The organism is Flavobacterium sp. CR10, from assembly GCF_055814415.1.
In genome coordinates this window covers 2,881,350-2,996,692 of record NZ_CP185985.1, presented here as the reverse complement: position 1 = coordinate 2,996,692, position 115,343 = coordinate 2,881,350, and the positions used below count along the sequence as shown (strand labels likewise).

Here is a 115,343-nt window from a genome sequence, read left to right as displayed (position 1 = left end):
TTCATTGTTCTTTCGTCACAATTGTTAACATAAGCTACAGTTACAGTTCCTGGTCCTATGTCTGACCAAGAAACGGTTACAGACCCATCGTTTGTACCTCCGCCTGAGATAATAGTACCTCCGTTAATAGTCCATACATAATTAGACTTTCCATTTGCAATTGAATAAGTTACGCCTTTGAATACGCATGGAGTATCATCTGTAGAAGCAATTTGAACCGCTGCATCATTTTCAAATGCAATTGTAATTCCTAATCTTGGTCCATTATCGCAGCCATTAAATGTATTGGCTAATGATCCTGCATAGTAAGTCGTTGCGGTAAGCGGAGTATTATTTGCTAATGGTGCTCCGCCAGTTGCAGATGCATACCAAACTACATTTGCTTCGTTTACCAAAATATTAGCTAATGTTGGCAAAGCAGACAAACAGAATGTCTGTGTTGTTCTTGGTGTTGTAATCACACTTGGTGAATTTACATTTACCGTAACAGCTAATCTTGTTGGATTTTCACAACCTATAGCGCTTGAAACCGCTCCATAATAAGTACCTGTCGCAAGAGCTGTTGTTGGTGGAATTGCAGTTCCTCCCGCAGCTGTGCTATACCAAACCACATTTGCTTCGTTTACTTGAATATTTGCCACCGTAGGCGAATTTAAAGTACAGAAGTTTTGAGTTGTATTAGCTGTAGTTGGCGTAGGGCTCGGATCTACTACTGTCACTGTTACCTGAAGACGAGTTGAGCTTTCACAACCTGCTGGATCAACAATACTTCCAAAATATACTCCAGAAGTAAGCGCTGTTCCTGCAGGAATAGCAGTTCCTCCAGTTGAAACTGTAAACCATGTTACATTGCTTTCATTTACTTGAATATTTGCAATAGTTGGTGCATTAGCAGAACAGAAAGTCTGTGCTGCATTGTTTGTTGTTGGATTTATTGTATTACCAACCGTTACAGCGACTTGCAATCTCACGCTACTTTCGCATCCTGTTGCTGGATCTTTAATTGCTCCAAAGTAAGTAGCTGTTGTTAATGCAGCTGTCGAAGCTAAAGCAGTTCCACCAGTTTGCGTTGTGTACCAAACTACATTGCTTTCGTTCACTTGAATATTAGCAACAGTTGGGTTTGTCCCTGTACAGAAAGTCTGTGTCGCAGCATTTGTTGTTGGCGTTGCTGGATCCGTTACATTCACATCAACCGATAATCTTGTAGTGCTTTCACAACCTGTTGCTGGGTCTGAAATTGCTGCATAGTATGTGCCGCTTGTTAAAGCTGTAGCTGATGGAATCAACGTTCCGCCTGTTAAAGCTGTGTACCAAACTATGTTTGTTTGATTGAACTGTACGCTTGCAAAAGTTGGAGCATTTACCATACAGAAGTTTTGCTGTCCAGGTGTTACTAAAGTCGGTGTTCCTGGATCGCTTACAATCACGTCAACCGCCAATCTTACAGCGCTCTCGCAGCCTGTTGCCGGATCTGAGATTGCCGAATAGTATGTGCCGCTTGTTAAAGCTGTAGCTGATGGAATCGCCGTTCCGCCTGTCAGAGCCGTGTACCATACAATACTAGCTTGGTTAAACTGAACACTTGCAAATGTCGGCGCATTTGCCTGACAGAAGTTCTGTGTTCCCGCAGTCACCAATGTCGGTGTTCCAGGATCGCTCACAATCACGTCAACCGTCAGTCTTACAGCGCTCTCGCAGCCTGTTGCCGGATCTGAGATTGCCGCATAGTATGTGCCGCTTGTTAAAGCTGTTGTTGGAGCTATAACTGTTCCGCCTGTTAAAGCAGTATACCAGACAATATTAGCTTGATTAAACTGAACGCTTTCAAATGTCGGCGCATTTGCCTGACAGAAGTTCTGTGTTCCCGCAGTCACCAATGTCGGTGTTCCAGGATCGCTCACAATCACCTCAACCGCCAGTCTTACAGCGCTCTCGCAGCCTGTTGCCGGATCTGAGATTGCCGCATAATATGTGCCGCTTGTTAAAGCTGTTGTTGGAGCTATAACTGTTCCGCCTGTTAAAGCAGTATACCATACAATATTAGCTTGGTTAAACTGAACGCTTGCAAATGTCGGCGCATTTGCCAAACAGAAGTTCTGTGTTCCTGCAGTCACCAATGTAGGTGTTCCTGGATCGCTTACAATCACGTCAACCGCCAGTCTTACAGCGCTCTCGCAGCCTGTTGCCGGATCTGAGATTGCCGCATAGTATGTGCCGCTTGTTAAAGCTGTTGTTGGAGCTATAACTGTTCCGCCTGTTAAAGCAGTATACCATACAATATTAGCTTGGTTAAACTGAACGCTTGCAAATGTCGGCGCATTTGCCAAACAGAAGTTCTGTGTTCCTGCAGTCACCAATGTAGGTGTTCCTGGATCGCTTACAATCACGTCAACCGCCAGTCTTACAGCGCTCTCGCAGCCTGTTGCCGGATCTGAGATTGCCGCATAGTATGTGCCGCTTGTTAAAGCTGTTGTTGGAGCTATAACTGTTCCGCCTGTTATGGCTGTATACCAAACTATGTTGGTTTCATTTGTCTGAATGCTTGCAAATGTCGGTGCATTTGCCAAACAGAAGTTTTGTACTCCCGCAGTCGCCAATGTCGGTGTTCCAGGATCGCTCACAATCACGTCAACCGCCAGTCTTACAGCGCTCTCGCAGCCTGTTGCCGGATCTGAGATTGCCGCATAGTATGTGCCGCTTGTTAAAGCTGTAGCTGATGGAATCGCCGTTCCGCCTGTCAGAGTCGTGTACCATACAATATTAGCTTGGTTAAACTGAACGCTTGCAAATGTCGGTGCATTTGCCAAACAGAAGTTTTGTACTCCCGCAGTCACCAATGTCGGTGTTCCAGGATCGCTCACAATCACGTCAACCGCCAGTCTTACAGCGCTCTCGCAGCCTGTTGCCGGATCTGAGATTGCCGCATAGTATGTGCCGCTTGTTAAAGCTGTAGCTGATGGAATCGCCGTTCCGCCTGTTAAAGCTGTGTACCAAACTACGTTTGTTTGATTGAACTGAATGCTTGCAAATGTCGGTGCATTTGCCTGACAGAAGTTCTGTGTTCCAGCAGTCACCAATGTAGGTGTTCCCGGATCGCTTACAATCACGTCAACCGTTAATCTTGAAGCGCTCTCGCAGCCTGTCATAGGATCTGAGATTGCTGCAAAATACTGGCCTGTTGTCAGAGCTGTAGTAGATGGAATCAACGTTCCGCCTGTTATGGCTGTATACCAAACTATGTTGGTTTCATTTGTCTGAATGCTTGCAAATGTCGGTGCATTTGCCAAACAGAAGTTTTGTACTCCCGCAGTCACCAATGTCGGTGTTCCAGGATCGCTCACAATCACGTCAACCGCCAGTCTTACAGCGCTCTCGCAGCCTGTTGTCGGATCTGAGATTGCCGCATAGTATGTGCCGCTTGTTAAAGCTGTAGCTGATGGAATCGCCGTTCCGCCTGTCAGAGCCGTGTACCATACAATATTAGCTTGGTTAAACTGAACACTTGCAAATGTCGGCGCATTTGCCTGACAGAAGTTCTGTGTTCCTGCAGTCACCAATGTAGGTGTTCCAGGATCGCTTACAATCACTTCAACCGCCAGTCTTACAGCGCTCTCGCAGCCTGTTGCCGGATCTGAGATTGCCGCATAGTATGTGCCGCTTGTTAAAGCTGTAGATGATGGAATCGCTGTTCCGCCTGTTACAGCTGTATACCAAACTATGTTGGTTTCGTTTGTCTGAATGCTTGCAAATGTCGGAAGATCTTCTTTACAGAAATTTTGTGTTCCTGCGGTCACCAATGTTGGTGTTCCCGGATCGCTCACAATCACATCAACCGCCAGTCTTACAGCGCTTTCGCAGCCTGTTGCCGGATCTGAGATTGCCGCATAGTATGTGCCGCTTGTTAAAGCTGTAGCTGATGGAATAGCTGTTCCGCCTGTCAGAGCAGTATACCAAACTATGTTGGTTTCATTCGTCTGAATGCTTGCAAATGTCGGAAGATCTTCTTTACAGAAATTTTGTGTTCCTGCAGTCACCAATGTAGGTGTTCCCGGATCACTTACAATTACATCAACTGTTAATCTTGAAGCGCTCTCGCAGCCTGTTGCCGGATCTGAGATTGCCGCAAAATATTGTCCTGTTGTAAGAGCTGTAGTAGATGGAATCAGCGTTCCGCCCGTTATGGCTGTATACCAAACTATGTTGGTTTCATTTGTCTGAATGCTTGCAAATGTCGGCGCATTTGCCAAACAGAAGTTTTGCGTTCCCGCTGTTACCAAAGTTGGAGTTCCTGGATCATTTACATTTACTGTAACTGCCAATCTTACTGAACTTTCACAACCTGTAACAGCATCAGTAGCTGCTCCATAATAAATTCTTGTTATTAGCGGAGTGGTCGAAGCAATTACATTTCCTCCCGTAGCTGCATCATACCAAATAACATTGTTCTCGTTTACCTGAATATTAGCAACTGTTGGCGCAGCAGATAAACAGAAATTCTGAGTGCTATTTGTAGTTGTCGGCGTATTTGGATCACTAACAATGATTACTGCATCTTGCAATGTTCCTGCTAAATTTTCACAGGTATTAGTACTTGCAACAGCTACATAATATGTTATAGGGCTTACTGCTTTTGTTAACCCCGTAACGGTTAAAATACCCGCAGCATCTATAGCATAAGTGACTCCTGCTATTACAGCCCCATTTGTAATTGGCTGTGTTTTATTGGCATCTAAATACCAAGTGAATACTGGACTAGTTAATGTTGGTGCCGACGGAGTTAAAGATGCTGGAATACCATTACAAACTATCACATCGTCAACCAAAATATCATTTACTATTGAAGGAGGCAGAATTGTGAATGTAATTTGTTTTCTGTCTGCTGCTGCAGTTTCACACAATTCATCTGAACTTACTCCAACAAAATAAGTATAAGTTCCAGGAGCCAATCCGTTTACTATCAACTGTGCAGTTGTTTCACCTGTTATTAATTGACTTGTTGTTCCATCAAAACGATACCAATGATAAATAGGATTTGTTAAAACTGGTGTTCCGCTTAAACTTGTTGCTAAAGTAACAGTTCCAGAAGCAGAACAAATTGATGTTGCTGTTCCTCCGTTTAAAGTAATATCTGTCAAAGCATTTACTGGAGCAGAAGCTTTTACTTCAACAGTAACTTCTCCTCTCGCGTAATTCTCGCAACCATAACGAACTGGCTGTACATAATATCTATAAATTCCTGCAGTTAAATTATCTGGCACCGTAAAAGCAGGTCCAGTAGCCACTAAGTTTCCTCCTGTCTGTGCATCGTACCATCGATAAGTTGAACAGGCTACTTCAGGAATTTGGAGCGTAATATCCGTTCCCGGACAGACCGTAATTTTATTCTGTGGATCTGCGCCAATGACCGTCGTATTAGCTGTTCTTTCTACAGTATGAACTCTTAAGAAATCTAACACTCCTGCAACACCTCCCAAACGAATTCTAACTCTATCATAAATTTCTGTTGGAGAAGATACCAATACCATCGCTAATGTATTTCCTGGCAATAATTTTATACTTAATAAAGTGCTAGTATTTTGAATTGGAGCACCAACTGCTACATTTCCTAAATAACGCTGAACTGAAAACCCTGTAAGTAGATTCACGCTTAAAAGAGTACCTGGTTTAGAAACCACAATTCTTAAAGTATCACTAAGAACAGATGGTGTTTTAAATTGCACCGTTAAATCTGCAGCTGCCGCAACTCCAACTCCACTATACATTGTAGCAAAAGTTGTTACGTCATTATCAGCAACATTCCAAGCATCACTTACTCCTATTAAAGCAGTTGCTGCGCCCACAGGAAGGTTTATATCTGTTGCTCCATAAAATATATCCTGAATATCTCCTGGAGTACAAGTTACCGATGTAACTGGTTTATTATAATGAGCATCAAATACTTTAGTGTTTTGGGCAACACTTAAAAGAGAAGCTGATTGAATACGAATACCATCATAATCTTGTGGTCCAGATGCATCTGAAGGAACAAAAGTAAATTCATAAGTATTGTCTCCTGAAATTAAGTTTAACAATGACCCTGATACAGGCTGCATTGCTCCTATAGGAGTCCCTCCAATGGTTCCTACTACTGATAAGTTCTGGCCAACAGCCAATAAACTATATTCAGATCCTAATTTAACAGTCACTGGGGTACCTTTTGCGATAGTAGATGACCATGTTAGGTTCTGCCATGTTGTTCCAACTCCCAAAAGTCCTAAACCTGTTGTAATTGTTGAGAATGTCTGAGGATTTCCATCAACTGCATTAGCCCCATTTGAAACACCTCCAGTGATTATAGAACCTTGAGATTGCGCAGAGGCATAAACTCTTTCTGTTAAGTTTTGGCAACTTGTAAGATCTATTACATTGATTACCTTAGTTGCAGTTGCAGTACAAGTTCCATCACTTGCAACAGCTGTATAAGTATAAACTCCCGGAATATTTAATGGACCAGTTGTAAATGGAGGTCCAGCAATTGGATTTCCTTGCGGATCAAACCATGTAATTGTTCCAGTAGAAACTGCATTTAATGGAACATCTGTTCCAACGTTAACAGATTCTTGCGGAGTAGTTACTGCCAAACTTGGTAAAGCATTAATTGTTACCGTTACAGATTGTTTAGCTGAAGGACAAGTACTTGTTGCACTTTGTGCTTCTATAGAGTAAACCCCACTTACTGTTATATTTGCAGCCGCATCAGCAGTTATAACATTATTTGAAGGATCGTAAAAAGTATAAGTAGTGGCTCCTGTCGAATCAAAATTAGTGATTGCATTTACCAAGTTAGCACTCCCACAGGCTTGCAATGGCGTAGCGATAACAGTTAAAGGAGTTGTTGAAGGGAAATTAACAGTCACTTGTTTTAAATCTCCATTCACGTTTTCACATGTACCACCATTTAGTGCAGAAATATAATAATTATAAGGAGCTCCAACAGCCGTTAAGCCGCTTAATGAAAGAACACCTGTAATAGCATCTTTTGCGAATGTTACTCCGCCAATAACACTTCCGTCTACTATTTCTGTAGTTTTATTTTGATCTGTGTAATATTTGAATTGAACGCCTGCAATAGCAGAAGATGGTGTTAAAACCGCCTCTCCAGTACAAGTCGCTTCAACTGGACTTGTAATTACAATATCTGCTGCAGTCGGTATTGGCAGAACATTAACTGTCACAGCTTGACGTAGGCTGTTTATACAAGTTCCACGAGTTGCCTCTAAATAATAGGTAGTAGTAGTTGATAAAGCTGCTGTTGGAGATACTGTTACAATATTTCCTCCTGTTGGAGCATCATACCATACAAAAGTTTCTCCTCCCGCTGAAGTTGCAGATAAATTAGCTGTCTGACCAGCACAAATTGGTGCTGCAGCTCCAGTAATTGTAGCATTTGGATATCTATAAGCCGCTTGATAAATATATAAATTACTCAATAAAGTTGCAGTACCTCCTAAGCGCACTTCTATACGATCAAATGGCGCTGTTGCAGTGAAACTAGCTTTAAATTTATTTCCAGATAATAATTGAATATTCAATAAATTATTATTTATCGCAATTCTATCATTGTTATATGTTCCGCCATTATATGTTGCTAATGTAATATTAGATAAAACACTTATATCTAAAAGTCCTCCTGGAACTTCTAAATCAACATCTATAATATCTCCAGTCTGACCAGGATTCGGAAAAATCAGCTGCTGTTGAAGGTAAGCACCTACACCTATTGGAACACTTAATTGTGAATAAGTATTGATATCGCCATCAACAGATGCATTTGGATCAACAGGCGCACATAACACACATAATATTCCATCATTTGATGATACCTGAGAGTTAGCCTGTAAACAAGTACTAGCACTCGCTATCACTGTAACTGTAACCACTCCTCTTGTTGTATTAGGACAATCAGTTGTTAAATCAGAAGCCTCTACATAATAAGTTTGATTACTTGTTAATATTGGAGTCGTAAAGGAAGTAACATTACTAGCTACTAGATTTCCATTTGTTGCCGCATCAAACCAATTGTATCTTACTCCTGCAACTGGATTTGCAATAGTCAATGTAGCACTTTGACCAGACTGAATAATTACATTAGATGATGTAAAAGTTGGTGTTGCAGGTATTGGACTTACAGTCAAATTTACTGCTGTGCGGGTTGGCGTTGTACATGCACCAATAGCAGCTTCTACAAAATAAGATGTATTGACAGTTAATACAGGAGTTGTAAACGAATTACCTGTAAATAATAAAGTACCGCCTGTTGCAGCATCGTACCAATTGTAAGTAGTGCCAGCAACTGGAGCTTGAACCGTTAAAGTTGTAGTTTGCCCATTACAAATTGTTGTTGGCGATGCAGTAACTGTAGGCAATACTGGATTATCAATTAATACCTGTACTGGATTTCTTTCGCTATTCACACAACCATTTCTTGTAACTTCAAGATAATAAGTTGTTGGCGCCGTTAAAGCAGGAGTTGTAAATGCCGCTGTAGAAGCTAATGAAGCTCCGCCTGTGGCAGTACTATACCAATTTACAGTTTCTCCTACTGATAATGCTGCTGTCAAAGTCGTACTTGATCCGCTGCAAATAGTTGTATCTCCCGTTATAGTAGGGACTTTGTATTTATATGCCGCTTGATAAATATCCACGCTTGTCAAAACTGTTGCTAGACCTCCTAGTCGAATCTCTACTCGATCAAAATTGGCTCCCGCTATAACGCTTGCTCTAAATCTATTGCCACTTAATAATTGTAAAGTAATAAGAGGATTATTAATAGCAACTTGATCATTATTATAGGTAAGTCCATTATATGTTGCTAGACTTACTGCACTTAATAACTGTACGTCAGCTAAACCTCCTGGCAATTCTAATTCAACATCAACAATATCTCCAGCTTTTCCCGGATTATTAAATTGTAATGTCTGTTGAATATAGCCATTCACCAATCCAACTGGAACAGTTAATCGAGTTGCAGTTGCCGTATTTCCATCTACAGAAAAATTCGGATTTGCAGAACTACATAATAAACACAAACCGTTTTGAGTAATCTGCTGACTTCCAGCTTCAAGACAACCCATAAGTGACGCTGGCTGAACCGTTACAGTAACCGGTACTCTAGTTGCACTTACACAATTTCCATTTGGACTTTGCGCTTCAACATAATAGGTTTTCGTAGCTGTTAAAATTGGCGTTGTAAAAGTAGCTGTATTTGTCGCAACTGCTGTTCCGCCAGTAGCGGTTTCATACCAATTTAATTGTGCCCCAACTTCTGAAGTCGTTGCGTTTAAAGTTGCATTCTGACCAGATTGTATTGTTACACTTTGTGTCAAAACTGTTGGTGTAGCTGGAACAGCTGTAGAAACAACATTAACCTGAGTACGAGTTGGACTAATGCAGCTTCCTATGGAACCTTCCACAAAAAATGGAGTAGTTCCTAAAGGAACAGTAGGCGAATAAGTCGTACCTGTTGCTAATGCAGTCCCTCCACTTGAAGTAGAATACCAAGAATAAGTTGTTCCTGGAACAGCATTTACGACCGACAAAGTAGTCTGCTGTGTAGCTCCGGTAGAACAAACTATAAGCCCAGTATTACTAATAGCTGGCGCAACTGGGTTAGAAACATTTAAAACAACAGGTACACGAACATTTCCTTCGCATCCTGCCGCTCTAGTTATCCCTATATAATATGTTGTATTTGATGTTAAAGCTGGAGTAGTATAAGTGTTTCCCACTGCTAAAGCTGTTGTAGAAAATTCAGAGCTATACCATGCTAATGTAGTGCCTGCTGCAGGTGTTGCGGTAAGAGTTGTTGGAACTCCAGCGCAAACTGTCTGTGATAAACCACCTGTTACAGTTGGCTGTGCAAATTCTAATCTAACATCATAAATTCTTAAATTCACCAAGAGACTTACTAAACCTCCAACCTGTACTTGAATTTGGTTGGTATCGCCTGTTATCGGAAACTTTGCAACAGCAACAGTATTGCCATTTAGTAAGTTTAAATTCAAAAGCGGACTGTTTAAAGCCACACTTGAACCCACATTTGTTCCAGAATTTTTCGCTTGAATCGAAGCATTTGATAATAAACTTAAATCAAGCAAACCATTACCCGTACCAAAGTAAATAGCAATTTGGTCACCTGCTCGTGCCGTTTGGTTTAAAGTCATTGTTTCTTCAGCGAAACATCCCAGCAATCCAACACCATTTGTTAGAGTTGCATAAGTAGATAAGCCAGCACTATCATAAGCATTGGCTGGACTATTAACATCTACTCCTATACATAAAAGTCCTCCTCCCGTACTATTTGTCTGAGACACAGGTCTACAAATAGTCTGAGAGAATGCATGAGTACATATAAAGAATAAAGTTAAAAGTCCTAATAATCTCTTTTGAAAGAGATTACAAAAAGTAAATTTTTTTTTCATAATTTGGAAGATTAGAAAATGGACAATAAAACACCTCTTGCAGTAAGTGCACGCACCTACGCAATTAAACAATCAGTTAAAAATCAAACAGTTAAAACAAAATATAGTGACTTATAAAAAAGCTCAACAATTCTGTTTTAGTAAAAAAATATGATGAATTCGGTACACCAAAATATACCGGAGAACAAATTCTATCTCTCTGAGATAAAATAAGCCCTGCTTTTTGAGGAAAAATGATTTTCGTCAATTTTCCCAGAGGAGTGATTTGTTGTAGGTCTAATTTTCATAACGAAAATTTTTAGTTGGAATAGAATTGGGGATTCTTCTATATAATGAAATTCAATTTTTAAAGAAAGTTGATTAGTCCTTCTCTAAATTTAGCCATAAAAGCTAAAATTCTGAATTGTTTATATCCAATAAAATAATTACTCCTTATAAGCAACTCTCCTAGAGGGGTACTTAAAAGACAGTAAATTAAAATGCAAACCTTTTAAAAAAAAACTTAATATAGTGTAACGATTAATATTATCGTGGAGATGGAGTAAGCTTATTAGATTAACAAATAAAGCTAAAACAAAGTAAACAACTAAAGTAAATTTGATAAAGAAAGTAATTGTCAATTCCATACGCAGACTTATTAAGTTATTATTTAATTTTTCTAATTTCAATCTCAAAATAGAGAAATAATGCTATCCATTATACTTAGAAATACAAAAGAAAACTTTGTTTAACTTTTGTTATCTAAAATTAGAAAAAACAAAAACATAAAACAAGCATAAAATTCTTATAATTTATTCTTAAAACTTTAATCTTGAAATTAAGAGCCGCTTTAAACATCAGAAAATACGCTACTTTTAACATAATTTTACCGCAATTATTTAAGCTAAAAAATATTAAACAAAATATGTTAAATCAATAAAAACAAAGTATAATCTTACAATATAAAGCAATTTTTATCTAGAAACATCTTAATTCATAGCAAATTCAGCTTATTTTTTTACAAAAAAAATGAAATCCAAAAAAAATGAAAGATTATAAAAAAACAAGTAGAAATACGGGGTATAAATTCAAAAAAAGATTAAACAAAAGTTAAAAAACAAAAAAAGGCAAGCAATTGATTAATAACTGCTTGCCTTTTTTAATATCTAGAAAACTAAAATTATGATTCTATAATTGTATTAATCTGCTTAAATAATTGACCATCACTTAAAAAAGCTCCTTGTTTAATCAATTCAAAAATCGAAGAATTTCGTTCTTCTGTAAATACCTTCTTTCCTACTTTCATTTCGATATTGTCAGTAAACATATTATCGCTCAGCCACTGAAGTCCATCTTTAGTTAAAAAATCAACTTCTGGAGAAAACGATTTTAAAACAATAGATTGAATATAAGTATCAAAACAATGAAACAAGAAAATATGATTCTTAGAAAAATGTTCCAAATATTCTGCTCTCGTCAATACCCCTTCCCAGATCAAATCTGAAAAAACATCAAGCTCCTGTTCTGCAACTTCCGGTTTATTAACTTTAAGTTCTTCCCACTCTTTTCTATCTATTGCTTGTGTAGCCAAAAAACTTGCAAATTCAGCATGTAATTCGTCAAACTGTTCTTTTGTTAACCTTGCGTATTTCATTTCTTTTTAGGCTTTGTGCTTTACGCTGTACGCTCTAAGCCTCAGCCATAAGTCTAATTATTAATATCAATCCTTTATTAAACAAAAAAATCCCGATTTACATCGGGATTTTGGTATAGATTTTAAAACTATTACTTTTCAGCAACAATTTCGTATGGCAACTCAACAATTACATCTCTGTGTAAACGGATACTTGCACTGTATTTTCCAGTACGTTTTACGATACCACTAGTGATGAATTTTCTGTCGATAGCGTTTCCAGATTTCTCTAAAGCTTCAGCAATGTCGATGTTTGTGATAGAACCAAAAAGTTTCTCTCCACCGGCTTTTGCAGAAATTTTAATTTCAAGAGCTTTGATTGCTTCAGCCAATGCTTTTGCATCAGCAACAATTTTAGCTTCTTTGTGTGCTCTTTGTTTTAGGTTTTCAGCTAAAACTTTTTTAGCAGAAGGAGTTGCTAAAGTAGCAAAACCTTGAGGAATTAAAAAGTTACGACCGTAACCAGGTTTTACAGATACTACATCATCTTTAAATCCTAAGTTCTGTACGTCTTGTTTTAAAATAATTTCCATGTTGTTGTCCTTATTTTTAGAAGTTAGGTTCTGCTTCAACAGAAACCAGCGACTAGATTTTTATACTATTTTAATAAATCGGCCACGTATGGCATTAAAGCTAAGTGACGAGCTCTCTTTACAGCTACAGAAACTTTTCTTTGGTATTTTAATGAAGTTCCAGTTAAACGACGAGGAAGAATTTTTCCTTGCTCATTAACGAATTTCAATAAGAAATCAGCATCTTTATAATCGATATATTTGATTCCTGATTTTTTGAAACGGCAATACTTTTTAGTTTTGTTAGTTTCAATGTTTAAAGGCGTTAAATATCTGATATCTCCGTCTTTTTTTCCTTTTGCAGATTGTTCGATTGTAGACATAATAATTACGCTTTAGTAGATTTTAATTTTGCTCTTCTTCTCTCAGCCCATGAAATAGCATGTTTGTCTAAACTTACAGTTAAGAAACGCATAACTCTTTCATCACGTCTGAATTCAGTTTCAAAAGCTAAAAGAACTTCTCCAGCTACTTTGAATTCGAATAAGTGATAAAAACCACTTTTTTTGTTTTGGATTTCGTAAGCCATTTTTTTAAGACCCCAATCCTCTTTCGATACCATTTCAGCTCCTCTACTAGTAAGAAATTCTTCAAATTTCGTTACTGTTTCCTTCACCTGAACCTCAGATAAAACGGGATTTAAAATGAAAACAGTTTCATAATGATTCATAAATAAAAAATTTTATTTGTTAAAATTGGGTGCAAAAGTAAGCATTAAATTTATATATACAACATTTTTTTTCTTTTATTCGTCATAATGCAAAAAAGATGCCTCAACTTTAGTTTTTTTTACAAAAAAATAATACATTTACTACTGCTATCCTGAATTTATTCTAAATTTAAATGTTATGAAACTAAACTGTGTTGTTGTAGATGATAGTTCTATACAAAGGACAATTATTGCCAAATTGGTTAATAATCACCCAGGCTTGCATTTAATCGGGGATTTTTCTAATGCCATTGAAGCAAAAAGTTGTATCTCATTAAATAATATAGATTTAATATTTCTTGATATAGAAATGCCAGTTATTAACGGATTTGATTTCCTTGACGGATTAAAATCAAAACCGCAGATTATATTTATCACTTCTAAAGCCGAGTATGCCTTAAAAGCTTTCGACTATGACGCTACCGACTATCTTCAAAAACCAATTGCAGTAGATCGTTTTAATGCTTCTGTAAAAAGGGCAATCGACATGCATTTGCTCAAAAAAGACATCAAAGAAGAAGAAGGCGAGCATATATTCATCAAAAGTAATCTAAAAAAACTTAAAATCTTCACTTCAAAAATAAAATGGATTGAAGCCTTTGGAGATTACGTAAGAGTAGTAACCGAAGATGACAGCAACTTGGTTCTTTCTACCATGAAATCTTTTGAAAATGATTTATCAAAAGACAAATTCATCCGTGTTCACAAATCATACATTATCAATATAGATAAGGTTGAGCGCTTTAACAGCAAATTTGCTGAAATAGGCATCACCAAAATACCATTAAGCCGCAACAAAAAAGAAGATCTTGTAAAAGCGCTTTCAACTTCTTCTTAATTGCTATTTAATAGAAATCTACATTAATCACAACTTTTATAGCCCTGTATTGGGCCACAGCTTCAAAACTATTCAGCATTTTCTGAATAGTTTTTTTTGTGTTTCCTAAGTGAAGATTTTGCGGAATCTTAATCAAAATAGTTCTGATATATTCATTTCGAATTCTGCTTATAGCAGGCTCTTCTGGCCCTAAAACCGGCATGCCTAAATTCTGGCTTAAAACTTGGTAAAGCCACATTGCCCCTTCTTTTAGCTTATCAAAATCTTTGTGCTTTAGCGTAAGTTTTATAATCCTGAAATAAGGCGGATATCTATAAATTTGCCTGTCATACAATTGCTCTTTATACATACCTATATAATTATGGTTTGTAACCTGCTGAATTGTATTATGGTTTGGATTATAAGTCTGAATAACAACTTTACCTTGTTTTTCCGATCTTCCCGCTCTTCCAGCTACCTGAGTCATCATCTGGAAACTGCGTTCAAAAGCCCTAAAATCTGGATGATGAAGCATATTATCGGCATTCATAATTCCAACCAAACCTACATTATCAAAATCAAGTCCTTTGGCCAGCATTTGTGTACCGACTAAAATGTCAATTTCACGATTTTTAAATGTATCTATTATTTTTTCGAAACCAAACTTGCCTCGAGTAGTATCTTGATCCATTCTGGCTGTTTTGGCTTTTGGAAAAAGCGAAGACAACTCTTGCTCTATTTGCTCTGTTCCGAATCCTTTTGTAGTCAAATCAATACTTGAACAACTGTGGCAATTAGTAGGTTTTGCAATCGAATAACCGCAATAATGGCAACGAAGCTGATTTTTATGTTTGTGATAAGTCAAACTCACATCGCATTGCTGGCAATGCGGAACGTGTCCGCAAGTCAAACATTCAATTATAGGTGAATATCCTCTCCTATTTTGAAACAAAATAACTTGTTCGCCCAATGACAATGATTCAGCAATTTCTTCAATTAAAAGATCGCTAAAATGCCCTGTCATTCTTTTTCTGAAATGTTTGTCTTTGATATCAACTAAAATCACTTCAGGCAAGCGAACATTTTTATAACGTTCGGAAAGAGTTACCAATCCGTATTTATCATTTTGAGTGTTAAAATAAGTTTCGATGCTAGGCGTTGCTGAGCCTAATAAGACCTTAGCCTTATGAAAATTAGCCAAAACTATAGCCGCATCTCTTGCATGATATCTGGGCGCAGGATCAGTCTGTTTGAAAGTCTGCTCATGCTCTTCGTCAACAATTAATAGTCCCAAATCGTTAAAAGGCAAAAACAAAGCCGATCTCGCTCCTATTACAATTTGTGCTTTAGGCGAATTCTCAAGCGTTTGCCTCCAAACCTCAACTCTTTCATTATTGCTATATTTAGAATGAAAAACAGCTACTTTATCACCAAAATGAAGACGCAATCTCGAAACTAATTGAGTAGTAAGTGCAATTTCTGGTAACAAGTATAAAACCTGTTTTCCTGTCTCTAGATATTCTTCTATTAGCTTAATATAAATTTCAGTCTTCCCGCTCGAAGTAACTCCATGAAGCAAACACACTTCTTTTTCTAAAAAGCTATTCTTTATTGCAGAAAAAGCTTTTTGTTGAGCATCACTTAATTGCAGTTCTTTATCTGATTTTTCTCCATCAAACGTAACACGGTCATGTTGCAAATAATATTCTTCAAATATTTCTTTTTCAACTAAAGATTTTACCGCTGCAGATCCTGCATTTGAAACCTCTGTAAGCTTTTTGACCGTGATAGGCTTTTTTTCTGAAGCACTAATCTGAAAATAGGCCAAAACAATTTCTTTTTGTTTATTGGCATTTTTCAGCACCGTCAGCAATTCTTCAAGACCATTATCTGATTCGTATTTGGAATGTAGTTTTACATACCGAACCAATTTTGGTTTGTAAGTTTCTCTTATTTCTTCGTCCAAAAAAATAATATCTTTCGCAATCAGTTTTTGCAGAATTGGAAGTATATTTTTTTTATTCAAAATTGAAGCAATTTCCTGAACCTTCAATGAACTCTGATGATGCAAAGCTTCATAAATCAAAAACTCATCATCAGAAAGTTCGCTGTCATTTACCACAACATCGGGTTTATGCGAGATAATAGTTTCGCTCTCCAGTAATAATCCGCTTGGAAATGCTCCGCGATACACGTCTCCAATTCCGCACATATAGTAATTTGCAACCCAAAGCCAGTGTTTAATCTGGGTTTCGGTCGCAATTGGTTTTTCATCCAAAATCTGGTGAATTTCTTTAGCCTCATACAATGTTGGCGCATTTTCATGAACATCCAAAACGAGTGCCGTATATATTTTACTTTTACCAAAAGGTACCGCAACCCGCATTCCTTTTTTTATAAAATGAAATTCAGCCTCAGAAACACGATATGTAAAGGTTTTTGCTAAGGAAAGTGGTAAAATAACTTCGATAAAAAACATGTACTATAGATATGAATGCAAAGTTACTTTTTTTCGGTAGACTTTTGAGCCAAATACTCCTTAACCAATTTTAAAGTATGATCTATTGATTTATTGGCTGTTCCGCCATCATGTCCCGGAATAACATACTTTGGATTTTTAAACTTTAATTGAACTTTCTTGATTGATTTCTCCCATTCTTTGACATCAGCATCTCCTAAATATCCTAAATCTTTGGCTTCTTCACTTTTTATAAAACATCCGCCATAAAGAATTTTATCTTTTCCAAACCACGCTACGATATTATCTGGCGCATGTCCTTTTCCTGGATAATAGACTTCAAACTTATATTGTCCGACAGTAAAAATAGTATCATTTGGAATTACAAACTCAGCTCTTGGTTCATTTTTGCTTTTCAGAATATCGTCGGTTAATTTACCTGAGTAGGTTTTAATTCCTTTTTTTCTATAAAAATCAAATCCTCCTGCACGATCCTCATGAGAATGCGTACCAAAGAGCATAATAACGTCTTTATTATGTTTTGCTTTTATACTGTCGAGCAAAGGTTGAAACTGCGTTTTATCCCAAGGCGCATCAAAAAGCACAACTCCTTTATCTGTAACCACATACATGGCATTGGCAGAAATAAGAGTTCCGTTGTAATCATGAAACGTTTTATAAACATAAAAGTCACCCGTAAGATGACTTATTTGTAATGGCGAATTCTTAGATTGTCCAAAACTATTTGAAACCGCAACTAAGAATAAAATTATCGAAGTTAATTTTCGCATTAGATTTTAATTAGCTTTTTACTCTAGTCCAATATTGTGTTCTTCCCATTAAAGAAATCCCAACATAACCGCGAAGTTTTAACTTATCTGCAGATTCTAATGAAATGTAACATTTGTATTTTTTACCACTTGTAGGATCCAAAATTGTTCCTCCGTTATACTCAGAGCCATCTTTTTTTAATCCGTTTATAATAATCATACCCAAAATCGGTTTGTTTTTTTCGGCACCATCACATTTTACACAAACATCTTTTTTGTGGCTTTCTCTAAGTATGTCCACTACCTTACCATAGATTTTTCCAGATTTCTCGTAAATTTCTACAATTGATTTTGCTTCACCTGTTTCATCGTCAATAGTTTTCCATTTTCCAATTACACTTTGGCTTTGCATGGTCAGCGCAAAGAAGAACACTCCGATAGTTAGCATCAAATTTTTCATATTATTTTTCTTTTTTTTGTTTTAATTTTCTGATAGAAGCATTCAATTCGAACCCTAAAAGCAGAATCATACAGTTTATCCAAATATAAAACATTAGAATTAATAATGTCCCAATTGAACCATAAAGTTCATTGTATTTTGAAAATTTTATAACCCAAATCCCAAAAAAGAACGAAGATATAACAATTAAGACCGTTGTAAAAACAGAACCAATACTAATAAAAGGCACTTTATTATATTGTTTTGTTCCATAACGCAATAATATTGAAGATGTTATCAAAATCATTAAGATAACGAATAAATATCGCCCTAAAATAATCAGCGGAATTCTATCGCTCAGCACATCTTGAATAATTGTCTTTTGAATGAAGACCTCAAAAACTACGATAGTAGCCACTGTAACAAACAAAATTATGGTCATTATGAGCGAAATGGCTAGAGCTACTAAATATTGATGCAGAAAACCTCGTTTATCAAAAACGTGTTTTGAGGATTCAAAACCGCTCAAAATTCCGTTAATTCCGTTTGCCATTAAAAATATCGAAAGCAAAAATCCCGACGATAACAATCCAGAGTGACTATTATTTAAGATATCGCTGATAATTTTACTTATCGCATCGAAAGTATTTGGCGGAACGCTCTGCTGAACGAACTGTAAGAAATCTTCCTGAAAATTGTCTATAGGAATAAACGGAATTAAGTTTAAAATAAATAAAGCAAAAGGAAATAATGCCATGAAAAAGCTAAAAGAAACAGCACTCGCATGATATGAAAATGCACCATCAATAATTCCGATAGTGTACATTTCGAGCAAATCATACAAAGAAAATCCCTCTAACCAAGGGAATTTTATTCTTTTAAAAAGTCGGGCCAGATTGCGTATTATAGGCAGCTTCTCAATCCGATCTTCTATCTCTTTCGACATATTTTTTGATTTTAGATTTTAGAGTTCCGATTTTAGATTGCAAAAATCAACTCATAACTTATAACTCAAAATTCATAACTCCATTAAAAAGCTTTCAAGCTCAAATCCATATTGTAAACAGAATGCGTTAAAGCACCTGACGAAATATAATTCACACCGCATAAAGCATATTCGCGAACTGTTTTTTCACTGATATTTCCAGAAGATTCTGTCTGGCATTTTGAACCAATCAAATTGACTGCCGTTTTTGTATCTTCATAGTTAAAGTTATCTATCAGAATTCTGTGAACTCCATCGCTCAATAAAATTTCTCTGATTTCATCCAAATCACGAGCTTCAACAATAATTTTCAAGTCAAGATTATTCTCTTTCAAATATTCTTTAGTTTTTGCAATAGCGCGTGTAATTCCGCCAGCAAAATCAATATGATTGTCTTTCAGCATGATCATGTCATATAAGGCATATCGATGATTCTCTCCTCCGCCAATTTTTACAGCCCATTTTTCTGCCACTCTAAAATTTGGAGTTGTTTTACGCGTATCCAAAATCTTTGCATTTGTTCCTTCCAAAAGCTGCATTAAATGGTTTGTTTTTGTAGCGATCGCTGACATTCTTTGCATGGTATTCAAAACCACTCTTTCGGCTTTTAAAATAGATTGCGAGCTGCCAGAAACTTCAAAAACAATTTCACCATATTCTACATGCGTTCCGTCTTCAATAAAAGTTTTCACCTTTAATTTTGGATCAACATGCTCAAATATCATTTTAGCCAATTCAACTCCGGCAATAATTCCTTGATCTTTTACCAATAGCTTTGCTTGACCATGAGCTGTATCTGGAATACAGGCAAGCGAACTGTAATCGCCTGGCCCCACATCTTCTCTAATGGCATTTTTTATTAAAAGTTGTAATTCTGCTTGAAATTGAGCTTCGCTTATCATTTTTCTATTTTTAATAATAATGCTAAATTAGAACTTATTTTATGGATTTGAAAATTCCAATAACATGAAAAATTATACAAAACATTAAATCTCTCTTTTTTAACCATTAAGATATTCAGAAAAATAAAGTTACAATTCTTAACAATACTTCATCACATAATAAGCGTTCAATTAAATATCTTTGAAGTTCAATCAAGCAAAAACCATGGGATTAATTAAAGATATTTACTCCGTTTCTTTTTACGAAAATTTCACTCAGGCTGTTGCCGAAGTGTATCCAGCGTTCAATAAACAAAAATTTATTGAAGCGATTTACGAAGGCGATTTTGCTCAAAAAGAATGGAAAGAAAGAATGAAACATACAACCGTTGTATTTCATCAATTTATGCCTCAAAACTTTCCCGAAGCTATTTCTCTTATTGACAAAATCATAGAAAATCTAAGAAAAAATAACTTTGCAGACAGTAATCTGGCTTTTATTTTCTTTGCCGATTATATCGAAATGTATGGTTTAGACGATTTTGAAACTTCTAAGAAAGCTTTCGTTTCTGTAACCCAATTTATAAGCTGTGAATTTGCCGTTCGTCCTTTCATTTTAAAATATAAAGAGAAAATGATTGAAGAAATGGTAAAATGGTCTTTGCACGAAAATCATCATGTGCGTCGTTTAGCAAGCGAAGGATCACGTCCTAGATTACCTTGGGCAATGGCGATTCCATTTTTGAAGAAAGATCCCTCTTCTATTCTTCCAATTTTAGAAAACCTAAAAAACGATCCTTCAGAATATGTTCGCAGAAGCGTTGCTAATAATTTAAATGATATTGCTAAAGATAATCCACAAATTGTTCTGGAAATTGCTAATAAATGGAAAGGCCACAGCAAAGAAACCGACGGAATTATCAAACATGGATCAAGAACTTTACTAAAACAAGGCCATCCCGAAATCCTGAGCCATTATGGTTTAGAAAGCACTAACATTGAACTTTCTTCTTTCGAAATTAAAACTCCTGTGGTTAAAATTGGTGATTATCTTCAGTTTCAATTTCATTTAAACAATAAAAATGAAGAACCAAAAACAGTTCGTTTAGAATATGCCGTTCACTACAAAAAAGCAAAAGGGCATTTGGCGAAAAAAGTCTTTAAAATCAGTGAAAAGATTTATCATCCGAATCAATTAACGAAGATTGAAAGAAACCAGTCTTTTAAATTGATTACAACTCGTGTTTTTTATACTGGAGCGCATCAATTGTCGATTATTATTAATGGAACTGAAAGTGAGGTTTTGGCATTTGAGTTGATTGAATAAAATTTAGATTTAAAACAGAAAACGAAATCACTGCTGTCAGACTGAACGGAGTCGAAGTCCCGCAAAGTGATTCAGCAAATGTGACTTCGACTCCGCTCAGTCTGACAAAAAGAGCGTGAAATCAACTATTTGAAGAATCATCAATTTTCCCTACTTTTATAGCTAACACAAAAAAAAACAACTTTTCTTAATCTAAATTAAGTTACAGAGAAACACAACTACTGTAATTTTGTTTTCAAATCAAATAATACCATGTCAAATATCAGTTTAATAATCGAAGAACGTGCTGCCAATATTGGCAACTTTTTGGTAGGCCGTTTATTGCCTTTCCGTGAAAAAAGAGCCGTTGGGCCATTTGTATTTATCGATCATATGGGACCTGCACATTTAAGCGACCATGAAAATATGGATGTTCCTCCGCATCCGCATATCGGACTTTCAACGCTTACTTTTTTGTTTGAAGGAAGCATTATGCATCGCGACAGTCTAGGAACAGAACTAGAAATAAAACCAGGTGCCGTAAACTGGATGACGGCTGGAAAAGGAATCGTTCACTCCGAAAGAACTCCAGAATATTTAAGACATACAGATAAAATGCTTCACGGATTGCAGATTTGGGTGGCGCTTCCGAAAGAATTGGAGCAAATGGATCCGAATTTTACGCACGTTGAAGCTGACGATATTCCGGCTTGGGAAGAAGATGGCGTTTCATACAAATTAATTGCCGGCGAAGCTTTTGGCAAAAAATCTCCAGTTCCTGTTTATAGTCCGTTATATTTTATTGAAATTAAAAGTAAAGAAGCTAAAAAAATCAATATCGGACATCATTTATTTGGCGAAAGCGGTTTATATATTTTGGAAGGAAGCATCAAAAATGGCGAACATGTTTATGATCCAAAACAGATTTTAATTACAACCGAAGCTTCTCTTTGCGAGTTTGAAATTTCTGAAAATTCTACGGTTTATCTTTTTGGCGGACAGCCATTTCCTGAAGAACATTTTATCTTTTGGAACTTCGTTTCATCAGATAAAAACCTCATCGAAAAAGCTAAAAAAGACTGGACAGAACAGACTTTCCCGAAAGTTCCTGGAGAAACAGAATTTGTGCCATTACCAGAACCAAGAATTAAATAATTATGGATACGATTTCAGCAAAAATAGATACACGTTTGTATCGAACGGAAATTACATCTGCGAGCGGAAATGTCTTAATTTCTGACGAACCACAATCATTAGGCGGAAAAAATTTAGGTTTAAATCCTACTGAACTTTTGGCTTCATCACTAGCTTCTTGCACCTTAATTACTTTACGAATGTACATTAATCGCAAACAATGGAACGTCGAAGAAATCAATATCAAAATTGATTTTGAAAGAGATTCAGAGCGAAATTGTACCTCATTTACTCGAAAAATTGAAGTGATTGGCGATGTTGACCAAGAACAAAGACAAAGACTGGAAACGATTGCAAACAGTTGTCCAATCCATAAAACATTGACACATTCAATCGAAATTAAAACGACATTAATATAATTACAATGGAAATTCAGCAAATAAACGATACAAAAAGAGGCTATTTTGAAGCCGTAGAAGACGGAAAAGAAGCAGGAAAAATGACCTATACTTGGGCAGGAGACTCAAAATTTATAATCGACCATACTGAAGTTAGCCCAGATTTTAACGGAAAAGGTGTTGGTAAAAAACTAGTTATGGCTGCGGTAGATTATGCTAGAGCAAATAACTTAAAAATCATTCCGCTGTGTCCTTTTGCAAAAAGCGTTTTTGATAAGGTTGAAGAAATTCGTGATGTACTTTTTTCTTAAAGATACTAAGGTTCTGAGTTGCTAAGGTTCTAAGTTTTTTTTTACCGCAAAGTTCGCAAAGGATTACGCAAAGTTCGCAAAGTTTTTTAGACAAAGCTTTGCGAACTTTTTCGTTTATATTAAGTTCAGCTTGAAATAAAACCTTGCGTTCTTTGCGGTAAATCTTAGCGCTCTTTGCGTTAAAAATTCAACGCAACGAATTTCAATTTTCAAATTTCCGCAGAAATTCCTATATTTGCGCGTAATTTAATCTTAGAGTATGACAAGAATAATTACGCTTTTCTGTTTTTTTATAGCACAAATCGGCTTTTCTCAATCGGCTGAGAGTTATTTAGAAAAAATCAGAAATAATGAAGCGCTCTTAACCGCTTTCTTCCAACAAATGCCTAAAGGAGGCGATTTACACCACCATTTTTCAGGATCAGTTTATGCAGAACCTCTTTTAGAAAGAGCTATTGCAGAAAACTTTTATTTGAATCTGGAAACTATGGCCGTTTCTAAAACCAAACCTGCAAACGGAAACTGGGAGAACTTTTCATCTATCAAAAACAAAGGAAAATTAGAGTATTACGAACAGCAGATTATGCAGACTTGGTCAATTAAAGACTATAATGGCTCTGTACCTTCTGATGATCAGTTTTTTGATTCTTTCATGAAATTTGAACCAACCATTGCTGGTCATTTTGCAGAAGGAATGTTGGAATTAAAAAAACGCGCCATTGCTGAAAATGTAAGCTATATAGAAACACAATTATCAACAATTCCATGCGATATGAATGTTTCTGATTTAGATGATTTTAACGCCAAATTACGTCAGGCTTCAGCTCAAAAAGATGAAAAAGCGGTTTTAAAACTTTTGGATAAATTGTATAAATCGCTTCAGAAAAAAGACGCTAAAAAATACGCCGAAGATTTCAATACTAATTTCTTAGCAAAACTTCACAAAGACTTGAAAATAGATGAGGAAAAATTCACGATGCGTTATCAAAATTTTGTGCTTCGTTTTATGGAACCTGTCGATTTGTTCAAAAATCTGGTTATTGCTTTTATTTCGTCAAGCGAAAGCAAACTGACTGCGGGTGTAAATATCGTTTCTCCAGAACATGGCGAAAATTCTATGAAAGATTATTGGTTGCACATGGCGATGTTCAAATATTGCCACTCGAAATTCCCAAATGTAAAATATACGCTTCATGCTGGTGAATTAACTTTAGGTTTGGTTCAGCCAGAAGAATTAACGTGGCACATCAACGATGCGATTTATGTGGCAGGAGCCAACAGAATAGGCCACGGAGTTGATATTGCTTACGAAGCCAATTCGTATGATTTATTGAAATATATGGCTCAAAAAAACATTCCGATTGAAATCAATTTAGTAAGTAACGAATTCATTTTGAAAGTAAAAGAAAACAGACATCCATTTACGCTTTATAAAGAGTTTAATGTGCCAATTGTAATCAGTACAGACGATGCAGGAATTTTAAGAAGCAATATGACCGAACAATATGTTTTACTGGCAAAAAGATATCCTGATGTAAATTATGAAACAATCAAAAAATACGTTTACAACAGTATCAATTACAGTTTCATTCAAGACGAATCGGTTAAAAAACAATTGATTAAAGATTTAGACAATCGTTTTAAAACTTTTGAAGCGAAATTTTCTAAAAACTAAATTCTAAACCTAACAGGTTTTAAAAACCTGTTAGGTTTGTCAATATTAAAATATATGATTCTAGAAGCCGCATTTCTATATGTAAAACCAGAATTAGCCCCTCAATTTGAAGCTGATTTTGCAAAAGCCAGTCAATATATTTCGTCCATCGAAGGTTATTTAGGGCATCGTTTAGAAAAATGTCTCGAAGTTGAAAACAAATATCTTTTATTGGTCGATTGGAATACACTTGAAGATCATACGGTAGGTTTCAGAACTTCTGAAGCGTATTTGGAATGGAAAAAGATTTTGCATCATTATTACGAACCTTTCCCTATTGTAGAACATTTCGAGACCATTTTTGAAAATAAAAAATCGTAAACTGCTTTGCTGTAAAAAATTAAACACATAGAAACATAGATATAATTGTGTCGGTTTTAAGATTAGAGAAAAAGCAAGCTTTAACGCATAGCTATGTGCATTGCAATAAGTGAAACGCCTTTTGCAGACAAAGAAAACTATGTCTCTATGTGTTAAATTAAATTCGTACTAATTCGTGTAATTCGTGGCTAAAAAAAAAAATAACCAATGAACATCAAACTCATCGCTATAGGCAAAACAGATAATAAATCGCTTCAAACTCTGATTGACGATTATACCAAACGTTTGTCGTTTTACATCAAATTTGATCTAGAGATTATTCCTGATATCAAAAACGTAAAAAACTTGTCTGAAAGTCAGCAAAAAGAAAAAGAAGGCGAATTGATTCTTTCAAAACTTTCGCCAACCGATCAATTGATTTTGTTGGATGAAAACGGAAAAAACTTCTCAAGCGTTGGTTTCTCTGAAGAATTGCAAAAGAAAATGAATTCTGGCGTAAAAACGTTAGTTTATGTAATTGGTGGACCTTACGGTTTTTCTGAAACGGTTTATAAAAAAGCGCACGGAAAAGTGTCGCTTTCGCTAATGACGTTTTCGCATCAAATGGTTCGTTTATTTTTTATAGAGCAATTGTACCGCGGATTTACGATATTGCGGAATGAACCTTATCATCATCAATAAATTCCACCAACCTCAATCCACACCTCTGAAACATTTAAAAATCAACAACTTAATCCACAAAAAAACGGGTTAAATAAAAATAAAATCGTAAATTTATAGTGATTTATTAAATCTTAATAAAATTTAATAATTATAGTTTTTTAAACCTCTCTTTTAACATAAAAAGCATATAATTATGAAATCTTTATTTCGCCTTTCGGCAATCCTACTATTGCTTTTAATTGGAATTTCGTGCTCCAACGGGTACGATGACAACAACGACAATTACACACCAGTAATTGTGACATTTACTGCTAATCTGACCCCAGTTACAGGCGCAACTTCTTCAGCTTCTGGTAGTGCAACACTTAAATTAAATAAGACTGCTAAAACATTTGATCTTACAGTAAATTTTTCAGGACTAACACCAATACATGGTCATATACATGCGGCAGACGGCACAATTGTTATTCCGTTTCCTGATGCCAGTGTATCTACCTCTCCAATATCTGTATCTGGTTCTATTACAGATGCACAAATTACTGAGCTGATGGCTAATCATTATTACGTTAACTTACACACTACTGCTTATCCTAATGGCGAAATCAGCGGTACTCTGACAAAAACTGGCACTTCTGGCGGAGACGGCGGTGGCGGAGGCGGTGGTTATTAAACTTCTAAAACTAAAAAAGCCTTTCTTGAATCAGAAAGGCTTTCGTTTTTTATGTTAACTAATTAAAAAATAAATTCTACAGGAAGCTTATCAAGATTGTGAGTTACCTCTTTATGCAATAGGATTTTGTACTGAATGTATTCTCCATAACTCATATCCTTATCAAATAAAAAGACCAAATCTGGTACTCTATCAAATTTTATACTGTAAAAATGTTTTAATATTTCTGATATTTTTATTTCTTGATTTCCCATAAAAACACGTTTTTTCCCTTTACTAAAGTAAACCACAAAACTTCCAGCTGTAGGTTTCTCCATTTTATAAAACACTTTCGTGAAAGGCAAAAAGGCTAGATTTTTCCCGATAGAATCTGCATACGAATAATAGTTTTCAGATTCTTCATTCTGATGCATTTTCTCGTTTCGCTTTTTATCCTGCATTTTTATTACTTGAGGAATTACCAATTTCAAAGGAAGACGTTTATCAATATTGAAAATCCAATTTGTTGAAATTATAGCACTTTTTCGATTTAAATCGGCAATGGTGTCTTTTCCTTCAACTTTAAAAAAGATATAAATTGGCGAATGATCTTGGACGTCTTTTACAATTGAGACGTTTGATTTTGGCAATAAAACGTCTTGTTTTTTTCCGCAGGAAAATAGGAGGAAAACTATAAATAAGGAAATGTATTTCATCGCATTTTTTCTATTAATAATGAATAATATCTCTTTTCTAATTTCATATAATCTGTTTTCCAATCTTGAACTGTTTTTGGAACATTATATTTTAAATAATTAGTAATTGAAATTTCATCATCTAAATCATCAAAAAAATTCCACTCTTCTTCATATTCATGAATATCACCATTCCAAATATTCATCTTATTTTTATCAATAGAGATAAGAAATTTTTCACCAACATATCTATGAACTTTCCAATATAAACTAACTGTATCTAAATGATTCAAATTGAAATTTATTTCGAATACTTCGTAAAAATCCAAAAGATCAACCGTTTCTTTTATAATTTCATTTTTTGTCCAACTAGGAATATCTCCAAAATAAAGTAAAACAGTGCTGTTTTCACGTATTTCAATTTTTTGAAGTATACCAAACCTATTTAAAATGTTTGACTTTTCCATAGCTCAAATCAATTCAACTTATCAAACAAAGTAACACATTCCACTGCTTCTTTCACATCATGAACGCGAAGAATTTTAGCGCCTTTTGTCAAAGCAATCGTATTCAAAAAAGTGGTTCCGTTTAAAGCTTCTTGCGCTGTAATATCAAGTGTTTTATAAATCATCGATTTTCTTGAAATTCCAACCAAAACAGGTAATTCTAAAAGATTAAAAAGTTCCATTTTTTGCATTACTTCGTAATTATGATCGGTTGTTTTGGCAAAACCGAAACCAGGATCCAAAATCAAATCATTGATTCCTAAACTTCTGGCTTTTTTTACTTTTTCAGAAAAATAAAAAAGCATCTCTTTAAGAATATCATCATATTGCGCCAAACTCTGCATTGTCTGCGGATTCCCTCGCATGTGCATCATGATGTAAGGCACATTGTACTGGGCAATTATCTCAAACATTTTATCGTCCAATTCTCCTGCTGCAATATCGTTTATAATCGCTGCACCGCTTTCGATACTTGCTTTCGCTACCTCAGCCCTAAAAGTATCGATCGATAATAAAGTTTGGGGAAAATGTTTTAAAATCAATTCTATAGCTGGAACAATTCTGTCGATTTCTTCTTGTTCGGAAACAAATTCAGCGCTTGGCTTGCTCGAATAAGCGCCAATATCGATAAATGTTGCACCTTCAGAAAGCATTTTATCAACTCTAGAAATAATCTCGTCTTCGTTTTTATATTTTCCTCCGTCAAAGAAAGAGTTTGGCGTAACATTTAAGATTCCCATTACTTTAGGAATCGATAAATCTATAAGTTCGCCTTTGCAGTTTATTGTCATCGTTTTGTTTGTTTTTGTTTGTTTCAAGTTTCAGGTTTCAAGTTGATGGAGATTGCGCGATTGGAGAACTCGAAACATGGAACATGAAACTTTAAACTTTTTAAATTCCAGTTCCATTAACACTTTGTTTAGAAAAAACTTGAAACAAAGAAAACCTGAAACTTGAAACTCTTTAATTTAATCCTTATTTTTGAAGAAATTTTAGCAAATATACAGCATATAAATGAAGAATACTTCCCAAGAATTTGATAATGTTATCGAGGTTTGCCGAACCTTGTTTATCAATAAAATGAAAGATTATGGCAGCGCGTGGAGAATTTTAAGATTGCCATCGCTAACAGATCAAATTTTCATAAAAGCACAACGAATCAGAAGTTTGCAAGAAAACGATGTTCGCAAAGTGGATGAAGATGAGAAAGGAGAATTTATCGGAATCATCAATTATTCTATTATGGCTTTGATTCAGTTAGAATTAGGTGTTGTAGATCAGCCGGATCTAGACGTTGAAAAAGCAACTGAATTATACGATGCTAAAGTAAAGCTTACCAAAGATTTAATGGAAGCTAAAAACCATGATTATGGCGAAGCTTGGCGCGATATGCGTGTAAGTTCTTTAACCGATTTAATTCTGCAGAAATTGCTTCGTGTTAAACAGATTGAAGATAATAAAGGAAAAACAATTGTTTCTGAAGGAATCGATGCTAATTATCAGGATATGATTAATTATTCTGTTTTTGCTTTAATCTTAAACCCTATAAAATAAATCAAATTCCAAAAAATAAAATCCCAAATTCCAACTTTAATATTGGAGTTTGGGATTTAAAAATTTAGAATTTAAACCCTAAATATTTGCCATGAAAAACATCATTACCCAATTCTCCCGATTATTTGTCGGCGTACTATTTATTATTTCCGGATTAATAAAACTGAATGATCCTGTTGGTTTCTCTTATAAACTTGCTGAATATTTTAGTGAACCGGTTTTCAATATGCCATTCCTAGAGCCATTAGCTTTAGGATTAGCTATATTTTTAGTAATCTTAGAAGTAGTTTTAGGCGTGATGCTTTTGGCGGGTTATAAATCAAAATTAACGATTTGGGCATTATTGCTTTTAATCGTCTTCTTTACATTCCTTACTTTCTACTCTGCTTATTTTGATGTAGTAAAAGATTGTGGCTGTTTTGGAGATGCTTTACATTTAACGCCTTGGCAATCGTTTACAAAAGATGTTGTTTTACTTTTCTTTATCTTGATTTTATTCATCAATAAAAAACTAGTAAAACCTTTATTTTCTAAACTGGTTACCAATATTATTGTATTGATTAGTATTGTTCTTTGTGTATTCATGGCGGTTTGGGTTATCAATCACAATCCGATAAAAGATTTCCGTCCGTATAAAGTAGGAACAAACATCGAGAAAGGAATGGAAATTCCTGAAGGCGCACCAAAATCGGTTGTAGAAATGATTTTTATCTATAAAGTAAACGGTGTTGATAAAGAATTTACTGAAAAAGATTTAATGAATATTCCGGAAGGTGCTGTATTTGTTGATAGAAAAGATAAGGTAATTTCAGAAGGATACGTTCCACCAATTCATGATTTTACCATGACAAAAGACGATTCTGATTATAAAGAAGAATTATTAAAAGAGCCTAAATTGCTAATCTACGTAACTTATGATTTGAATTTGTCAAATCCGGAAGGAATGAAAAAATTAGCAAAAGTTACGGCAGATGCAAAAGCAAAAGGTTATAAAGTAATCGGAATGACGGCTTCTGGAGCTGATGAAATTGCTAAAGCTAAAAAAGATTATGCTCTAGACATCGATTTCTATTTCTGCGATGGAACAGCTTTAAAAACTGTCGAAAGAGCAAATCCAAGCATTGTTGTGGTACATGACGGAACTATCGCTCAAAAAGTACACTACAATGATACAGATGATTTGAAGTTATAGTCTTCGATAAATTCGATCATATATTAAAAAAGCTACATTTAATTGTGGCTTTTTTTTACGTAAATATTTTATTTTGCAGACTCAAATTAAAAAAATGAAACATCAAAAGTGGTTTCATTATAAAAAGAAAAGTATGAAACATGTGGCAAAAAAAATTTCAGCTGAAAACAAAAATACTTCTCTAAGTTCTAAGGTTAAGCTTAATAAAAAATTAGATGCTTTAAAAAACATAGAGTCAGCCAAGCAAGAAGAAGTAAACAAACTTACTTTCAATCTAAATTTATAATTTAACACTTATAGTAAAAGTCCATAAAAACGGGCTTTTTTTACGAAAACTCCCCTATGAAACAATTTTCAAAATCCTTCTTTACTTTTTTACTAGCTCTTTTCTTCACTCAAGCAAGCTTTAGCCAATCAGAAACATCAAAAAAAGACAAACGCTATATTTTCTTTTTCCACAACAAATTTGTACAAGAAAACGATCTAAATGCAATTCATCCAGAATATGGCAGAGCAGAATACAATGAGATTTTAGAATCTTATAGAAAAGATAAGTTTATTGTTTTTAGTGAAAAAAGAAAGAAAAACACGAATTCTGCCGAATATGCTGAGAAAATGGTAAAGCAAATCAAAGCGCTCCTCAAAAAAGGTATTATACCAAATCATATTACAGTAATCGGAATTTCACAAGGCGGTTATATTGCGCAGTATGTTTCTACTTATCTCTCCAATCCAGATGTGAATTTTGTTTTCATTGGATGCTTTAGAGATTCTGATATAAAAGAAATTCCAGGCATCAATTTTTGCGGCAATATTTTAACCATTTATGAAAAATCAGATATTTATGGAGTTTCTGCAATTAAAAGAAAGGAAACTTCTAAATGTAAAATAATTCATTTTAAAGAAATTGAACTTAATACAGGTCTAAAACACGGCTTTTTGTTTAAAGCAGCAGACAATTGGATTGCTCCAAGCAAAAAATGGGCAAATGGCAATTACGACTTGAATTAAGTATTAAAAAAACATAAAAGAAGCCTTCAATACTTTTAATTTTATTGAAGGCTTTTTTTATTGAAATCTGACGTTTTTCTGCTTCAATTTTCCTTTGCCAAAACAAAAAAAATGCTTTTTAATTATTTCCTAAAAAATAGTTTCAAAAAAATACTTGATTTCACAGCCAACTATTACGATTTCAAAACACTTTTTTCAACCAAAAAACGTCGTTTTGTTACAAAATCAACGACTCTTCAAATTTTGTTAATCTGCAATTGGCATTCGATTTGTTTGTTTAACTTTGTGAATTCAGTACCCTAATAAAAAATAATTTTAATCAAATATGAAACAATTAGTTCTAGCCGTAATTGCATTTATTTCTTTTTCTTGCACGCAAGCTCAGAAAACAGCTTTTTCTAAAGAGGCTTTATCTGAGAAATTATTAGCTGCTGACGGAAGTCAGGTTACCTTCAAAAACATCTTAAAAAAATACAAAGGAAAAACTTTGGTTATCGAAGTTTGGGCTTCTTGGTGTGGTGACTGTGTAAAAGCAATGCCAAAATTAAAAGAACTGCAAGCCAATAATCCTGACGTTTCTTACTTATTCATTTCGGCTGATAAAACGGCTGATAAATGGAAAGCAGGAATCGAAAAACACGAATTAAATAAAGGCGATCATTATATGATGAATGATGGCATGAAAGGCCTTTTCGGAAAAGCGATTGATTTAGATTGGATTCCAAGATATATCGTAGTGGACAAAACAGGAAAAATCGTTTTATACAGAGCGATCGAAACTGATTTCGAAAAAATCAATTCTACTTTACAATCATTGAAATAAGCTTCAATAACAATTGCAATGTCAAAATTCAAATATCAATTTTGGACTTTGCTTTAATTTCAAACAAAAAACAAAAAAATAATATAAAACTACCAAAATGAGAAAATCGATTGTTGCAGGAAACTGGAAAATGCATAAAAATGCAGCTCAAACTGAAGAATTATTAAACGAGTTAATTGCTAAAATTCCAGCGAAAACAAATGCACAAGTAATTGTAGCGCCAACTTTTGTAAACTTACAAGCGGCAGCGACTAAATTAAAAAATACAACTATCGGAGTTTCTGCTCAAAACGTTCACCAAGCTGAAGGCGGTGCTTTTACAGGAGAAATTTCTGCAGATATGTTAACAAGCATTGGTGTTAATACAGTAATCTTAGGTCACTCTGAGCGTAGAGCTATTTTCCACGAAACTGATGCTTTAATCGCAAACAAAGTAGATACAGCTTTGAAACATGATATGACAGTAATCTTCTGTTTTGGAGAAGAATTAAAAGACCGTCAGTCTGGAAACCACTTCAACATTGTGGAAAACCAATTGCGTGACGGAGTTTTCCATATTGCAAAAGAATCTTGGTCTAAAATTGTTTTAGCATACGAACCAGTTTGGGCTATCGGAACTGGAGAAACTGCTTCGCCAGAGCAAGCTCAAGAAATGCACGAATTTATTAGAGAAACAATCCGTAAAGCTTTTGGAGCCGAAATCGCTGATGAAGTTTCTATTTTATATGGTGGTTCTGTAAAACCAGAAAACGCTAAAGAAATCTTCTCTAAACCAGACGTAGATGGTGGTTTAATTGGAGGTGCAGCTTTAAAAGCTGATGATTTCTTAGCTATCGTTACTGCTATCTAATTCTTAGGTTTATATAAAATGAAAAGCGTTCATAATTATGAACGCTTTTTTTATTCTAAATTATTCTTAAAATAAGAATGTTCTTTTAGATTTTTTTAAACAACTTTTGCTTTGTATTCTTACCTTTGCAAAAATTTTTATTATGTCAAACATCTATTTAGGATATCATTTTACAATTGAGCCAAAAGAGTTGGGTTCTGAAATTTTAGTGGCTGAATTGGGCGAAAAAGCGTTTGAAAGTTTTACGGAAACTGAAAACGGAATTTCTGCTTTTGTGAAGAAGGATTTATGGGATGAAAATATTCTGAATGATATTTATATTCTACAATCTGAGGAGTTTAAAATTGAATATACGATTGAAGAAATCGACCAGGTAAACTGGAACGAGGAATGGGAAAAGAATTTTGAACCGATCGATGTAGACGGAAAATGTCACGTTCGCGCTCCTTTTCACGAAAAAACTGATGCTGAGTTTGATATTGTAATTGAACCTAAAATGAGTTTTGGAACTGGACATCATGAAACTACTCACATGATGATTCAGCATTTATTGGAAATGGATGTAAAAGGTTTAAAAACACTTGATATGGGATGCGGAACTGCGATTTTAGCTATTTTGGCTGAAATGAAAGGCGCTGAACCTATCGATGCTATTGACATTGATAACTGGTGCTACCTCAACTCTATCGAAAATGCTGAACGCAATAATTGCAAACATATCTCCGTTTATGAAGGCGATGCTGCTTTATTGGCAGGTAAAAAATACGATTTAATTATTGCCAATATCAACAGAAATATTTTGTTGAATGATATGCAGGCTTATGTTGATGCTTTGAATCCACAAGGAATTATCCTTTTTAGCGGTTTCTACGAAGAAGACATTCCGTTTATCGATGCTTCTTGTGTTGAAAAAGGTTTAACTTATGTTAAAAAGCTTCAGAGAAACAACTGGGTATCTTTAAAATACGTAAATTAGACACTGATAATCAATTCAGTACAAAAACTATAACAATATGAGTACTAAAGAAAAAGTAAGAGAAAGAGTTCGCGAAAAAGAAGCCATTGCTTTTAATAACGAGATCATTGTGTATAATGATGATGTAAATACTTTTGATCACGTAATTGATACTCTTATGCGTGTTTGCAGCCACACGGCAGAACAAGCCGAGCAATGCTCTTTGATTGTACATTACAACGGGAAATGCACTGTAAAAACAGGCCCGATAGAAAAACTTAAACCTCAATGCACTCAACTTTTGGAAGCTGGTCTTAGCGCCGAAATTGTTTAATTGATTCAATAACTTTAAAACGCATTCTGTTTTATTCTATACTAGAATTGAAGAGAATGCGTTTTTATTTGTAGAAATTTAAAATCATGAGAAATATCCTTCTTTTACTAATTCTGTTATTCTCTTTTATAACGAAAGGCCAATCGAAATTTGAGCCTCTTCGTAAACAATTAATGGAAAATAAGACTTATGAATATGTCTATGGTTTTGAAAATGATTATGCCATATTTAGAACCTTTAAGGGAAAAATGGGCTTAATTGATTCTCTTGGCAATGTGGTGCTTAAACCTAATTATGCATACATAGAGAACAGAAAAGACCTCAAAAATATATTTGAAGCGGGAATTATAATTAATAAAAACTACAAAAGAGGATTTATCGATTTACAAGGCAATATCAAAATTCCGTTCGAGTATGAAGATGTTTTCTATTTAGGAAAAAATCTGGTTAGAGTTTCAAAAAATAATAAATATGGCGTTGTTAACCTAGATAACAAAATCATATTGCCAATTAAATATGATAATATAATGGGCAGCAATGGCATTTCATTTGTCCAGAATAACAACGGTATTGATTTGTTTGATACAGAAGGAAAACAGATTACCAAATTTCAGGCATTTGATATTGAGTATTTCCAACATAAAAGATCTATTGTGACGCTTCAAAACAAAAACACTTTAATAATAGATACTCTCGGAAATATTGTTTTAAATACTATTAAAAATTATCGCTTCGAAAGGATATTATCTCAAAATTCTTTTCTTGTTTTCAATACAATAACGAAGAAAAAAGGTGTTATAAATTCAAATGGAAAATATGAGATTGAATGTAAATACGATGAAATTACACCTTCAAATTCTATTTATATTGTAAAAAACAATGGCAAAGAAGGAATAATCGACCAAAAAGATGCTGTTTTGAAACCTTTGATTTATGATAACGTTTATGGTGTTTTCTCTAATTACACAATATCGTTCAAAGATCAATATTTTGCTTATAAAAATAATTTGCGAGGTGTTATAAATCCATATCAGGAAAAGGAAATTATTCCCATATCATACAAATCTATCGATCCCTTTTATAATTATTATATCACAACTAATACAGCAGATAAAGGCGGATTGTTTTCTGCCAAAGGTGAAATTATAATTCCTGAAGATTATGATTTTTATAGCGCTGCTCAAAACAAAATTTTTGCTGTAAAAAACGCAAAAAAATATCTTCTCACAATCGAAAATAATAACTACACCGAAATTGAAATATTCGTAGATGAGTTTGTAAAAAGCAATCTGTACTTTAGTGGATTTTCTAAGAGTAATTATCAGATTTTTAAAGACAAAAATAAATTTGGAGTTTTCAGCAATAAAAATAAAATTGCTCTTCCTGCAGAATACGACGCTATTACAGAAATTTACGGCACTGGCGAATTTGTTGTAAATAAAAATAATAAATATGGGGTTGTAAATTCTGGAAATGAAATACAATTGGAACCCAAATATGACTCATTTCAAATCATAAAAGAAGTGGTTCGGTTTAACATAAAAAACCAAAAAACACCTAAATTCTATTCTATAAAATATCCTTTTGAGCCACAATAATTTGCTTTTCTGTTTTAAACAAATACAATGAGAAAAACGGTTTAATTACAAATAACTCAAAATGCATTCGTTTTTATTATATATTTGAATGAAATAGAATGCATTTTTTATGGAAGAATACGGAAAGATATTGATTATTGCAATGCCGATTTTTTTAGCCTTAATTGTTATTGAAAAAATTTACGGCATTTATAAAAAAAATGATACTGCTCCACTAATAGATAGCGTATCGAGCATAAGTTCTGGCATTACCAATTCTGTAAAAGATGTTTTGGGGTTGAGCGTTACTTTTCTTTCTTATGAATGGCTGGTTTCTAAAATCGCGTTACAGCATTTAGAAGCCAATGTCCTCTCCTACTGCATTGCTTTTTTTGTAATTGATTTTTACGGTTATTGGAGCCATCGTTTGGCGCATCAGATTAATTTTCTTTGGAACAAACATGCCATACACCATAGCAGTGAAGAATTTAACCTTGCCTGCGCACTTCGCCAACCCATTGCAAGTTTGGTCAATTTGTTTACTTTTTTATTGATTCCTGCTGCTTTGTTGGGCGTTCCTGCTTCTGTGATTGCTATTACACTTCCAATTCATCTATTTTTGCAGTTTTGGTATCACACCAAACACATCAAAAAAATGGGATTTATTGAGCATATTTTGGTAACACCTTCACATCATCGTGTGCATCATGCCATTAATCCTGAGTATTTAGACAAAAACCACTCTCAAATTTTCATTTTTTGGGATAAGCTTTTTGGAACTTTTCAAGAAGAATTAGACGATGTGCCTCCTGTTTTCGGAATCACAAGACCAGCTAATACGTGGAATCCGATTAAAATAAATTTTCAACATTTGAGTTTATTGATAAAAGATGCATGGCGAGCGCCAAAATGGAAAGATAAATTGACAATTTGGTTTAAACCAACCGGCTGGCGTCCAGAAAATTTTGAAGAAAAATATCCTGTAAACAAAATTGAAAACGTCTTTAATTTTGAAAAATATGGCACACAAAACTCTCAAAAACTAATATACTGGTCTGTTGCACAGGTTTTAATAACATTGCTTTTTGTGAGTTATCTGTTTGATAATATTGCAAAAATCGGTCTGCCTAATATTTTCATTTACGGTTTTTTCATTTTTGTAACCATATATAGCTACACAGAGTTAATGGACAAAAATAAGTATGCCGTTTTATGGGAAGGCATCCGATTGGGGATTGTAGTTTGTATTATTGGTTATTATGGAGATTGGTTTGGTTTAAATCGTGTCATTCCAATTAGTAACTATATTATTTTTACTTACCTGATTTTATCTTTTTTAACGACATTTTATTTTGTTAATTTTGACTTCAAAACCAACCAAAACCAATATATCACTTCATAACCCCTATTATGAGAAACTCTTCTTTTTTTTTAATTTATCTGGCATTTAGTGTGGTTTACCTCATTATTATGCTTACTGGCCACGAGAGTTTTGATCTCTTTCTCAAACCTATTCTAATACCAATTATCGGGTTTGGAGCTTATTTTTACAAAAAATTTCCAAGTCAGAACATTTTATTGGCAGCACTTACACTTTCATGGTTTGGAGATGTCGTTTTACTTTTTACAGACCTTGGAGAAATTTACTTTATTTTAGGTCTGGTATTTTTTCTGACAGCCCATATAGTTTACTGCATTCTTTTTAATAAACAGAAAAGAATTAGAAAAAAACAGAATAAACCTCTTTTTATATTTGGCAGCGTTTTAATTGCATTTTACTTAATTGGAATGGTTTATTTTCTAATGCCTTATTTAGGAAAACTTGAAATTCCAGTTTCTATTTATGCTTCGGTTATTTCAATTATGCTTTTATTTGCTTTCAACGGATTTTTGGTATGGGAAAAACCCGGTAATCAGTTTGTTTTTTTGGGCGCGATTTTCTTTATTATTTCTGATAGTATTCTGGCTTTAAATAAATTTTACGCTCCAATTCCTAAAAGTTCTTTTTTTATTATGCTGACTTACCTTCTGGCACAATATCTGATTGTAGTTGGTATTTTAAAGCTAAATTCGAAAAAAGTAGAACAAACAGTTTAACTTGACACAATCATCTGAATCATGAAAAAAATAGCTCTTTTAATTGTTTTATTAATCAGTGTTACCTCTTGCATAAGCACAAAATCAACTTTAAAAAACGTAGATGACAATGCGCCAGATTTGATTTTAAAGAAAGATAATACTTTTTCTATAACACAATTTGCCAAAGACAAAAAATACGGTTACGATCCTGATTATCCTATTAATATATTTTATCAAAATACTAATAATGAGGCTTTAAATGAAACTCGTTTCTTAAATGCTTTGGCTGGCCCAAATGGCGAGAAAATAACGTATTCCAGATTAGAAACCTGTTGTCCTTTCCCTACTAAAAGAAGTAATATGGGTGCTGGATTTTTGAATGTTTATGAATTGAAATGGGAAGGTCAAAAAAAGCCCGTTAAGCTTTATTTAAATATTTATGAAAAAGGAATTCTAATGGTTCCTCTAGGATTAAGACTTAAATAAATATTATTAACTATTCATATTATGCTTGAAATATTACCCTTAATATTACTTGCTCTTCCTGTTTTATTTCAATTAATATTAGGAACCAAAACAATTTATAAACCTGCTTCACTTAAATTTAGTTCGGCATCTTGGATTAGTTTTGTTTCTTATATTTTGTTTTCTTTTATCGCTTATTATATTGTCGATTATAATTTTTCAAAACAATACGAAAAATATCCAAACCCAATCAGATGCGGAATGCCTCTTTTAGGCATCGTTATGGCTTCTCTCTTTTTACTTTTTATTCTGATTTTGATTATTGTGTCTCAATTTCTAATTAAAAGGAGGAAAGAAAGTAGATCAAAAAACACCTATTGATCAGAACTAAAAAATAGCAATAACTGCAAAACTCTAAAACATGATAAATGTCATCTATTAGTTTTTTTTCATGCTTTAATATTGCCTCGGAAAAAGCATTTAATCATTCTAAAGAAATTTTAGCAATTCGTTAATTTTACTAAGCTCCTAGTCAGTTATTCGAGTTCTTAAAATAATCTTAAATCTTCATCTGCTATTCATAAATCATAACTACCTTTGCATTGCAAAAAAAATAATTTTATGAACTTACAACATATTCCACAAATTAAGCATACTGACAGCGGAAATTTCTTTTTATTAGCAGGGCCTTGCGCTATTGAAGGAGAAGAAATGGCTCTTAGAATTGCTGAAAAATTAGTTGGTATTACCGACAATCTACAGATTCCTTATGTATTTAAAGGATCTTTTAAAAAAGCAAACCGTTCTAGAATTGACAGTTTCTCTGGAATTGGTGACGAAAAAGCCTTAAAAATCTTAAGAAAAGTTTCTGAAACTTTTCATGTTCCAACAGTAACAGACATTCATACAAATGAAGATGCTGACAAAGCAGCTCAATATGTAGATGTATTACAGATTCCTGCTTTCTTAGTTCGTCAAACTGATCTTGTTGTGGCAGCTGCTAATACAGGAAAAACAGTAAACTTGAAAAAAGGGCAATTTATGAGTCCAGAAAGCATGAAACACGCTGTTCAAAAAGTTTTAGACTGTAATAACGAAAGTGTTATGGTTACAGATCGCGGAACTATGTTTGGCTACCAAGACATGATTGTTGATTTTAGAGGAATTCCTACTATGCAGCAATATGCTTCTACAGTTTTGGACGTAACGCATTCTTTACAACAGCCAAATCAAACAGCGGGTGTAACAGGCGGAAGACCAGATATGATTGAAACTGTTGCCAAAGCAGGTATTGCAGTTGGTGTTGATGGTATTTTTATCGAAACCCATTTTGATCCAGCTAATGCAAAAAGTGATGGTGCTAACATGCTTCATTTAGACTATTTTGAAGGTTTAATGAACAAGTTAGTTGCAATCAGAAAAACAATAAACGCATTTTAATTTATAATAACTTAAGTTCTTTGAAAACAAAAATTTTATTTTTCTTACTGGCTTGTGTTTCTTTAAACACATTTGCTCAGGAAGAAATACCTGTACAAAAATATGCCGCTCACAACAAAGGAAAATTCTTTGTAATGTGGGGTGGTAATAGAGAAAGCTACTCAAAATCTGATGTAAACTTTAGAGGTAAGGATTACAACTTTACTGTTGAGAATATGGCTGCTCATGACAAACCAAAAGGATGGCATGTTGATTATATCAATCCTGCAAATATGACAATTCCTCAAACGAATTTGAGATTGGGTTACTTTTTTAGCGATCACTACAGTGTTACAATTGGTGTTGACCACATGAAATACGTAATGGCACAGAATCAAATTGCAAATGTTAACGGATACATCAATTTACCTGCAGATGATCCTGCATCAATTTACAATGGCACTTACAATAACACACCTGTAGATATGTCTCAGGGAGGAGCCAAAGAAGGTGGTTATGGTAATGGTGAAGTAAATGTAAACGGTCCAGCATTTTTAATGTATGAACATACAGATGGATTAAACTACATTAATACTGAAGTTGCCAGATTTGATGATGTTTCTAAATGGTTTGGATTGCCAAATATTGACAAAGTTCAAATTAACTTAACTGAAGGTATTGGTGCTGGAGTTTTATATCCAAAAACGAATACTACAATTTTAGGTAAAGAACGTCACGATGATTTTCATGTTTCTGGTTATGGAGTTTCTGCAAAAGCAGGTCTTAACGTTACTTTTTTCAAACATTTTTATGTTCAAGGAGAGTTAAAAGGCGGTTATATTAACATGCAGGATATTAAAACCACAACAAGTCCTGAAGATAAAGCTTCTCAGCACTTTACTTACTTTCAACGTATTATTGCTGTTGGAGGAATTTTCAGAATCTAATATTGCATAAAATATTTGTAAAAATAGCTGTCATTTTATTTGGCAGCTATTTTTTTTATTATTTACTTTGCAATTCAAAGTACTTTAAAATATACTTTATGAAAATCAAAAAATATCTATTCCCGATCATTACTTTCTTTCTAAGTTTTGGCTGTGCATTATTCGTTGCGATAAAGGTTTTTCCAAGCAATCCTTTTACTGGAAACAAAGAAGAAAAAACAACAGTAAGCAAGTTTAAGGATGGAGATCTTATTTTTCAAACATCAGAATCTAAACAATGCGAAGCGGTTCGAATTGCGACAAATTCGAAGTTTTCTCATTGCGGCATTATTTACGATATTAACGGAAAATGGTTTGTTTTTCAAGCTGTTCAACCTGTAAAACTTACCCCGCTTGAAGACTGGATTAAACACGGAAAAGACAGCAAATATGTTACAAAAAGATTAAAAGACGATAGCGTTTTGAATCCGCAGGTTTTGCAGAAAATGAAAGATTACAGTCAGCAATTTGATGGCAAAGAATATGATGCTTATTTTGAATGGACTGACAACAGAATATATTGCTCGGAATTAATCTGGAAAATATATAAAAATGCTGCAGGAATCGAATTGTCTAAACTTAGAGAATTGAAAGATTTTAACTTGCAAGACCCAAGAGTTCAGAAAATACTAAAAGAGCGTTACGGCAACGATATTCCACTAGAAGAAAAAGTCGTTGCTCCTTCTGACCTCGTCGATTCTAATATATTGAAAACAGTCGCAGACACTTATTAATATATTAAAAGCTAGTCTTAATGAATTCTAGCTTTTTTATTTGCTAATTAACTTTGAAATTCAAAGAACTTTTAAATCGATACTTTATGAGAGATTATTTGATTGAAAAACTGTATGAATGTTCCAAAAAACCGTATCAAAAATACTTTAAAAAGAATGAACCTTGGGACATTGACAAAAGCAACTTAATGAGCTATCCAGAAGAAAGCTTAGGATTTGGTTTAGGCAATTTTCTTTACAAGAATCATTTCGATATTCAGGAAAAACTTGAAGATCACGACATCATACATGTTCTGACCAATACTGGAGTTTCGGTTTATGAAGAAATAGGCATGCAGTATTATTTACTCGGAAACGGAAAGAAAAGCTTGTATTTGTTTATGGTAATAGCAACTGGAACAATTTTTTACCCAAAACGAATGAGTTATTTCATTCAGCAATTTAAAAGAGGAAAAAAAGCAAATGCATTTCATTATCTCGATTTTTCAAAAATGCTTTTTATGCCTATTCAAACTATTCAGCAAACCTTTAATATTTAAAATCATGAAAACAATTCATAATCCTTTTGAGGAAAAACAATCTATCGAGTTGGCTGTTGGAACATTTATAATCAGTACGATTCTGTTTATGCTTTATATTATTTCAAATGGAAATTCTATGGTTTTGGTTATTGCGTGGCCATTTGCTTTAGGAGCAATAATTGTAAATGCAATAATGTTTATCCATTTGACGGATCGTTTTATTCATTTTCCAGAACATCGAAAAGATATCGGAATGAAAATTTTAATCTTACTTTCTAATATTCCAATCCTCTTTTTTTATTATTTGATTGTTATGAAATCTTGACATAAAAAAAGCCACAAGTAAAAACTTATGGCTTTTTTCATTTTTTTCTTTTGAATCTTAATTTGCTTTTTTAGTCTCGATTCCGTTTTGGTCTAATAAATACATTAATGTAGTCATTGTTGCAGCACCAAGTTCCAACTCTCTTTTGTTGATGGCATCAAATTTATCATTTGCTGCATGGTGATAATCAAAATAACGTTGAGAATCAGGCTTTAAACCTGCTTTCACAATAGCTTGTGAAGTTAAATGATTAATATCTGAACCTGCGTGCCCAATTGTAAAGCTGTGAACCAAATAAGGCTCAAAAAGATCTTTATAACCTTGAATCTTTTTTAAATTAGCATCATCAGCTTCAATTGAAAATCCTCTTGGAGAAAATCCTCCTGAATCACTTTCTAAAGCAAAAATATGGTTCTCTTTGTTTTGTTTTGAAACTTCTTCGTATTTAGCGCCACCTTTTCCGCCGTTCTCTTCATTCATAAATAATACTACACGAATCGTATTTTTAGGTTTGTAGTTTAAGTTTTTCAAAATACGGATAACTTCCATACTTTGCACTACTCCTGCTCCATCATCGTGAGAACCGTCAGCTAAATCCCAAGAATCTAAGTGTCCTCCAACAACCATAATGTTTTCTGGAGTAACGCTTCCTGTCAATTCACCAATTACGTTATAAGACAAAGCATCTGGCAAAGTCTCGCAAGATTGTTTGAAGTAAAATTTTAAAGCAGGATTTACTTTTAAAGATTTGCTCAACAATTCAGCTCCATTTGTACTGATTGCCGCTGTTGGAATATATTGTGATTTTGGCAAGTCACCATAACTTTGAGCTCCTGTATGAGGAAAATCGTCTAAACGTAAATTCATAGAACGAACAATTGTACCAACTGCTCCTAGTTTTGCAGCTTCTTTTGCTCCTGCATATCTTTGGTCAACACAAGCACCATAAGAAGTAAAAGTTTCAATGTTTTCAGGATTCATTGGCCTGTTATAGAAAACTATTTTCCCTTTTACTTTATCAGCTCCAAGTTCGTTTAATTCTTTTATTCCTTGAACTTCGATAATTTCTACAGTAAGACCTGTTTTTGGTGTTGCTACCGAACCTCCTAATGCACAAATTGGCACATTAGTTTTTACTTTCCCATCAAGAATATAAGCTGTTTCTTTTTCGCCACGCACCCAGTGAGGCACCATAACTTCTTGTAAATATACCTTATCAAGCCCTAAGCTTTCTAATTGCCTTCTAGTGTACTCAACTGCTTGTTCTGCGCCTTTAGAGCCAGACAAACGAGCGCCGATGTCATTTGACAAGTATTCTAACCAAGTGTAGCATTTTGACTCGGTTAAGGCTTTTTTGTAAAATAATTTGATGTTTTTCTCATCATTTGTCTGTGCAAAAGATGTCAATCCGTTTAAAACTAAAGCAGTTAAAAGAATCGTTTTTTTCATAGTTTCTGTAGCAATTTGGAGTTTAGTATACCAGTGGTATATTCGCAAAGGAACAAAATTATTGACATTTCTGAAGCCTTTTTCTCAACCTTTTCTCAAAAAAAACTCCAATTACAAATTCTTCAATTTGCAATCGGAGCTTTTACATATTCTATAAATAAAGATTATTTTACTTCAATAATCTTATTTTTTGTTCCAATACCATTTTCATTAAAAGGCTCGATCGTAAAATAATATTTCGTGCCTTTATCCAAACCTCTAAAATCGTATGTATTATCGCCATAAACCATAATGCTGTTGTACAATTTATCAGGAGCTATTCCGTAATAAATGTTGTAACCAATTGCATCTGCCTGTTTTTTCCATGAAATCATAGCATTTCTAGAATCTGCTTTATTTCTATCTACCTTAAACGAAACTACAGGTTTTGGTTTTGCAGCCAATCCGTTTCCAAAAACTCTAAAATCAGAAATGGCAAACAAACCTGAAGCATTGTGAACATTCTCCATTTTAATGTAACGAGCTTTAATTGGTTTGGTAAGCTCTACATAATCGTGTGGAGCATCTTTATCATTTTTAGATTTATCAACCACCAAAGTCCAATTTTGAGCATCATCAGACATGAATATTTTGTATTGATAATAGATATCCATTGCTTTATTAAACTGTGTTGCTTTATGATCTGCGTAATTAATTTGAAGCGCATTGATTTCCATTTGACGTCCTAAATCCATCTGCAGCCATTCACCTGGATTGCTTGTCTTTGCAGACCAATAGGTTTGAATGTTTTCATCTGTTATATTTTCAGGTCCATAACAGAATTTTTCATACACTTTTTTACCGCCATGATCCATTCTGTGCGTTTCTACTTCCATGCATTGTTCAGAAGACGAAACAGTCACTGGCTTTTTATAAGAAAGCAGCATCCATCCAGAAGAAGCTCCTTTTGTTTGATCACGCTCGCTTGTAGGCAACACAATTGGAAAATCTCCATAAGCTGTAATAGAATATATTACATCATCTTTGTCAAATCCGGCAGGAAACATATCAATACGACGCTCAAAACGGTCTTTTATTGAAATTTTACATGTTCCTGTATTCCAATAATTTCCGTAATTATCTGCAAAAGTATTTCCATGTCCAGCTCCAATTACAAATCCGCCTGGTTTATAAGACATTGGATTATGTTTTTGATACGTAAATGGCCCTAACGGATTATCGCCAACGTGAACACCATTTGCATATCCTTTAAATTCGGTAGCAGGAGCTCCGTACTGCATATAGTATTTTCCGTTATGCTTGGTCATCCAAGCTCCTTCAATGAAATTCCCCCAAGGTGCAGGCTCCATATCGTTGTTTGGGCCAAAACGTTCCCATCCGTGAGCTGAAGGATCTAAAATCGCAACTTCTTTAATTTGCCCGTAAGGTTTTTGAATATCTTCAACTTCTGTTGCTTTGTACAATGTGGCATAATCTTCCTGATTTCCTTTTGGAAGCCACGTTTTATAATCAACCTCAACACCTACAAGCGGTAATTTTCCACTTGAACCGTAGTACATATACACTTTTTTATCATCATCTTGAAAAATAGCTGGATCCCAAGTTGGAAGCATTGCTTTGTCTACGTGACGCGTCCATCTTCCTGATTTTGGATCTGCAGTTTTCCAAATTGGATGATCTCTTTTCCAAGTTGAGCCCACGTAAAATAAAGTGTCATTTACAACCCAAGCTGCAGGAGCGCATTGGTCGTCATCTCCTGGCTCTCTTTGAAAACTTCCGTAAACAAAATTCCAATCTGACATATCCTTACTCCAAAAGAAGCCTGCTTGATTTGTCGCAAATAAGTAATATTCGCCTTTGTAGGTAATAATTACAGGATCGGCACTTGAACGGCGTGACTCTGGAATTCCGTTGTGATTATGAGTCGTAAAATTGTACCCAATATTTATTGGATTACAGTAAGTCGTTGCGGGTCTGCTAGGATCAAACCATTCTGTTTTACCAGAATTTTGCGCCAAAAGACTGTTTCCGAAAAGCATCGAAAGCAATACAATAGGCGTTAGTTTTTTATATAATTTCTTCATGGTTAGATTTTCTTAAGTTAAGTTTTAAAGACTATTTTTTAATCTCTTTTCTTTCCTTTAAAAGTTCGGGTTCGTTTGTAGTAATGTAATTGAATTTATGTGCAATAATCCAATCCATATCTTTAGCGTCATTAACAGTCCAAGCATTTAGAATCACCTTATTGTCTTTGGCTTCTTGAATCCATTCTGGGTGTTTTTGAAATACTGAATAATGATAATCTACACCGTTAATTTTATCTGCTTTAACTTCTTTAGGCGATTTATTTCCTTCCAAATATTGCAAAGAGGTTTTAGAATCTATCTCTCTAATTTTCTTCAGAATATCATAATCAAAACTGATGTAGCAGGTGTTTTTATCGGCTTTTAATTTTTTAATGGTTTCGACTGCTGCTACACCCGTTTTTTGACCTCTTTCTTTGCTGATTTCTGAAGGTTTAATTTCGCAAACCAAAAGTGTATGTTTGTTATTTCGCATTCCTTCTGAAATGTATTCGTGAAGGGTTGGAAGTTTTTCTCCGTTAGAAAGTTTAAACTTTATCAAATCTGCATAATTTGTTTCTTCAATAAGCAGTTTGTTGTAATGTGCATCATGATTGATCACAAGCGAATCGTCTGCTGTTCTCCAAACATCAAATTCTGATCCTGGCAGTTTCAAATCGATTGCATGCCTTAATGATGCAATAGAGTTTTCAGGAAGATTGTTCTTTTTCCAAGCACCGCGATGTGCTACAATTGCATTTTTTTGCGCATTGCAATAAGAAAAAGCAACAAGGCAAACGGCACTAAATATTTTGATTTTATTCATAATAACGTAGTTAAAAAATTACAAAAAGGTCTTTAGATTTAGAAAAAAAGCCCTCCAAACGAAGGGCTTTTCACTAATCAAATAAACCAACTATTTAGTTAACTCAAAACTAACTTTCTTATCGGCATTTGAATTTCCTCCAACAAAAATATCAAACTGCCCTGGCTCTGCTACGAATTGTAAATCAGAGTTATAGAATTTTAAATCTTCAACAGTAATATCAAAACTTACTGTTTGTTTTTCACCTTTTTTAAGTGCTATTTTCTGGAAACCTTTTAGCTCTCTAACCGGTCTTGTTACTGAACCAACTAAATCTCTAATGTATAATTGAACGGTTTCTTTTCCGTCAAAATTTCCAGTGTTTGTTACCTCAACTGTCACTTTCAATTTTCCTTTTGAATCCATTTTATCAGAAGAAATTTTCAAGTTTGAATAATCAAAAGTAGTATAGCTTAAACCAAATCCGAATGGGAATAAAGGCTCGTTTCTCTCGTCGATATAATTTGATCTGAATTTCTCAAATTTACCTTCTGTGTTAGAAAGCGGTCTTCCTGTATTTTTGTGTGCGTAGTAAATTGGCAATTGTCCAACGCTTCTTGGGAAAGTTGAAGTCAATTTTCCAGAAGGATTTACATCTCCAAATAATACGTCAGCAATAGCATAACCTGCTTCTGTACCAGCGAACCAAGCATTTAAAATAGCAGGAACTGTTTTTTCTTCGTCAGTAATTACTAACGGACGTCCGTCAAATAAAACTAAAACAACTGGTTTTCCTGTTTTTAATAAAGCGTTCAATAAATCTTTTTGCGCTTGTGGAATTTCTAAATTTGTACGGCTGCTAGATTCTCCGCTCATTTCAGCAGACTCTCCTAAAGCAGCAACGATAACATCAGATTGTTCAGCAACTTTTAAAGCTTCGACTAATAAGTCTTCTTTTGAACGTGAATCACGGTGTAATGTTTTTCCAAACATTGTTGCGTTAGTTTCAAAAGTTTCATCGTAATCTAAGTTGCTCCCTTTTGCGTATAAAACTTTCGTTCCAGCTCCAGCAACTTCTTTAATTCCTCTCAATAATGAAACCGCATTTTCCATTTTTGTAGCCACACTCCAAGTTCCTGGCATGTTTTCTTTAGCATCAGCCAATGGTCCAATCAAACCAATTGTACCTGATTTTTTAAGCGGTAATAATTGGTTTTGGTTTTTCAATAATACTAAAGATTGTGCAGCAATTTGACGCGCTTCTTTTCTGCTGTCTGTTGTGAAGATTTCAGTTTTAGCTCTTTTTTCATCACAATATTTATATGGATCTTGGAATAACCCTAAATCATATTTTGCTTCTAGAATAAGTCTAACCGCATTGTCGATTGTTTCGATAGACACTCTTTTCTCATCTAAAGATTTTTTCAAAGTTCCTAAGAAGCCTTCTCCAACCATATCCATCTCAACACCAGCATTTAATGCTAAAGCAGAAACGTCTTGAAGATTACCCATTCCGTGTTCAATCATTTCAGGAATTCCTGTAAAATCTGTCACCACAAAACCTTTAAAGCCCCATTGTTTTCTCAAAACGTCAGTCATTAACCATTTGTTTCCAGTTGCAGGAATTCCATCAACTTCGTTGAAAGAAGCCATAACCGAACCTACACCTGCATCAACTGCAGCTTTGTAAGGAGGAAAATAATCGTTAAACATTCTGATATGGCTCATATCAACTGTGTTATAATCACGTCCACCTTCAGGAGCACCGTATAATGCAAAGTGTTTAACACAAGCTAAGATTGAGTTATTTTTAGTAAGATCGTGCTGTTGGTAACCGTTAACCATTGCTTTTGCAATTTGGCTTCCTAAATATGGATCTTCTCCTGAACCTTCAGAAACCCTTCCCCATCTTGGGTCACGAGAAATGTCAACCATTGGAGAGAATGTCCAGTTAATACCATCAGCACTAGCTTCTTTAGCTGCAATTTGAGCACTTCTTTCGATTAAGCCCATATCCCAAGTACAAGATAATCCTAACGGAATTGGGAATGTTGTCTCGTAACCGTGAATTACGTCCATACCAAAAAGCAACGGAATTTTTAAACGGCTTTTTTCAACCGCAATTTTCTGTACTTCTTTAATTTTTTGAACTGATTTAATGTTGAACAAACCGCCCACTTTTCCTTCAGCAATATTTTTTGCCACATTTGAGCTGTTTGCCTGCCCTGTGGTAATATCACCAGATGTTGGCAAGTTTAACTGACCCAATTTCTCGTCTAAAGTCATTTTTGACATTAATTCCGCCACAAATTCAGACTTTGGTTTAATTTTCACTGTATTTTTAGCAGGCTTCTTTTGAGCATAACCCAAAACAGCGCATCCTAAAAAAAGTAAGACTAATTTGTTTTTCATTCTATTCTATTTATTTGTTTGTATTCGTTTTTCTTTGCTGCAACATCCAGTCGTAGATCTCTTGATTATCATATACTTTTGTCCAGCTGTCATGTCCTGCATCATCAAAAATGGTCAGCTTTACATCTTTTGCATTGCATTTTTTCAACTCTTTGTAAATTGTGATTGCGTAATTCACATTTACCACATCATCTAGCAATCCATGAAAAATTCTGGTTGGAATTTTGGCAATTTCACATGCTTTTTCTAACTGAATCAAATCTACAAAGCCAGCGACAGGTACATTTGCGGCAAATAAATCTGGATGTGCAAAAGCCAAATTCCAAGAAGCCCAACCTCCTGAGCTCAAACCAGTAACATAAATTCTTTCTGAATCGATTTTATTCTCTTTCTGAATTTTTACAATCAGCTGATAAATTGATTCTATATCCCAATTCTCATCTTCTTTACATTGCGGAGCCAAAACATAAGCATCTAATTGATGCGTTTTTAAATATTTCAAAGGACCGTGAATCTTCACTTTCTCAAGATCAGTTCCTTTTTCTCCATCTCCAGAAATAAAAACTATTAAAGGCTTTTTGTCTTTTGTATTTGCTGGTTTATGCAGAACAAAACCAAGCTCATACTTTTCCATTATAACAGTATTTATTTTTCCAGTTGTCTCGCTTTGGCTAAAGCCCAAAATAGAAAACAAAAAAGATAAAAAAGCTAATTTATATTTCATACTCCTTCTTAAATCCCGTATTTACTAGAAGTAAAACCTAATTTTTTAAGCCCCAGTTTAGTATCTGAAGCATTCATAAATAATTTCCACATTAAACCACTTCTATAGTTTTCAATCATGGGAGCGATAGTTCCTTGATCGATTGCTAAATAGCGAGGTGTTACCCAATTGTATTGTGGGGAAAAAGCATCATAAGGTCCTGCAATTCCAACATATTTTGCTCTATTCTCATCATACAAATAATGCAAAAACTTCATAGACTCTACTGGCGTAAAAGGAAAAGAAGATAATGCTGCAGTTGGAGAAATTACACCTGTATCATTGTTTGGCTGATGTGCGGTATAGCCTGTCGTTCCATCAGGATTTCTTGTATAACTCGCTGTTAATCCCCAACATTTATCTGAATAATCTTTAAATCCTTTTGGATTAGCAACACTGTATTGAACCATAATCTTAGCATGATTTTGTGTCAATTGCCAGTAATCTGCATATTTATCTTTTAGATTATTTGGATCTAAACCTAAATAAGAATAATGCGACCAGAACATTGGTCCAACATTTCCTGTAGCTCCATTATAATTTAATACCACAGGAATTCCATATTGTGAACCACCATTTACGATTGCACCACTTCTTGCCCATGCTTTATGGTATGCTTCGGCTGAAATTGGATGTGTTGGAGAAGAGGCAGCCATAATGTAAGTGATAAGACATTCGTTGTATCCTTCCAATTTGAAGTTCATTTCCCAACCATAATTAGGAGACCAATGCCAATACAATGCATCTTGTCCCTGTGTATACCAGTCCCACTCTACACCTTTCCAAAGTTGATCTGCTTTTGCAGCTAATTCTTTTTCGGTCGTACTTCCATTTTTAAAATATTCTCTGATCGTAATTAACGCTTGGCAAACGAAAGAAGTCTCCACTAAGTCTCCGCCATTGTCTTTTGTTCCAAAAGGAATAACTTTCCCAGATTTATTATCCATCCAATGTGGCCATGCTCCGTGAAAACGTTCTGCTTTTTCAAGAAAATTTAATGCGGTAGTAAGTCTAGAAACAGCTTCTGCTCTTGGCAAGAAACCTCTTTCTACGCCTACAACTATACTCATTAACCCAAATGCAGAACCTCCAGTAGTTATAATATTTGATTCAAAGCTTGGATCCTCCGTAAGATATCTCTCTCGTGCTAATTTTGAATTTGAATCTGCATACTCCCAAAAATACTTAATCGCATCTTTTTGAACCAAATCTAAAGCTTCTGTATCTGTTAAAGGCTTTGTAGGTGTTGTCGGATTTGTTGGTAGTGGTGTTCCTCCATTATTTCCCCCTTCTGGAGAAGATGAAGAACAAGAGCTAACGGCGCTTAAAAACATTATAATATATAAACCTAACTTCATTTTATCAATTTCTAATAATTATTAACTAAAAACATACACCTGAAATACAATTCAGGTGTATGCGTAAAAACTTTATCTCTTATCTTTTTCTAATTTATAAAGAGCAGTAACTTCATTATCCGTTAGAGCCACATCATAAATTCTAAATTCATCCATTAATCCCGTGTAATGAAGCATCCATCCATCAGGAGCTCCCCAAGGCGCACCTAAATGCTGCTGATAACCACCAATAATAAATTTCGAAACTTCAGAATTTGCCAATTCTCCATATGGAGCTCCTCCAGTTGTTGGATCACTTGCATATCTTTTTGCTATAGATGCGGGAATCTCTAACTTTTGTCCATCAATATATAAGCTATAAGTAGAACTTGTTCCATTATATGTCCACACCAAATGTTTCCAAGCACCAAACATATTGTTCAAGACATTTGTTCCCCCATGTTCAATAAATTGTCCAGCCCAAGGAATACTTGGCGTAACATCTTTCTGAATATGATTTTTTAACAGCATTGTTGTTGCTGGGCCTGTTCCCTCAATCAGTGTAAAAATATTTCCCCAAAAGTCCGTTTTTTTAGGAAGCATAAATAAAGACTGTGCACCTCCAGTATGTGGACTTGTTTTGATCCACATTGAAACAGAAATACTTTTTACATTTATTATCGAATTAGCAACTGTGTTATAAGAAATAAAAGAACTCGCAGAACCTTGATACGCTTCCCCTTTTATTCCCGTTCCATAAGTAACGTTAGTTCCTGTTCCATCTGTAATACTATTTTTTGAATCAGTAATATTACCATCAAAACTAAACTTTGATACTAAGTGAGCGGCAGCAACCTCATCTGAATTATCATAACCTCCAATCTGTTCGTACGGAATTGGGCTGTTTACTTTATCAATACTATCCTCGCAGCTAACTAACAATGTTGAAGCTAAAACAAAAGAAAGCAATAAAATAGATTTATTTTTTTTCATTTTTAATGTTTTTAAGAATTAATAACCAGGATTTTGGCTTGATAGACCTTTTGCTTCATTTAAGAAAGATTCTGGAATTGGGAACAATTCATTTTTTCCTTCAGTAAACACTTTTCCATCAGCTGCAAAAGCAGTTTTAGCCTGACCAGTTCTTACTAAATCAAAGAATCTGTCAAACTCAAAAGCTAACTCAACTCTTCTTTCTCTCCAAATAGCCTTTCTAATATCATCTTGTGATGTAAAAGTCGTATTTGGAAGTTTAGCTCTATTTCTAATTTGGTTTAACAATGGAATTGCTTCACTTGTTTGTCCAAGTTCATTTAATGCTTCAGCTTTCATTAATAATACTTCAGCATATCTCATAAAAATAACATTAGCATCACTATCATCCGCTCCGGTATAATTAGATGAATATGCTTTGTAATTATATCTTTCGTTTTCAACAGTATTTGGCACAACTCTTCCGTCATATAATGTAGTACCTCTAAAGATAATTGTTGCAGCCTTTCTAACATCACCAGGCTCATAAGCATTTACTAAACTTTGAGATGGTGTATTGAAGCCCCAGCCCCAGCCTCCTGTTCCACGAGCTCCTTGAACTTGAGAATATTGTTTAATTCCTTTTGCAGGAACAGAGCCAACACCATTGATTTCAAAAATAGATTCTGGTCCATTTTCGCCTTCTAATCTAAACATTGTAGCATAATCTGGAACAAGACTGTAACCTGTAACTAGATTGCAGTTATCTACTACTTTTTGCCAGTTTTTTTGATACAAATTAACTTTTGCCATTAAAGCATAAGCCGATCCTTTTGAAACTCTTGCTTTTTCGTCAGCAGAATAAGCCGATTTTAGTGGTAAAGCAGAAATAGCATCATTTAAATCTGCTTCAATAAAAGCATAAACTTCAGCAGCAGTCTTGCGAGTAAGCAACATAGTCTTATCATCTAAAGATGACGGATTTGGAAGATGATCAACAATTGGAACACCTCCATAACATTTCACTAAAGTAAAATACATAAAGGCTCTCATAAATTTTGCCTCTCCAATAAGTCGTGCTCTTAAATTTGAATCTGCTTTATCCAACTGAGGAATAATGCTTAATGCTTGATTACATCTGTTAATTCCTGCAAAATAGGCTTTAAAATTGCCTTCAGAAGATGGATTTGAAGCATTATAAGTTAAAGCATCTAACACATCTTTATCCGTTCCTACATCACCAGGAGATGATCCTTTGTCTGCATCATCTGTTGTAATACTGGTTAATCCGATCCATCCAAAAGACGTTGTATCCCAATCTAAGAATTTATTATAAATAGCAGTAACAAAAGTAGTTGCTCCTGCATTATTATTAAACAACTCTAAATCTCCTGTTGAAATTGCTTCTGTCTGATCGACATCTAAATAATCATCTGCACATCCTGTAAAAAACAAAGCTGACAGTACAAACATTGATATATATATCTTTTTCATCGTATTAAAATTTTAAATTAGCACCAACAACAAATGATCTTAAAGTTGGATATGCATCCAATTCTACTCCCTGAAGTTTGTACGGATCACCATCTGCATTTAGCTCTGGAGAAAAACCTGAGAATTTTTGTGTAATGAATGGATTAATTGCATTTACATATAATCTGCAATAGCTAATAAAGCTTTTTTCAGTTAAAGGAAGTTTATATCCTAAAGTAATATTGTTGATTCTAAAGAAATCACCAGATTCTAAATAAAATGTAGAAGCTACTGGAGTTGAATTAAATGCTCCAGGATTAGAAGCTGTACTATTATTTAAAGTCCAGAAATCTGTAGCAAATGAATCTTCCATATTTTCACCTCCAAAACGCTGCCCTTTTTTACCATTGTAAACTTTAGCCCCAGAAGTACCATATCCATCAACAGAGAAGTCAAAGTTTTTGTAGTTTACTCCCAATGTAACACCATAATTTGCTTTTGGTAATATAGAACCAACATACTTTTTATCCGCATCACCTAAAGCATCCTGAACAACTTTAGTCCCGTCTTTTTTATAGTAAAGCATTTTACCATTTTCAGGATCGTAACCAGCATATTCAAATAAAAAGAAGCTTCCTAATGGTTGCCCTATTGAAGAATTGTCAAGGAATTTGGTGGTTTCTCCATTTCCTAAGCTTCCTCCTTCAATTGGCGATAAAACCACATCTTTTAATCCTGTAAGTTCATTTTTATTGTGTGAGAAGTTACCACCAACCCAATAAGATAAATCATCGTTAATTCTATCATCCCAACGCAAAGAAATCTCGTAACCTTTGTTTGAAACTTCTCCAACGTGAGCTGGTGAAGCATTAGTAATACCAGAAGCCATGTATGGTTTTACATTTAAGATAACGTTATCAGTATTTTTGTTGTATAAATCAAAAGCTCCTTTCAATCTGTTATCTAATAATTCAAAATCTAAACCAACAGAAGATTCTTCTGTAACCTCCCAAGAAAGACTTGGGTCAATTTGTGAGTTAATTGTGGTTCCTTCGTATAAAATAGAACCTCCCAAATATGAATTTAAACCTGAAGAATACCCTTGTCTGTTAAGAGGTACATTTTGATTTCCTAATTTACCCCAGCCTCCTCTTAATTTCAATAAGTTAACCACTTTTACGTCTGCCATGAAATCTTCTTTGCTAATAATCCAACCCGCACCAAAGGCAGGGAAAGTTCCCCAACGATAATCTTTAGCAAAATTTGATGATCCGTCACGTCTAATAGTTCCAGTTAATAAATATTTGTCCATTAATTTGTACTGGAAACGTCCAAAATAAGAAGCTAATTTTGTCTCATTAAAAACTTCATCTTTGTAGCTTGTAACATTTGCAACGTAATCTACATCTTTTAATGACCAGTAATTAGAATCTGTATTTACATTTTTTCTAACAATTGTCAATTTCTCTCTTGGACCTCTCACAGAAGTTTCAATACCAGCTGTTAATTCTACATCATGAATTTTACCAAATACCTGATTGTAAGTTAAATAGTTTGATAAGTTCCAATTAAAATACTCTTCTCTTCCTTTAGTCAACAAATTGTATGGAATTTTTTCCTTGATAACTCTTTGATCAAAGTCTGCGGCTGTTTTATCTGGATTAGCCGCCAGCCAGATATTTTCAGAATCTTCAAAATTATATTGTTTCCAAGTATAATATTCCCCATTAAATTGCGAAGTGAATTTTAAAGACGGTAAAATCTCATAATCTAATTTTAATCCTCCTTGAAGAACAATACTTTTTTGCTGCTCATCATAATAATCTAATTGAGCAACAGGGTTTCCTACGTTATTAAAAGATGAACCTGTAGTATTAGCAAATCCATTTTCTCCTACTCTTGATACACCATACTGGCCATTTGGAAAACGAACTGGTACTATTGGTGATTGTTTATAAGCATTTGTAAAAGCGCTTAATGGTTTTGGAGTTGAATTCGTTGAAGTAAGACTAAAGGTCTGATTTAAAGTTAATTTTTTAGATATTTTATACTCATTGTTATTTCTAAACGTAGTACGTCCATAATCTAAACCATTCAAAACAGCTTTTTCTTCGTAATTTCCTAAACTAAAAAAATATTTAATGTTTTCTCCACCGCCAGATACCGAAATATTATTCTGTGTATAAGAACCTGTTCTAGTAATTTCGTCGAACCAATCTGTATTTACTGGCTGATCTTGCGAAAATGTAGTAGCTTGTAAAGCTGAGTTTGTATAATATGCAAACTTATTACTACCTGCCATTTTTACTTTTTTCAAAGGCTCTCTTACTCCTGCAAAGCTTTCAATCTCGACAGAAACTTTTTCTCCTTTACCTTTTTTAGTGGTAATAATAATAACACCATTTGCTGCTCTTGTACCGTAGATTGCTAATGCAGAAGCATCTTTTAAAACTTCATAAGATGTAATATCATTTGAATTAATATTGTTTATATTTTCGGTCTGCATACCATCAACAATATATAATGGGTTTCTTCCTCCCAAAGCAGTTCCTAATCCTCTAATCACTACAGAAGGTGTACTACCTGGTAAATCAGATGAAATAACCTGAACACCAGCAGCTTTACCTTGAATAGCTTGCGAGGCATTTAAAACTTTTGTTTTTGTAATTTCTTCTGCTTTAATAGAAGAAATAGCTGTGGTATTATCTACTTTCTTTCGAGTACCATAACCAATAACTACAACCTCTTTTAAAGCTGTGTCACCAGCTTCTTTTAATGTTATGGTCATAGATCCAGCCGTGGCAGGCAAAGAAACAGAATCAAAACCTAGCATCGAAATTTTTAAGGCTTCTCCGACTTTAGCATTAATGGTAAAATTACCATCAAAATCAGCATCAGCAGAGGCTCTAGATTCCGAAGCACTAATAATTGCACCCGGAATTCCCATTCCACTACTGTCTACTACTTTTCCTTTAATTGCTTGCGCTTGTCCCATCATATAGGTAGGCAGCAGCAAGAGCGCTAAAAAGCTAAAAATAAAATTTTTCATACAGTACGTAATCGTTTAAGTTAGTAGAGCCAAATTAAGCAATTACAACGTTGTAGTACATCAAACACCACTACAACATAGCTACATCATTGTGTTAAAATTTTATCTTATAATAATGATTATCAATACTATAAATGTTAACAAAATTACTTTAACACAACATTATGATGTAGTAATGATGTATCGTAATTATATAAAAAATGATATGGAAAAATATAAATTCTGTAAAAAATAAAATCAAATCTTACAGAGTTAATAAAAACTTTGACAGGTTTTCGTCTTGAGTAAGGTTAAGTTTCTTTCTTAGACGATATCTGTGCAGTTCTACACCTCTAAAAGAGATATTCATCATAGGGGCAATTTCTTTAGAAGAAAGGTTCATTTTAAGATAAACACAAAGTTTTATATCCTTTGGAGTCAGTTGCGGATATTTTTTAGATAGATTTATTATAAACTCGTTATGAATTTGATTCAAATTGGTCTCAAATGTTTCCCACTCGTGTTTATTGACTTCATTAATTTTAATTGCTTTTCTAATTTCATTCTTAAGCTTGCCAAAGTCTTTCTCTGTTTCCAAAATACCTCGAATTTTGTCAATCATTTCGGTTTGCTTCGCAATAGATAATGATTTGCCTGCCACTTCAGAAGATTTTGCTTGGAGTTCTAATTCTAAAATGTGTTTTTCGTATTCCTGGATATTGAGTTCGTTTTCTTTTTTCAATTCCATTTCAAGAATTTCTCTTTGATGTTTTAATTCTTCAGCCTGCAATTTTAATTTTTGCATATAACGAAGTTTATTCCATTTATAGTAGAAAAATAAAACTGCTCCAATAACTAGAAAATAGAGCAGAATCATCCAAAATGAAAAATACCAAGGTTCTGCAACTTTAAATTTATATGACGAAACTGTTTCATAAGTTGCGCCATCATGTTTGAATATTTCTACAGTATGATATCCACTGCTTAAATTATTCAAAACAATCAATCCGTCTGAAATTGGAATGAAATCTTTTTCTTTATCTAGTTTATAAAATAAATTTGGCCTGCTTGCTCCATAAATTCCAGAAATAACATTAATCTTTAATTCGGTATTGAATTTAATTTTCTCATCACTCGGAATTAAAGCATCATCACTAAATGCTTCGATTTTAACTTCTGAATTCTGCTTATTTTCATATTCAAGTTTAAGCGAAATAAATCCATCATCCAGATTAAATAAATAATAATTGTCTTTCTTGAAAATTCTTAGATTTTCATTAATCAATTTTCCTTTATAATATTTCTCCTGAATAATATTCCAGACAAATTTGTTTCCTTCAGCATAAATATGATATAAGATTCCGTTTTGCAGAACCATAAAATGATCTTCATCTATAGAAACGACATCGGTTACATTTCTGAAATTGGTATTGAATAGTTCGTTTTCTTCCAATTTATTGGATATAGAATTGTAGGTATACCAAGAATTATTAATTAGAAAAAGGATTTCTTTTCTAAACTCAAAAATCTTTATTCCAAAATCGTTTTGTATTTTACTTTGCTGCGTAACGTTTTCAACTTTTAGCGTATTATAATTATCATCCAACAAAACACGGTACAAACCACGGTAATTATCGGCCGCCCAAATTTCATTTTTTTTGTTTTGAGCAACATATTTAATCGGTTTTGCAAGGTCTTTTATGATTTTATAATGAGACATGTTTGAAGGATCATCATAAACCAAAATACCGCTATAAGTTGATTGAAAATAAGTGTTATTAATACTGCTTTTAGACATATTCCATCCACCGCTGACACCATTTATCTTGGTCAAAGTATTATTTCCATATGAAAAAGTACCGTCATTGTGGCCAATGATATATTTCCCGTCAATTAGAGAAATATTCCAGCCCTGCCCTTGAGTATTGGGCATCATATTAAATTTTCCCGCACTATATTCAAAAATACCATGATTAGAAGCAATTAAATACCCTTTATTAATTGCCGCTACAGCATACACAGAACCTAAGAGACCTGAATTATCGTAAAAGAAAGAAATAGGAGAATTAACCTCAACATGCGCAATTCCGTTATCTAAACCTACCCAGAGATCATTTTCTCTATCCAATCCTATACTCAAAACTGAATTGTTCATTAAAACATTATCGCGTTCGATATTTTTATAGGTATTGTTTTTTAAATCTAAAATGAAAATTCCACGATTTCCAGTTCCAACAATCAGCTTGTCATTTTTGACAAATTTTGCCACATTGATTGTTGCCGATTTTAAAGTTTCATTTATTGGATGTTCCCAGTTTTTTAGTCCATTTTTTTCTACAATGAAAACGCCTTTTTTCTGAGTAAAAATATAAGTCTTGTTTTGAAACTTTTCTATGGCATGAACAACAGTATTTTTTAAATTGTCCCACCCTTTTGGATTGGCAATGTGCTTTCCATTCATTTTAAAAATTCCATCCTTAACAGAAGCTACATATAAATCTTTATCTACTCCAAAACAGTATGAAATAAGAAAAGGGAATTTTATTTTCTTAATTGTTTTTCCGTTATAAATAAAAACATCATTAAAAGACTGAAAATAAAGAGAACCATTAAACCTAAAAATTTTCCAGATTTCTTCATTGTCCTTTTCATCAAATAATCTGAGATTTTTGGTAATCGAAACATAATGCATCGTTCCGTCTTTTCTATACCAATATCCAAATTCTTTATAAGAGCCAGAATAAATTTTATCTCCTTCAATCAAAATAGATCGAATGATGGTTTTGTTCGGAAGCGTATATTTTTCCCATTTTACTCCGTCGTAACGAAGCAAATAGTGATTATTGGCAAAATACATTGCATTGTCATTGCCTTGTGCCACATTCCAGATCTGATTATCTCCCTGATAATCTGATTTGCTGTAATTTTCGACAAAGGGAAGTAATTCTTGTGCTTGAAGCTGTAAAGCGATGAAAAAGAAGAAAACGGATTTAAAAAGTATCGATTTCAAGATATTATTTTTTAAATTCAAAGATACTGACAAAAACTTAAACTGAAAGCATAAAAAAGGCTCCAAAAAGGAGCCTAAAATTAAGTTTAAAATAAAACTTTCTAATTTTCAAGCAATTGATAAACTTGATTTGCAATTTCGTATTCCTCATCAGTAGGAACAACTAAAACTTTTACAATAGACTTTTCTGAATTGATTTCTCTTAATTCTTTTGAACGTAGTTCATTTTTTCCTGTATCAATTTCAATTCCAAAATAATCCATATCGGTACAAATCAAATTACGCATATAAGATGAATTTTCGCCGATTCCTGCTGTAAAAACAATGGCATTTAAACCGTTTAAAGCTGCGGCATAAGCTCCAATTGTTTTTCTAATTCTATAAGCATTCATTTGCAATGCCAACTGACAATCTTTATTGCCCTTTTCGGCTTCTGCTTCAATATCACGTAAGTCACTATAACCTGTCAGTCCAAGCATACCGCTTTGTTTCAGTAAAACAGCATTTACCTCATCTGGAGTATATCCTAAATTTTTAATCATATAAAAAACAACAGACTGATCAATATCTCCTGCTCGAGTTCCCATAATTAAACCGTTTGAAGGCGAGAATCCCATTGAGGTATCAATACATTTTCCATCTTTAATCGCAGCCATACTGCAACCATTTCCTAAGTGAATGGTAATTATTTTAGAATTATCTTTTAAGTAATTAATAGCCTTTTCAGAAACATATTTGTGGCTTGTACCATGAAAACCGTAAACACGCACTTTATTTTCTGTCAAAAGATAATTCGGAATAGCATATTTATAAGCTACTTCTGGCATTGTTTGATGAAAAGCGGTATCAAAAACAGCTATTTGCTCAGCCGAACCAAAAATCTCTTCTGCCACATTAATTCCTTCTAAATTGGCAGGATTGTGTAAAGGTGCCAATTCAAAAAGCTGTTTGATTTTCTCTTTTACTTTCTCATCAATTTTTACTGTAGCGCTAAAATCGCTTCCGCCATGCACTACACGATGACCCACAGCTGCAATTTCTGAAGTCGATTTAATCACTCCTTTTTCGGCATCTAAAAGCATATTGGCAACTTTCTGCAAACCGACTTTATGATTCGGAATTGGAAGCGTTTCTTCGCGTGAAGCAACAGCCGTTTTAAAAGTGATATTTGAAGTTTCTAAACCAATTCTGTCAATCATTCCAGAACAGATTACTTCGTTTTCTGGCATTACCATTAATTGGTATTTAATTGATGAGCTTCCTGAATTTATAATTAGTATTTTCATTTTTTATTAAAGGTGCTAAGATGCTAAGTTTCTAAGATTCTGAGTTTTTTCCCAAAAACAGAAATTTTTAATTTTTAATTCTCAATTTTTAATTGCATTTACATTCCTTGTGCCTGAATGGCTGTAATAACTACTGTATTAATAATGTCATCTACAGTACAGCCACGGCTTAAGTCGTTTACAGGCTTATTTAAACCTTGCAGCATTGGGCCAATTGCCAAAGCTCCGGTTTCCCTTTGAACGGCTTTGTAAGTATTGTTTCCTGTATTTAAATCAGGGAAAATTAATACGCTGGCTTGTCCTGCCACTTCTGAATCTGGCATTTTGCTTTTTCCAACGCTTAAATCAACTGCGGCATCATACTGAATTGGGCCTTCTATCTTTAAATCTGGTCTTTTTTCTTTTACAATTGCTGTTGCAGTTCTTACTTTATCAACCTCGTCTCCTTTTCCTGATGATCCAGAAGAATAAGAAAGCATGGCAATTTTTGGTTCAATTCCGAATGCTAAACTTGATTCTGCCGAAGAAATAGCAATTTCTGCCAATTGTTCTGCTGTTGGGTTTGGATTAATGGCGCAATCTCCAAAAACAGAAACGCGATCTTCTAGACACATAAAGAACACTGAAGAAACAACAGATGAATTTGGTTTTGTTTTAATGAATTGAAGAGCCGGTAAAATAGTATGCTGAGTAGTATGCGCTGCTCCTGAAACCATCCCGTCTGCGTGCCCTTTGTACACCATCATGGTTCCGAAATAAGATACATCTTCCATTAAATCTCTTGCCATGGTAATACTTACGTTTTTGGCTTTTCTCAGCTCATAATACGTATTAGCATAATCTTCATAAAACTCAGATTCTATCGGATTGATGATATTTACTTTAGAAAAATCAAGTGTGATTCCTAATTCTAAAACTTTACTTTCAATTTGTTTTTTATCTCCAATAATCGAAATATCAACCACATCCATATCTAACAATCTTGAAGCGGCTGTAATAATTCGGTCATCATTCCCTTCTGGCAGTACAATATGTTTTCTGTGCTGTTTAGCTCTTTTCACCATATTGTATTGAAACATTTTTGGCGTCATCCCTTCAGGTTGGAAAGTAATTACTCTTTGCGATAAAGCCTCGATTTCAACATACTTTTCAAAAGTATTAATTGAAGTTTCTATTTTATGCGTGTTGTTGGCGTAAATCTGCGATTTAATAGATCCTATTTTATTGGTAATATGGTAAGTTCCGCCATCAACCGCAATAATCGGAACAATGGCTGAAAGTCCTTCAATGAGCTTTAAAATACTTTCTTCAGGCACAATATTCCCCGTTAGAATAATTCCTGAAATTGTTGGATAATTGGCCGATTCATTTGCTTGTAAAGCTCCCAAAATAATATCTGAACGATCTCCAGGCGTAATTACCAAAGCATTGTCATGCAAATGCACTAGATAATTATGAAGCTGCATGGCTCCTACACTATAATGTCCAATTTCATTGTTCAGATAATTTTCTCCAAACAAAACTTTAGCATTTAATTCGCTTACAATTTCCTGCATGGTTGGATTATTCAAACTCGAAATAAGCGGAATAGTATTAATCAACACATTTGAAGGAAGGCTTTTTTGCAAACTATTGGTAACCAATTCAATATTCTCTGGCTGTACTTTGTTGGCAAAAACCGATAAAACTTCAACCTCCTTTATTTTGAAAGAATCATAAACCAGATACAAACTATCTAAAAGCTCTTCTAAAGTTTTACCCACTCCAGAGCCAACAATTATAGTAGGAATTCCAAGATTTTTGGCGATTAAAACATTTAAATCCAATTCGATTGAAGTTCCTTCGCCGGTAAAGCTGGTTCCTTCAACCAAAACGAAATCAAATCTTTCTTCCAGTTTTTTATATTTTTCAATAATTAAATCCAGGACCTCTCCTATTTTCCCCTTATTCTTCTTTTTGATTAATCTGCTTTTGGTAATGGCATACGCATCTTCAAACTTAATATCAAGGTTAAAATAAGACAAAACAGTTTCGATATGATTATCAACTTCACCATCAACAAAATCTTCAATTATAGGTCTAAAATATCCTACTTTGGCAGTTTTACCAATCAATATACTCATTAATCCGAGTGTAATAATTGATTTCCCGCTATTATGGTCACTAGTGGCTATATATATTGCTTTACTCATAATTATTTATTTTTATTCTAAATACCAAATTTACAAAATCAAATTTTTCAAATATAAAAGAACACTAAAACCAGCGTCGTTTTTTGAAATAGATGATCAGGGCAATTACCAACAAGAACATTACACCCATGACTATAAAATAGCCATTTTGCGTTTTGAGCTCTGGCATGTTTTCAAAGTTCATTCCGTATACTCCAACTATAAAAGTAAGCGGAATAAATATGGCTGATATAATGGTCAGCGTTTTCATGATTTCATTCATTTTTCGGCTTTGTTCCGAAAAATAAAAATTAGAAGCACTTTCCAGTGCGCTCATATCTGATTCTATCTGATCTAAAAGCTCCAAACTTTTTTGATGCAGTCTGATAAAGAAATTGAATGTTTCTTTTTGGATTAAGCCGTTATCATCGTCATCATCTTTCTTCGTTTTTAAATAATAAAGTGAATCTCGAAGTGGCACTATGGAACGTTTTAGAAAGTTTAAGTTATCACGATGATTTTCAATTTTCTCTAAAACAACTGGTTTTGCATCTTTTTTAGTCAAATTGATTAAATCTTCAATTTTATCTTCTTCATCTTCCAATGTAATGTAGAAATTTTCCATAACAGCGTCTAAAAGCAAATACAAGAGATAATCTACCTTTTTGGTCCTAACGATTCCCGCATGGGTACGCAAACGCTCACGGATATGCGTAAAAAAGTCGCTTCGTTTTTCTTGAAAGGAAATTAAAATTCCATCCTTTAAAATAAAACTTAATTGTTCAACACTGATATTATCTGAATATTCAGAAGGAAGAAGTGATTTTATATTAAAGAACAAAACATCTTGCTGGTCTTCTAATTTTGTTCTTTTGGTGGTGTTTAAAATATCGGCAAGCAGGAAATCATCTAATTTAAAATGTGTGCCAATCGTTTTAATGAGATCAATGTCATTAAGTCCGTGAATATTGAGCCAATTGTTTTTTGTATAATCAAAACAAGAATTTAAAGCCAAGACGGTAAACTTATCATATTCGACAACATCTGCGTCATTATATACAAAAAGCTGCATCTCTGTTTCATGTTCTTTATGCGTGCCAGTATACTCTAAAGTAATGTGTTGCAGCTTACGTCCTTTCTTGTATTTAATCTTTCTCATTCACGAAAATTTACAATAGTAATATTACGAAAAAGAATTTGAACAGGAAATGACAATTATCAGTTTGCCTAGAAAGATTAACAAAACACATCAACATAAAAAAAAGTAATATTTTTACTGCTTTTATGCGTTATTAAACCCGACAGGTTTTAAAAACCTGCGGGTTTAATAACGCAACAATATCCATAAAAAAAACCGAGTCATTTCTGACTCGGTTTTCTATCTTATTACATTGTACTAATTACTTAATACTAAAGAATTATTTTACTTCTTCGAATTCAACGTCTTCAACATTGTCTCCAGATTGCTCTTGTTGTGGAGCAGCTTGTTGACCTGCTTGGTCACCACCTTGAGCGTACATTGCCTCTGTAGCTGTTTTCCAAGCTGCATTTACATTGTCTAATCCTTTTTGGATTGCGTCAAGATCTTGAGATTGGTGAGCCATTCTCAATTCAGTTAAAGCATATTCGATAGCTGTTTTTTGCTCGTCTGTTAATTTATCTCCTAATTCTTTCAATTGAGATTCAGTTTGGAAGATAGTACTATCAGCTTCGTTCAATTTCTCAGCTCTTTCTTTTGCGATTCTGTCAGCATCAGCATTAGCTTCAGCATCTTTTTTCATTTTTTCGATTTCTTCAGCTGTTAATCCAGAAGAAGCTTCGATACGGATATCGTGAGATTTTCCTGTTCCTTTATCAGTTGCAGAAACTTTGATGATACCATTAGCATCGATATCGAAAGTTACTTCGATTTGAGGAACTCCTCTTGGTGCTGGTGGAATACCATCTAAGTGGAAACGGCCGATAGTTTTGTTATCAGCAGCCATTGCTCTTTCTCCTTGCAATACGTGGATTTCAACAGATGGTTGAGAATCAGCAGCTGTAGAGAATACTTGAGATTTTTTAGTTGGGATAGTTGTGTTAGCTTCAATTAATTTAGTTAATACACCACCCATAGTTTCGATACCTAAAGAAAGAGGTGTTACGTCAAGTAACAATACATCTTTTACATCTCCAGATAAAACTCCACCTTGAATAGCAGCTCCAATAGCAACAACCTCATCTGGGTTAACTCCTTTAGAAGCTTTTTTACCGAAGAATTTCTCCACTTCATCAGCGATTCTTGGCATACGAGTAGAACCTCCTACAAGGATTACTTCGTCGATATCAGATGTAGATAAACCTGCATCTTTTAACGCTTTAGCAACTGGCTCCATAGAACGTTTTACTAATGCATCTGATAATTGCTCAAATTTAGCTCTAGTTAATTTTTTCACTAAGTGTTTTGGTCCAGAAGCAGTAGCAGTTACGTAAGGTAAGTTTACCTCAGTCTCTGCAGAAGAAGATAATTCAATCTTAGCTTTCTCAGCAGCTTCTTTCAAACGCTGTAATGACATTGGATCTAAACGTAAATCAATACCTTCTTCAGATTTGAATTCGTCAGCTAACCAGTCAATGATAACTTGGTCAAAATCATCACCACCTAAGTGAGTATCACCGTTTGTAGATAATACTTCAAATACACCGTCTCCTAATTCAAGAACAGAGATATCAAAAGTACCTCCACCTAAATCGTAAACAGCAATTTTTTGGTCATTTCCTTTTTTATCTAATCCGTAAGCAAGTGCAGCAGCAGTTGGCTCGTTGATGATACGCATAACTTTAAGACCAGCGATTTCACCAGCTTCTTTTGTAGCTTGACGCTGAGCATCGTTAAAGTATGCAGGAACTGTAATAACTGCCTCAGTTACTGTTTGACCTAAATAGTCTTCAGCAGTTTTTTTCATTTTTTGAAGTGTCATTGCAGACAATTCTTGAGCAGTGTATAAACGACCGTCAATATCCACACGTGGAGTATTGTTGTCACCTTTTACCACTTTGTAAGGAACTCTTTTTGCTTCACCTTCAGTTTCAGCAAAAGTGTGTCCCATGAAACGTTTAATAGAAGCAATCGTTTTTGTAGGATTCGTTACTGCTTGTCTTTTTGCAGGATCACCTACTTTAATTTCTCCACCTTCAACAAAAGCGATGATAGATGGTGTAGTTCTTTTTCCTTCTGCGTTAGGGATAACAACTGCTTCGTTACCTTCCATTACAGAAACACAAGAGTTCGTCGTACCTAAGTCAATTCCGATTATTTTACCCATTTTTTATATATTTAATTTTTGATTTTATTTTAATAACTCAGGTGGCATAAGTCAATCTTTGTGCCAATATAAAAAACCAAAGTAATTTGTCAGTTTTACTGTCGAGACCTAAAATTCATCTGACAACATGACATTTTTAAAACCTGACAATCGTGGCATATCAGTACTTTACATGTCATTTTTAACAGCCTCATCTCATTTTAGTTTCTTCTTTTTTAAAATTAATGCACTTAAAAAATAATCTCAATGAGATTAGACTATCTGTTTATTTTATTAGGAAAACACCATATATTTGGAAAAGATTAAGAAACACAATACCAATAATCCTATAGCATTTTTCATTCTTTTTATTAAAACAAAGCCTGAAAAAATATAGTTTAAAAGAATCATAATGATTGAAATTGATAAAGTAGCATTAATTAAAATTGAGAACGGTCAAATTTTAAGTACAAGATCAAAGGGAAAGAGTAAATATTACATTCCTGGCGGGAAAAGAGAAAATAACGAAACAGATGAGCAAACTCTAGTTAGAGAAATCCAAGAAGAATTAAATGTAGAAATTATACCAAAATCGGTAGAGTATATCGGAACTTTCAAAGCTCAATCAGATGGAGCCGCTAAAGGGATTATGGTAAAGATGACCTGTTACAAAGCAGACTATAACGGAATTCCACAGGAAAGCAATGAAATTGAAGAAATTAAATGGTTAAACTATAAAGATCTGGACATCATATCTGAAGTTGATAAAATTATTTTTAAACACTTAAATGAAAGCGGATTACTAGCTTAAACACCAATTAAAGCAGAATGGAAAATTACAGCATCATAATATTCATACTTGCCATCGTAATAGGACTATCTGCTTTTGCAGATAAATTAAAAATCCCCTATCCTATTCTTTTGGTTATAGTTGGAGTTGAAATTGGCTTTATTCCAACAATGGCAGAAATTGAAATCAATCCTGAAATTATTTTCCTGCTATTTCTTCCTCCTTTATTATACGATGCTTCTTTCAATATTTCGTCAAGAGATTTTAAAACTAATATCCATACTATAACTACTTTGGCAATTTGGCTTGTTTTCCTTACCACTATCGCAATTGCAGTTGTGGCTTATTACTTAATTCCAGAAATGACATGGCCATTGGCGTTTGTCTTGGGCGCAATACTTTCGGCTACAGATGCCGTTGCTGCAATCAACATTACAAAGGGACTTAAAATATCACATAAAACCATTACCATTTTAGAAGGCGAAAGTTTAATTAATGATGCTTCAGCCTTAGTTGCTTATCGTTTTGCAGTAGCAGCCGTAATGGGAGCGGCTTTTATAATTTGGAAAGCAGCTCTAGAATTTATTTTATTGCTTGGTGGCGGTTTTTTGGTTGGATTTGTGATGTCTAAAATTCTTGCATTTATCTTAAAACGAGTGCAAAAAAAGCCCGAAGTAACCATCAGTTTTATGCTTTTAATGCCTTTTGTAACCTACCTCGTAGCCGAGCATCTGCATGTTTCAGGCGTAATTGCTGTCGTTATTCTCGGATTGGCCATTTCGCGATTCAGCAAAAAAATCTTCCCTGAAAGCCTTAAAAATCAATCGAAAGGCCTGTGGGATGTAATTATATTTCTTCTAAACGGATTAATCTTTATTTTAATTGGACTCAATTTTCGCTATGTTTTGAAAGACATTGATAATGAAATAATTCTTCCTTACATTGGCTATGCCACGATTATTACAATTGTCGCGTTATTAGTCCGAATGGCGAGGGTTTATTTGCAGAAAATCAATTTACAAAAGGCATTTCAGAAAAATAAAAATGGAAAAAGAAGAGTAAGTGAACACGCACTTCTTGATTTTGGCAACAGTTTAATCATAAGCTGGTCTGGAATGCGAGGTATTGTATCGTTAGCAATCGCAATCGGATTACCAAGAAACTTAGAAGATGGAGCTCCTTTTCCGCTTCGAAATGCCATTATTTTTATTTCCGTTGCTGTCGTGCTCCTGACTTTAATCGGACAAGGATTAACATTGCCTTGGATCGTTAAAAAAATAAACGAAAAAGCAGAACAAAACAAAATTGATTCTAATTCATAAAGCTTAAAAAAACAAATTCAACTTTATCCTTTCTTTATTTTCATTACCTTCATAGTTTTTTAAACCACTATAAACAAATACGTTAAAAAAACTATTTCCAAGAAACTAGAAAACAACATGAAAGAAAATATTGCAATTTATGGTGCGTATGGCCATACTGGGAAATTTATCGTTTCTGAACTTTACAGACAAGGTTATAAAAATATTGTACTTTCCGGAAGAGATGAACAAAAACTAAAAACACTCCAAAAACAATATCCAGATGCGGCAATAAAAGCAGCCGATATACATGATGCTGCTTCACTTGACAATGCTTTTTCTAATGCAAAAATTATTGTAAACTGTGCTGGTCCTTATCTCGACACGGCTGAGCCTATTATAAAATCGGCTTTGCGTTTAGGAAGCCATTATATTGATTTAACTGCTGAACAAAAACCGGTACTAGATATATTTGAACAATTTTCTGAACAGGCAAGAAAAGATCAAATCCTTATTATTCCTGCTGCCGCATTTTACGGCGGACTTGGCGATTTGTTGAGTACAGCAATAACCAATGACTGGAACGAAACTGAAGAAATAAACATCTATATTGGACTTGACTCTTGGCATCCTACAAAAGGAACCCGATTGACAGGCGAACGAAACCATTACAAAAGACTCATTTTTAAAGATAAACTTTTACAGGAATTTGAAGCAAAGCCAGCGATAAAGTGGGATTTCAAAAAACCTATAGGAGTTAAGGAAATTATAGCTCTGCCACTTTCAGAAATCATTACTATTTCTCGTCATTTGAATGTGAAAAATATTACCACTTATCTAAGTCAAAATTCTCTCGAAGAGCTAAGAAATGAAAACACGCCTGAACCTAAACCTGTCGATAAAAAAAACAGATCGTCTCAGCAATTTACTATAGAAGTAACCGCTTCCAATCAAAATACAACAAGAAGCATTACTGCTAAAGGTCAGGATATTTATGCCGTTACTGCCCCACTGGTTGTCGAAGCAATCAACAGAATACTATCAGGACGAATAAATAAAACTGGTGTGACCACAATGGGCGAAGTGTTTGAAGCTTCAGATTTTTTAGAATCTTTAAATGCCGATGATATTACTATTTCATCGGTTATTGAATCTGTAAACATTTAAATTATATCTAAGTATATTAATACGTTACAAACACTAAAACAGAAAAAATGACTTCAGATATTCTTTCTACAACACCAGATTCAGAAATTGTGACAACACGAATTTTGAATTTCCCGCAAGAACTTGTTTTTAAAGCATGGAGCAATCCTGAGCATTTAAAAAATTGGTGGGGACCAAAAGGCTTTACCAATACATTTCATGAATTTGATTTTCGCGAAGGCGGAATATGGAAATTCACCATGCACGGTCCTGAGAGAGGGAATTTTGAAAACGAATGTGAATTCATCAAAATAGACAGACCCAATCTTATTGCATGGAAACGTCATTCTAAACCGCTTTTTCAAATCCTAACAACATTTGAAACTATTGCTGAAAACCAAACCAAAGTAGTTTTTAAAATGCTTTTTGAAACGGAAGCGGAATGCCAAAAATTAAAACCTTACGTAGTTGATAAAAACGAAGAGAACTTTGACAAGCTTGAAGTTGAATTATCAAAAATTGAATTATAAAACATAGCAAGATTTGGATTTTTTTGCTTCCTAACAAGTATGATTTTTGTATAAAAAAAAATTATGGAAGCAAATTTTAAAATCAAGTCTTTAAATCATACTGAATTTTCAGACTACTTCGAATTAACAGATCTAGAACTAGAAAAAATCGGCGCAATCAGAATGACTGTCGATAAATTTCCAGGATTTCCTTGTAGAGTAAGTCTAGAAGATGCTCAAATGGGTGAAGAAGTTATTCTTTTGCCATACAATCATCATAAAACTACCTCGCCTTATCAAGCAAGCGGACCAATTTTTATACGAAAAAATGCCACTACAGCCACTTTCGAAACAAACGAGATTCCGCGTATGCTCAATCACAGATTACTTTCGTTGCGTGGTTATGACAAAAATGGCATGATGAAAGAAGCGTCTGTAGTTGAAGGAAATACTCTCAAAGAAAGCATCATCAAAACTTTTGAAAACGAAAAAATAGATTACATCCACATTCATAATGCAAGACCAGGATGTTATAATTGTCTAGTCGAAAGAGCATAAAGTATTTTACAAGATGATGGAAATTTCAAAAACAATAAAAAAATATGCATGCATAGTAATTTTATGATATTCGTTTGTTTTTTATTTGTAATTTCGATTTCTCATTAAATTACAATTATAAAATGGCTTCATTTGTAAAAGAAATATCTTTCCGCTGGTCAGATTTAGACCCAAATTTTCACGTTCGTCACAGTGCTTATTATGATTTTGGCGCACAACATCGTATCGAAATCCTTGAAGAATTGGGATTAACTCTAAAAGTAATGCAGACACAAGGTTTTGGCCCTGTTTTATTTAGAGAAGAATGCGTTTTTAGAAAAGAATTAAAACTTTCAGACAAAATATTCATTCATACCAAAACTTCAAAAATGAAAGCCGATGCTTCTCGCTGGTCTATCATTCACGAATTTAGAAGAGAAGACGATACGCTTTGTGCGACGATTACGGTTGATGGCGCATGGATGGATACCAAACTGAGAAAATTGGCTTCTCCTACTCCAGAAATTGCAATTCAAGCGTTGAGCATTTTCCCTAAAAGCGATGATTTTGTTGGGTTGTAAACCAGCAATAACCTTATAAAAAATCCCAAAAACAACTACTGATATTGTCTTTGGGATTTTTTTCTCAACAAACTTTTATTTTTAATTTCGTTATTCAAACTTTAATCCAAAGTTTACCCTTTCAAAAGTGGTGCTGCAGGAAAACGCAAATCGTCCGACGTTGACAGTTCCAAAAATTCCACCTACTGAATGCCCAGAATAAAATCCTCCAGCTGAAAATCGGCGAACCTGATATTTTAAAGCAATATCATTTACTCTCGAACTCAATTGTCCAAAAGCAATCACATGTGGGATAATTTCATAACTTCCAAAAACTTTGGGAACCAGTTTTTTATAGTAATCAAAACTTTCATCGGTTTCATAATCAATTATTGACGAATGCAGATTTTCTAAATTTCCGCCGATATAGGTATTTTCAGAAAAATGCCATGAGATGCTAAAACCTGTAAAAGTTCCTTCGTAACCGCTTCTAGAATCGACATATCCTATGCCGATTGTGGCTCTAAATTTATCGCAAATTTTACCGATGTAACCAACATAGGTGCGATCAATTTCAGACTTGTCGATTCCAGCACCAAAAATAATATCGTCTTCACACATCGTAAGCGCATACTGAAAATAAGCTGAATACTGGTCTTGATTAGCCGCGACAACGCTCCGGCCTTTATCAAGGTCTATATTTGCAGAAATTAAGGTTGAGTTTATAACGGCGAAATCAAAAGTATTGAGTTCTTGGGCAAATGTGGGGACTGTTAGCAGGAGCAAAAGTATTGTCTTTTTCATAATACTAATATTTAAGGCTTACAACATTCTGATACTAAATTACATCCATTTTTCCTATTAATAAAAGAAGTCCTTTGAAGTGCTACATTATTCGTTAAAATACATTATTTTCATAATCAGCATCATTTAATCGATAAAATTTCAATAAATCATCGATTATTGGCATTAAAAACAATGAAACCATTTAAAAGCTTTTTTCTGATAACTTTAAGATTTTGAGCTTTGTTTTAAAATTGGTTCGGTTTAACTTTATGAATCAAAAAAACAATTCTCTCTCAAATGAAAATCCTGAAACTATTATTCATATTAATTCCTTGCTTAAGCTTTGGCCAAAAGGGCAATACAAAAGCTCTAGATATTAATTTAACTAATTATGAATATCCTTTTCCTGTTCATTTTATCGAATTGAGCAATCAGCGCCAATACATGAAAATGAGTTATATGGATATTATTCCAGAAAACTATAATCAGAAAAATATTGTTTTACTACACGGAAAAAATTTCAACGGTGCTTATTGGGAAACCACAATTAAAGCGCTTACAAAAGAAGGTTATCGTGTAATTGTTCCAGACCAAATTGGTTTCGGAAAATCGACAAAGCCAGATCATTTTCAATATACTTTTCAGCAATTAGCAGAAAATACCAAAAAACTCTTAGATCATTTAGGAATTAGCAAAACTACAATTTTAGGACATTCTATGGGCGGAATGCTGGCAACGCGCTTTGCATTGATGTATCCGGAAACGACAGAAAAACTGGTTTTAGAAAATCCGATTGGTTTAGAAGATTGGAAATTAGTCGTGCCATACAAACCTGTTGATTGGTGGTACGAATCGGAATTAAAGCAGAATTACGAAAGCATCAAGCAATATCAAATGGCAAATTATTATGACGGAAAATGGAATGCCGATTATCAAAAATGGGCTGAACTTGGCGCAGGCTGGACAACCGCGCCCGATTATGATATTGTGGCTTGGAACTCGGCTCTTTTGTACGATATGATTTTTACACAGCCTGTTTTGTATGAATTTAAAAACATCAAATGCCCAACATTATTGATTATCGGAACGAGAGATAAAACAGCTTTAGGAAAACCATTGGTTTCTGAAGAAGTGAGAAAAACAATGGGAAATTATGCTGAATTGGGCAAGAAAACTCAAAAAGCAATTCCGAATGCAAAACTCGTGGAGATTCCAAACACAGGACATTTGCCACATATCGAATCTTTTGATTCGTTTATAAAATCATTAATCGTATTTTTGAAATGATATTTTTTTCCGCCACAAATTACACGAATTAATTTTCTGAAATCTTTAAATAAAAAATTCGTGTAATTTGTGGCGAAATCTAAAATCTAAAATCAACAATCTAAAAACTAAAAATATGTTTACAATAGAACAAATAAAAGAAGCCCATTCAAAAGTAAAAACGGGTGCGGATTTTCCAAATTATATTCAGGATTTAATAATCCTTGGCGTTAAAGGTTATGACACTTTTGTGCATGACGGAAGCGTTGTTTACTACGGATTAAATAATTACACAGCCGCAGCTGAAGAAAAATATCCCGAAATTAAAGTTGCTGATTTTCCGAACAAAGAACTTTTTATAGAAAATTTGGTAAAACACCAGCATGGCGAAACCGATTATATGACTTTCTGCAATCACTGTGCACAAGCCGGAATTGCAAAATGGCGTGTTGATATAGTTGAAATGACTTGCACTTATTTTGACAAATCGGAACATGAAATTTTAATCGAAAAAATTCCTGTATAATTCCTTAACCATTCATGACTATTTTTAACCAAAACCACCAAACCTTTTTTAAAAGAAGCATTTTAGTTTTCCTTTTAACCTTTTCTCTATTTGCCTTTTCGCAAAAGAAAAAAGAGAATCCAAAATTTAAAGTTATTGCTTTTTATACCGCAAAAAATGATCAGGCACATATCAGTTTTGTGCATGAAGCCAATAAATACTTTCCGAAGTTAGCTGAAAAAAATCGTTTTCAGTATGATTCTACCAGCAATTGGGACAATTTAAACGCTAAGTTTTTGGCAAAATATCAAGTTGTTTTATTTCTAGACACACGTCCAGAAAAAAAAGAACAGCGCGAAGCTTTCCAGAAATATATGGAAAATGGTGGCGGTTTCATCGGATTTCACTTCTCAGCATTTGCTTTAAACAATTCAAGTTACAATCAAGATTGGGACTGGTATCACAATACTTTTTTAGGTTCTGGCGAATACGGAAGCAATACTTGGAAACCGACTTCGGCAGTTTTAAGAGTAGAAAATCAGCATCCTGTGACCAAAAATCTACCTAAAACCTTTTCTTCTGCTCCAAACGAATGGTACAGATGGTCGAATGATTTAACCAAAAATCCAGACATTGAAATTTTATTGGCAATAGACGAATCTAGTTTTCCTTTAGGAACGGGTCCAAAAGCTCATGAAATTTGGCACAGCGGTTACTATCCTGTAGTTTGGACAAACAAGAAATACAAAATGCTGTACGTAAATATGGGACATAATGATATTGATTATGAAGGCGGAACAAACAAAACCTTATCGTACTCCTTTGAAAACAAAACACAAAGTCAATTAATTTTGAATGCTTTGCTTTGGCTTGGCAATTCTAAGAAAAAATAAAAATGTCTGCTACACTTTCACCCTTAATTACAGCTCAAGAATTAATTGCCAATTCTAAAATCATTTTAATCGATGCTAGAGCTGGCACGAATACATTTGAAAATTATCAAAAAGAACATTTAAAAGCCGCACGTTTTGTCGATTTAAATCGCGATTTGGCTGCAATTCCAGAAAATCCAGCCAATGGCGGAAGACATCCCCTGCCATCTCCAGAAGAATTTTCAAAAACACTTTCTTCTTTAGGAATTTCACCTTCAGATCATGTTGTGGTTTACGATGATAAAAACGGTTCCAATTTCGCCGCTCGATTCTGGTGGATGATGCGTGCGATTGGACATGAAAAAATTCAAGTTTTAAATGGCGGTTATCCAGCGGCAATTCAAGCAGGTTTCCCAACCAATTCTGGAATTGAAACTTTTGAAAAAACAGTTTATCCTTCTCAAGAATGGAAATTAGCTTTAGCGGATATAGAAGAAGTCGAAAAAGCTCGTAAAAACAATCAAAATATCGTAATCGATGTTCGTGACAAAAACAGATATGATGGTTTAACAGAACCGCTAGATTTAGTTGCAGGACATATTCCTGGAGCTATCAACGTTCCGTTAACTGAAAATCTGGATGAAAACGGATTCTTTAAACCAGCTGATGAATTGGCTGAAAAGTATAAAGCTATTTTGAAAGATATAAAACCTGAAAACACAATCGTTCATTGCGGCTCTGGAGTCACAGCCTGCCATACCTTATTGGCAATGGATTACGCGGGACTTCCAATTCCGAAATTATATGCTGGCTCTTGGAGCGAATGGTCAAGAAATGACCGCGAAATAGCAACACAAAAAATAGAATAAAATATATTGTTTGCCACAGATTAAAAAAATTCGAATGATTAATCTTTTTTAATCCTTTTAACCTGTGGCAAAAAAGAACAATGCAAATAAAAATTACAATGCAACACTGGGATATACTTTTATCAAATCAGGTAAATAAAAAGAAATTAATAGACAATATATTAAATGGCGAAGCAATTGGAGAATTAGCCATTTTTAACAATCAAAAAGGAATACTGTTTTCTGATATAGCGATCGAAAAATTCATCGAGAAAGAGTTTCAGTACGACAGCGTGGAAGCTTCTCCAGATTCGCACAGACAACTTCGAACTTTTTCTTCTGGCGAACGCAAAAAAGAGTTTTTAAAATACTGTATCAATCAAAAACCAGATTACATTATTTTTGACAACCCATTTGATCATTTGGATCAAGCTTCACGAGTAGTTTTAGCCGATTCGTTAAAAGATTTGACAAATGATATTGCGATTATTCAGCTTTTAAACCGTACTGTTGACGTTCTTGAATTTGTACCCAATAAAGCTCAAATTAAAGACAATACATTCGAATTACATCCATTTAAAAAAGCCGAAAATCATTTCAAAACATTAAATACAACTGCAATTCCAAAAGCAACAGAAACTCATACTTTTCTTGAAAATGAATTAATCAGACTCGAAAATGTTTCGGTAAGCTATGAAGAAAGAAAAATCCTGAACAACATTTCTTGGACCATCAAACAAGGCGAATTCTGGCAGTTAGTCGGTCCAAACGGATCTGGAAAAAGCACCATTTTATCTTTGATTACAGGAGACAATCCGAAAGGTTTTGGACAGAATTTATTCTTATTTGGAAGAAAAAAAGGAACTGGAGAAAGTGTTTGGGATATTAAAAAACAAATCGGAATTTACACCACTTCTATGATGGATTTGTTTCAAAAAGGACATACATTAGAGCAAATGATTCTCTCAGGATTTTTTGACCAAATCGGATTGTATACAGAGCCAACAACACATCAAAAAAACATCGTGACGCAATGGCTTGAAGTGATCGAAATGACACATCTAAGAAAAAAGCGTTTTATAGACCTTTCTATCGGGCAACAGCGCGTGGCATTAATTGTTCGTGCCGTTTTAAAACATCCGCCATTATTGATTTTAGATGAACCAGTAGAAGGTTTAGATGACGAAAATGTAGATTTAGTTACTCAGCTTATCAACACCATAAAACAAGAAACCAATGTTTCTATAATTTATGTTTCACACCGAATCGAACAAGGCCTTGCTCCTACTTCTGTTTTCGAACTTTTGCCTTCAGAAACAGGTTCACTCGGAAAAATAAAATATCACTCAGAATTAAATTAAATGAAAACAAAATTTGCAGTATTTCTTCTTTTACAATTCATATTGATTTCGTGTTCAAGCACCATTTCAACAGTAAAAAAGGAATATACTTTAAACAATTCAAAAGAGCTAAAATCAGATTGGACAATTAATTCTAAAGAATGGATTCTAAAAAAAGATACTCTTACAGGAAAAGGTTCTCTTTCGCCATGGGGCGTTTTGGTTTCAAAAAAACAGCTTCCAGCGAATTATGAAATCGATTTGAAAGTCAATATGACAAATGAATCTTTATTCGAAATCATGCTCAATTTAGATAAAGGAAAATACATTAGAACATATTTGTATCAAATTGATCAAAACATTGTAATTGGTGACGGAGTTTATGATAAAAAAGACGATTCGTATGGCAAACGAGGCGGAAAAACCTTATTTAGAAAGCCAATGCAATTAGAAAACAACAAATGGTATGCTGTAAAAATTAAAGTCGTAAACAACCAATTATCATTTTCTGTTGATGATAAAACAACTTTAGAATGTTTACTCGAGAAAAGCAATCTAAATCAAAAAGGAAAACTAGGTTTCATAACCAACGGAGAAGTCAAAATAACAGATTTAAGTATTAAATATATTCAGAATTAAATTAGATAATTTGTCAATTAGAAAATTAGACAATGTGCCCAATTAGAATGCAAAGTATTTAAGTAGAGGCGCACTGCAGTGCGTCTCTACAACGAATATCCACAATACGTAAGACGCACTGCAGTGCGCCTCTACAGAATATTGGAACGACACTAATGGTTAAAACAAAAAAAGCTCCTTTTGGGAGCTTTTTTTAATATAAGAATTATCTAATTTTCTAATTGACAAATTATCTAATTAACTTTCATCTTCAACATTATGCGACTTCACATAATTACGCCATTTCTCAATACAATCCTGAAAATCCTGAGGCAATTCTGTATCAAAACGCATTAATTCTCCCGTATTTGGGTGAACAAATCCAAGCGTTTTAGCGTGTAACGCCTGACGTGGTAAAGCTTTAAAACAATTCTCTATAAACTGTTTGTATTTTGTAAAAGTCGTTCCTTTCAAAATCAAATGACCGCCGTAACGCTCATCATTAAATAACGGATGACCAATATGTTTCATATGCGCACGAATCTGGTGCGTTCTTCCTGTTTCTAGTCTACAAGAAATAAGAGTAACGTAACCAAAACGCTCCAAAACTTTATAATGCGTAATAGCAGGTTTTCCAATTTCTGGATCATCAAAAACTGCCATTTGCATTCTGTCTTTCAAATGTCTCGCTAAGTTTCCTTCAATTGTACCGCTGTCTGCCACAACATTTCCCCAAACTAGAGCAATATACTCCCGTTCGGTAGTTTTAGCTTCAAATTGCTTTGCTAAATGCGTCATAGCAACTTCCGTTTTGGCCACAACCAAAAGACCAGAAGTGTCTTTATCAATTCGGTGAACCAAACCTGGTCGCTCGCTGCTGTTCATTGGCAGATTTTCAAAATGAAATGCCAAAGCATTCACCAAAGTTCCAGTATAATTTCCGTGACCCGGATGCACAACCAATCCTGGTGGTTTATTGATAAGCAATAAAGCGTCATCCTCATAAACAATATCCAACGGAATATCTTCTGGATCTACTCTATTCTCAAACGGAGGATGCGACAACATAACCGTTATCACATCAAAAGGTTTTACTTTGTAATTTGATTTTACGGGAATATCATTCACAAAAATGTTTCCATTAGTTGCCGCGTTCTGAATCTTATTTCGCGTGGCATTCGGAATCAAATACATTAAATATTTGTCAATACGCAAAAACGCTTGACCTTTTGGGACTTCAAATCTGTAGTGCTCAAATAATTCGTCCTCCAGATCTAAATTTTCTTCAATATTATTGTTCATCACTTGGGGTTTCTGCAGGCACCGCAGTACTGTCTGTCGCCTGACTTTCATCTACATAACTTGCTTTTCCGTCTCCTAAAACCAAATCAATTTTAGAAGCTTTAAGCACTCTATCTCCAACTTTTAAGTTTCTTCCTTTTAAACGCATTTCCAAAACCATATCTTTTCCAAGATTCGGAATATACGTAATCGTTCCCGGCTCAAGACCTAACGCTTTCAACGTTGGCACCGCTTCACGATAAGTTTTCTCGATCAGATCTGGAATTTTCACAGAAGAAAAACCAGAAGCATTAATCTTGATATAAATTTTTCTACCCACTTTTACCATCGTTCCAGGCAACGGATCTTGCTCAACAACACTATATTTTGGGTATTCACTTCTGTAATCAACACTATCCAATAGAACGTAATCCAAATCCAATTCGTCCAATTTATTTTCCACTTGTTCCTCAGTCAATTTAGACAAATTCGGCACCGCAATTTCGTGTCCGTGGTCTGTCGTAAAAGTTAACCAATGCATGAATAAATAACCAATAACCGCGATTATAGCTGCGGCCGCAAGCAATTGCAAGAAAAAAACTCGGCTTGTTAAATACTGACGTAAACTCATAAATTTATTTTTAATAGCGACAAAGATAAAGTATTTCGTTTCAAAAAAAATGATAATTTTGTTTAAAACAAGAAAGTGCCGTGATTGTCATCCAGAGCAAACGCGAAGGATAATTTTCAGGAGCTATTTCCTGCTCTCCGCTGTATCTTTTGCGCCGAACCCCGGCACAAAAGGATGCCGCTCCTATCAGGGCTAGGGCACTCAGTTTCATAAGAACGTTATTTATTAAAAAATCATATATCAAATAAAGTTTCAAAACAGATTTAAACGATTTACGGCAAACCTGAAACTTGAAACAAATTAAAACCTGAAAAAAAACATGAAAAACATTGCCATCATCATGGGCGGCTATTCCAGCGAATACAAAATATCATTAATCAGCGGGAATGTCGTGTATCAATATCTTGACAAAACAAAATACAACGGATTCCGTATTCACATTTTCAAAGAAAAATGGGTTTATGTAGACGAAAATGAAGCCGAATTTCCAATAGATAGAAATGATTTTTCAGTAACGGTAAACGGTCAAAAAATCACGTTTGACTGTGTTTTCAACGCCATCCACGGAACTCCAGGCGAAGACGGATTAATGCAAGCCTATTTCGAATTAATCGGAATGCCACAATCTTCTTGTGATTATTACCAATCTGCATTAACATTCAATAAAAGAGATTTATTATCTGTTTTAAAACCTTACGGAATAAAAACGGCAATTTCTTATTATTTGAACAAAGGAGACGAAATCAATACAGCAGAAATCGTCAAAAAAGTTGGTTTGCCATGTTTCGTAAAACCAAACAAAGCAGGTTCTAGTTTCGGAATTTCAAAAGTAAAAACCGAAGCTGAATTGCCAATTGCAATTGAAGTGGCATATAAAGAAGATAACGAAATCATCATTGAAAGCTTCCTTGACGGAACTGAAGTTTCTGTGGGAGTTATCAATTACAAAGGCGAAATTATCGTTTTACCAATTACAGAAATTGTATCAGACAACGATTTCTTCGATTATGAAGCCAAATACGAAGGAAAATCGCAAGAAATCACGCCTGCAAGAATCTCTGACGAATTAACTAAAAAAGTATCAGAAACTGCAAAACGTGCCTACGAAGTTTTAAAAATGAGAGGTTTTTCTAGAAGCGAATTCATCATTGTAAACGGCGAACCGCACATGCTTGAAATGAACACCATTCCGGGTTTAACAACAGAAAGTTTGATTCCGCAACAAGCAAAAGCGGCTGGAATTTCTCTAGAAGATTTATTTACAAATGCAATTGAGTTAGCTTTAGCTTAAAGATACTAAGGTTCTGAGATTCTAAGTTACTAAGATTTCAGAACCTTATTTTTTATAACATAACTCTCAGACTGAACGAAATCTAAGTCATCAAAATACTTTGCGCCTTTGTGCCTTTGTAGCTTTGAACCTTAAAAAAGAAAAAAAATGCGAAAAGCCATATTCCCAGGATCATTTGACCCAATTACTTTAGGACACGAAGACATTATCAAAAGAGGAATTCCTTTATTTGACGAAATTGTGATTGCTATTGGTGTCAATGCCGAAAAAAAATACATGTTTTCATTAGAAGAAAGAAAACGCTTTATAGAAGAAACCTTCAAAGACGAACCAAAAGTTTCGGTTATCACTTACGAAGGCTTAACGATTGATTTGGCGAAAAAAGAAAAAGCCAATTTCATTCTAAGAGGTCTTCGTAACCCAGCCGATTTCGAATTCGAAAAAGCGATTGCACACACCAATAGAAAACTGTCTAAAATAGAAACCGTTTTCTTGCTTACAGCTGCAAGCACTTCATTTATCAGTTCGAGCATTGTACGCGATGTATTGCGTCATGGTGGCGAATATGAGATGCTGGTTCCAGATGCGGTAAGGATAAAAAAATAACACAACAAACAACAAACCATAAACTTGCCAGCGAAGCAAATTATAAGTAATTTCGCATTTTTAAAACAAACACCAAACAATGAGTATCGAGAGAGAATTAAGCAAACGGAGCGGGTCAAAATGCGAACTTTGCGGTAATGAAGAGAATTTAAAAGTTTATCAAGTCCTTCCTACTAGAAAAGGTGGAATTGATGAAGCAATATTAGCCTGTAACACTTGCATTGACCAAATTGAAAATCCAGACAATGTAGATTTAAATCACTGGAGATGCCTTAACGATAGCATGTGGAACGAAAATATTCCTGTTCAAGTTGTAGCTTGGAGAATGCTTAGCCGTATGCGCGCTGCAGGATGGCCACAAGAATTGCTTGACATGATGTACCTAGACGACGAAACGCTAGAATGGGCAAAAGCAACAGGAGAAGGCGAAGATGACGAAAATAAATTAGTTCACAAAGACAGTAATGGAGTGATTTTACAGCACGGAGATTCTGTAGTTTTAATCAAAGATCTTAAAGTAAAAGGATCAAGCATGGTTGCCAAACAAGGAACTGCTGTGAGAAACATTCGTTTAGATCACGAAAACGCTGAATACATTGAAGGAAAAGTTGACGGACAGCAGATTGTGATTATTACGCAATACGTTAAGAAGATTTAATTTTTTTTAAGTTGCTAAGGTTCTGAGATGCTAAGATTCTAAGTTTTTTTTTGAACACTAACAATTTAACCGCAAAGCACACAATGATTTACGCAAAGTTCGCAAAGTTTTATCCACAAAGCTTTGCGAACTTTGCGCTTTTTAAAAGATTCCATAAATAAAAAACTTGGCTCCCGATAGCTATTGGGATTGCGATAAAATTAAAGATAAAGTTTATCAAACTTGAAACTTAAAACATAAAAAAAGCCCGTTCGTAAGGCAGAACGGGCTTTTTAATATTTATTTCTCGCAGAAAATTACTTTTGGAATAATTTATTGATTTGATCTTTTACGAAAGGCTCAGAAACGTTATTTGTATCAGCATCTCTTTCTTTGCTAGAAACCATAAATTGTACAGTTGCTTTGTCTGGAACTACGTTTCCTGTGTAGTGCAACCAAATGTAATTGTTTGGCAATTCTAATTTGATATCATACAAAGGCGTTGCAGTAAATCCTCCTACGATAATGTTATAAAGATTGTTGTATGCATTATCGATGTTTTTGAATGAGAACTTTCTTAAGTTAGAAGAATCCTCATCGCTTTGGATAATTGTGTAATACACCGTGTACTCATCTCCAATTTTTTGGATGTAATTGTTATTTACTTTCCCTAATTTCTCAACAGGAACAGTTTCAAGAACCTTTACTTGTGCAAACGAAACAAAGCTAAATAACATAGCTGCAAGGGTAATAATGTTTTTCATACTGAATTTGGGGTTACAATTTTACTGTAGCAAAAAAACATAGAATTATTGAAAAAACACCTATCAAATCATTATTTTTTTAAGATAAAATTGTAAAACTTAATTACGCATCCTTAATTCACTGAAATACAAATAAATAAACTTCAAATAAAAAATTTCAAATTCCAATCTTTACATCTAATGTCTTGCTTCTCGATTCACGATCTTTAAAATCTTGATTCTTTCATCTTTCCTCTCATTATCTAGAATCAGTACTTCCCTTTCTTCTCGTCTTCTTCTTTCTTGATGACATTGCGGGCAACTTCGATTTTAAACTTCTTGCCTTTCATTTTTTCATCTTTAATATTTTTCAAAAGATCTTTTACTTTATTGTATTTTACAGCTGCAAACGAAACAAAATCTTTTACTTCAATTAAGCCTAAATCGTCTTTTTCTAGTTTTCCCTTTTGAGAAAAGAAACCGACAATATCAAATTTGTTCAGTTTTGTTTTCTTTCCTCCACTGATGTAAATAGTTTGAAATTTAGGCGGACTTGGAAGCGAAACTTTTCCTTCCACATCAAAGACCTCCATTTCGTAATCAATATAATCCAATTGTTTTTCACTTTCGTGAATGATAACATAAGCCGTTCCCGTTGCTTGCATACGCGCTGTACGTCCGTTACGGTGTGTAAACTCGTCTTCTTTTAGCGGCAAATGATAATGAATAACATGTTTCATTTCAGGAATATCCAAACCTCTAGCAGCCAAATCTGTCGTAACCAAATACGTCACACTTCCGTTTCTGAACTGAATTAGAGCCCTCTCACGCTCTTCCTGATCCATTCCGCCATGATAGTACACCGAATAGATTCCTTTTTCGTTTAAAGTGTCGCTAATGCGTTCTGCTGCATCACGATGATTACAGAAAATAATAGCCGATTCAGATTTTAAAGAACAAATCAAATTGAATAAACTCTGCAATTTATCTTTTGCTGGCGAAATCACCATTTTCATAGAAAGATTCGTCTTTTCCTCTTCTTCTGGAATAAAATCTAAAACCGTCGGATTTACCACACGCGTATATTTCGGAATTTCAATATCTGAAGTTGCCGAAACCAAAACTCTTTTATTGACTTTCGGCAATCTGCCAATGATAAAAGACATTTGTTCGTGAAACCCTAATTGAAGCGATTTATCAAACTCATCTAAAATTAAAGTCTGGATTTTATCTGTTCTAAAAGTTTCTCTATCAATATGATCTGCAATTCTTCCAGGTGTTCCAATTAAAACCGCTGGCGGATTGCTTAAGTTTTTCATTTCCGTTTCAATCGAATGTCCGCCGTAACAAATATTAACTTTGTACTGCGTTCCCATTTTCTTCCAAACCTGCTCGATCTGAAGCCCTAATTCGCGTGACGGAACCAAAATCAAACATTGAACCGATAAAATCTCAGGCTGTAATAATTCTAAAACTGGCAGTAAAAACGCTAATGTTTTTCCAGATCCTGTTGGAGAAAGCAATAAAACGTTGTTATCGTTCAGAATAACGTCATGAGCAGTTTCCTGCATTTCGTTGAGGTTCTGAATCCCTAAATTCGAAAGTATATCGTTGGAATGGTGTTTTTTCATGCTGCAAAAGTAGGGAAAAAAGTTGTTTCAAGTTTTTCTTGTTTCAGGTTTCATGTTAGTTAATGTAAAAGTTTTGTTTCACGCAGATTTAAAAAAGATTTAGGCAGATTTAAACAGATTTCTCTAGCATAAAAATCAAATAAATCTGCTAAAATCTGGAAAATCTGCGTGAAACCATTAACCCAAAAGCATATCAACTTGAAACCTGAAACTTGAAACAAAAATCCTATATTTGATTCCTATTAAACCCAAAACCATGAAACTTTTTACATTTCTCTTTTCACTTCTTACACTAACTATTTCTGCACAAAACAATAAAAAATACGATACGTTTTTTGAGAAAGGAAACGGAAATCAATCGGCTTCTTATCAGGAAACTATCGCTTACTGGAAGATGCTTGCTAATGATTTTCCAACGATTCAAATGAAAGAAATGGGATTGACTGATTCTGGCGAACCTTTACACATGATTACTTTTAATCCTGACAAAGAATTTGATTTCGATAAAATTCAGAAAACCAAAGCTGTTTTGTTTGTAAATAACGGAATCCACGCGGGAGAACCTGACGGAATCGATGCCACAATGCAATTCTACAGAGATTTGGCAACAGGAAAAATGAAAGCGCCGAAAAATACCGTTTTGGTTACCATTCCTGTTTATAATATTGGCGGTGCTTTAAACCGAAATTCGACAACACGCGCCAATCAAGACGGACCGGAAATTTATGGTTTTAGAGGAAATGCAAGAAACTACGATCTGAACCGTGATTTAATGAAATCGGATACCAGAAACACTAAAAGTTTCGTGGAGATTTTCCAGAAAATTAATGCTGATGTTTTTATCGATAATCACGTAAGCAACGGTTCTGATTATCAATACAAACTAACGTACATTATGACTCAGCACAACAAACTGGGAACAGTTTTGGGCGATTTTATGAATAACGAAATGATGCCGGCTTTGGTAAAAGATCTTCAGAAAAAAAAAATCGAAACCACGCCTTATGTCGATTCGTTTAAAGATACGCCAGACAAAGGTTTCGGGCAATTTGTGGATAGTCCACGATATACAACGGGTTACACTTCCCTATTTAATACAATTGGTTTTGTGGTCGAAACGCATATGCTAAAAAAATATGCCGAACGTGTAAAAATGACCTACGAATACATGAAATCGACTTTGGACTTTACCGATGCCAATTATCTAAAGATAAAAGAATTGAGAGTAAAAAACTTAGAGCAATATCAGCCTAAAAAATCATACACTTTAAAATGGGAATTGGACAGCACAAAAGCAACCACTTTTTCGTTTTTAGGTTACGAAGCAGGCTACAAAAAAAGCGACGCTACAACAGGAAATCGTTTGTACTATGATAGAACAAAACCGTACAAAAAAGACGTCCCGTACATCAAAGAATTTAAATCGGTTAAAGAAGTCGTGATTCCGACGGCTTATATTGTTCCGAGAGGCTATTGGAATATTATTGACCTTTTGAAAAACAATAATATTTCGTTTAAACCAATTAAAAACGATACGATTATAGAAGTAGAAAGCTACAGAATTGCCGATTTTAAAACCGTTCCGTCTGCTTACGAAGGACATTACATACACCGAAATACAACCGTAACTTCTAAAATGGTTAAAATGGCTTTCGCCAAAGGAGATTATCTAGTTCCAACCAACCAAAAAGGCGTAAAATATCTTCTAGAGGCTTTTGAACCAGAAAGTGTTGATTCGTTCTTTAATTGGAATTTCTTCGACCCAATTTTACAGCAAAAAGAACATTACTCAGAATATATTTTTGAAGATACTGCTGCACAGCTTTTAAAAGAAAACCCATCTTTGAAAGCAGAATTAGAAGCTAAAAAACAAAACGACCGCGAATTTGCTAAAAACTCCCAAGCGCAATTAGATTGGATTTACAAGCATTCTGTTTATTATGAAAAGGCGCATATGCAATATCCTGTTTATCGTTTGCAATAAAACCCTTAAAAAACTTTTTAGAAGCACTAAATTTTTAACATTACGGTTTTCCGTATTATTTCTTTTACATTTCATTTTACATTTACTCGATAAAAAAAATCTGAAAAATTTTAAAATATAATTCAACTAATTAACCAAAGAAATCATATTTTATGCATCAAACATTAATTAACATTACAAAAGCTTTAGATGATTTATCAACCGCAATAACTGCTGCGTATAGTGGAGATCAAACTATGGCTGAAATTTGGGGATGGAATTGTCCTCCATTAACACGGTGGGATTTAGCAGAATTAGCAACAAACATATCTGATAAAATTAAAAAAACACAAATTTTAGAAATAGAGAAAGATCTTGAAGATATTATTGAAGATATTCCTTCGCGAATTGATGTTTTCAAAGCTCAAACTCTTCCTTATCTATTTAATGGTAACGGCAAAGATGCTGCTCCAACCTATTTTTCATTAATTAAATGGATTGATAGCGTTCTAGAACCTCTATTTAATTGGGAAGTGATGCAAGAAACAAAAGCTTTACCTAAAGACTTATCTCGTAGGTTGCGTGCTATTCAATCTGAATTAACATCATTAATACCAGACAAAGATGATTTGAAGTCTCAAATTGATTTAATCCAAAAAGCTACAGAAGCTGCAGAAAATTTACCAACAGATTTAGAAAATTTAAAAGAAGCTAGAAATAAAGTAGACAAATTTTCTACCGATGCTGCAGAATTGTTTGGAAAAATTGATAGTTATCAAAAGCAAATAGAAAATAGTGCCAAATTAATTGCTTTAAAAAAAGAAGAAACAGACAAATTAGTTTCGCAATGTGAAGAAGCTTATAGAATTACCACAACAAAGGGTTTAGCAGCAGCATTTGATCAAAGAGCGAATAAACTTTCTTACTCTATGTGGGGTTGGGTCGTTGGTTTGATGATTGCTTTAGGCTTTGGTATTTCAATAGGGGCTGAAAGATTTAAAATTTTAAATGCAGCAATTATTTCTGAGCAAAACATCCAACATATCTGGCTTCAAATTTTTCTATCAATATTAAGTTTTGGAGCACCCATTTGGTTTGCATGGATTGCCACAAAACAAATTGGACAAAGATTTAAATTATCAGAAGATTATGCTTTTAAAGCATCAGTAGCAAAAGCGTACGAAGGCTACAGAAAAGAAGCATCTAGAATCGACCCTGATATGGAGAAAAGATTGTTTAGTTCTGCACTAGATAGATTAGAAGAAGCACCTCTTAGAGTAATGGAAAAAGAACATTATGGTAGTCCTTGGCATGAATTGATTAGTTCAGATCAATTCAAAAAAGCATTAGAAACGTTTCCTGAACTTAAAGAAAAAATCATAACTATTGGGCGTAAGCCTATAAATAAAAATATAGTTTCTGATCCAAATGAACCCGAAGAATAGAATGTGCACATTCGTAATGAAAATATTTCTAATTAGTACGGCAATAATATATTAAAATCAATTACAAAATGGCAAAAATAATATTAGATACTTGTGCATGGATGGATTTATCAAAACCAAAATTTAGTGAGGTTCTTGATGAACTAGAAAGTCAAATAAAGAATAAAATTACAGTTATTATAACATGCGATATTTTAATTGAAGAATGGAACAGAAATAAATCAAAAATTGTTAACGAAGTAACTTTAAGTTTTAGAACTCATGCAAAATCAGCATTAAAAATTGGAGATTTTTTAAATAACGCAGAAAAAGAAACATTAAAAAATATACTTGAAAAATATTCTACACTTGAAAAAGAGCAAGAAAAATTAGCCTTAGCTTATATTGATAGAGTTGAAAATTTGTTAAAAAATTCAACTAAATATTCAATTAATGATAAGTTAAAACTAGAAATGGCTAATAGAGCATTAAATAAAAAAGCTCCTTTCCATAATAGCAAAAATAATATGGCAGATGCATTAATTTATTTTGGAGGTATCGAATATGTTATTGAAAATAATCAAATTGCCACAGATTTGTTATTTGTAACAAATAATAAAAATGAATTTAGTGATCCTGCAGATCTAAAAAAACTACATCCAGATTTAAAAGAATTCAATGTCCATTATTATGACAATTTAGCTGAAGCTCTGAAGATGAGAAAAGAAATTATAGATGAAATGGATGAATATAATGAGTATAGATTTTGGGATTGGGTAGATTTACAAGTAGAAATTGCAAGAGGTAAATAAAACAATAACTCAAGTAACGTATAAGCCTAATAAAAAACATTAGGCTTCTTTTTTAATCTCGAAAAGAACAAAAAACTTATTTATCCTTCAATATTTTTTCTAAATACTCCACTTTATCTTTTTCAGCTTGAACCAAACGTTCGTAAAGCTTTTTATTTTCTTCGTAAGCTTCAATTAATTTATCTAGCGGATTGAAAGTACAATTATTGTTAAAAGTTCCCGCGCTTTGATCAGTAAAAGTATTAAAATAATTGAACACACTTTCTTCCGAAAAATTCTTTATTGCTTCTACAGTTACTCCCAAAGCTTTTGCAACATCAGCAAGTCTTTCGTCATCAACATTTTCACTGTTTTCTATATTAGAAACTGCCTGTTGGCTTAGTCCTAAAGCCTGAGCCAAAGCTTCTTGCTTCATGTCACGAAGTTCACGAATTCGGCTTATTTTTCTTCCTATATGGCTTGGTTTTGATAGTGTGCTCATAATTGTAATGTATTGCTTATTAAACAAAAGTACGATTTTTGAGACATGAAATTAAATAAGTTTTAAGTTTCTGAGATTCTCTGATGGTAAGTTTTCTTTTTAATGTTTAATATTCCTTTAAAACGAGCATTCAAATCGTGAATCAAACGTTCCTACGGAATGGAAAAACATAATTCAAATTTAATTCTTACCAACCAGACATTTCTAGCGGATCGAATTGTATCGGATTATTTTCATCAATTGTAATGATTAATATTCCGTTAGGAATATCTTGTCGGTAGAAAAAAATATTGTTTCGCATTGTGTCCTGTAGGGACACCTGTTATACGAAAATAACACACCTACATTACCAATCAAACGTTCCTACGGAACGTATAACTATAATTCAATATTTCGTTTTCTACCAATGAGACATTCCTAACGGAATGTTTTTTTTTAATATTGGCAATTTTAAACCTGAACCACAGAACTTTTTCAAAGTTTTAAACTTTGAAAAACTTAAATTAGATTTAAAAAAAAGTCTTAATTTGCTCTCTAAAATATCTTTTTTGATAATTAATAAAAAAGTCATTTAAAGCACCTTAACTTTATTTTTTTAACCGTAAAAACAGAAACTTTAGACATTATGAATGCAGTTATAAAAGATTACGATTATACGTTGATGGCTTGGCAATTTTTTTGTTTGCTTTTTGCGATAGCAATATTTTACTTTCTGTACAAAATTTATAAAAAGGTCAAGTAAATTATATCAAATAACCCTATGATTTATATCGTTGTTTTATTTAAGTTGAACTAAATAAATTAAAAAACCGAATACTAATCCTACTTTTAATTTGTATTTTCGTTTCACTTAACTTCTAACTTATATTTTATGTCATTTCAGGGATACCTAAAAACAATCAAAGAAAAAACAGGAAATGGTCCAGCTGAGTTTAGAACTTTAGCTGAACAAAAAGGATTTACTGCAAACGGAGAATTAAAAGCCGAAGTAAAAGCTGGAGATATTGTAAACTGGCTTAAAAATGATTTTAGCTTAGGGCAAGGACATGCAATGGCAATTTACGCACTGCTTAAAGGAATTAAAAACGAGGATAGCGAATAAAAAGTTTTAACTAAAAACAAAAAGAACTTTTGAAACCTAAGTGCTGGCATGAGGGATAGAGCCAATCCACCACCACGGATACGAGAGCCCGACAGCAATTAAAAAAGATCCTATGAAAGCAACTTTCGTTGCCAAAGATATGCTGTAACAAAAAAAACCTCGTAAGCAAATGTCTTACGAGGTTTTTAATTTATAGTAATATTTTTATTGACCGCCAAGTCCCACTAAAGTAGGATATTTTCCGCTTGTAAATTTCCAATTAGCACTTGTCCAAGTACTATTATAAGGAGTTCCTGTTTTCATTTCGGCAGTTGTTTTACCAACCGCTTTGCCACCATCATCAGAGGTTGATTGCCCTGTAGTTTGAATATCCCAAAAGCAATCCGGAGCAGAACTCCAGTTAAAATTAAACCCAACCAATCCACCACCTGTTTCTACTTTTCCTGTAGCATAACAATTAGTGATTTCACATGCATTCTTTCCTATAAGCGCTCCTCCATATTTATAGGCTCCTGTTAGAGAGCCTGTAGCATAACAATTTTCTAGAATACAAAGATAATTGTAACCTACTAAACCACCAGCAAACGAGTCGCCCCCAGCTTCAACATTAACAGTGCTATAGCTGTTTGAAAGCTTACTTGGTCTTCCATTTTCATCATTGTTAATTCCAACTAAACCACCTACATGTTTTTGAACCGAAAGACCTGTTAGTACAACTTTTCCAGTTGAAAAACAATGCGATATTGTCCCTCCTTGATTATTACCTACCAATGCGCCTACATTCCCGCCACCTGTAATATTTACTGAAACAAGCCCAAGATTTTTAACAACGCCTTTGGCTCCTAATACAGAAATAAATCCTATATCTTCTGCACTTCCACGTTTAATCGTCAAATTTTTAACAACGTGACCATCTCCATCTATAATTCCTTGGAAAGTATTAAAATTCCCAATAGAATTCCAACCTTGATTTGCGTAATTTTCTCCAATTTCGTAATCTGTACCATTTACATCTGGCATTGTAATATCATTCATCAGTTTAAAACTACTAGTAAGATACGAATTTGGCATCCAAAGATGTTCTGGAGTATAAATACCATAAGGATTTGTAATCTTGTCGTAAGCTGGTATTTTAATTGTATACGTCTTTTTAGTTTTACCATCAGCGGCTGTAATAGTAAAAGTAAACCCTGTTGAATTATAATCGCTTTCTTCATTATTCCCACCTTCTGTCATTTCTGCACCAGCTGGCAAAATTGGGAATCCAGTAATAAATTCAATATTAGCAGGAGCGTTATAAAAAACATTTTCTCCTTCTTTAAGCGCAGGTAATTCCCAATATATCTGCGAGTTATCTCCCTCAAAAGTAAAACCAAGCACATCAGCTGAGTTAGGAGGCGCAATAGTATAGTCTTGTGTACTTCCGTCTTCAGCAGTAACGGTGTATGTGATCGCCTTACTAAAATCATTTTTGGTAGTGCCACTAATCTGTTTAACAGAACCTACAGTAACTTTAGCTCCTGTCGTTGTAAAAGTAGCTGCTAGACTAGTTAAGTCAACATCAGCAGGAAATACAACTGTTATTGTATGTTCTTTTTCGTTAATTGTACCTGTTACTGCAGGGTCTACAAACGAGAATGCAGTAATTTCTTTAGAACTGCTAGTGGTTGGTCCTTCATTTACAGGTTCATCACTGGAACATGAATACCCGACAGCAATAAATAATGCAAGCATAGTCACATATTTACAAAACGATACAGTAGATTTTCTTTTTTTTAGCATTTTTAATTAGGTTAGATTTATAGAAATGTTTCTGTTTTGGTTTATTGTAATTAATCGATGTGTTATAAACATTGCCAAAATTATTTAATCGGTTTGTATTATAATTACGGCTTTCCTCATTTCAAAGTAGTTTTTGCATTTAATTTTTAAAATCAATGCTAAAAATTAAGAAATGCGTTTTCTCTGATTAGTAAAATGATTAAATCTATCCGATTCACAATCTAACATTCTATGAATTTATAAGTTCAATTTCTACATATCAGTAAAAGACACTATTAATTATTTTCTTACTTATTTTTTAAATCATATATTTGAAAACAATACTATTTGTAACAATAAAAGCCAAAAGAAATGGGAATATTTAATAATCTCTTCAAAAAGAAAGAAGAAACAGCTTCAACAAGTATTCAAAATAATCACACGATCAGTTTTACTTCTGAAAATGATTTTTTAGAAAAATATGGCGCTCTTGCCTTAGAAAAACAAAGAAATCTATACAATGTAACAGGCGGACTCTCTTGGAATGTCAATATGGACGCAGAAGAAATTACTTTTGGTGATGATCTTACTTTTCCAATGCAGGTTTTGGGTTCGTTTTCGCATTCGTCAGAAACTTGGCTTTGGCTTTGGGACAACAAAGCGGGAGGTTATGCAAAATCTGTTATGCAACAAGCACTTTCATTAAAGCAATACGGAGAAGAAAACAATATTGATTTATTAAGCGTTGGAAAATTTGACGCTGTCCCAAATGATTTACATCTTATTGGAATGGTTGCTACTACAATGTTTAATTTGAGCGGTTATTATCTTGGAAATTACGGTCAAGGGACAATGGTTGTTACACTTAAAGATGATGCAATTGACAATACCGAAAGTGAGGAATTATCAAGAATTTTGACTGTTTTTCCAGAATTGATTTCGACGTTTGACATTGTAAATCATAAAAATGCTTTTATCAATTATCTTTCGCAAAAAGGGTATGAATTAGCAGTAAATGGAAATGAAGTTAAAGCAGAAAAAAATTATAATGTGATTAATGCTGTTTTCAACCAACATAATCTTTTGACCAGTTTAAATGGCAATTCTTAAAATTAATAAAATTTAGACAGATGTCATACAAACTTTTTCTTGACGATTTACGAGATGTTCAAATGGTTTACAAAAACTTGACCGATGACGATTTCGTTATTGTCAGGAATTTTCTTGATTTCAAAAAAGCAATTTCAGAAAAAGGACTTCCTGAATTAATTAGTTTCGACAATGATCTAGGGCTCGACGAAAATGATAATATCGCAGAAGATGGTTATGCTTGTGCCAAATGGCTTGTTTACGAATCTGGATTAGATTTAAGTGATTTGAAGTTTAATGTCCATTCTGCCAATCCTGTTGCAAGTGTACAAATTCAAAGTTTGCTTGATAATTATATTAAACATTTGAAAGGTTAGTATTTCTCCTGCGTGAGGGATAGAAGCAAGCTACCGAAGTAGCGCGGATAGCCCGACAGCAATAAAAAAAAGACCCAATGAACGCAAAGTTGATTGGGTCTTTTTTTTATTGGTGGCACGTCCTAATCTAAGATTCTGAGATGCTAAGGTTCTAAGTTTTTAAGATTCTAAGTTTTCTTTCTTTGTCTTTAAATCTACTGGAACTTTTTTTTCTTCTTCAAACAATAATTTAATGTTTTCGTAAGAGTTTTTAAGCGCTTCTTTGATTTGTTCTGGGTTTAACCACGCTACTTTTTCGATTCCTTCTTCTAATTGTCCGTGTGGAGTTCCTTCAAAATCAGAAAACATTTCGAACCAATGCGTGATTTTAAGTTTGTATTTTCCGTTGCGTTTAAAGATATGGTAGGTTTTTTGAAGTTTATTCGTAATACGAAGCTGGTTTACTCCTGTCTCCTCCTCTACCTCACGCATAGCCGTCGCTTCAATGTCTTCCCCTTTCTCGATTCCGCCTTTTGGCAGATCCCATTTTCCGTTTCTAAAGATAAACAAGACTTCGCCCTTTTTGTTATAGACAAAGCCTCCGCCCGCTTTATTTACCGGAATTTTGGCTTTTAGAGTTTTCATCATCTCACTTTCGTCGGGATGATATAGAATAGCTTTTTGAATTTTATTTTGAAAAATTTTTATAATAAGCTGTTCGATATCAATACTCTCCAACAAGAACAATTGGAAATCTGTTTCCTTTGAGATTTCATTTGTCAAAAAAAGTGGTTTGTCGTTTACAAAAACTTTATACATTTGTATTATGATTTTTAATAAAGATACTGCCGAAAAAACAGCCGAATTGCTTTTGCAAATAAATGCAATTAAATTGAATCCCGAAAATCCTTTTACATGGGCTTCTGGTTGGAAATCTCCTATTTACTGTGATAATAGGTTAATTCTTTCATTTCCGAGCATCAGAAACTATGTTCGTGATGAGTTTGCTAAAAATATCGAAAAACAATTTGGAAAACCTGATGTTATTGCTGGTGTTGCTACTGGAGCCATTGGAGTTGGAATTTTGGTTGCCGAAAGTTTAGGCCTTCCGTTCGTATATGTGCGTCCTGAACCTAAAAAACATGGTAGACAAAACCAAGTGGAAGGTTTTTTACAAAAAGGACAAAATGTTGTGGTTGTTGAAGATTTAATTAGTACTGGAAAAAGCAGTTTGATGGCTGTTGAAGCTTTAAGAAGCGAAGGTGCAAATATTAAAGGTATGGCGGCTGTGTTTACTTATGGTTTTGGCGTTGCCGAAGAAAACTTCAAAGAAGCTAATGTTGATTTATTCACTTTAAGCAACTACGAAAACCTATTAGATTTAGCAGTTCAGAAACAATATATCACAGAAGATCAGCAATCTACTCTTCAAGAATGGAGCGTAAGCCCATCGACTTGGGGACAGGAGTAAGATTTTAGATTTTAGATTTTAGATTTTAGATTTTAGATTTTAGATTTTAGATTTTAGATTTTAGATTTTAGATTTTAAAGTCGCTTTGCTCCTTTTGGAATTTGTCCCGATAGCTATCGGGATTAAAAAATTTAAATTTTATTTAAAGTTTCAGCTTTGCGAACTTAAATAAAGTCAAGCAACATAAAAAACCTAGCGCACTTTGCGGTAAAAAACAAAACAAACAAAAAACAATATGAACTTAGAAAGTCCAAAAGTTACTGTTCAGAAATCGGCTCAGGATCTATTTGATCAACTGACTGACGTAAAGAATTTCGAAAAATTAATGCCAGACAATATCGCTAAATTTGAAGTGACTGGCGAAGACGCTTTTATTTTTGGATTGAAAGGGATGCCGGAAATCAAATTAAAAATGAAAGATAAAGTAGCTCCAAACAAAATTGTTTTGGGTGCTGCAAGTGATAAACTTCCGTTTACACTAACTTCAAACATTGACACTGTTTCTGATTCAGAAAGTGCTGTTCAATTATTTTTTGAAGGAGAATTCAATGCTATGATGGCAATGATGGTTAAAGGTCCAATCAGTAAGTTTATTGAAACTTTAGCAAACAATATGAACAAGCTTTAATAATGGTAAATTATTAATTGTGAATTATAAATGAAAGCCCGATTAATGAAATCGGGCTTTTTTTTTGAATGCCACGAAGACGCTAAGGCACGAAGTTTTTTTGTTCTAAAATAATATACTGGACGCACTGCAGTGTGTCTCTACAGAAAACCTTTGTCACTTTGCTTCTCTGTTACTTTGCAACTCTCAATAAAGCATTTTAACCTCTTTAATCTCAAACTCCGCAACAGAATCATCTTCTAGCAAAACCTGTAGTTTTCCTATTGGAGATACTCCTTGAATGATTCCCATAAAGTCTTGGTTATTATTATCTCTAAATGCAGTTGGAATTCCCTTTTTAAATAAAAAATTAAAATAATCATCCCAAAAAGTCTGCGACGAGGTATTCCACAATTGGATTTTCTCTTTTAGTTTTTCGACGATTAAAACTGCCAATTCTTCTTTATCAAAAGATTTACCAGCAATAGCCGCCATAGAAGAAGCAGTTGGCAATTCAGCAAAATCGGTTTGATTGACATTGATTCCAATTCCGGCAACTGACACAATTCTGCCATCGCTTTTTAAGGTATTTTCGATTAATATGCCAACCAATTTCTTATTGTATGACAGAATGTCGTTTGGCCATTTAATACAAATATCAGGAATATTTAATGTTTTTAAAACCTCTGCAACCGATAAAGAGACAACAAGACTTAAATTGAAAACTTCGTCGTTATTAAAGAGGAAATCTTTAATCAAAACGCTCATAGTTAAGTTTTTACCAGCCTGAGTCTTCCATACACCCCCTACTTGTCCTTTGCCTTTTGTCTGATTTTCAGCTGTTACCGTTGTAAAATTCTCCAGTTCATCTTGACTTGCCAAAGCCTTTAGGAAGTCATTTGTCGAATCTATGGCATCGAGTTTGATTAGTTTCATTAAATAATTTAAATATCTTAATTTAATATTTTGTTAAGGTTCAAAAATAATCACAAAATTTGGTAACTTTACAAATTCATATAAAATAATTCATGGCGAAAAAGACTATTAATAATGATGTTCTACTGGCGAACATAATCAAAGGGATTGAGGAAGTAAAAGGAAATGATATCGATATTCTTGACTTAAGAGAAATAGATACAGCTGTATGCGACTATTTTGTTATTTGCAACGGTAGCTCAAACACCCAAGTTAACGCCATTGTAAACTCAATTCAAAAAACAGTATCAAAAGACTTAAAAGATAAACCTTGGCACGTAGAAGGAACCGATAATGCAGAATGGGTTTTAATGGACTATGTACACATTGTGGTACACGTTTTCCAGAAACATATTCGCGAATATTACAATATCGAAAGCCTTTGGGGCGACGCCAAGATCACTACAATCGAGAACAAATACTAAAGAAACTTTCACTAAATGGCTAAAGATAATAATCCAAATCCGAATAAATTTAAAATAAGTCCTTGGTTAATATATACCGCAATACTTTTAGTTTTTTTATTCATAAGTTTTGCCACAGGAGGATCAAGCTTAAGCGAACCTGCTCAATTAACTTCTTCTAAATTCAACACGCTTTTAGAAAAAGGCCAGATTGAAAAAGTAATTGTTTACAATAAAGCAGAAGCTGAGGTATATTTGAATGCTGCGGCTCTTAAAGACCCGGCAAACAAAAAAGTTGCTGAAGATATTTTCAAACAGCCAAACAAAGGTCCACACTATACTTTGGAAATTGGTAACGATCAAATCTTTCAGACTAAATTAGAAAAAGCAGTTACTGAGGGCAAATTGAAAGATTTCAACTTCCTTCAAAAAAATAACTGGAGCGATATTTTAATCAGCTTACTTCCTATCATCATCATTGTTGGTGTATGGATCTTTATTATGCGTAAAATGTCTGGCGGAGGCGCTGGAGGTGGCGGACAGATTTTCAATATCGGAAAATCTAAAGCTAAACTTTTTGATGAAAAAACAGATATCAAAACTACATTTAAAGATGTTGCTGGTTTAGAAGGTGCTAAAGAAGAAATTCAAGAAATTGTTGAATTCCTTAAAAACCCAGAAAAATATACTAATCTTGGAGGTAAAATACCAAAAGGTGCTTTACTTGTAGGACCTCCGGGAACTGGTAAAACTTTATTAGCAAAAGCTGTTGCTGGTGAAGCACAAGTACCTTTCTTCTCTCTTTCAGGTTCAGATTTCGTAGAAATGTTTGTAGGAGTTGGTGCTTCACGTGTACGTGACTTATTTAAACAAGCTAAAGAAAAATCTCCTGCTATCATCTTCATCGATGAGATCGATGCTGTTGGTAGAGCAAGAGGAAAAAGCAATATGTCTGGCGGAAACGACGAAAGAGAAAACACTTTGAACCAATTATTGACAGAAATGGATGGTTTTGGTACAAACTCTAACGTAATTGTTTTGGCTGCAACTAACAGAGCTGATGTTCTTGACAAAGCTCTAATGCGTGCTGGACGTTTTGACAGACAAATCTTTGTTGACTTACCAGACATTCGCGAAAGAGCTGAAATTTTTAAAGTACACTTAGCTCCTATCAAAAAAGTTGAAGGTCTTGATTTAGATTTCTTAGCAAAACAAACTCCAGGTTTTTCTGGTGCTGATATTGCAAATGTTTGTAACGAAGCTGCTCTTATTGCTGCTCGTAATAATAAAGCTGCAGTTGACAGACAAGATTTCCTTGATGCTGTTGATAGAATCATTGGTGGTCTTGAAAAGAAAAACAAAATCATTACTCCTGAAGAGAAAAGAGCAATTGCTATTCACGAAGCTGGTCACGCAACTGTAAGCTGGATGCTAGAACACGCTGCCCCACTTATTAAAGTAACTATTGTTCCTCGTGGACAAAGTTTAGGTGCTGCATGGTACTTGCCAGAAGAAAGACAAATCGTAAGAACAGATCAAATGTTAGACGAAATGTGTGCTACTATGGGAGGAAGAGCTGCTGAAAAAGTAACTTTCGACAGAATTTCAACAGGTGCTTTAAGCGACTTAGAAAAAGTAACGCGTCAGGCTCGTGCGATGGTAACTATTTACGGATTAAATGATAAAATCGGAAACGTTACGTATTATGATTCATCTGGACAAAGCGAATACAATTTCTCTAAACCATATTCTGACGAAACTGCAAAAATTATTGACAAAGAAATTTCAGATTTAATCGAAGGTCAATACCAAAGAGCAATTCAGATACTTGAAGAGAACAAAGACAAGTTAAATCAACTTGCTGATATTCTGATTGAAAAAGAGGTAATCTTTAAAGATGACTTAGAAAACATCTTCGGAAAACGTACTTTTGACAAAAATTTAGAAGAGGTAGTTTCATAACGAATTACCAAATACAAAATAATATTTTTCAAAATCTTAATTCAAAATACCCTTTTGAATTAAGATTTTTTTATCTTTGAACGTTTTCAATTAACATGTAAAGCATTTCATATAAAAAATGAATTTTTTCAAAAAAATATTTGGCTCTAGTGAAGCCGCTTCTGATGAAGTGAACGAAAGCGAATATGCAGGAACTTCTGCGCAGAACAGTCATTTATCTTTGGACGAGCAATTTATTTTCAATTTCAAAAAAAATGGAGGTAAGTTCTTATACTGCGAAAACATGGGAGAGGTTTCTGAACAGTTTGAAAACATTTTAGAAGAAAACGATTGGTTTGAACAAGAAGTTTTATGTTACGAACCTGCTTTATTTGGTCTATTAGACGAAAATAAATTATTTTACATTGCCCCTGCTAAACCAAAATTTTTATTGGCAAGTTGCGAAAACCTTATTGCTGATGAAGGTTCTATTTTATTTTCATCAAAACAGATCAGACAAAATAAACCTAACGAATTACCTGCAAACATTGTTATCATAGCTACTACCAGCCAAATCCTTCCTATGAAAAGTGACGGATTGAGCGCAATAAAACGCAAATACGAAAGAGACATACCTACTAATATCACTACAATAAAATATTTCGAAAAAGCGAAAGACGAAGATTTTACACAATACGGAAGTGTTGCAAAAAACCTTTATTTACTGCTTTTAGAAGATCTTTAAGATGAACGAAACACTGAAGAGAACCATTTCTGGTGCTGTTTATATCGCTTTATTACTAACTTCGATATTGTTTTCTACAGAAAGCTTCATTACCCTTTTTGGTGTTTTCCTAATTATTACGATATACGAGTTTTCTAATATCGTTAACTTGAACAAAGTATTTTCTATTCTCTTCGGAACTTTAGTTTATGCCGCAATTATCCTTGTAAGTAACTACAACAAACAGACTACTGCATTTATAAACGATACATTTAATTCTAATATCAGTTTAGAAACCAATATTAAACAGCTGGATTTAATTCTTCTGGCAGTTACCATCGTGGTTTCTATAAAGTGCATCATATTCTTGTTTTACGATTCTGTTCAAAAAGTAAGCACTTCATCAAAATATTTATATCTGCTTGGATATATTACGCTTCCTTTTGTCTTCATTGTAAAAATCTCTTTTGGAACAAACGATTATAATCCGAAGATTATTTTAGGTTTATTTGTTTTGATTTGGACAAATGATACTTTTGCTTATTTAGTCGGAAAATCAATGGGAAAACACAAATTATTTGAACGCGTTTCTCCCAAAAAGACAATTGAAGGTTTTCTTGGTGGTGTAGTTTTCGCTGCTTTTGCTGGCTTTCTAATTTCTAAACTCTACATTCAGCCTAAGCCTGAATTTAGTGGTAAATCGATTTTAATCTGGACCATTATCGCATTAATTGTGAGCATTTTTGGAACTATTGGCGACTTGATAGAATCCAAATTTAAACGAATTGCCGGTATTAAAGACAGCGGTTCGATAATGCCTGGTCACGGAGGTATTCTAGATCGATTAGATAGTGTTATATTTGTAGCACCAATTATATTTTTATTTTATCAAATTTTATATTATGTTTCATAAAGAGGGAGGCCCGTCCATTTTATTAGGTACTGTATTTACTGTAGCTGTACTTTTAATTGCTGAAAGATTTATAGATATCAATTGGCTTAGAATGCTTGTTCAAATTGCAGCACTTGTAATTCTGATCATTATTTTACAATTCTTTAGAAATCCTAAAAGAATTGCAGTTAGAAACAGCGATCACATCCTAGCTCCTGTTGACGGAAAAGTGGTGGTTATAGAAGAAGTTTATGAAGGAGAATATTTTAAAGACAAACGTTTACAGGTTTCTATCTTTATGTCGCCTATCAATGTGCACGTAACGCGTTACGCCATGGATGGGATTATTAAATTTAGCAAATACCACCCTGGTAAATTCCTTGTTGCGTGGCATCCAAAAGCAAGTGAAGAAAACGAAAGAACTACCGTAGTGATCGAAAACGACACTTTTGGTGCTATTTTATACAGACAAATTGCTGGGGCTTTGGCTCGTAGAATTGTAAATTACGCTAAAGAAGGAATGCAAGTGGTTCAGGGAACTGATGCTGGTTTTATTAAATTTGGTTCAAGAGTAGATTTATTTTTACCTTTAGGTACGCCTATCAATGTTGAGTTAAATCAAAAAGCGATTGGCGGGAAAACAATTATTGCTACAAAGGCATAAATGGCTGATAAAGATTTAGATATTCGCTTTGCTAAAGCTGTAGAAGTTGCAATGACAATGACTCAGTCTTCACTGCCGCAAGATGTGCAGTTGAGACTTTATGCTTTTTACAAACAGGCTACTTTTGGGACCGCAGTTTACAATCAATCTCAAAATTTTGATTTACGAGATGCTTTTAAAACTAATGCCTGGATGCAGATAAGCCATATGACTGTAGATGAAGCCAAAGAAAATTATATCGAAATCATCAATTCATTAACATCAAAATAAAAACATTATGAAGAAAAACGTTGTTCTTTTCAGCACTTTAGCTTCATTTTTACTATTGTTTTCCTGTAAAGAAGATAAGCTGGTTGAAGTAGTTGAAGTTCCTCTTCCAACAAAAGAAGAAAAAATAACTATTGGTTCACCAAATGATGTTAAAGCCGACCCCGGTTCTTTTGAAATGACAAAATTGCCATTTAATTATGATGCTCTTGCGCCAGACATTAGAACCTTGACTTTAGAAACTCATTATTCTAAGCACTATTTGTCGTATACAAACGCTTTTAACAAAGAAATCGTTTCGACTGAGTTTGAAAATATGCCTATTGAAGACATTTTAAAAAAAATGCCTCTTACTAATTTAAAACTTCGTCAAAATGCGGGCGGATATTACAATCATACTTTATATTTTAATATCCTAACTCCGAAAGAACAAACACCAAAAGATACACTTGCAGGTTCTATTAATAAAGAGTTCGGTTCTTTTAATAATTTGACAAATCAATTTAAAGCACAGTCAGAAAAGCAGTTTGGCTCTGGATGGGTTTGGCTGGTTGTGGACCGATATGGTAAATTGCAAATTACTACGACAGACAATCAAGACAATCCATTAATGAAAAACGCTTTGATTCCGGGAACTCCAATTATGGGAATTGATCTTTGGGAACATGCTTATTATTTAGATTATCAAAACCGAAAAGGCAGTTATATTGATGCTTTTTACAATCATATTAACTGGGAAAAAGTGAACGAATATTACATTGAAGCTCTCAAGAAGGTTAAAAAAGTATAGAAAAGAAGCTGATACAATTAAGTATCAGCTTTTTTTTATACCTTTTAGGTACTTAAATGAAGATCATGAAAGATATTGCCAATCGTTTTACAGAAAACCCCTTGCTGTCTCCTTCAGATATACCGCCAAGCAGAGAAGGTCTAGAAATTACCTGTCTCTTAAATCCTGGCGTTTTTCAATTCCAAAATAAAATCTGGATTGCCGTACGTGTTGCTGAAAGACCCAAACAAATTGAAAATAGTATTTCGTTTCCAATTTTGACGGAAGTTGGAACAATTCAAATTATTGAAATTCTAAAAGATCATCCAGAACTTATTGCAATAGACGCTCGTGTAATTAACTATCAAGGAATCGATTATTTAACCACTTTATCGCATATTCGTTTATTGTGCAGTGAAGACGGAAAACGGTTTTACGAGCCTGAAAATTATCCGCATTTGGTTGGCGAAGGAATACTGGAAACTTTCGGAATTGAGGATTGTCGTGTTTCCTTAATTGAAGGAAAATACTATCTGACTTTTACTTCTGTCTCTCCCAGCGGCGTAGGAGTTGGCTTGCGAACCACAACGGATTGGAAGAATTTTCAAAAACATGGATTGATATTTCCGCCCCACAATAAAGACTGTGCTATTTTTGAAGAAAAAATAAATGGTTTATTTTATGCCTTACATCGTCCAAGCAGTGTAGATATTGGCGGAAATTACATTTGGATTGCCTCTTCTCCAGATGGGATTCATTGGGGAAATCATAAATGCATTATTAAAACCAGAAAAGAAAATTGGGACAGCAAAAGAGTGGGCGCTGGTGCGGCTCCTATAAAAACAGAATTGGGCTGGCTCGAAATTTATCATGGAGCCAACGAATTTCATCAATATTGTCTAGGTGCTTTTTTATTGGATTTGCAAGATCCTACAAAAGTAATTTCCAGAACAGAAACTCCGATTATGTTTCCGAAAACGAATTATGAGTTAAGCGGTTTCTTTGGAAATGTCGTTTTTACAAACGGTCATATTCTTGAGCCTGATGGCGATACACTAACGGTTTATTATGGCGCTTCGGACGAGTTTGTCTGCGGAGCAACATTTTCAATAAAAGAGATTTTTTCCTTGCTAAAAAAGATTTAAAATAAAAAAACGTGTCTAGAATATACTAAACACGTTTTCTTTTTATAGTATTTCAATTGGTTTGACATCAACTCCTAAAATCAACGATTCTGATGGCTCAATTGAGATTTTAGCTTTTCCTTGCCCATATTGCACTTTCAATACAAACGTTTTATCTTGATACAACTGATCTTTTAAATGATATTCACCATCTTTTAAATTCCATTTTGAAATAAGTGATGAAGGCACTTTTAAATCAAATTCGCTTTCTTTTTCAGAAGAGAAATTAGCAACTACAATTAGCTTTTGACTTTCAGACCAACGTGCGTAAGAATATAGCAAAGCATCATAATTTTCATTATTTTGACGGTTTACAGTTTGAATTTCTTCGAAACTTCCCATTAAAGCACTGCTATTGACTGTAAAATTCAATAATCGTTTGTAAAAATCACGAAGCTGTTTTTCAGATTCAGAAAGCTGTCCTCCATCAAACTTACCGCCATTCATCCAGCGCTGATGGTTTGGAACTCCGATATAATCAAAAATCGATGTTCTGGAACGTTTTCCAAAACCCGCATCTTCATTTCCTGCCTCTCCAACTTCTTGTCCAAAATAAATCATTGTTGGCGAAGTGCTGATTGTTGCCGAAACCACCATTAAAGGCTTTCCTCTTTCTGGCGTTCCTGCAAATTCTGGGCTTGCCAAACGCTGTTCGTCATGATTATCTAGGAAATGAAGCATATGATGTTCAATATCCGACATATTGTTTTGGATTTTTGTCAATTCATCTGGCGAAGATTTTCCTCGAATAATACCTTTCAGCTTATCATAAGTTTCTACTTTATCATACAGATAATCCATCTTTCCTAAACGGATATAATTGCGATATTCGTTTGGGTTATACACTTCGGCCAATAAAAACGCGTTGGGATTTTTCATTTTAATGGAAGAGTTCATATAACTCCAAAATTCGTAAGGAACCATTTCAGCCATATCGTAACGGAATCCGTCCACTCCTTTTGCCGTCCAATACAAAGCAATATCTCTGAACTTTTTCCAAGAATCAGGAACATCTTTATCTTGCCAAAAAGCGAAATGTTCTTGATAGTTTTTTTGGTCAAAACCAGCAGGAAGTTCAGGAAAATCTTTAGTCCCATCTGGGCGCACACCATAATTTACTTTTACGGTTTCGTACCAGTCATTTTGATCTGGCTTAATTTTACGAGATCCATTGCCTGTCCATTTTGCTGGATTTTCGTCAAATTTCCCATCAATAAGCGGATTTTTTTCTCCGTTTAAAGGAATGTCTCCATCAGGAATTTCAAAATGTTGCTGCGGAATGTAATAGAAATTATTGTCTCGTTTGTATTCAACCGTAACATCATCATCTGCACCAAAATTTTTCACACCTTCTGGGTTCGATTTTCCTTCGTATTTTCTTGCAATATGGTTTGGAACAATGTCAATTATTACTTTCAAATCTGCATTATGAGTGCGTTTGATTAAAGCCTCAAATTCATCTAATCGTTTTGCAGGATTTACAGCCAAATCTGGATTTACATTGTAATAATCTTTTACGGCATAAGGAGAACCTGCTCGGCCTTTTACCACTTCTGGATCATCATTTGAAATTCCGTACGCCGTATAATCACGCACTAAAGCATGATGCGGAACTCCTGTGTACCAAACATAGGTTACTCCCAAATCTTTTATTTCTTGGAGCGCTTTATCTGTAAAATCATTAAACTTTCCAACACCATTCTCCTCAATAGTTCCCCATGGTTTATTGTTTGTATTTTTATTTCCAAAAAGGCGAGTAAAAACTTGATAAACCACAACTTTCTTTTCTGCTGCAGTTTGTTCCTTTGCTGTGCTCATTTTTAAATCTTTTGTTTTACAGGCTGAAAATAGAACCGTCAATGTTATTCCGGCTGCAATTATTTTTTTACTTATCATATTTTGGCTATTCTTAACTTATCTCTTTGGTTCTGATTCAAAAAACATCAAAACAATTTTCTAAAAATAGCTCATTTTTTAAAACTCCGAAAACGATTTATCTAATTTACAATGTTTTCAGTTTAAAAAACAACTACTACAACGTGAGAGTTTGAGTTTTTGTTGAAAAATTAAATAGCACTTAAATCCTACTTTAGACTGTTAATGACTTATTATAAATTAATCCTAATATCGACCACAGGTTCTAACCTTTTTTATAAATTTGACAAAAATTTAATCAGTTGAAGAAATCACTCTTTTTCATATTCTATTGTCTGTTTCTTAGCGTACAATTTATTTCTGCGCAGGCCAAAAAAACTGCACAAACCCCGAAAACAATCGTCATCGAGAATGCTGACTTTTCTGATGTGGATCAGGTTAATGTGCCAGATGCGCTTTTACTTACCGGAAATGTAAAAGTAAACCATGATGGTGTAGTATTGACTTGCAACAAAGCCTATTTTTTTCAAAAAGAGAATTATCTAAAAGCATTCGGAAATGTACAATTAGTACAGGGAGATACCTTATTTCTGAATAGTAAATATGCTGAATATAGCGGTAATGCAAAAAAAGCCTTTGCTACAGGAAATGCCGTTTTAACTTCACCAGATGCTACTTTGCAAACCGACACTATTAATTTTGATAGAAATGTTCAGGAAGCATTTTACAACACCAAAGGAACCATTGTCAATAAAGACAATACTTTGGTAAGTAAATCTGGAAAGTATTTTGTGAAAGAAAAGAAATTTCAGTTTCTGACTGAAGTTACGATTACAAATCCAAAGTATGTAATAAAATCAAACCATTTGGATTATTACAGCAATTCGGGACATACCTATCTTCTTGGCCCTTCCACTATTACGAGCAAGGCTAATTATATTTATACCGAAAAAGGTTTCTATGATACCAAGAAAAACTTAGCACATTTTCTTCGAAAATCATACATAAAATACGATGACAGGCGTATAGAAGGCGATAGTTTGTTTTATAATCGAAATACCGAATTTGCTTCGGCCACACGAAATGTCAAAATTACCGATTCTATCAATAAAGGAATCGTAAAAGGCCATTATGCAGAGCTTTACAAACTGAAAGATTCGATGTTTGTAACTAAAAGGGCTGTTGCCGTCAATCTGGTTGAAAATGACTCAGTTTACATTCACGGACAAAAATTAATGGTTACGGGAAAAGAAGGAGAAAGAATTTTGAGAGCTTATAAAAATGTTCGTTTCTACAAAACCGATATGAGCGGCAAATGCGACTCAATACATTCTGATTCTAAAATAGCCTTGACAAAATTGATTGGAAATCCGATTCTTTGGAATGGTGACAACCAGATTACAGGAGATGTAATGCATTTGATTGGCGATAATAAAACAAGAAAAATTGACTCTTTGAAAGTTCTGAATAACACTTTCGTTTTATCCAAGGATACGCTCGGAACAGGATTTAATCAAGTCAAAGGACTCAATTTATTTGGAAAATTTCGGGATGGAAAACTTCATGATGTTGATGTCATCAAAAATACCGAAGTAATTTATTACATGCGAAACGATGCCCATGAACTCATCGGAATCAATAAAAATGTCAGCAGTAAAATCAATATGATTTTGGAAAATAATGCTATTGAAACGATTACGTTCTTCAATAAAGTTGACGGAGATATTTTTCCTGAAGATGAACTTCCTGAAAATGCCCGTAAACTGCGAGGAATGAAATGGCGTGGAGATGAGAGGATAAAATCGAAAGACGATATTTTTACCGCAGAAGAAAACGAAGAAAATGACAAACTGATTAAACAAGGAAAAGACGAAGAAGAAAAAGGTAAAAATGTTCCGTTAAAAGTCAGAAAAGAAACCTTGAATTACGATAAGAAGAATTCTGCTCCTAAAACAGACACGAAAGCTAAAAATAAGTAGTTTTTAGTCTCAGTTACAGTTTTCAGTGCTTTGGAATTGTTTAAACTACAAAGTTAACTTAAGCGTAAAGTCAAAAACCTTAGAACCTCAGTACCTTTGCTACTTTGAACCTAAAAAAGTTTTCAGTCGCAGTCACAGTTTACAGTTAAAAACATAGAAGCTCAGAATCTTAGCATCTCAGCAACTTAGAAGCTTAAAAAAATGAATCCAGATTTTATAAAATACCAAGCGCAAACCTCTCCTTACCCACTCGGAATGGAAGTTTCGCATGCCATTGGCTCATATATTTACGATACAAACGATAAAAAATACTTAGATTTTGTTGCCGGAGTTTCGGCTTGCACTTTAGGACATCAGCATCCAAGAGTTAATCAAGCCATAAAAGATCAGTTGGACAAATATTCGCATGTGATGGTTTACGGAGAATATTCTCAAAGTCCAGCCGTCCAATATTGCAAAATGATGGCCTCTCTGCTTCCAGAATCTTTAAATAAAACCTATTTGGTTAATTCTGGTACAGAAGCGATTGAAGGTTCCTTAAAATTAGCCAAACGCGTTACAGGACGCAGCCAGCTTATTTCCTGTCATAACGCTTATCACGGAAACACTATGGGTTCTATGAGCGTTATGGGATTTGAAGAACGCAAACAGGCTTTTAGACCTTTATTGCCAGATGTTGATTTTATCACTTTCAATAACGAAGAAGATTTACAAAAGATAACTAATCGAACAGCCGCGATTCTTTTAGAAACTATTCAAGGAGGCGCTGGTTTTATTCAGCCAGAAAACAATTTTCTTCAAAAGGTTCGTAAGCGCTGTGATGAGGTTGGAGCATTAATGATTGTTGATGAAATTCAGCCAGGTTTTGGAAGAACTGGAAAACTTTTTGGTTTTCAAAATTACGATGTTGTTCCAGACATTGTGGTTATGGGTAAAGGAATGGGCGGCGGGATGCCGGTTGGCGCTTTTACTGCTTCTGCCGAAAAAATGGATCTTTTAACCGAAAACCCAAAACTAGGACATATAACCACTTTTGGAGGCCACCCTGTCATTGCGTCAGCTTGTCTTGCTACTTTGCAAGAATTAACTGAAACAAATTTAATGGCAGAAACGCTAGAGAAGGAAAAACTCTTTAGATCGCTTTTGGTACATCCTTTGATTACAGAAGTTAGAGGAAAAGGATTAATGCTTGCCGCTATGACAGAATCGGCAGACATTACAAACGAAGTCATTTTAACCTGTCAAGACAGAGGACTTATTTTATTCTGGCTTTTATTTGAAGGATGCGCCATAAGAATAACACCTCCTTTGACCATTTCTGAAGACGAAATTAGAGAAGGTTGCGCCATTATTTTAGAAGTGATGGATGAAATAATGAAGAAGAACAACAACTAAATATAAAAAAATATTTTGAGCGCTGTTTTTAATAAAATAGACAGAAATTAAAGCTCAATTTCTATTTCTAAAAAGTCTTCCGATAGAAATAAAAAAATGACAAAACTGAAGCTAATCCCTTAAGAATAAAAGAGATTTCTTCCCAAAATAGAATAAAAAACGCCATATATTGTTAATTAAATTGTTCAAAACAATTAATTTCTTATCCTTACAGCGATTATATGGTTGCCTAAATTTATAACAGGCTAATTTCAAATATACGAAGTATGCAATTAAGCAACGAAGAAGAAGATTATAACCTATCCCTATCCAAATTTGAGTCGATGTTAAAAACCAACAAAGTACTCTTTTTTGATTCTGAAGAATTCGAAGAAATAATTCTTCATTATTTAGACATAGGTAAGGCTAATTTAGCAAAAAAGGCCTTGAAACTTGCATTAGACCAGCATCCAAAATCTACAGGCTTAAAATTAGTACAAGTAGAAATGCTAGTTTATGATGACAAACTCGACATTGCTGAAAAGCTTTTGAATGAGTTATACGCAATTGAACCTAACAACGAGGAAATCTATATCCAGAAAGCCAATATCTGTTCCAAAAGAGATCAGCACGAAAAAGCAGTTGAACTGTTAAAAATTGCTCTTCAATATACTGACGATTATGCTGATGTGTATAATTTGATTGGAATGGAATATCTTTTTATGGATAATCTCGAGCTTGCCAAGGACAGTTTTATCAAATGTCTTGAAGAAGACTTAGAAGATCAATCTGCTCTCTACAACGTAGTGTATTGTTTTGAATTTTTAGATCAGAACCAAGAAGCTATTGTATATCTTAACGAATACATCAATAGAAATCCGTACAGCGAAATTGCATGGCATCAGCTTGGGCGTTTGCATCATGGCGTAAAAGAATACGAAGCAGCAATTCGTGCATTTGATTATGCAACGCTGATTGATGATGAATTTTTAGGTGCTTTTATGGAAAAAGCAAAAGCTTATGAGCGCCTGAAAAAATACAATGAAGCAATTGAAAGCTATAACAGAACCATCGAATTGGACGATGCGACTTCGTATGCATTGCTTCGAATTGGAAAATGTTATGAAAAACTTGGAAATTTAGCGAAAGCGATCCAATATTATAACCAAACTGTTCACGAAGATCCGCTTTTAGACAAAGGCTGGATTGCAATAACAGATTTTCACCTTCGCCAGAAAAACTATCAAAAAGCGTTATTTTTTGTGAATAAAGCTTTGGCGATTGACAATCAAAATCGTTTGTACTGGAAAAGATATGCTACAATCAACAAACAGATGAACTTTTTTGAAGAAGCTGAATTTGGTTTCAGAAAAGCGGTTGAATTTGGAGATTATGCTTTAGATACTTGGTTATTTTGGGTCGATATTCTTCAGTTTTTGGGAGAATTTGAAACGGCTATCCAAACTTTATTGCAAGCGACAGAATATTTCCCTGAAGAAAACGAAATCGAATACCGTTTGGCTGGATTATATTTTATGATTCAAGACAACACAAAAGCTAAATTCCATTTAAGCAATGGTTTACGTTTAAACTTTGACAACTATATCTTGATAGAAGATTTGTTTCCAGTAGTTTGGACAAAAAAAACAGTAAAAAATTATATAGAAAAACATCGTAAATAAGAATGGTTGATATTTTATTAAGAAGACGTTTTGGATTATTGGGACGCAACATAAGCTACTCTTTTTCAAAAGGTTATTTTACAGAGAAATTTAATAATGAAGTTTTTGCTGGTAACAGCTATGAGAATTTTGACATTTCTGAGATTAATTACTTCACAGAATTAATTAAAAACAATCCTGATTTAAAGGGATTAAATGTTACGATTCCTTACAAAGAACAAGTTATTCCTTTCTTAGATAAACTATCAAAAAAAGCCGCTCTAATTGGCGCCGTGAATACTATTAAATTTACCAAAAGCGGTAAACTAAAAGGTTACAACACAGATTATTACGGATTCAAAAAGTCTTTAAAACCATTATTGGAGCCTCATCATAAAAAAGCTCTAATTTTAGGAACAGGTGGCGCTTCTAAAGGTGTTGCTTTTGCTTTGGACGAATTGGATATTCCGTACACTTTTGTTTCTAGAGAAGCAAAAGAAAACATTATTGATTATGATTTGATAAACGCTACTACTTTTGATAATTTTCAAATTATAATTAATTGTACGCCAGTTGGAACAAGTCCGAATGTTGAAGCTTGTCCGAATTTGCCTTATGAGTTTTTTACAGAAAAACATATTGCTTACGATTTAATCTATAATCCTGCAGAAACCACTTTCTTACGAAAAGCAAAAGAAAAAGGCGCTGTAATTAAAAATGGACACGATATGCTTATTTTTCAGGCTGAAAAAGCTTGGAAAATCTGGAACAAATAAAAAATAAAATGTTAAAGTAATTTTTGTAAATTAGTCTACTCATTTGCAGACAGTTATGAAGAAACAATTACTTTACTTTAGCATTTTTTTTCTTATTACAGTTCTTGCATCAGCCCAAGACGAAGATATAGACAGAAGCAATAGTCCGTTTGCTGAGCCTCGATATCATTACTTTCTTCAGACTATTTTATTATACAATGAGTATTTAGACACCAAGAATGGCTCTTATAACACTACCAATTTGCGTGTTTTACAGCCAATAGGCAACAAAGCCTGGAATCTGAGGTTTGATTTGCCTTTAATATCAACCAACTCCAATTCTATAAACCAAACTGGACTTGGTGATGTAGGTGCTGGACTGAGTTTTATCCCTTATTTTAAAAAAACTAGCGGGATTGGTCTTAGGACTCGTATCATTTCAAATTCTGCCGTAGATCCAAGTTTTGGCACAGGTAAATGGGTAGTAATTCCAGCAGGTATTTTTGCAAAATACTTCAATCAAAAGAAATTCTTATGGCTTGCGACTGTTGAACATTCCCAAAGTTTTGCAGGATCAAGCAACCGAAGCGATGTCAGCGTAACCCTGTTAGAAAACAACTTATTATGGTTTTTTGGTAAAAATTGGATTGCTACAGATGTAGCTTTTAGATACAATTACGTTCTAGACGGTTTCCAGAATAATGCTTTTATGGAGTTTGGTCGAAAAATAACCCCAACAAATTTAGTTTATGTACACCCCAGCGTAGCTTTTGGCGGAGAAAAATCATATAATTTTGGCGTAGAAGTTGGCCTTTTGGTTTTGTTTTAATTTAAAGCCAAATGCTGAATTTGCTTCACTTTTTTATGATTCATTTGTTTTTTCATTGAAAAATCGTAAAAAACATTATTTCTATCTTATCAATTAAAACCACAAAAATTAATATATCATACTGCTAAATTGAATTAAACAATAAGAATTTCATCGCAAATTAGCGTATAAACAAAGGATTTATTTTGTATTTAGAAACACCTTTACTATCTTTCGCACTGTTTAAAATAAAAAACCTTATACATTTTTAAGATGTTAGAAGAAAAGAATGATAACCTGCAGGAAGCAGACGGAAAAACTGGAATCGAAATAAATGATTCTGTAACAAATGAAGCAATTGAAATATCAGATTCTGAGACTTTGACAGAAGCCTCGGAAGAAGAAACTGATAATGAATTAGAAAAACAAGAAAATGCTCACCAAGAAGCATTGGATGTCATTACAAATTCAAATGCTGCTGAAAGCGAAGACGAAACTTTGAAGGAACGTCATGACATTCCTATGCAAGATTACAATACGTTTTCTCTAGATGCTCTTGTTGATGAACTTAAAAAATTGGTTAATACAGATAAAGTAATGTCTGTAAAAGATCATATAGAAGAAATCAAAAAAGCTTTCTTGTTACAATATCATCATCTTATAGAGGAGAAAAAAGAAGAATTTTTAGCTTCTAATCCAGATCCTAATGAAGAATTTGAATATCATCTGCCTTTAAAATCAAAATTTGACGAATATTATAATGTTTTTAGAGAGAAAAGAAATGCTCATTTTAAACATTTACAGACCAATTTAAAAACCAATTTAGACAATCGTCTGGCTATTGTTGAAGAATTAAAGGAATTAATCAATCCGCAAGAAAATATCAAAGACACTCTTAAACATTTTAATGAATTAAGAGAAAGATGGAAAAATGCAGGTCCTATTCCAAAAGACAAATACAATCACGTTTGGAATAATTACCATTTTCACGTAGAAAACTTCTACGATTATCTTCATTTAGATCGTGAGGCTAGAGATTTAGATTTTAAACACAACTTAGAATTAAAACAAAAAATTATAGCTCGCGTTGAAGAATTGGTAAACGATGCTGACGTAAATAAATCTTTCCGTGAATTACAGGATTTACACCGAATCTGGAAAGAAGAAATCGGACCGGTTTCTAAAGAACATCGTGATGCTATCTGGAATCAGTTTAGCGAACTAACAAAAAAAATACACGACAAGAGAGAACTTTTATTTGAAAGCCAAAGAGCAAATGAGCAAAAAAATCTTGAAGCTAAAAAAGAAATCATTGCTAAAATTGAAGCGCTTGGAAATGAAAAAGTAAATTCTCATTCACAATGGCTTGTTCAAATTCAAAAAGTAGAAGAGCTTAGAAATGACTTTTTTGCAGCTGGAAAAGTGCCTTCTGAAGTAAATGAAGAAACTTGGGCAGCATTTAAAACTGCCGTTAGAAATTTCAATGCTTTCAAGAATTCGTTCTACAAGGACATTAAAAAAGATCAAAACGATAATCTAAATAAAAAGCTGGCTCTTGTTGCTAAAGCAAAAGAATTACAGGAAAGCACCGATTTTCAAGCTACAACTCCTGTAATGAAACAAATCCAGGAAGAATGGAAACAAATTGGGCATGTTCCTAAAAAATATTCAGACAAAATCTGGAAAGAATTTAAAGATGCCTGCAACCATTATTTCGATAAGTTAAAAGAGCACAAATCTGAGGAAAATAGCGAAGAAGTTGCTGCTTTTGACAATAAAAAAGCTTATTTGGATGTATTGAGAGCTTTCCAATTGACTGGAGAACACAAAACAGATCTTGACGCCATAAAAGCGCATATTGAGACTTGGAAAGGATTTGGAAAAGTTCCTTTTTCTAGAAGACATATCGAAGGAAAATTCAATAAAATATTAGATGCTCTTTTTGAGAAACTAAGTTTAAGCAAAAAAGAATCTGAAATGATGCGCTTTGCAAATCGTCTTGATTCTTTATCTGACAGCAATGATACGCGTAAATTAGACAATGAAAAGATCTTTATTATGCGTAAGATTGAAGAAGTGCAAAATGAAATTTTCCAATTAGAAAATAATATTCAATTCTTTACCAATACTAAAAATGCGAAAAAGGAAAATTCTATTGTAACGGAAGTTCGCAAAAACATCGCCATTCACAAAGAAAGTCTTGAAGTATGGAAAGATAAATTGAAACAACTTCGAAACTTGGGACAAGAATAATTGTAGATGAATTCTAAAAATATTAAAGTGTAATGAGAAATCGTTACACTTTTTTTTGTGTTTTTTTTTTAATGCAGAGCCCGCAAAGATCTAATTTAAAATATAAGTTCGTAAAACTTTGTTCAGAGATAACTTTTCGAACTTTATTATAAGAAAATAAAAATAAAAAAATGCAACCTTTGCGCAAACCCTTAGCGTTCTTTGCTTTAAAAAACACAATCTAACTTTAAACAAAAACCTAAAACTTAACATTCCCATTAAATTTCATAAAACTATTCTGCAAAATATTGATTATATTTGAGTTACATCTATTATTAGGCAATCAAACAAACAACATTTAATACTAATTTTTAAATAAGAAAACTATGAAATTTACAAGAAAAGCACACGCCAACTGGAAAGGAACTGGCATGGAAGGAAAAGGAACTATTAGTACACAAAGTACAACTTTAGATAATGCTCAACTGTCTTTCAAAACCAGATTTGCTGATGGCGTGGGAACAAATCCTGAAGAACTAGTTGCTGCGGCACATTCTGGCTGTTTTACAATGCAATTAAGCTTTTTACTGAATGAAGCTGGTTTTACTGCAGATGATTTAACCACAGAAGCTACAGTAACTTTTGAAGACGGAACAATTACTTTAATTCATTTGGATTTAAAAGGCAAAGTTCCTTCAATTTCTGCTGAACAATTTGCCTCAACAGCGGCAAAAGCAAAAGAAATCTGTCCGATTTCAAAATTGCTAAACACAACTATCACATTATCTGCTGAGTTAATCAACTAAAGTGATAAATAAAAAAAAAAAAACATCCGCCGAAGCGGATGTTTTTTTTAAAGCTAATAATTACATTTTTGCTTTTAAAGCTTTAGCTTCTGCAGTCATTTCAAGAGCATTGTAAACTCCTAATAATGTTTTAGAAACATCTTCGTTTTTAGGATCTAATTCGTTCGCTTTTTTAAGGTATGGAATAACTCCTTTGAAAACAGCTTCTCTTTGTGCTTTTAAAACATCGTAACGTTTCATGTCTTTAGCAGAAGTACCTAATTTGTTCATTTCGTCAATGATTGGTTTCTCTGCTTCTAACTTTAATGCCGCAAGGTTTAAGTAAGCATTTGTGTAATTAGGATTGATTTCGATAGCTCTTAAATAATATTTTTCTGCATCAGCATTATTTTTAGCACCAGAACTAATTACTCCTAAATTGAACACTAAATCAGCATTGTTTGGATCTTTCTCTAAAGCTTCACCAACTAATTTTTTGTACATATCAAAGTCTTTAGTCTCTAGATATAAATTAGCCTCTGTTAAGATTAGAGAAGTATCATCTGGATTTGCTTTTCTAGCATCAGCGATTGCTTTTTTAGCATCTTCTGTACGTCCTTTTTGAACTAAGATTAATGCTAAGTTTTTGTAGATTTCACCTCTTTTAGAAGGAATTGCTTCTGTTTTAGGTTTTTCGTGAGTACCTAATTTAACAGCCATATCTCTTTCTTTAGCATTTGCAAAACTAT

103 protein-coding genes (2 of these 103 cut by a window edge) are annotated in these 115,343 nt (G+C 34.0%); 65 read left to right on the top strand and 38 right to left on the bottom strand.

The window, feature by feature from the left end; genetic code table 11:
- From ACNRYB_RS13290 to rpsF, 5 genes are all read right to left on the bottom strand, one after another.
- A protein-coding gene (locus ACNRYB_RS13290) for an Ig-like domain-containing protein (RefSeq protein ID WP_473727531.1) crosses the window boundary here: on the bottom strand, positions 1–10,463 show its 5' portion. It extends 667 nt beyond the left edge of the window; the window shows 10,463 of its 11,130 coding nt (coding positions 1–10,463); its start codon is at positions 10,461–10,463; the stop codon falls past the left edge of the window.
- Positions 10,464–11,622: 1,159 nt separating this feature from the next.
- Positions 11,623–12,096 (bottom strand): DUF6495 family protein, encoded by a 474-nt coding sequence (locus tag ACNRYB_RS13285; RefSeq protein ID WP_343705969.1) that lies wholly within the window; start codon positions 12,094–12,096, stop codon positions 11,623–11,625.
- Positions 12,097–12,227: 131 nt separating this feature from the next.
- Entirely contained in the window at positions 12,228–12,668 is a 441-nt protein-coding gene (gene rplI, locus ACNRYB_RS13280) for a 50S ribosomal protein L9 (RefSeq protein WP_129749065.1), read from the bottom strand.
- Positions 12,669–12,733: 65 nt separating this feature from the next.
- Entirely contained in the window at positions 12,734–13,030 is a 297-nt protein-coding gene (gene rpsR, locus ACNRYB_RS13275) for a 30S ribosomal protein S18 (protein WP_002987043.1), read from the bottom strand.
- Positions 13,031–13,035: 5 nt separating this feature from the next.
- On the bottom strand, positions 13,036–13,377 hold the full coding sequence (gene rpsF / locus ACNRYB_RS13270; protein WP_068842999.1) for a 30S ribosomal protein S6: 342 nt from the start codon (positions 13,375–13,377) through the stop codon (positions 13,036–13,038).
- A 178-nt stretch (positions 13,378–13,555) separates the two neighbouring features.
- Here rpsF and ACNRYB_RS13265 point away from each other — a divergent pair, with 178 nt between their 5' ends.
- Positions 13,556–14,254, top strand: a complete 699-nt coding sequence (locus tag ACNRYB_RS13265) for a LytR/AlgR family response regulator transcription factor (RefSeq protein ID WP_008463025.1) — start codon at positions 13,556–13,558, stop codon at positions 14,252–14,254.
- 7 nt (positions 14,255–14,261) lie between these two features.
- Here ACNRYB_RS13265 and priA read toward each other — a convergent pair whose 3' ends face one another.
- The 5 genes from priA to nadC all read right to left on the bottom strand — a co-directional run bounded on the left by priA (position 14,262) and on the right by nadC (position 19,787).
- The gene (gene priA, locus ACNRYB_RS13260; protein WP_473727530.1) at positions 14,262–16,712 is read right to left on the bottom strand and encodes a replication restart helicase PriA; all 2,451 of its coding nucleotides are present in this window, start codon (positions 16,710–16,712) and stop codon (positions 14,262–14,264) included.
- A 23-nt stretch (positions 16,713–16,735) separates the two neighbouring features.
- The gene (gene bla-B1-FLAV, locus ACNRYB_RS13255) at positions 16,736–17,482 is read right to left on the bottom strand and encodes a subclass B1 metallo-beta-lactamase (RefSeq protein WP_129749067.1); all 747 of its coding nucleotides are present in this window, start codon (positions 17,480–17,482) and stop codon (positions 16,736–16,738) included.
- A gap of 10 nt (positions 17,483–17,492) precedes the next feature.
- Positions 17,493–17,921, bottom strand: coding sequence for a DUF2147 domain-containing protein (locus ACNRYB_RS13250; protein WP_129749068.1), 429 nt, complete (start codon positions 17,919–17,921; stop codon positions 17,493–17,495).
- A 1-nt stretch (position 17,922) separates the two neighbouring features.
- Complete coding sequence (locus ACNRYB_RS13245) at positions 17,923–18,846, bottom strand: YihY/virulence factor BrkB family protein (RefSeq protein ID WP_129749069.1); 924 nt, start codon at positions 18,844–18,846, stop codon at positions 17,923–17,925.
- Between the two features lie 83 nt (positions 18,847–18,929).
- A complete protein-coding gene (gene nadC / locus ACNRYB_RS13240; protein WP_473727529.1) occupies positions 18,930–19,787 on the bottom strand; it encodes a carboxylating nicotinate-nucleotide diphosphorylase in 858 nt (285 codons plus the stop codon).
- Positions 19,788–19,992: 205 nt separating this feature from the next.
- Between nadC and ACNRYB_RS13235 the strand changes: the two genes are divergently transcribed.
- The 8 genes from ACNRYB_RS13235 to ACNRYB_RS13200 all read left to right on the top strand — a co-directional run bounded on the left by ACNRYB_RS13235 (position 19,993) and on the right by ACNRYB_RS13200 (position 26,283).
- Complete coding sequence (locus ACNRYB_RS13235; protein ID WP_473727528.1) at positions 19,993–21,093, top strand: DNA alkylation repair protein; 1,101 nt, start codon at positions 19,993–19,995, stop codon at positions 21,091–21,093.
- A gap of 252 nt (positions 21,094–21,345) precedes the next feature.
- Complete coding sequence (locus ACNRYB_RS13230; protein ID WP_473727527.1) at positions 21,346–22,227, top strand: pirin family protein; 882 nt, start codon at positions 21,346–21,348, stop codon at positions 22,225–22,227.
- 2 nt (positions 22,228–22,229) lie between these two features.
- Positions 22,230–22,625 (top strand): OsmC family protein, encoded by a 396-nt coding sequence (locus ACNRYB_RS13225; RefSeq protein ID WP_473727526.1) that lies wholly within the window; start codon positions 22,230–22,232, stop codon positions 22,623–22,625.
- 5 nt (positions 22,626–22,630) lie between these two features.
- Positions 22,631–22,915, top strand: coding sequence for a GNAT family N-acetyltransferase (locus ACNRYB_RS13220; protein WP_473727525.1), 285 nt, complete (start codon positions 22,631–22,633; stop codon positions 22,913–22,915).
- Positions 22,916–23,174: 259 nt separating this feature from the next.
- Positions 23,175–24,590, top strand: a complete 1,416-nt coding sequence (locus ACNRYB_RS13215; RefSeq protein ID WP_473727524.1) for an amidohydrolase family protein — start codon at positions 23,175–23,177, stop codon at positions 24,588–24,590.
- Positions 24,591–24,644: 54 nt separating this feature from the next.
- A complete protein-coding gene (locus ACNRYB_RS13210; RefSeq protein WP_129749076.1) occupies positions 24,645–24,950 on the top strand; it encodes an antibiotic biosynthesis monooxygenase family protein in 306 nt (101 codons plus the stop codon).
- A 207-nt stretch (positions 24,951–25,157) separates the two neighbouring features.
- Positions 25,158–25,631, top strand: coding sequence for a 23S rRNA (pseudouridine(1915)-N(3))-methyltransferase RlmH (gene rlmH / locus ACNRYB_RS13205; RefSeq protein WP_129749077.1), 474 nt, complete (start codon positions 25,158–25,160; stop codon positions 25,629–25,631).
- A 175-nt stretch (positions 25,632–25,806) separates the two neighbouring features.
- Positions 25,807–26,283, top strand: coding sequence for a CHRD domain-containing protein (locus tag ACNRYB_RS13200; RefSeq protein WP_129749078.1), 477 nt, complete (start codon positions 25,807–25,809; stop codon positions 26,281–26,283).
- 62 nt (positions 26,284–26,345) lie between these two features.
- On the opposite strand, the gene ACNRYB_RS13195 is transcribed toward ACNRYB_RS13200, so the two are convergent.
- The 3 genes from ACNRYB_RS13195 to folP are packed head-to-tail and all read right to left on the bottom strand — an operon-like array spanning position 26,346 to position 28,254.
- The gene (locus tag ACNRYB_RS13195; RefSeq protein WP_473727523.1) at positions 26,346–26,978 is read right to left on the bottom strand and encodes a hypothetical protein; all 633 of its coding nucleotides are present in this window, start codon (positions 26,976–26,978) and stop codon (positions 26,346–26,348) included.
- Complete coding sequence (locus ACNRYB_RS13190; protein ID WP_343705957.1) at positions 26,975–27,424, bottom strand: hypothetical protein; 450 nt, start codon at positions 27,422–27,424, stop codon at positions 26,975–26,977. The genes ACNRYB_RS13195 and ACNRYB_RS13190 overlap by 4 nt, the downstream gene beginning before the upstream one ends.
- A gap of 8 nt (positions 27,425–27,432) precedes the next feature.
- The gene (gene folP / locus ACNRYB_RS13185) at positions 27,433–28,254 is read right to left on the bottom strand and encodes a dihydropteroate synthase (RefSeq protein WP_473727522.1); all 822 of its coding nucleotides are present in this window, start codon (positions 28,252–28,254) and stop codon (positions 27,433–27,435) included.
- Between the two features lie 223 nt (positions 28,255–28,477).
- Between folP and ACNRYB_RS13180 the strand changes: the two genes are divergently transcribed.
- From ACNRYB_RS13180 to ACNRYB_RS13095, 18 genes are all read left to right on the top strand, one after another.
- Positions 28,478–29,017 (top strand): DUF1599 domain-containing protein, encoded by a 540-nt coding sequence (locus ACNRYB_RS13180; protein ID WP_129749080.1) that lies wholly within the window; start codon positions 28,478–28,480, stop codon positions 29,015–29,017.
- A 91-nt stretch (positions 29,018–29,108) separates the two neighbouring features.
- A complete protein-coding gene (locus tag ACNRYB_RS13175) occupies positions 29,109–30,209 on the top strand; it encodes a BT_3928 family protein (protein ID WP_473727521.1) in 1,101 nt (366 codons plus the stop codon).
- Positions 30,210–30,303: 94 nt separating this feature from the next.
- On the top strand, positions 30,304–30,495 hold the full coding sequence (locus tag ACNRYB_RS13170; RefSeq protein WP_473727520.1) for a hypothetical protein: 192 nt from the start codon (positions 30,304–30,306) through the stop codon (positions 30,493–30,495).
- A gap of 56 nt (positions 30,496–30,551) precedes the next feature.
- Complete coding sequence (locus tag ACNRYB_RS13165) at positions 30,552–31,220, top strand: alpha/beta hydrolase (RefSeq protein WP_473727519.1); 669 nt, start codon at positions 30,552–30,554, stop codon at positions 31,218–31,220.
- A 325-nt stretch (positions 31,221–31,545) separates the two neighbouring features.
- On the top strand, positions 31,546–32,043 hold the full coding sequence (locus ACNRYB_RS13160) for a TlpA family protein disulfide reductase (RefSeq protein WP_129749083.1): 498 nt from the start codon (positions 31,546–31,548) through the stop codon (positions 32,041–32,043).
- Between the two features lie 97 nt (positions 32,044–32,140).
- The gene (gene tpiA, locus ACNRYB_RS13155; RefSeq protein ID WP_290969465.1) at positions 32,141–32,893 is read left to right on the top strand and encodes a triose-phosphate isomerase; all 753 of its coding nucleotides are present in this window, start codon (positions 32,141–32,143) and stop codon (positions 32,891–32,893) included.
- Positions 32,894–33,035: 142 nt separating this feature from the next.
- Positions 33,036–33,869, top strand: a complete 834-nt coding sequence (prmA, locus tag ACNRYB_RS13150; protein WP_473727518.1) for a 50S ribosomal protein L11 methyltransferase — start codon at positions 33,036–33,038, stop codon at positions 33,867–33,869.
- Between the two features lie 37 nt (positions 33,870–33,906).
- On the top strand, positions 33,907–34,182 hold the full coding sequence (locus ACNRYB_RS13145) for an ATP-dependent Clp protease adaptor ClpS (protein WP_111376979.1): 276 nt from the start codon (positions 33,907–33,909) through the stop codon (positions 34,180–34,182).
- Positions 34,183–34,268: 86 nt separating this feature from the next.
- Positions 34,269–35,780, top strand: coding sequence for a WG repeat-containing protein (locus ACNRYB_RS13140; protein WP_473727517.1), 1,512 nt, complete (start codon positions 34,269–34,271; stop codon positions 35,778–35,780).
- Positions 35,781–35,889: 109 nt separating this feature from the next.
- A complete protein-coding gene (locus tag ACNRYB_RS13135; protein WP_473727516.1) occupies positions 35,890–37,161 on the top strand; it encodes a sterol desaturase family protein in 1,272 nt (423 codons plus the stop codon).
- 8 nt (positions 37,162–37,169) lie between these two features.
- Positions 37,170–37,856, top strand: a complete 687-nt coding sequence (locus ACNRYB_RS13130) for a lysoplasmalogenase (protein WP_473727515.1) — start codon at positions 37,170–37,172, stop codon at positions 37,854–37,856.
- A gap of 21 nt (positions 37,857–37,877) precedes the next feature.
- The gene (locus tag ACNRYB_RS13125; protein WP_343705948.1) at positions 37,878–38,324 is read left to right on the top strand and encodes a 2-dehydro-3-deoxyphosphooctonate aldolase; all 447 of its coding nucleotides are present in this window, start codon (positions 37,878–37,880) and stop codon (positions 38,322–38,324) included.
- A 21-nt stretch (positions 38,325–38,345) separates the two neighbouring features.
- Positions 38,346–38,684, top strand: coding sequence for a hypothetical protein (locus ACNRYB_RS13120; RefSeq protein WP_473727514.1), 339 nt, complete (start codon positions 38,346–38,348; stop codon positions 38,682–38,684).
- A gap of 240 nt (positions 38,685–38,924) precedes the next feature.
- Positions 38,925–39,743: a 3-deoxy-8-phosphooctulonate synthase gene (kdsA, locus tag ACNRYB_RS13115; RefSeq protein WP_473727513.1), complete on the top strand. Its 819-nt coding sequence runs from the start codon at positions 38,925–38,927 to the stop codon at positions 39,741–39,743.
- A gap of 20 nt (positions 39,744–39,763) precedes the next feature.
- The gene (locus ACNRYB_RS13110) at positions 39,764–40,669 is read left to right on the top strand and encodes a hypothetical protein (protein WP_129749091.1); all 906 of its coding nucleotides are present in this window, start codon (positions 39,764–39,766) and stop codon (positions 40,667–40,669) included.
- Positions 40,670–40,767: 98 nt separating this feature from the next.
- Positions 40,768–41,442 (top strand): YiiX family permuted papain-like enzyme, encoded by a 675-nt coding sequence (locus ACNRYB_RS13105; RefSeq protein ID WP_473727512.1) that lies wholly within the window; start codon positions 40,768–40,770, stop codon positions 41,440–41,442.
- A gap of 86 nt (positions 41,443–41,528) precedes the next feature.
- A complete protein-coding gene (locus ACNRYB_RS13100) occupies positions 41,529–41,981 on the top strand; it encodes a hypothetical protein (RefSeq protein WP_473727511.1) in 453 nt (150 codons plus the stop codon).
- Between the two features lie 4 nt (positions 41,982–41,985).
- On the top strand, positions 41,986–42,288 hold the full coding sequence (locus ACNRYB_RS13095) for a hypothetical protein (protein ID WP_473727510.1): 303 nt from the start codon (positions 41,986–41,988) through the stop codon (positions 42,286–42,288).
- A 57-nt stretch (positions 42,289–42,345) separates the two neighbouring features.
- Here ACNRYB_RS13095 and ACNRYB_RS13090 read toward each other — a convergent pair whose 3' ends face one another.
- The 14 genes from ACNRYB_RS13090 to dnaK form a co-directional block, all read right to left on the bottom strand.
- The gene (locus tag ACNRYB_RS13090; RefSeq protein ID WP_473727509.1) at positions 42,346–43,737 is read right to left on the bottom strand and encodes a M20/M25/M40 family metallo-hydrolase; all 1,392 of its coding nucleotides are present in this window, start codon (positions 43,735–43,737) and stop codon (positions 42,346–42,348) included.
- Between the two features lie 164 nt (positions 43,738–43,901).
- The gene (locus ACNRYB_RS13085; protein WP_473727508.1) at positions 43,902–45,821 is read right to left on the bottom strand and encodes a discoidin domain-containing protein; all 1,920 of its coding nucleotides are present in this window, start codon (positions 45,819–45,821) and stop codon (positions 43,902–43,904) included.
- Between the two features lie 31 nt (positions 45,822–45,852).
- Positions 45,853–46,626 carry a glycerophosphodiester phosphodiesterase family protein gene (locus ACNRYB_RS13080; protein WP_129748624.1) on the bottom strand — a complete coding sequence of 258 codons (774 nt, stop codon included), beginning with the start codon at positions 46,624–46,626 and terminating at the stop codon, positions 45,853–45,855.
- A gap of 90 nt (positions 46,627–46,716) precedes the next feature.
- Positions 46,717–49,017: a beta-glucosidase BglX gene (gene bglX, locus ACNRYB_RS13075; protein WP_473727507.1), complete on the bottom strand. Its 2,301-nt coding sequence runs from the start codon at positions 49,015–49,017 to the stop codon at positions 46,717–46,719.
- Positions 49,018–49,027: 10 nt separating this feature from the next.
- Complete coding sequence (locus ACNRYB_RS13070; RefSeq protein WP_473727506.1) at positions 49,028–49,651, bottom strand: carboxylesterase family protein; 624 nt, start codon at positions 49,649–49,651, stop codon at positions 49,028–49,030.
- A gap of 98 nt (positions 49,652–49,749) precedes the next feature.
- Entirely contained in the window at positions 49,750–51,138 is a 1,389-nt protein-coding gene (locus ACNRYB_RS13065) for a glucoamylase family protein (protein ID WP_473727505.1), read from the bottom strand.
- 72 nt (positions 51,139–51,210) lie between these two features.
- A complete protein-coding gene (locus ACNRYB_RS13060; RefSeq protein ID WP_473727504.1) occupies positions 51,211–52,110 on the bottom strand; it encodes a LamG domain-containing protein in 900 nt (299 codons plus the stop codon).
- An 18-nt stretch (positions 52,111–52,128) separates the two neighbouring features.
- The gene (locus ACNRYB_RS13055; protein WP_473727503.1) at positions 52,129–53,583 is read right to left on the bottom strand and encodes a RagB/SusD family nutrient uptake outer membrane protein; all 1,455 of its coding nucleotides are present in this window, start codon (positions 53,581–53,583) and stop codon (positions 52,129–52,131) included.
- A gap of 4 nt (positions 53,584–53,587) precedes the next feature.
- Positions 53,588–56,611, bottom strand: a complete 3,024-nt coding sequence (locus tag ACNRYB_RS13050) for a SusC/RagA family TonB-linked outer membrane protein (RefSeq protein WP_473727502.1) — start codon at positions 56,609–56,611, stop codon at positions 53,588–53,590.
- A gap of 244 nt (positions 56,612–56,855) precedes the next feature.
- The gene (locus ACNRYB_RS13045; protein WP_473727501.1) at positions 56,856–59,600 is read right to left on the bottom strand and encodes a helix-turn-helix and ligand-binding sensor domain-containing protein; all 2,745 of its coding nucleotides are present in this window, start codon (positions 59,598–59,600) and stop codon (positions 56,856–56,858) included.
- Positions 59,601–59,701: 101 nt separating this feature from the next.
- Positions 59,702–60,886 carry an acetate/propionate family kinase gene (locus ACNRYB_RS13040; protein WP_473727500.1) on the bottom strand — a complete coding sequence of 395 codons (1,185 nt, stop codon included), beginning with the start codon at positions 60,884–60,886 and terminating at the stop codon, positions 59,702–59,704.
- A gap of 98 nt (positions 60,887–60,984) precedes the next feature.
- Positions 60,985–63,078: a phosphate acetyltransferase gene (gene pta / locus ACNRYB_RS13035; RefSeq protein ID WP_473727499.1), complete on the bottom strand. Its 2,094-nt coding sequence runs from the start codon at positions 63,076–63,078 to the stop codon at positions 60,985–60,987.
- Positions 63,079–63,142: 64 nt separating this feature from the next.
- Entirely contained in the window at positions 63,143–64,216 is a 1,074-nt protein-coding gene (gene corA / locus ACNRYB_RS13030) for a magnesium/cobalt transporter CorA (RefSeq protein ID WP_473727498.1), read from the bottom strand.
- Positions 64,217–64,475: 259 nt separating this feature from the next.
- Positions 64,476–66,362: a molecular chaperone DnaK gene (dnaK, locus tag ACNRYB_RS13025; RefSeq protein WP_473727497.1), complete on the bottom strand. Its 1,887-nt coding sequence runs from the start codon at positions 66,360–66,362 to the stop codon at positions 64,476–64,478.
- Positions 66,363–66,753: 391 nt separating this feature from the next.
- Here dnaK and ACNRYB_RS13020 point away from each other — a divergent pair, with 391 nt between their 5' ends.
- The 6 genes from ACNRYB_RS13020 (at position 66,754) to ACNRYB_RS12995 (ending at position 71,205) form a co-directional block, all read left to right on the top strand.
- Positions 66,754–67,152: an NUDIX hydrolase gene (locus ACNRYB_RS13020; protein ID WP_473727496.1), complete on the top strand. Its 399-nt coding sequence runs from the start codon at positions 66,754–66,756 to the stop codon at positions 67,150–67,152.
- Positions 67,153–67,169: 17 nt separating this feature from the next.
- Positions 67,170–68,453 carry a Na+/H+ antiporter gene (locus tag ACNRYB_RS13015; protein WP_473727495.1) on the top strand — a complete coding sequence of 428 codons (1,284 nt, stop codon included), beginning with the start codon at positions 67,170–67,172 and terminating at the stop codon, positions 68,451–68,453.
- A 69-nt stretch (positions 68,454–68,522) separates the two neighbouring features.
- Positions 68,523–69,599, top strand: a complete 1,077-nt coding sequence (locus ACNRYB_RS13010) for a saccharopine dehydrogenase family protein (RefSeq protein WP_317126373.1) — start codon at positions 68,523–68,525, stop codon at positions 69,597–69,599.
- A 47-nt stretch (positions 69,600–69,646) separates the two neighbouring features.
- Complete coding sequence (locus ACNRYB_RS13005) at positions 69,647–70,108, top strand: SRPBCC family protein (protein ID WP_129748606.1); 462 nt, start codon at positions 69,647–69,649, stop codon at positions 70,106–70,108.
- Between the two features lie 63 nt (positions 70,109–70,171).
- Positions 70,172–70,645, top strand: a complete 474-nt coding sequence (locus ACNRYB_RS13000; protein ID WP_129748605.1) for a DUF1203 domain-containing protein — start codon at positions 70,172–70,174, stop codon at positions 70,643–70,645.
- A gap of 122 nt (positions 70,646–70,767) precedes the next feature.
- On the top strand, positions 70,768–71,205 hold the full coding sequence (locus ACNRYB_RS12995) for an acyl-CoA thioesterase (protein WP_111366488.1): 438 nt from the start codon (positions 70,768–70,770) through the stop codon (positions 71,203–71,205).
- Positions 71,206–71,295: 90 nt separating this feature from the next.
- On the opposite strand, the gene ACNRYB_RS12990 is transcribed toward ACNRYB_RS12995, so the two are convergent.
- Positions 71,296–71,988, bottom strand: coding sequence for a hypothetical protein (locus tag ACNRYB_RS12990; RefSeq protein ID WP_165352485.1), 693 nt, complete (start codon positions 71,986–71,988; stop codon positions 71,296–71,298).
- A 279-nt stretch (positions 71,989–72,267) separates the two neighbouring features.
- Between ACNRYB_RS12990 and ACNRYB_RS12985 the strand changes: the two genes are divergently transcribed.
- The 6 genes from ACNRYB_RS12985 to ACNRYB_RS12960 all read left to right on the top strand — a co-directional run bounded on the left by ACNRYB_RS12985 (position 72,268) and on the right by ACNRYB_RS12960 (position 77,440).
- Positions 72,268–73,257 (top strand): alpha/beta fold hydrolase, encoded by a 990-nt coding sequence (locus ACNRYB_RS12985; protein WP_473727494.1) that lies wholly within the window; start codon positions 72,268–72,270, stop codon positions 73,255–73,257.
- 115 nt (positions 73,258–73,372) lie between these two features.
- Positions 73,373–73,762, top strand: a complete 390-nt coding sequence (locus tag ACNRYB_RS12980; protein ID WP_119793713.1) for a DUF1398 domain-containing protein — start codon at positions 73,373–73,375, stop codon at positions 73,760–73,762.
- A gap of 14 nt (positions 73,763–73,776) precedes the next feature.
- A complete protein-coding gene (locus ACNRYB_RS12975; protein ID WP_473727493.1) occupies positions 73,777–74,634 on the top strand; it encodes a ThuA domain-containing protein in 858 nt (285 codons plus the stop codon).
- Positions 74,635–74,636: 2 nt separating this feature from the next.
- Positions 74,637–75,482 (top strand): sulfurtransferase, encoded by an 846-nt coding sequence (locus tag ACNRYB_RS12970; protein WP_473727492.1) that lies wholly within the window; start codon positions 74,637–74,639, stop codon positions 75,480–75,482.
- A gap of 98 nt (positions 75,483–75,580) precedes the next feature.
- Positions 75,581–76,822 (top strand): ATP-binding cassette domain-containing protein, encoded by a 1,242-nt coding sequence (locus tag ACNRYB_RS12965; RefSeq protein ID WP_473727491.1) that lies wholly within the window; start codon positions 75,581–75,583, stop codon positions 76,820–76,822.
- On the top strand, positions 76,823–77,440 hold the full coding sequence (locus ACNRYB_RS12960; protein WP_473727490.1) for a 3-keto-alpha-glucoside-1,2-lyase-like domain-containing protein: 618 nt from the start codon (positions 76,823–76,825) through the stop codon (positions 77,438–77,440). It begins immediately after the preceding gene.
- A 237-nt stretch (positions 77,441–77,677) separates the two neighbouring features.
- Here the strand turns inward: ACNRYB_RS12960 and ACNRYB_RS12955 are convergent, their stop codons facing one another.
- Positions 77,678–78,721, bottom strand: a complete 1,044-nt coding sequence (locus ACNRYB_RS12955; RefSeq protein ID WP_473727489.1) for an RluA family pseudouridine synthase — start codon at positions 78,719–78,721, stop codon at positions 77,678–77,680.
- Positions 78,711–79,331: a PASTA domain-containing protein gene (locus ACNRYB_RS12950; protein ID WP_111377081.1), complete on the bottom strand. Its 621-nt coding sequence runs from the start codon at positions 79,329–79,331 to the stop codon at positions 78,711–78,713. Before ACNRYB_RS12950 ends, ACNRYB_RS12955 begins: the two co-directional genes overlap by 11 nt.
- Positions 79,332–79,650: 319 nt before the next feature.
- On the opposite strand from ACNRYB_RS12950, the gene ACNRYB_RS12945 reads away from it, so the two are divergent.
- The 3 genes from ACNRYB_RS12945 (at position 79,651) to ACNRYB_RS12935 (ending at position 81,886) form a co-directional block, all read left to right on the top strand.
- Entirely contained in the window at positions 79,651–80,622 is a 972-nt protein-coding gene (locus ACNRYB_RS12945; protein WP_473727488.1) for a D-alanine--D-alanine ligase, read from the top strand.
- A gap of 147 nt (positions 80,623–80,769) precedes the next feature.
- Complete coding sequence (coaD, locus tag ACNRYB_RS12940) at positions 80,770–81,228, top strand: pantetheine-phosphate adenylyltransferase (protein ID WP_129748596.1); 459 nt, start codon at positions 80,770–80,772, stop codon at positions 81,226–81,228.
- A 79-nt stretch (positions 81,229–81,307) separates the two neighbouring features.
- On the top strand, positions 81,308–81,886 hold the full coding sequence (locus ACNRYB_RS12935; RefSeq protein ID WP_129748595.1) for a PhnA domain-containing protein: 579 nt from the start codon (positions 81,308–81,310) through the stop codon (positions 81,884–81,886).
- A 296-nt stretch (positions 81,887–82,182) separates the two neighbouring features.
- Here ACNRYB_RS12935 and ACNRYB_RS12930 read toward each other — a convergent pair whose 3' ends face one another.
- Both ACNRYB_RS12930 and ACNRYB_RS12925 read right to left on the bottom strand, forming a co-directional pair.
- Positions 82,183–82,629 carry a hypothetical protein gene (locus ACNRYB_RS12930; RefSeq protein ID WP_129748594.1) on the bottom strand — a complete coding sequence of 149 codons (447 nt, stop codon included), beginning with the start codon at positions 82,627–82,629 and terminating at the stop codon, positions 82,183–82,185.
- 248 nt (positions 82,630–82,877) lie between these two features.
- Positions 82,878–84,239, bottom strand: coding sequence for a DEAD/DEAH box helicase (locus ACNRYB_RS12925; protein ID WP_473727487.1), 1,362 nt, complete (start codon positions 84,237–84,239; stop codon positions 82,878–82,880).
- A gap of 256 nt (positions 84,240–84,495) precedes the next feature.
- Between ACNRYB_RS12925 and ACNRYB_RS12920 the strand changes: the two genes are divergently transcribed.
- The 3 genes from ACNRYB_RS12920 to ACNRYB_RS12910 all read left to right on the top strand — a co-directional run bounded on the left by ACNRYB_RS12920 (position 84,496) and on the right by ACNRYB_RS12910 (position 88,438).
- Positions 84,496–86,223 carry a M14 family metallopeptidase gene (locus ACNRYB_RS12920; protein ID WP_473727486.1) on the top strand — a complete coding sequence of 576 codons (1,728 nt, stop codon included), beginning with the start codon at positions 84,496–84,498 and terminating at the stop codon, positions 86,221–86,223.
- Between the two features lie 152 nt (positions 86,224–86,375).
- Positions 86,376–87,647, top strand: coding sequence for a hypothetical protein (locus ACNRYB_RS12915; RefSeq protein WP_473727485.1), 1,272 nt, complete (start codon positions 86,376–86,378; stop codon positions 87,645–87,647).
- Between the two features lie 68 nt (positions 87,648–87,715).
- A complete protein-coding gene (locus ACNRYB_RS12910; protein ID WP_473727484.1) occupies positions 87,716–88,438 on the top strand; it encodes a PIN domain-containing protein in 723 nt (240 codons plus the stop codon).
- 76 nt (positions 88,439–88,514) lie between these two features.
- Here ACNRYB_RS12910 and ACNRYB_RS12905 read toward each other — a convergent pair whose 3' ends face one another.
- The gene (locus ACNRYB_RS12905; protein WP_129748591.1) at positions 88,515–88,919 is read right to left on the bottom strand and encodes a helix-turn-helix domain-containing protein; all 405 of its coding nucleotides are present in this window, start codon (positions 88,917–88,919) and stop codon (positions 88,515–88,517) included.
- A gap of 871 nt (positions 88,920–89,790) precedes the next feature.
- On the opposite strand from ACNRYB_RS12905, the gene ACNRYB_RS12900 reads away from it, so the two are divergent.
- Complete coding sequence (locus tag ACNRYB_RS12900) at positions 89,791–90,021, top strand: DUF4287 domain-containing protein (RefSeq protein ID WP_129748590.1); 231 nt, start codon at positions 89,791–89,793, stop codon at positions 90,019–90,021.
- 204 nt (positions 90,022–90,225) lie between these two features.
- Here ACNRYB_RS12900 and ACNRYB_RS12895 read toward each other — a convergent pair whose 3' ends face one another.
- Positions 90,226–91,803, bottom strand: coding sequence for a GLUG motif-containing protein (locus ACNRYB_RS12895; protein WP_473727483.1), 1,578 nt, complete (start codon positions 91,801–91,803; stop codon positions 90,226–90,228).
- A gap of 351 nt (positions 91,804–92,154) precedes the next feature.
- Between ACNRYB_RS12895 and ACNRYB_RS12890 the strand changes: the two genes are divergently transcribed.
- Together ACNRYB_RS12890 and ACNRYB_RS12885 are read left to right on the top strand one after the other, a co-directional pair.
- Positions 92,155–92,892: a DUF6882 domain-containing protein gene (locus ACNRYB_RS12890; protein ID WP_473727482.1), complete on the top strand. Its 738-nt coding sequence runs from the start codon at positions 92,155–92,157 to the stop codon at positions 92,890–92,892.
- Between the two features lie 20 nt (positions 92,893–92,912).
- A complete protein-coding gene (locus tag ACNRYB_RS12885; protein WP_129748587.1) occupies positions 92,913–93,248 on the top strand; it encodes a cyclic-phosphate processing receiver domain-containing protein in 336 nt (111 codons plus the stop codon).
- A gap of 159 nt (positions 93,249–93,407) precedes the next feature.
- Here the strand turns inward: ACNRYB_RS12885 and ACNRYB_RS12880 are convergent, their stop codons facing one another.
- Entirely contained in the window at positions 93,408–94,046 is a 639-nt protein-coding gene (locus ACNRYB_RS12880; protein ID WP_129748586.1) for an NUDIX hydrolase, read from the bottom strand.
- 7 nt (positions 94,047–94,053) lie between these two features.
- Here ACNRYB_RS12880 and pyrE point away from each other — a divergent pair, with 7 nt between their 5' ends.
- Both pyrE and ACNRYB_RS12870 read left to right on the top strand, forming a co-directional pair.
- The gene (gene pyrE / locus ACNRYB_RS12875; RefSeq protein ID WP_095930841.1) at positions 94,054–94,698 is read left to right on the top strand and encodes an orotate phosphoribosyltransferase; all 645 of its coding nucleotides are present in this window, start codon (positions 94,054–94,056) and stop codon (positions 94,696–94,698) included.
- 235 nt (positions 94,699–94,933) lie between these two features.
- Positions 94,934–95,326, top strand: a complete 393-nt coding sequence (locus ACNRYB_RS12870) for an SRPBCC family protein (RefSeq protein WP_111283220.1) — start codon at positions 94,934–94,936, stop codon at positions 95,324–95,326.
- A gap of 186 nt (positions 95,327–95,512) precedes the next feature.
- Here the strand turns inward: ACNRYB_RS12870 and ACNRYB_RS12865 are convergent, their stop codons facing one another.
- Positions 95,513–96,241 (bottom strand): biotin--[acetyl-CoA-carboxylase] ligase, encoded by a 729-nt coding sequence (locus ACNRYB_RS12865; RefSeq protein WP_473727481.1) that lies wholly within the window; start codon positions 96,239–96,241, stop codon positions 95,513–95,515.
- A gap of 92 nt (positions 96,242–96,333) precedes the next feature.
- On the opposite strand from ACNRYB_RS12865, the gene rsfS reads away from it, so the two are divergent.
- The 8 genes from rsfS (at position 96,334) to ACNRYB_RS12825 (ending at position 103,086) form a co-directional block, all read left to right on the top strand.
- A complete protein-coding gene (gene rsfS / locus ACNRYB_RS12860; protein ID WP_007809313.1) occupies positions 96,334–96,705 on the top strand; it encodes a ribosome silencing factor in 372 nt (123 codons plus the stop codon).
- Positions 96,706–96,720: 15 nt separating this feature from the next.
- Positions 96,721–98,646, top strand: coding sequence for an ATP-dependent zinc metalloprotease FtsH (gene ftsH, locus ACNRYB_RS12855; protein ID WP_473727480.1), 1,926 nt, complete (start codon positions 96,721–96,723; stop codon positions 98,644–98,646).
- A 118-nt stretch (positions 98,647–98,764) separates the two neighbouring features.
- A complete protein-coding gene (locus ACNRYB_RS12850; RefSeq protein WP_066032158.1) occupies positions 98,765–99,370 on the top strand; it encodes a lactate utilization protein B/C in 606 nt (201 codons plus the stop codon).
- 1 nt (position 99,371) lies between these two features.
- On the top strand, positions 99,372–100,262 hold the full coding sequence (locus tag ACNRYB_RS12845; protein WP_473727479.1) for a phosphatidate cytidylyltransferase: 891 nt from the start codon (positions 99,372–99,374) through the stop codon (positions 100,260–100,262).
- A complete protein-coding gene (locus tag ACNRYB_RS12840) occupies positions 100,252–100,905 on the top strand; it encodes a phosphatidylserine decarboxylase family protein (RefSeq protein ID WP_473727478.1) in 654 nt (217 codons plus the stop codon). The genes ACNRYB_RS12845 and ACNRYB_RS12840 overlap by 11 nt, the downstream gene beginning before the upstream one ends.
- Positions 100,906–101,175, top strand: coding sequence for an acyl-CoA-binding protein (locus ACNRYB_RS12835; protein WP_129748581.1), 270 nt, complete (start codon positions 100,906–100,908; stop codon positions 101,173–101,175).
- 7 nt (positions 101,176–101,182) lie between these two features.
- On the top strand, positions 101,183–101,962 hold the full coding sequence (locus tag ACNRYB_RS12830) for a superoxide dismutase (protein WP_343705910.1): 780 nt from the start codon (positions 101,183–101,185) through the stop codon (positions 101,960–101,962).
- 65 nt (positions 101,963–102,027) lie between these two features.
- Positions 102,028–103,086 (top strand): glycoside hydrolase family 130 protein, encoded by a 1,059-nt coding sequence (locus tag ACNRYB_RS12825; protein ID WP_473727477.1) that lies wholly within the window; start codon positions 102,028–102,030, stop codon positions 103,084–103,086.
- A gap of 42 nt (positions 103,087–103,128) precedes the next feature.
- Here the strand turns inward: ACNRYB_RS12825 and ACNRYB_RS12820 are convergent, their stop codons facing one another.
- Positions 103,129–105,021, bottom strand: a complete 1,893-nt coding sequence (locus ACNRYB_RS12820) for an alpha-amylase family protein (protein WP_473727476.1) — start codon at positions 105,019–105,021, stop codon at positions 103,129–103,131.
- Positions 105,022–105,302: 281 nt separating this feature from the next.
- Between ACNRYB_RS12820 and ACNRYB_RS12815 the strand changes: the two genes are divergently transcribed.
- From ACNRYB_RS12815 to ACNRYB_RS12785, 7 genes are all read left to right on the top strand, one after another.
- Positions 105,303–106,979 carry an OstA-like protein gene (locus ACNRYB_RS12815; protein ID WP_473727475.1) on the top strand — a complete coding sequence of 559 codons (1,677 nt, stop codon included), beginning with the start codon at positions 105,303–105,305 and terminating at the stop codon, positions 106,977–106,979.
- 201 nt (positions 106,980–107,180) lie between these two features.
- Positions 107,181–108,374: an aspartate aminotransferase family protein gene (locus tag ACNRYB_RS12810; RefSeq protein WP_473727474.1), complete on the top strand. Its 1,194-nt coding sequence runs from the start codon at positions 107,181–107,183 to the stop codon at positions 108,372–108,374.
- Positions 108,375–108,640: 266 nt separating this feature from the next.
- A complete protein-coding gene (locus tag ACNRYB_RS12805; RefSeq protein WP_473727473.1) occupies positions 108,641–110,035 on the top strand; it encodes a tetratricopeptide repeat protein in 1,395 nt (464 codons plus the stop codon).
- A gap of 2 nt (positions 110,036–110,037) precedes the next feature.
- Entirely contained in the window at positions 110,038–110,790 is a 753-nt protein-coding gene (locus ACNRYB_RS12800; RefSeq protein WP_129748574.1) for a shikimate dehydrogenase family protein, read from the top strand.
- Positions 110,791–110,845: 55 nt separating this feature from the next.
- The gene (locus ACNRYB_RS12795) at positions 110,846–111,598 is read left to right on the top strand and encodes a lipid A phosphoethanolamine transferase (protein WP_263524917.1); all 753 of its coding nucleotides are present in this window, start codon (positions 110,846–110,848) and stop codon (positions 111,596–111,598) included.
- Positions 111,599–111,850: 252 nt separating this feature from the next.
- Positions 111,851–113,830 (top strand): DUF349 domain-containing protein, encoded by a 1,980-nt coding sequence (locus ACNRYB_RS12790; protein ID WP_473727472.1) that lies wholly within the window; start codon positions 111,851–111,853, stop codon positions 113,828–113,830.
- A gap of 365 nt (positions 113,831–114,195) precedes the next feature.
- Entirely contained in the window at positions 114,196–114,615 is a 420-nt protein-coding gene (locus ACNRYB_RS12785; protein WP_119789950.1) for an OsmC family protein, read from the top strand.
- Between the two features lie 60 nt (positions 114,616–114,675).
- Here ACNRYB_RS12785 and ACNRYB_RS12780 read toward each other — a convergent pair whose 3' ends face one another.
- A protein-coding gene (locus tag ACNRYB_RS12780) for a tetratricopeptide repeat protein (protein ID WP_129748571.1) crosses the window boundary here: on the bottom strand, positions 114,676–115,343 show its 3' portion. Its footprint extends 601 nt past the window's final position; 668 of the gene's 1,269 nt are visible here — the last part of the coding sequence; the start codon falls outside the window, past its right edge — the gene reads right to left on this strand; its stop codon occupies positions 114,676–114,678.

Excerpts from the sequence above, each read along its gene's own strand:
- ACNRYB_RS13005 (WP_129748606.1), top strand. The coding sequence starts at position 69,647 with ATGACTTCAGATATTCTTTCTACAACACCAGATTCAGAAATTGTGACA.
- ACNRYB_RS13265 (WP_008463025.1), top strand. The coding sequence starts at position 13,556 with ATGAAACTAAACTGTGTTGTTGTAGATGATAGTTCTATACAAAGGACA.
- ACNRYB_RS12920 (WP_473727486.1), top strand. The coding sequence starts at position 84,496 with ATGAAACTTTTTACATTTCTCTTTTCACTTCTTACACTAACTATTTCT.
- ACNRYB_RS13040 (WP_473727500.1), bottom strand. The coding sequence starts at position 60,886 with ATGAAAATACTAATTATAAATTCAGGAAGCTCATCAATTAAATACCAA.
- ACNRYB_RS13100 (WP_473727511.1), top strand. The coding sequence starts at position 41,529 with ATGAGAGATTATTTGATTGAAAAACTGTATGAATGTTCCAAAAAACCG.
- ACNRYB_RS12985 (WP_473727494.1), top strand. The coding sequence starts at position 72,268 with ATGAAAATCCTGAAACTATTATTCATATTAATTCCTTGCTTAAGCTTT.
- ACNRYB_RS13135 (WP_473727516.1), top strand. The coding sequence starts at position 35,890 with ATGGAAGAATACGGAAAGATATTGATTATTGCAATGCCGATTTTTTTA.
- rpsF (WP_068842999.1), bottom strand. The coding sequence starts at position 13,377 with ATGAATCATTATGAAACTGTTTTCATTTTAAATCCCGTTTTATCTGAG.
- ACNRYB_RS12845 (WP_473727479.1), top strand. The coding sequence starts at position 99,372 with ATGAACGAAACACTGAAGAGAACCATTTCTGGTGCTGTTTATATCGCT.
- ACNRYB_RS13215 (WP_473727524.1), top strand. The coding sequence starts at position 23,175 with ATGACAAGAATAATTACGCTTTTCTGTTTTTTTATAGCACAAATCGGC.
- ACNRYB_RS12930 (WP_129748594.1), bottom strand. The coding sequence starts at position 82,629 with ATGAAAAACATTATTACCCTTGCAGCTATGTTATTTAGCTTTGTTTCG.
- ACNRYB_RS12835 (WP_129748581.1), top strand. The coding sequence starts at position 100,906 with ATGGCTGATAAAGATTTAGATATTCGCTTTGCTAAAGCTGTAGAAGTT.
- ACNRYB_RS13060 (WP_473727504.1), bottom strand. The coding sequence starts at position 52,110 with ATGAAAAAAAATAAATCTATTTTATTGCTTTCTTTTGTTTTAGCTTCA.
- pta (WP_473727499.1), bottom strand. The coding sequence starts at position 63,078 with ATGAGTAAAGCAATATATATAGCCACTAGTGACCATAATAGCGGGAAA.
- ACNRYB_RS12830 (WP_343705910.1), top strand. The coding sequence starts at position 101,183 with ATGAAGAAAAACGTTGTTCTTTTCAGCACTTTAGCTTCATTTTTACTA.
- ACNRYB_RS13050 (WP_473727502.1), bottom strand. The coding sequence starts at position 56,611 with ATGAAAAATTTTATTTTTAGCTTTTTAGCGCTCTTGCTGCTGCCTACC.
- ACNRYB_RS12805 (WP_473727473.1), top strand. The coding sequence starts at position 108,641 with ATGCAATTAAGCAACGAAGAAGAAGATTATAACCTATCCCTATCCAAA.
- ACNRYB_RS13065 (WP_473727505.1), bottom strand. The coding sequence starts at position 51,138 with ATGAAGTTAGGTTTATATATTATAATGTTTTTAAGCGCCGTTAGCTCT.
- ACNRYB_RS13195 (WP_473727523.1), bottom strand. The coding sequence starts at position 26,978 with ATGAAATACATTTCCTTATTTATAGTTTTCCTCCTATTTTCCTGCGGA.
- ACNRYB_RS12850 (WP_066032158.1), top strand. The coding sequence starts at position 98,765 with ATGAATTTTTTCAAAAAAATATTTGGCTCTAGTGAAGCCGCTTCTGAT.
- ACNRYB_RS12925 (WP_473727487.1), bottom strand. The coding sequence starts at position 84,239 with ATGAAAAAACACCATTCCAACGATATACTTTCGAATTTAGGGATTCAG.
- ACNRYB_RS12885 (WP_129748587.1), top strand. The coding sequence starts at position 92,913 with ATGTCATACAAACTTTTTCTTGACGATTTACGAGATGTTCAAATGGTT.
- ACNRYB_RS12955 (WP_473727489.1), bottom strand. The coding sequence starts at position 78,721 with ATGAACAATAATATTGAAGAAAATTTAGATCTGGAGGACGAATTATTT.
- rpsR (WP_002987043.1), bottom strand. The coding sequence starts at position 13,030 with ATGTCTACAATCGAACAATCTGCAAAAGGAAAAAAAGACGGAGATATC.
- ACNRYB_RS12825 (WP_473727477.1), top strand. The coding sequence starts at position 102,028 with ATGAAAGATATTGCCAATCGTTTTACAGAAAACCCCTTGCTGTCTCCT.
- ACNRYB_RS13020 (WP_473727496.1), top strand. The coding sequence starts at position 66,754 with ATGATTGAAATTGATAAAGTAGCATTAATTAAAATTGAGAACGGTCAA.
- ACNRYB_RS12870 (WP_111283220.1), top strand. The coding sequence starts at position 94,934 with ATGAACTTAGAAAGTCCAAAAGTTACTGTTCAGAAATCGGCTCAGGAT.
- ACNRYB_RS13070 (WP_473727506.1), bottom strand. The coding sequence starts at position 49,651 with ATGGAAAAGTATGAGCTTGGTTTTGTTCTGCATAAACCAGCAAATACA.
- ACNRYB_RS13000 (WP_129748605.1), top strand. The coding sequence starts at position 70,172 with ATGGAAGCAAATTTTAAAATCAAGTCTTTAAATCATACTGAATTTTCA.
- ACNRYB_RS12965 (WP_473727491.1), top strand. The coding sequence starts at position 75,581 with ATGCAACACTGGGATATACTTTTATCAAATCAGGTAAATAAAAAGAAA.
- nadC (WP_473727529.1), bottom strand. The coding sequence starts at position 19,787 with ATGATAAGCGAAGCTCAATTTCAAGCAGAATTACAACTTTTAATAAAA.
- ACNRYB_RS13160 (WP_129749083.1), top strand. The coding sequence starts at position 31,546 with ATGAAACAATTAGTTCTAGCCGTAATTGCATTTATTTCTTTTTCTTGC.
- ACNRYB_RS13250 (WP_129749068.1), bottom strand. The coding sequence starts at position 17,921 with ATGAAAAATTTGATGCTAACTATCGGAGTGTTCTTCTTTGCGCTGACC.
- ACNRYB_RS13125 (WP_343705948.1), top strand. The coding sequence starts at position 37,878 with ATGAAAAAAATAGCTCTTTTAATTGTTTTATTAATCAGTGTTACCTCT.
- ACNRYB_RS12960 (WP_473727490.1), top strand. The coding sequence starts at position 76,823 with ATGAAAACAAAATTTGCAGTATTTCTTCTTTTACAATTCATATTGATT.
- ACNRYB_RS12810 (WP_473727474.1), top strand. The coding sequence starts at position 107,181 with ATGAATCCAGATTTTATAAAATACCAAGCGCAAACCTCTCCTTACCCA.
- tpiA (WP_290969465.1), top strand. The coding sequence starts at position 32,141 with ATGAGAAAATCGATTGTTGCAGGAAACTGGAAAATGCATAAAAATGCA.
- rlmH (WP_129749077.1), top strand. The coding sequence starts at position 25,158 with ATGAACATCAAACTCATCGCTATAGGCAAAACAGATAATAAATCGCTT.
- ACNRYB_RS13145 (WP_111376979.1), top strand. The coding sequence starts at position 33,907 with ATGAGTACTAAAGAAAAAGTAAGAGAAAGAGTTCGCGAAAAAGAAGCC.
- ACNRYB_RS13085 (WP_473727508.1), bottom strand. The coding sequence starts at position 45,821 with ATGAAGAAATTATATAAAAAACTAACGCCTATTGTATTGCTTTCGATG.
- ACNRYB_RS12865 (WP_473727481.1), bottom strand. The coding sequence starts at position 96,241 with ATGAAACTAATCAAACTCGATGCCATAGATTCGACAAATGACTTCCTA.
- bla-B1-FLAV (WP_129749067.1), bottom strand. The coding sequence starts at position 17,482 with ATGCGAAAATTAACTTCGATAATTTTATTCTTAGTTGCGGTTTCAAAT.
- ACNRYB_RS12975 (WP_473727493.1), top strand. The coding sequence starts at position 73,777 with ATGACTATTTTTAACCAAAACCACCAAACCTTTTTTAAAAGAAGCATT.
- ACNRYB_RS13130 (WP_473727515.1), top strand. The coding sequence starts at position 37,170 with ATGAGAAACTCTTCTTTTTTTTTAATTTATCTGGCATTTAGTGTGGTT.
- bglX (WP_473727507.1), bottom strand. The coding sequence starts at position 49,017 with ATGAAAAACAAATTAGTCTTACTTTTTTTAGGATGCGCTGTTTTGGGT.
- ACNRYB_RS12890 (WP_473727482.1), top strand. The coding sequence starts at position 92,155 with ATGGGAATATTTAATAATCTCTTCAAAAAGAAAGAAGAAACAGCTTCA.
- coaD (WP_129748596.1), top strand. The coding sequence starts at position 80,770 with ATGCGAAAAGCCATATTCCCAGGATCATTTGACCCAATTACTTTAGGA.
- ACNRYB_RS12840 (WP_473727478.1), top strand. The coding sequence starts at position 100,252 with ATGTTTCATAAAGAGGGAGGCCCGTCCATTTTATTAGGTACTGTATTT.
- dnaK (WP_473727497.1), bottom strand. The coding sequence starts at position 66,362 with ATGGGTAAAATAATCGGAATTGACTTAGGTACGACGAACTCTTGTGTT.
- ACNRYB_RS13190 (WP_343705957.1), bottom strand. The coding sequence starts at position 27,424 with ATGGAAAAGTCAAACATTTTAAATAGGTTTGGTATACTTCAAAAAATT.
- ACNRYB_RS12945 (WP_473727488.1), top strand. The coding sequence starts at position 79,651 with ATGAAAAACATTGCCATCATCATGGGCGGCTATTCCAGCGAATACAAA.
- corA (WP_473727498.1), bottom strand. The coding sequence starts at position 64,216 with ATGAGAAAGATTAAATACAAGAAAGGACGTAAGCTGCAACACATTACT.
- ACNRYB_RS13105 (WP_473727512.1), top strand. The coding sequence starts at position 40,768 with ATGAAAATCAAAAAATATCTATTCCCGATCATTACTTTCTTTCTAAGT.
- ftsH (WP_473727480.1), top strand. The coding sequence starts at position 96,721 with ATGGCTAAAGATAATAATCCAAATCCGAATAAATTTAAAATAAGTCCT.
- rplI (WP_129749065.1), bottom strand. The coding sequence starts at position 12,668 with ATGGAAATTATTTTAAAACAAGACGTACAGAACTTAGGATTTAAAGAT.
- ACNRYB_RS13015 (WP_473727495.1), top strand. The coding sequence starts at position 67,170 with ATGGAAAATTACAGCATCATAATATTCATACTTGCCATCGTAATAGGA.
- ACNRYB_RS13165 (WP_473727519.1), top strand. The coding sequence starts at position 30,552 with ATGAAACAATTTTCAAAATCCTTCTTTACTTTTTTACTAGCTCTTTTC.
- ACNRYB_RS13055 (WP_473727503.1), bottom strand. The coding sequence starts at position 53,583 with ATGAAAAAGATATATATATCAATGTTTGTACTGTCAGCTTTGTTTTTT.
- prmA (WP_473727518.1), top strand. The coding sequence starts at position 33,036 with ATGTCAAACATCTATTTAGGATATCATTTTACAATTGAGCCAAAAGAG.
- ACNRYB_RS12790 (WP_473727472.1), top strand. The coding sequence starts at position 111,851 with ATGTTAGAAGAAAAGAATGATAACCTGCAGGAAGCAGACGGAAAAACT.
- ACNRYB_RS13180 (WP_129749080.1), top strand. The coding sequence starts at position 28,478 with ATGAAGAATACTTCCCAAGAATTTGATAATGTTATCGAGGTTTGCCGA.
- priA (WP_473727530.1), bottom strand. The coding sequence starts at position 16,712 with ATGTTTTTTATCGAAGTTATTTTACCACTTTCCTTAGCAAAAACCTTT.
- ACNRYB_RS12880 (WP_129748586.1), bottom strand. The coding sequence starts at position 94,046 with ATGTATAAAGTTTTTGTAAACGACAAACCACTTTTTTTGACAAATGAA.
- folP (WP_473727522.1), bottom strand. The coding sequence starts at position 28,254 with ATGACAATAAACTGCAAAGGCGAACTTATAGATTTATCGATTCCTAAA.
- ACNRYB_RS13120 (WP_473727514.1), top strand. The coding sequence starts at position 38,346 with ATGCTTGAAATATTACCCTTAATATTACTTGCTCTTCCTGTTTTATTT.
- pyrE (WP_095930841.1), top strand. The coding sequence starts at position 94,054 with ATGATTTTTAATAAAGATACTGCCGAAAAAACAGCCGAATTGCTTTTG.
- ACNRYB_RS12950 (WP_111377081.1), bottom strand. The coding sequence starts at position 79,331 with ATGAGTTTACGTCAGTATTTAACAAGCCGAGTTTTTTTCTTGCAATTG.
- ACNRYB_RS13230 (WP_473727527.1), top strand. The coding sequence starts at position 21,346 with ATGTCAAATATCAGTTTAATAATCGAAGAACGTGCTGCCAATATTGGC.
- ACNRYB_RS12785 (WP_119789950.1), top strand. The coding sequence starts at position 114,196 with ATGAAATTTACAAGAAAAGCACACGCCAACTGGAAAGGAACTGGCATG.
- ACNRYB_RS12795 (WP_263524917.1), top strand. The coding sequence starts at position 110,846 with ATGAAGAAACAATTACTTTACTTTAGCATTTTTTTTCTTATTACAGTT.
- ACNRYB_RS12900 (WP_129748590.1), top strand. The coding sequence starts at position 89,791 with ATGTCATTTCAGGGATACCTAAAAACAATCAAAGAAAAAACAGGAAAT.
- ACNRYB_RS13285 (WP_343705969.1), bottom strand. The coding sequence starts at position 12,096 with ATGAAATACGCAAGGTTAACAAAAGAACAGTTTGACGAATTACATGCT.
- ACNRYB_RS12990 (WP_165352485.1), bottom strand. The coding sequence starts at position 71,988 with ATGAAAAAGACAATACTTTTGCTCCTGCTAACAGTCCCCACATTTGCC.
- ACNRYB_RS13080 (WP_129748624.1), bottom strand. The coding sequence starts at position 46,626 with ATGAATAAAATCAAAATATTTAGTGCCGTTTGCCTTGTTGCTTTTTCT.
- ACNRYB_RS13200 (WP_129749078.1), top strand. The coding sequence starts at position 25,807 with ATGAAATCTTTATTTCGCCTTTCGGCAATCCTACTATTGCTTTTAATT.
- ACNRYB_RS12800 (WP_129748574.1), top strand. The coding sequence starts at position 110,038 with ATGGTTGATATTTTATTAAGAAGACGTTTTGGATTATTGGGACGCAAC.
- ACNRYB_RS13225 (WP_473727526.1), top strand. The coding sequence starts at position 22,230 with ATGGATACGATTTCAGCAAAAATAGATACACGTTTGTATCGAACGGAA.
- ACNRYB_RS13175 (WP_473727521.1), top strand. The coding sequence starts at position 29,109 with ATGAAAAACATCATTACCCAATTCTCCCGATTATTTGTCGGCGTACTA.
- rsfS (WP_007809313.1), top strand. The coding sequence starts at position 96,334 with ATGGCGAAAAAGACTATTAATAATGATGTTCTACTGGCGAACATAATC.
- ACNRYB_RS12995 (WP_111366488.1), top strand. The coding sequence starts at position 70,768 with ATGGCTTCATTTGTAAAAGAAATATCTTTCCGCTGGTCAGATTTAGAC.
- ACNRYB_RS12980 (WP_119793713.1), top strand. The coding sequence starts at position 73,373 with ATGTTTACAATAGAACAAATAAAAGAAGCCCATTCAAAAGTAAAAACG.
- ACNRYB_RS13235 (WP_473727528.1), top strand. The coding sequence starts at position 19,993 with ATGGGATTAATTAAAGATATTTACTCCGTTTCTTTTTACGAAAATTTC.
- ACNRYB_RS12915 (WP_473727485.1), top strand. The coding sequence starts at position 86,376 with ATGCATCAAACATTAATTAACATTACAAAAGCTTTAGATGATTTATCA.
- ACNRYB_RS12910 (WP_473727484.1), top strand. The coding sequence starts at position 87,716 with ATGGCAAAAATAATATTAGATACTTGTGCATGGATGGATTTATCAAAA.
- ACNRYB_RS12895 (WP_473727483.1), bottom strand. The coding sequence starts at position 91,803 with ATGCTAAAAAAAAGAAAATCTACTGTATCGTTTTGTAAATATGTGACT.
- ACNRYB_RS12905 (WP_129748591.1), bottom strand. The coding sequence starts at position 88,919 with ATGAGCACACTATCAAAACCAAGCCATATAGGAAGAAAAATAAGCCGA.
- ACNRYB_RS13245 (WP_129749069.1), bottom strand. The coding sequence starts at position 18,846 with ATGTCGAAAGAGATAGAAGATCGGATTGAGAAGCTGCCTATAATACGC.
- ACNRYB_RS13140 (WP_473727517.1), top strand. The coding sequence starts at position 34,269 with ATGAGAAATATCCTTCTTTTACTAATTCTGTTATTCTCTTTTATAACG.
- ACNRYB_RS12970 (WP_473727492.1), top strand. The coding sequence starts at position 74,637 with ATGTCTGCTACACTTTCACCCTTAATTACAGCTCAAGAATTAATTGCC.
- kdsA (WP_473727513.1), top strand. The coding sequence starts at position 38,925 with ATGAACTTACAACATATTCCACAAATTAAGCATACTGACAGCGGAAAT.
- ACNRYB_RS12820 (WP_473727476.1), bottom strand. The coding sequence starts at position 105,021 with ATGATAAGTAAAAAAATAATTGCAGCCGGAATAACATTGACGGTTCTA.
- ACNRYB_RS13090 (WP_473727509.1), bottom strand. The coding sequence starts at position 43,737 with ATGAAAAAAACGATTCTTTTAACTGCTTTAGTTTTAAACGGATTGACA.
- ACNRYB_RS12935 (WP_129748595.1), top strand. The coding sequence starts at position 81,308 with ATGAGTATCGAGAGAGAATTAAGCAAACGGAGCGGGTCAAAATGCGAA.
- ACNRYB_RS13220 (WP_473727525.1), top strand. The coding sequence starts at position 22,631 with ATGGAAATTCAGCAAATAAACGATACAAAAAGAGGCTATTTTGAAGCC.
- ACNRYB_RS13170 (WP_473727520.1), top strand. The coding sequence starts at position 30,304 with ATGAAACATCAAAAGTGGTTTCATTATAAAAAGAAAAGTATGAAACAT.
- ACNRYB_RS13095 (WP_473727510.1), top strand. The coding sequence starts at position 41,986 with ATGAAAACAATTCATAATCCTTTTGAGGAAAAACAATCTATCGAGTTG.
- ACNRYB_RS13210 (WP_129749076.1), top strand. The coding sequence starts at position 24,645 with ATGATTCTAGAAGCCGCATTTCTATATGTAAAACCAGAATTAGCCCCT.